Raw genomic sequence first — 114,213 nt, 5'->3', positions numbered from 1 at the left:
GCGAGCGCGGCGATCAGTGCGCCGATCTCCGGGCGCTTGAGGAGTCGCGCGACCGGTCCCGTCGCTGCGACCCGCTCGTCTGGTTGTGCGGTAGCCGTTGCCATCGTCGTTCTCCTGTCACGGTGGCTGAGAGGGGTGGTGGGGCCTCGTTTTCACGAGGCCCCACCAGGCGTTGTCAGCGCGTGCCGTTCTTCGCGAACTGGAGCACGTCGTCGGCATTCTCCTGCGTGACGAACGCAGGTCCCGAGTTGACCGGCTGGCCACCACCGAGGTCGTTGCCGTTGAGGTCCTTGAGGTACAGGGTGGTCACCCCGAGGTAGCCCTGGACGTACGGCTGCTGGTCGACGGCGAAGAGGATCTTGCCGTCCTGGATGTTGGTGATGACGTCCTCGGACAGGTCGAACGTCGCGACCTTCGCGCCACTGCCTGACTGCTCGACCGCTGCGACCGCGTCGATCGCGTACTGCCCACCGAGGGTCAGCACACCGTCGACGGCGGAGTCCGCCTGGAGCTTGGAGGTGATGCTCGCCTGGACGGCCGCGTCGTCGGTGCCGTCGACCTGGAGGTTCTCGACCTTGCCGCCGAGCGTCTCGTTGACGGCCTTGCACCGCTCCTCGAGACCGACGTTGCCGGCCTCCTGGATCACGCACACGACGTTCTTGAGGCCCTCGGACTTGAGCCGCTCCCCCACGGCCTTGCCGGCGATGGCCTCGCTCTGACCGATGTGGGTGATCGCGCCGAACTCCTGGAACCGGTCGACGCCGGAGTTGATCGTGACGACCGGGATACCGGCGCTGACGGCTCCCTTGATGGCCGTCTCCAGGCCGTCGGGGTTGGCCATCGAGACGACGATGCCGTCGACCTTGTCGGCGACCGCGCCGTCGATCTTCTGCGCCTGGCCGGCCGGGTCGGGATCGCTCTCGTAGCGGACGGTGACTCCGTAGTCGTCCGCGGCCTGCTCGCCCCCGGACTTCACCCGGTCCCAGAAAGCGTCGCCCGAGCTGGAGTGCGTGATGACGGCGTAGGTGAAGTCCTTCTTGTTGTCTGACGCGCCGTCGTCCTGGCCCGTACCGCTGCACGCGGTCAGCGTCAGCGCTGACGCCGCGACGACTCCGAGGAGCCTGAGTTTGTTCATGACTGGCGATCTCCTTGCTGTTCTGTGATGGTCCCGAGATGGTGGCGCTGGGCCGCCTTGTGCTGCTCGTACGTGGTTCGGGCGGCCCGGGTCGTGTCGAGGGTCGACACCTCCGAGACGGGGACGTCCCACCAGGCCGGACTGTCCGGCGCCGGGACGAGCGGATCGGTCTCGACGTGGATCACGGTCGTACGCTCCGACGCCTTCGCGCTGCGCAGCGCCGCCCTGAGGTCGTCGAGGCCCTTGGCCACGATCACGTCGGCCCCCAGCGACGCGGCGTTGGCGGCCAGGTCGACCGGAAGACGCTCGCCGTCGAGGCCGGTAGGCGTCCGATAGCGGTACCGCGTGCCGAAGCGCTGCGAGCCGAGCGACTCCGACAGCGCACCGATCGAGGCGAAGCCGTGGTTCTGTACGAGCACGACGATGATCTTGACATCCTCCGCGACCGCAGTGACCAGCTCGGTCCCCATCATGAGGTACGAGCCGTCCCCGACCATCACCACCACGTCGCGCGGATCACCGGTGTCGTCGGCCGCCAGCTTCACCCCGAGACCGCCGGCGATCTCGTATCCCATGCACGAGAAGCCGTACTCCACGTGGTAGCCCTTGCGGTCGCGCGTACGCCACAGCTTGTGGAGGTCACCCGGCATGGACCCCGCCGCGCACACCACCACGTCGCGCGGGTCGGTGCCGTCGTTGACAGCGCCGATCACGGCCGACTGCGCGAGCAACGGCTCGTTCTCGACCGCGTACGCCGCCTCGACGACGGCATCCCACGCGCGGGCGCGCTCCGTCGCCTCGCTGGTGTGCTCCGCCGGCGCCCGCCACCCCTCCAGCGCGACCCCGAGCGCCTCCAGACCGGCGCGGGCATCGGCGACGAGCGCGAGCCCGGACTGCTTGTGAGCGTCGACGCTCGCCACGTTGAGGTTCACGAAGCGCACCTCGGGACGCGCGAACACCGTCCGGGAGGCCGTGGTGAAGTCGCTCCACCGGGTGCCGACCCCGATGACGACGTCGGCCTCGTTGGCGAGAGCGTCGGCGGCATCGCTCCCGGTCGCACCGATCGCCCCGACGGCCTGCGGGTGGTCGTACGGCAGGGACCCCTTGCCCGCCTGGGTCTCGGCGACCGGGATGCCGGTGGCCTCCGCGAAGTGGCGGAGCGCACCGTCGGCACCGGAGTAGATGACGCCGCCGCCGGCGACGAGCAGCGGTCGCCGCGCCGACCGGACGAGGGTGGCGGCCCGCTCGACGGCCGCGGCCTCCGGCACCGGCCGGGCGACATGCCACACCCGCCGGTCGAACAGCGCCTCGGGCCAGTCGTACGCCTCGGCCTGGACGTCCTGGGGCAGGCAGAGCGTGACCGCTCCGGTGTCGGCGGGATCGGTGAGGACCCGCATCGCGGCCAGCAGCGCGGACGGGAGCTGCTCGGGGCGCTCGATGCGGTCCCAGTAGCGCGAGACCGGGCGGAGTGCGTCGTTGACCGACGCCGTCATGCTGGCCGGGTCCTCGAGCTCCTGGAGGACGGGGTTGGCGACCCGGGTCGCGAACACGTCGCCCGGGAGCAGCAGCACCGGCAGTCGGTTGATCGTGGCGAGCGCCGCACCGGTGACCATGTTCGTCGAGCCCGGCCCGACCGACGCCGTCACCGCGAACGCGGCCAGCCGGTCGCGCTGGCGGGCGTAGGCGACACTCGCGTGGACCATCGCCTGCTCGTTGCGGCCCTGGAGATAGCGCAGCCGTCCCGGGTCGTCCGACAGCTCCCGCTCGAGCAGAGCCTCCCCGATGCCGGCGACGTTGCCGTGCCCGAAGATGCCCCAGCACCCTGCGAAGAAGGCGTTCTCGGCACCGTCGCGTTCGACGTGCTGCACCTCCAGGAAACGGACGACGGCCTGGGCGACGGTCAGTCGGGTCGTGGTCATCGGGGTCCTCCCATCGGGAGCCGGGGATCGACCGGCTGCGTCGTCCACGTGTCGCGCACCCAGGCGTGCTGGGGATCATCGCTGATGAGCCACGCCCGCTCGTGACCGGGGCCCGCCATCACGTTGAGGTAGTAGAGGTCGTAGCCGGGTGCCGCCATCGACGGGCCGTGCCAGCCGTACGGGATGAGGACCGCGTCGCCCGAGCGCACCTCGGCGAGGACGTCGATGTCCGCACCGTCGTGCCCGTACACGCGCTGGTAGCCGAAACCCGCCCCGCGCGGGCCGTCGGCGACCTCGAAGTAGTAGATCTCCTCCAGCGCACTCTCACCGTCCCCGTCCTCGTCGTGCTTGTGCGGCGGGTAGGACGACCAGTTGCCTCCTGGAGTGAGCACCTCGCACACGATCAGCCTGTCGGCCTCGAAGGTGCCCGGCAGGCAGAGGTTGTGGACCTGCCGGCTGGCGTGGCCCGCGCCGCGCAGCTCGACGGGCACGTCGACCGCAGGTTGGTGCCGGAACGCGAGAGTACGGTCGCACCGCGCCGAGGCCAGCGCGAACCGGCCGCCCTCCGCGCTCACGACCTCGAAGTCCGCCCCCCGAGGCACGTACACGAAGTCGCTCGGTCCGGTGAAGACGTCGGGCCGTCCGGCGACGACGTGCACCTGGTCCCCGCAACGGACCCGGCAGGAGCCCGACAGCGACAGCACGAGGACCTCGGTGTCGTCGGTGGCGGCGCCGTACGACTCGCCTGCGGCCAGCCGCAGCACCCGCAGCCCGCTGAACTCCCACCCCGCCACCTCCGGCGTGACCTCGAGGGCGGTCGAGCCTTCGGCAGCGCTGTGCAGCACATGACGGCTCATCGGGCGACCATCTCCACCGTCGCGTCCACGGCGGCCTCCACGTCGCCGTCGGGGGGATAGAGGAGCGAGCGACCCACGACCATCCCGCGCACCTGCGGGCTGGTCAGAGCCTTGGACCAGGCTGCGAACTGAGCCCGCTGGTCGGCCGACACCTCGCCGCCGAGGAGCACCACCGGCAGCGTGGTCGCGGCGAGGACCGACTCCATGTCGTCGACGACCGGGAGCTTCAGCCACGTCCGCGCGGAGGTCCCGCCGAGACCCGCGGCGACCGAGGCCGAGCGCACCACAGCCTCGGTCGTGAGGTCGTTGCGGACCCGGCCCCGGTCGTCTCGGTGGGAGATGAACGGCTCGACCATCGCCGCGAGCCCGTGGGCGGCGAGGTCGTCGACCGCACGTGCGCAGGCTTCCATCGTCCGCACGGTAGCGGGGTCCGTCGGGTCGATGCGCAGCAGCATCTTGCCACCCTGGAGACCTGCCCGGTCGATCGCCGCAGCCTCGTACCCGGTGAAGCGGTCGTCGATCTCGAAGCTCGTGCCGGCGAGACCGCCGCGGTTCATCGACCCGAGCACCACCTTGCCCTCGAGAGCGCCCAGGAGGAGCAGGTCGTCGACGAGGTCGGCGGTGCCGAGGAATCCGTCCACACCAGGACGGTCGAGCGCCCTCACGATCCGGTCCAGCAGGCGGGCCCGGTCCCCCATGGCCAGCGGCTCGTCTCCGGCGCGCAGTGCACCGCGGGCAGGGTGGTCGGCAGCGACGAGCAGGAGCCGCCCGGTCTGGCCGGTCAAGCCCTCCGGTCGCCTCCGGCCGCGGGCGAGCTGCGCGATCCGGTCGGGGTCGCGGACCCGCGCGTCGACGAGGTCGGCGACGGCGGCGTCGGTCACGCGCGCGCTCACGCGGCTCGTCCGAGCATCGTCGTCACCTGGTCGACGTCCGGCATCGCATCGGCACACGCGAGCTGACCGGCGACGTACGCGCCGGCGGCGTTGGCGAACGCCAGCGTCCGGCGCAGGTCCCAGCCCGCCAGCAACCCGTGGCAGAGGGCGCCACCGAAGGCATCACCGGCCCCCAGTCCGTTGACGACGTCCACGGGGACCGGCGGCACCACCACGTGCTCGCGCCGGTCCGACCCGAGCACGCCGGCCGGGCCCTGCTTGACGACGGCCAGGTCCACCCCGGCGTCGCGCAGAGCCTTCGCCGCGGACTCGGGGTCGGACTCGCCGACCGCGACCTGACACTCCTCGCGGTTGCCGACGGCCACCGTGACGTACGGCAGCGCTCGCGCCACCTGCGCGGTCGCCTCCGCGGCCGACGACCAGAACATCGGCCGGTAGTCCAGGTCGAGGACGGTGACGCCGCGCCTGCCTCGTGCCTCGAGCGCGGCCAGGGTCGCTTCCCGGCTCGGCTCCTCGGCGAGACCGGTGCCGGTGACCCAGAAGACATCAGCCGCACGCACCGCGTCCAGGTCGAGCTCGTCGGCGCGGATCTGCAGGTCGGGCGCGGTGGGGAGGCGGTAGAAGTAGAGCGGGAAGTCGTCCGGCGGGAAGATCTCGCAGAACGTGACCGGGGTGGGCAGGCCCGCCACGGCCGTCACGAACCGGTCGTCGACGCCGAAGCCGTCGAGCGCGCGGTGGACGAACCGGCCGAAGGGGTCCTCGCCGGTGCGGGTGATCACCGCCGCCCGGCGCCCGAGCCGGGATGCAGCGACGGCGACGTTGGTCGGGCTTCCGCCGAGGAACTTGGCGAACGACGTCACCTCGTCGAGACCGACCCCGATCTGCTCCGGATAGACGTCGACACCGACCCGGCCCATCGTGAGCACCTCGAAGCCGGTCACGAGGCGAGCCCTTCGAGGTAGGCAAGGCTCGTGCGCACGTCCTCGAGGGGTCCGTCCCCCGTCGGGTCACCGTCGAGCATCACGTCCTGCTCGAGGACGTACCAGCCGTCGTAGCCGCGCTCCTCGAGCGTGGTGACGAGCCCGACGACGTCGACGTCGCCGCGACCGAGCGGGCGGAAGAGACCACCGCGGACGGCCTCGCTGAAGGAGACGGAGCCTTCGTGGACCTCGGTCGCGAGCCGCGCGTCGACGTCCTTGAGGTGCACGTGCCTCACCCGCTCGGCGTGCACCTTGGCCAGCGGCAGCGGGTCGACACCCGCCGCCATCAGGTGACCGGTGTCGAGGCACAGCGCCACCCGTGACCGGGCCATGACCGTCCCCACGTCCTCAGCCCTCTCGACCACCGTGCCCACGTGCGGGTGGAGCGCGAGGCTCAGACCGCGCGCCCGGACACGGTCATCGAGAACATCGAGGTTCACGCAGAGCGTGCGCCACTGCTCGTCGGTCAGCTCCGGGCGCGCGTCGTACCCGGTGACGCCCGTGGCGGCGGCAAGGACGACGACCATCGCGCCGGCAGCGACGCAGGCGTCGGCGAAGGCATCGAGCTCGGGCGCCGGGTCGTGACCGGCGTCGTGGAGCACCACCGGAAGGAATCCGCCGACCGCCGTCAGCCCGTGCTCACCCAGCGTCCGTGCCCTGGTCGCCGGCTCCCGTGGCAGCCAGCCCTCGGGGCCGAACTCGGTCGCCGTCAGGCCCAGCCGGCTCATCTCCTCGAGCACCCGCTCCACCGGCAGCTGGAACCCCCACCCGTCGACCTCGCTCACACCCCACGAGATCGGGGCACCCGCGATGCGGCCACGCTCCATCGTCACCCGCCTCCGTCGATGCTTCACCTGATCCGTCAGTGTGACGTGGGACACAATCGACTGTCAACGATTTGTCCGGACATATAGACCTAGTGGCCGCCCCCGCCCCTATAGTGCTCGCATGGGTGCGCGGCCGGAGATCTCGCTGGACCGCTCGAGCCCGGTCCCTCTTTACTTCCAGATGGCCGAGCAGCTCGAGGGTGCGATCGTCAGCGGCACGCTCGCACCCGGCGACAAGCTGGACAACGAGCTCGTCCTCGCCGACCGGCTCGGACTCTCGCGCCCCACGGTCCGCCAGGCGATCCAGGTGCTCGTCGACAAGGGCATGCTCGTCCGCAAGCGAGGCGTCGGGACGCAGGTGGTGCACGGCAGGGTCAGCCGTTCGGTCGAGCTCACGAGCCTGCACGACGACCTGACCGCGGCCGGGCAGGCCCCCCGTACGGAGGTGCTGAGCCTCGCTCGCCTCGAGGCGAGCGAGGAGAGTGCGCGCGCGCTCCAGCTGGAGCCGGGCAGCCCGGTCTGGTCGCTCGAGCGGGTCCGCTACATCGGCGACGAGCCACTCGCGCTCATGCAGAACCTGCTCCCCGCCTCGCTGCTCGACCTCGCCGCGGTCGACCTGGCCGACAACGGCCTGTACGCGGCACTGCGCCGCGCCGGGATCTGGATGCGGGTCGCCAAGCAACGGATCGGCGCCCGTCGCGCCGACGCGCGGGAGTCGCGGCTCCTCGGCGAGCGCAGGGGGGCGCCCCTCCTCACGATGCAGCGCACGGCGTACGACGACGCCGGGCGTGCGGTCGAGTACGGCGAGCACGCCTACCGCCCCGACCTCTATGCGTTCGAGCTCACCCTCGTCGACCGCTGAGCCGCACCAGCGAGCCCTCGGCGCGAGGTCGGCGACGCCGCCCCCGCCGTGCACGACGACGCACCGAGCGGGCCATGTCGGCCGCGCCGATCATGCCCGCGTCGTTGCCGAGGTGGGCGCGCACGATCAACGCCTCCGGGCGGAAGCCTCGACCGGTGAGCGTCCTCCGGAACGACTCGCGCGCAGGCTCGAGCAACAGCTCGTCGGCGTCGGAGACTCCCCCGCCGATCACGAACAACGCCGGGTCGAACGCAGCCGCCAGGTTGGCGATGCCGATCCCGAGCCACGCGCCGACGTCCTCCAAGCACCGCAGAGCGTCTTCGTCCCCGTCACGCGCCAGCTCCGACACCACCAGCCCGCTCACCTGGTCCGGGTCACCGTCGAGGCGCTCCAGCAGCCGCTTGCCGTAGTCGTCGCCGCGATCCATCGCCTCGCGTGCGTCCCGGATCAGCGCATTGCCGCTCGCGTACTGCTCGAGGCAGCCGTGGTTGCCGCACTCGCACGCCCGGCCGTCCGGCACGACGATCATGTGCCCGAACTCCCCCGCGATGCCGTACCGGCCGCGGTGCGGGCGCCCGTCGATCACCAGCGCCCCGCCGATTCCGGTGCCGAGGGTGAGACAGACCATGTACTCCTCGTTCTGGGCGGCACCGAACCGCCACTCCGCCCAGCCGGCGGCGTTGGCGTCGTTGTCCACCAGGACCGACAGCCCTGTACGCCGCTGCACCGCGTCCCGCAGCGGCTCGTGCCGCCACGCCAGGTGCGGGGAGAAGAGCACGGTGGACTGCGTCGCGTCGACGAAGCCCGCCGCGCCGATGCCGACGGAGGTGACGTAGTGGTGCCGTCGTAGCGTCGCCACGATGTCCGCGATCGCGTCGAGGACCGCCATCGGGCTGGTCGTCGGCGTGTCCCGGCTCAGACGTGCCAGGACGTGACCGTCGAGGTCCACCACACCGGCCTTGACCCGAGTGCCACCGATGTCGATCCCGATCGAGAGCCGCTCAGCCATCGTGCCTCGTCACCGCGCGCGAGCGAGGTCGGCGGCACCGATCATGCCGGCGTCGTTGCCCAGGCTCGCGGGCCGCAGCGTCGCCTGCGGACGATAGACCGGGGCCGAGAGCGTACGGAGGAACGACGCGTGCGCGGGCTCGAGCAACAACGCCCCTGCCTTGGCGACACCACCGCCGATTGCGACCACGCTCGGGTCGATGACCGCCGCCAGCGACGCGATGCCCTCTCCGAGCCACCGGCCGACGTCGGCGATGAGCTCGATGGCCAGAGGGTCGCCCTTCTGGGCCTGCTCGGTCACCATCTGCCCCGTGATCCGCGTGACGTCACCGTCGATCAGCGCGGCCAGCGGCTGCGCCTGCGCCATCCCCGCACTGATCCGGTCGCGGGTCTCGCGCACCAGCGCGCGGCCTGAGGCGTACTGCTCCCAGCACCCGTACTGGCCGCAGCCGCACCGGATCCCGGCGGGGACCATCCGCAGGTGACCGATCTCACCGGCGACGCCGAACGCGCCCCGGTCCAGGCGTCCGCCCTGGATGATCCCGCCACCGATGCCGGTGCCGACCGTGACGAGGAGCATGTCGTCGACGTCGGCCCCCGCCCCGAACCGGAACTCGCCCCACGCCGCGGCGTTGGCGTCGTTCTCGATCACCACGGGAAGGTCGATGAGGTCTTCGAGGCGGTCGGCGAGCGGTTCGTCGATCCACTTGATGTTGGGGGCGAACAGCACGGAGCGCCGCGCGGCGTCGACGAACCCGGCGGCGCCCACACCGACGGCCTCCACCTGGTGGTCTCGCTTGAGGGCGTTGACGGACCGGCCGACGGCGTCCCCGATGAGGGTGGGGTCCGTCGCCGGCGTCTCCAGCTGGTCGTGAGCGATGACGGTGCCGTCGACGTCGACGACGCCCACAGCGATCTTGGTGCCGCCGATGTCGACGCCGACCGTCAGCCCCATGGCTCGTCCTCCCCGTCCCTGTCCGCCGGCCCGTCGGCGGCCGCCCGCCCGGACGCGTGCGGCGGACGCGTCTGCGCCCACGCGTCCACCACACCACGCGCGGCGAGGGTGAGCGAGGCCAGGGCCGACGTCAGGTGGTCGGCCACCTCGGGGCGCGCGTGACGCACGACTGTCATGAGCTGGCACAGGGGGCAGGAGTCGCAGGTCTCGGGACGATGCTCGGCCGACGAGGTGTCGTCGGCTCCTCGCCGGCCCTGCGACGCCTGGTCGGCGAGCACGCGAGCGAGCTTGAGGGCCTCCTGCGCGAGGGTGCCGACATGGTCGTCGCCGGTGTGTTCGGTCATGCCTCTCCTCGTGCAGAGAACCTGGGGACGTGCGAGCGCGGTCGTCAGATCCTATCGAGACCCGCGCCTCGCCACGTCGTCCCGGTCACACCTCGGATGACTCGACGCGCTTCTTGAGGCCCTTGAGAGCTGTCTCGATGATGACCTTCTCCGCCTTGCGACGGAGCATCCCCAGCAGCGGGATGGAGACCTCGACAGCGAGACGGTAGGTGACGCGGGTCCGCCCGTCCTCGAGGGGTTCGAGGACGTAGGCCCCGTCCATGCCCGTGACCATGGACCCCGGCTCGGTGACTCGCCAGTCGACCTCACGGTCGCCGTCCCAGGTGTAGCCGAGGGTGTAGGTGTCGCGGATCGGCGTGGCGTCGAGGACGAACTGCACCTCGGTGGGGCGTGCCCGGAACTCGTCGAGCTCCACGACCCGCGCCTCTTTCACCCCCGTCGCCCACGAGGGGTACGACGCGAAGTCGGCGATGACCGCCATGATGACGCCGGGATCGGCGTCGACCACGATGTCGCTGGTCGTCTGGTCAGTCATCCAGAGCCCTCCTGGTCGTCGGTGCTGCGGCCGACCCTATCGCGCATCCCGGACGTCCTCGGTCGGGGCAGCCCCGCGCTGCGCTGTGGCGGGCGGCTCCCCGACGGGCCGTCCGACGTCGAGAGTGTCCCGGACCTGGGTCACCCATCGCTTCAAGCGCTCCCGTACGTCGCGCTCCATCCGCCGGACGCCCTGCGTCGACATCCCCGGCGCGCTCGGGTCCGCCTGTAGGAACAGGTGCACGATCGTCCCCTCGGGCGCCTGCTCCAGCCACACCTCGGCCGTCCCGTCGAGCGTGCCGCTCACGCTCCAGCGCTTGCCGCGGTCGCCCCGGTCCTCGAAGCACCGCAGCTCCAGGCCGGGCAGCACCTCGGACCAGCCGGACTCCGCGCAGAGAACCTCGCGCAACTGGCGCTGCGGCACGGGCGCGTACGTCTGGTCGATCACGTCCACCGCCGGCATCGAGGTCTCCTTCGCAGGTGCTCCGAGTGGTGAATGTAACCTGCCCCAGGGGGAGTACGTCGTGTCGGCGTACCCAGATCACTCGATCGGAGGCAGAGTGCGTACCTACGCGACCCCAGCCACGTACCAGGTCCCAGAGACGGGCAGCATCACCAACGACATCCTGGTGCGGGTTGACGAGGACCCTGACCGGGTCGCCTTCCAGCGCAGGGTCTCCGGCGCCTGGACCGACGTCACCATCGCGCAGTTCCGCGACGAGGTCGTCTCCCTCGCCAAGGGGTTCGTCGCCGCCGGAGTCGCGCCGGGAGATCGTGTCGGTCTCCTCTCCCGCACGCGCTACGAGTGGACGCAGGTCGACTACGCGCTGTGGTGGATCGGTGCCGTCTCCGTCCCCATCTACGAGTCCTCGTCGGTCGAGCAGATCTCGTGGATCCTGTCCGACTCCGCCGCGGTGGGCTGCGTCGTGGAGAACGAGGAGCACGCGGAGCGGGTCGCGGCGTCCGGCACCGATCTCACCGACCTCAAGAACGTGTGGGTCATCGACTCCGGTCTGGACACTCTCGCCGCGTCGGGTGCCGTCATCTCCGACGCCGACCTTGCCGCCCGTCGTGACGCCGTGGCTCCGTCGGACCTCGCCACGATCATCTACACCTCCGGCACGACCGGACGCCCCAAGGGCGCAGAGATCACGCACGCCAACTTCATGTTCGAGCTCGGCGACGTCATCGACGTCCTTCCTGAGCTGTTCCACGACAACTCCGTGACGCTGCTCTTCCTGCCGCTGGCGCACGTCTTCGCCCGCATCGTCGAGGTCGGCTCCATCCGGGCAGGCGCGAAGCTCTCGCACTCCCCGGACGTCAAGAACCTCCTCCCCGAGCTGGCGGAGATCAAGCCGACGTTCCTCCTGGCCGTCCCACGCGTGTTCGAGAAGATCTACAACGGCGCCAGCCAGAACGCCCACGCGTCCGGCAAGGGCAAGATCTTCGACGTCGCGACCTCGACGGCGATCGCCTACAGCCGGGCGCGCGAGAGCGGCAAGCGCATCGGCCCGGTCCTCAAGGCGAAGCACACGCTGTTCGACCGGCTGGTCTACACCAAGCTTCGTGACGCCATGGGCGGGCACGTCGAGCATGCGATCTCCGGCGGCGCTCCGCTGGGCGAGCGGCTCGCGCACTTCTTCTCGGGCATCGGCATCCCGGTGATCGAGGGGTACGGCCTCACCGAGACCACGGCCGCGCTCGCGGCGAACCTCGCCGGCGACTCCAAGATCGGCACCGTCGGGCGCCCTCTGCCGGGCACCGAGGTCCGGGTCGCCGATGACGGCGAGCTGCTGTTCCGCGGCGGACAGGTGTTCCGGGGTTACTGGAACGCGCCGGAGGCGACGGCGGCCGCGTTCGACGAGGACGGCTGGTTCCACACCGGTGACATCGGTGAGATCGACTCCGACGGCTTCATCTCCATCACGGGCCGCAAGAAGGAGATCATCGTCACCGCCGGCGGCAAGAACGTCGTGCCCGCGGTCCTCGAGGACCGCATCCGGGCGCACGTCCTGGTGAGCCAGGCGGTGGTCGTGGGCGAAGGCAAGCCCTTCGTCGGCGCACTCATCACGCTCGACCAGGAGTCGATCGGCTCGTGGCTCGAGAACCACGGCAAGCCGGCTGATACGCCGATCGAGCAGCTCGCTGACGATCCCGACGTGCTGGCGGCCGTGCAGACCGCGGTGGACGAGGCCAACTCCCACGTGTCCCGAGCGGAGGCGATCCGCAAGTTCCGGGTCCTCGCCAAGGACTGGACCGAGGAGGGCGGCCAGATCACACCGACCCTCAAGCTCAAGCGCAACGTCGTGATGCGTGAGCACCGCGACGACGTCGAGGCCCTGTACGGCTAGGCCCCCACCCTCACGCAGACAGCAGCAGCCCTCGGCGCACACGCGCTGGGGGCTGCTGTCGTCCGTGAGGGTTCGGAGCTGCTGCCCAGGGGTGGCCGCACGTCGTACGCAGAAGAGCCACGACCCGAGACGGGTCGTGGCTCTTCGTACGGAGCGGAGGCGGTCAGCCGACGCGACGCACTCCGCTGACCGGCATGACGTCCACCGAGACGATCTCGACGCTGCGCCCGGGACGCGGGGCGTGGATCAGCTTGCCGTTGCCGATGTAGATGCCGACGTGGCTGACCGGGCTGTAGTAGAAGACCAGGTCGCCCGGGCTCATCGACGACCGCGACACCGAGGAGCCCATCCCGGACTGCGCGGAGGACGAATGCGGGAGCGACACGCCGGCCGCGCCGAACGCCTTCATCGTCAGGCCCGAGCAGTCCCAGCTGCCGGGGCCCGCAGAACCGTAGGAGTAGGGCTCGCCCAGCTGCGCCATCGCGAAGTCGATCGCCTTCTTGGCCCGCCCGGACGCGTTCACCTTCGGGGCGCTGGTCGACGGACGGTCTTCGCTGCGGCTCGGACCACCGTGGTCGTTGTCGTAGACCTCTTCGCGCTCAGCAGGAGTCAGGCTCGCGACGAGAGCCTCGGCCTTGGTGACGCGATCGTCGAGCTTGGCCTTCTGCTTGGTCATCTCCTTCTGCGACTCCGAGATGATCTCGAGCTTGGAGGAGAGCTGCTCACGGCGGACCTTGAGCTCTCCGGCCTCGCGCTCGAAGGCGGCCAGCCGGTCGGCCTGGGTGCTGTTGTAGGACTGGAGCGCCGTCAGGCCCTCCAGGAACTCGTCGACATCGTCGCTCGCGAGCAGCTGGGTGGTCGGGCCCATCGGGGAGCTCGACAACCGCTCGGTGACGGTCTTGGCGAGGGCGTTGCGGACGTCCTCGACCTCAGCCTGCTGCGCCTTGACGTCGGTCCGGAGCTTCTTGATCTGCTTCTTGGCTCCGTCGACCTCGGTCCGGAGCTCGAGGAAGCGCTCGTTGGCCTGCTCGGCCTCGTGGCTGAGCTCGGCGACCTTGCGCTGGGCCTCGGACAGGCTCGGCGTCTGGGGGTCTGCTGCGCTGGGGGACGCGGTGAGCGTGGCAGCGAGGACCAACCCGGACCCGGCGGCGACTGCTGCCCTCATCGACAGCTTTCGGCCGTTCCGCACTCGGCGGCTCCTTCACGTTCTCGACGCCTACCGGGTGAGCTGACGGGTTCGGGCCAAGAACGTGCCCTACCGTCCGAGCGGACGGATTCACCCCAGGAACGTGGGTCCCCGGCTCCAGCGTCGATCGGGGGATCTCGGCCGAACTAGGCGGCGTGCCTGCGCCCTCCGGGGTAGAGAACTCCTCAGACACGCGAGCCTCACCCTATGCGCCAACGGGGTGGGGAATCAACGTGAAGCAGTGGGAAAGTCAGATCTCTCTCGCGGGCGGCGGTGGTTGGGTGAGAAGGCTCACACGTCGTCGATGGTCTCGCTGTCGGTCTGGGTCACGAGGCGGAGCGGAGACACGAGGCCGGCGGCGCTCAGCGCCTGGAGCGCGGCACCCTCGTCGGCGTCGATGCTGACGCCCTCGTCGGGGGCACCGAGCAGCGCGGTCACCACGCAGTCGCCGCATGCCTGGGGCCGGGCGAGGCAGCGACCGCAGTCGATGGTCAGAAGCTCGCCGTGACCCGTCGCCGGGCCCGGCTGCTGATGGAGCACGCGGGATTCGTCCATGCCCTGGACGCTACGCAGCCGCTCTGACACAAACCCGTCGTGCGACACGCCGTACGCCCCGACGGCCGGACATGTCAGCGGACGCACCTACCGTCGTTCCCATGACCCTCGCCCCCGAGACCGCTCCCCCGCCGACCGTCCCGGTTCCCGCGGTCGAGGGCACCGCGGTCGAGGGCACCGCGGTCCAAGGGACTCTCGACGAGCTGGGTCGAGACCTGTCGGGCATCACGTTCTGCGTCGTCGACCTCGAGACGACGGGCGGCTCGGCGGCCGCCGGCTCCATGATCACCGAGATCGGTGCGGTCAAGGTCCGCGGCGGAGAGGTCCTGGGTGAGTTCCAGACCCTCGTCGACCCCGAGGGTCCGATCCCGACGTTCATCACGGTCCTCACCGGCATCACCGACGCGATGGTCGTGGCCGCCCCGAGGATCGGCGAGGCGCTGCCGTCGTTCCTGGAGTTCGCCCGGGGCACCGTGCTCGTCGCGCACAACGCTCCCTTCGACGTCGGCTTCCTCAAGCACTTCACCCAGCACCTCGGGCTGGCCTGGCCCGGCTTCGAGTCGCTCGACACCGCCCGCATCGCCCGTCGCGTCCTGCTGCGCGACGAGGTCCCCAACTGCAAGCTGAGCACGCTCGCGCGCCACTTCCACGCCGCCACCACCCCCAACCACCGCGCCCTCGCCGACGCCCGCGCGACGGTCGACGTCCTCCACGCGCTCCTCGAGCGCCTGGGCACCATGGGGGTGTCGACGATGGAGGAGCTCGCCACCTTCAGCTCCCGCGTCAGTCCCGCCCAGCGCAAGAAGAGCCGGCTCGCCGACCACCTCCCCCACCTCCCCGGCGTCTACCTCTTCCGCGACCGTCACGAGAACGTCCTGTACGTCGGGACCTCCAAGGACCTCCGTGCGCGGGTCCGCTCCTACTTCACCTCCAGCGAGACCCGCACGCGGATGGGCGAGATGGTGGCGCTGGCGACCCGCGTCGAGGGCATCACGTGTGCGACGGCCCTGGAGGCGCAGGTGCGCGAGCTGCGGTTGATCGCACACCACAAGCCGCCCTACAACCGCAGGTCCCGACACCCCGAGCGTGCGACCTGGATCAAGCTCACCCGAGAGCCGTGGCCCCGCCTCTCGTTCGTCCGCAAGACCGACGACGACGCCGACTACCTCGGTCCCTTCACGCGCCGCTCGTCCGCCGAGCGTGTCGCGGCGACGCTCTACGAGGCGTTCCGCATCCGCCAGTGCTCCGGACGGCTCCCGCGCCGTCCGTCACGCAGCGCGTGCGCCCTCGCCGAGATGGGCAGCTGCCTCGCACCCTGCGACGGCACCGCCACCCCCGAGACGTACGCGGCCGAGGTCGACCGCGTCCGGACGGCTCTCACGCTCGACCCCACCGTGGTGGTCGATGCCTCGACCGACCGCATGCGCACGCTCTCGGGGCAGGGACGCTTCGAGGACGCCGCCCATGAGCGAGACCGGCTCGTCGCGCTCGTCCGTGCCACCCACCGCAGCCAGCGGCTCGCCGCGCTGCTCTCGTGCGCCGAGGTGGTCGCAGCACGCCCCCTCGACCCGCAGTGGCGGGAGTGGGAGGTCCACGTCGTACGCCACGGACGTCTGGTCGCCTCCGGGGTGATGCCAGCCTCGACGCCGTCCGGTCCGTGGGTGGAGGCGCTCCGATCGACCGCCGAGACGATCGTGCCCGACGAGACACCGGCTGCCACCGCGGCCGAGTCCGAGCTGGTCCTGCGCTGGCTGGAGTCCGACGGGGTCCGCCTCGTCGACCTCGACGGCGAGTGGGCCAGCCCGGTACGCGGCGCCGGTCGGCACCTGCCCATCGTCGAGGCTGCCGAGCGATCACGTGCGGCCGCTGCGCCCTTCGACGAGGCGCGAGGCGAGGGCTGGCGGACCGAGCACCGCCCACGCCGCTGACGAGTAGGCTGCAGCCCGTACGCCGACTCGTCCGCAGGAGGACCCGTGATCACCGCGATCGTGTTCATCAACGCCGAGGTCGACCGCATCCCGGAGGTCGCCGAGGAGGTCGCCGCGCTCGACGGCGTGAGCGAGGTCTACTCCGTCACCGGACACATCGACCTGATCGCGCTCGTCCGGGTGCGGCGCACCGAGGAGATCGCCGACGTGGTCGCCGACCGCGTCAACAAGGTCCCGGGAGTGCGGTCGACCGAGACGCACATCGCGTTCCGCACCTACTCCCAGCACGACCTCGAGGCAGCCTTCAGCATCGGTGGCGACTTCGAGTGATCGTGCGCCGCTGACCGCGCCCCGCGTCGGTCAGCTCTCGCGCTGCGACGCGTCGGCCCACACCGCGAGCGCCTCGCGGGCCGCCCCGGAGTCGAGCGCCTCACGGGCGCGAGCGACGTTGCGCTCCATCCGGGTCACGAGGTCGTCCTCGCCTCCCTCGTACGCCGCCAGCCCCGCGGCGGCGTTGAGCACGACCGCGTCGCGGACGGGCCCCTGCTCGCCCGCGACCACACGTCGGAAGACGTCGGCGTTGAAGGCCGGGTCGCCTCCGCGCAGCGCCTCGGGGGGAGACGGCGCGATCCCGACCTCGGTGGGGTCGAAGGTGTGCTCCGCCACGGACTTCTGACCGTCCGGACCCGACACGACCCACACCCGCGAGGTCGTCGTCGTCGTGATCTCGTCGAGGCCGTCGTCGCCACGGAAAACGAGCGCATCGAGCCCGCGCCGCGCGAAGACGCCGGCGACGACGCTCGCCATCCTCGCGTCGGCGACACCCACCGCCATCGCGGCGGGCTTCGAGGGGTTGGTGAGCGGCCCGAGGAAGTTGAAGGCGGTCGGGATGCCGAGCTCCTTCCGCGGCGCCGCGGTGAAGCGGAACGACGAGTGGAAGACGGGGGCGAAGCAGAAGGTGATCCCCACCTCACCCGCGAGCGACGCCACGCGCTGGGGTGTGAGGTCCAGCCGGACCCCGAGCTCCTCGAGGACGTCGGCCGCCCCGCTGGCGCTCGACGCAGCGCGGTTGCCGTGCTTGACCACCAACGCACCGGCACCGCGCATGGTCACCGCCGACATCGTCGAGATGTTGACGGTCTTGGCGCGGTCACCTCCGGTCCCGACGATGTCGACGGTCCGGCCCTCGACCTCGATCAGCCTCGCGTGGTCGAGCATGGTCGCCGCGAGTCCCTCGACCTCGGCGACGGTCTCACCCTTCGCCCTCAGCGCCACGGCGAAGCCGGCGATCTGCGCGGCCGTGGCGTTGCCGGAGAGGATCTCCTCCATCGCCCACGCCGTCTGCCCTGCCGTGAGGTCCTCGCCTGCCACGAGCCCGCCGAGGACCTCCGGCCAGCGGGTCGCGACCGTCATGCGGAGGCCGTGGTCGCCGCGGGGGCGATGAGGCCGAGGACGGCGTTCGCGAGCTTGAGCGGGTCGATCGGGTGGCTCGCGATGCCGTCGGCGCGCGACCAGGTCGCGAGCCAGACGTCCTGGTCCCGCGCGGTCAGCACCAGGAGCGGCGGGCACTGGAAGATCTCGTCCTTCAGCTGGCGCGCGACGCCCATGCCACCCGCCGGCGTCGCCTCGCCGTCGAGGATCGCCAGGGCGATGCCACCGGCGTCCATGTGCTGGAGCACCACCGGGAGCGTCGCGCACTCGACGTACTCGACGGGCGGCAGGTCGGGGTGGATCCGACGGCCGAGGGCGGTCGTCACCTGCGTGCGGGTGTCACCGTCGTCGGAGTAGACGAGGACGCGCAACGGGAGTTGACGTTCGGATGCGACATCAGTGCTGGGATCGGTCACAGCGCGATCGTAGCGACTCGCGAGGGCGTGAGGCAGGGGCCGGGGATGCCTCGCACAGGTCGGGGGTTAATAATGACACCCGTGGCGACGACATCTGTGATCCCAGCATCCCGCCTGCACGGGCAACCCAACCGACCCTCGCAAGTGACGGTCGGGACCGTGGTCTGGCTGTCGAGCGAGCTGATGTTCTTCGCGGCCCTCTTCGCCGCGTACTTCACCATCCGTGCGGTGAGCCCGGAGCTGTGGGCGGCGGAGACGGCCAAGCTCAACGTCCCGTTCGCCACGGTCAACACAACCATCCTCGTGCTGTCCTCGGTCACCTGCCAGTGGGGCGTCTTCGCCGCCGAGAAGGGCAAGGTCGGCCGCAGCGGACGCATCTGGCAGATCGGCCAGTGGGGTCTGCGCGAGTGGTTCGCCCTCACCTACGTGATGGGCGCCGTCTTCGTCGCCGGCCAGGCCACCGAGTACGTCGAGCTGATCCACGAGAACGTCACGCTCTCGTCGTCGGGCTACGGCTCGGTCTTCTACCTCGCCACCGGCTTCCACGGTCTGCACGTCATCGGCGGTCTCATCGCCTTCCTCCTCGTGATCGGCCGTACCTTCATGGCGCGTCGATTCACCCACGAGCAGGCGATCTCCGCAATCGTCGTGTCCTACTACTGGCACTTCGTCGACATCGTGTGGGTCGGGCTCTTCCTGACCATCTACGCCCTGCAGTAGGGCCCCCGTCCTCGACCCGTCCTCGACGGCTCCGGCGACGAATTCTCTACCAGAAGATCTGAATCAAGGTTTAATCGAAGGAGACGCCCCTGCCGGGGGCGTCCCTGGCAAGGGGAACGAGGTTCACTCCGTGCGGTTCTTGTCCACCCACCGAAGGCACCCTCTCGCGGGTTACGCGGTGCTGCTCTTCGGACTGCTCGTCGCGGGAGCGCTGTACGCCTCCCTCGCTCCGGGGAAGGCCGACGCCGACACGGCGAGTGACACCGCCAAGGTGGAGCAGGGCCGCGAGCTGTTCCTCGTCGGCTGCGCCAGCTGCCACGGCATGAACGCCGAGGGCGTCATGACCAAGAGCGGCGGCAACTTCGGCCCCTCGCTGATCGGTGTCGGCGCGGCGTCGGTCGACTTCCAGGTGTCCACCGGTCGTATGCCGCTGGCTCAGACCGCGCCCCAGGCACCCCGCAAGGATCCTGTCTACGACGAGGAGGAGACCGACGCGCTCGCCGCATACGTCGCCAGCCTCGCCCCCGGCCCTGCGGTCCCTGACGAGGAATACACCGACGTCTCCGACCTCTCTGAGGAGGAGCTGACCCGCGGCGGTGAGTTCTTCCGTACGAACTGCACCGCGTGCCACAACTCCGTCGGCGCCGGCGGCGCCCTGCCCAGCGGCCGCTACGCCCCCTCCCTGCGCGGCGTGAGCGCGAAGCACATCTACGAGGCCATGCAGACCGGCCCGCAGCAGATGCCGGTGTTCAGCGACGACGTCGTCACGCCTGAGGACAAGCGCGCCATCATCGGCTACATCAAGTCCGTCGAGTCGCAGCCCCAGGGCGGCTTCGGTGGCGGTGGCCTCGGCCCCGTCGTGGACGGCATGTTCGCCTGGATCATCGGAATCGGCGGTCTCGTCGCCGTCAGCGTCTGGCTGGCAGCGCACGGCGCCCGGGTGAAGAAGAAGAGGTCATGAGCCCCGAATCGCACGACGAGCAGCCGACTGACGACGTCGCCGTCCCGGCGCGCAACGACATCGAGCCTGCCGAGCCGATCGAGAACCCGGGGCTGCCCGAGCATCTCCCGCGTCCCACCGACGTGGATCCCAAGCTGGCCAAGCGCGCCGAGCGTCAGGTCGCCGGGATGTTCACCGCCGCCATCGTGCTCGCCCTGGCCTTCTGCGTCGCCTACTTCACGATCCCCAGGGACGCGGAGGTCTTCGGCTGGTTCTCGCTGAACCTCGCCCTCGGGCTCACCCTCGGCCTGGCGCTGTTCCTCATCGGCATCGGGGCCATCCAGTGGGCCAAGAAGCTGATGTTCGACCAGGAGATCATCGAGATGCGCCACCCGGCGCGCTCGTCGGACGAGGACCGCGAGGCGGCGCTCGTCGCCGTCGGCCAGGGCGTGTCCGAGTCGGGCTTCGGTCGCCGGCCGCTGATCCGCAACTCCCTCATCGGCGCCGTGGCCTTCCTCGGTCTGCCGGCCATCATCATGCTGCGCGACCTCGGCCCACTGCCGGGCGACAAGCTGTTCAAGACGGTCTGGCGACGCGGCATGCGGGTCGTCAACGACGTCTCGGGCATCCCGCTGCGTCCGGGTGACATCGAGGTCGGCCAGCTCGTCAACGCCCAGCCCGCGATCCTGTTCGAGACCGACAGCCACGGCCACGCGCTGTTCCACGGCACGGACCTCCTGCAGGCCAAGGCCAAGGCGTCCGTGATCGCGGTCCGGATCCGGCCCGACGACATCAAGCCGCGCAAGGGCCAGGCCAACTGGGACGTGGACGGCATCATGGTCTACTCCAAGATCTGCACGCACGTCGGCTGTCCGATCTCCCTCTGGGAGCAGCAGACCCACCACCTGCTCTGCCCGTGCCACCAGACCACCTACGACCTCGCTGACGGCGGCAAGGTCATCTTCGGCCCCGGACACCGCCCGCTCCCCCAGCTCCCGCTCGCGGTGGACCAGGACGGTTATCTGATCGCGACCAGCGACTTCCACGAGCCGGTCGGCCCGAGCTTCCCAGAGGTGGAGCAGAACCGTGACTGACACCATGAGCACTCCCACGACGCCGCTCCAGGACACCAAGTTCGGCAAGAAGTCCGCCGGACCCGTCGGGTGGCTCGACGAGCGCGTCGGCCTCGCCGGCCTCGTGCGCAAGAACATCCGCAAGGTGTTCCCGGACCACTGGTCGTTCCTGCTGGGCGAGATCGCTCTCTGGAGCTTCGTCGTCCTGCTGCTGACCGGGACGTTCCTGACCTTCTGGTTCCAGCCGAGCATGACCGAGATCGTCTACGACGGCCCGTACGAGCCGATGCGTGGCCTCGAGATGTCGCAGGCCTACGCCTCGACCCTCGACATCTCGTTCGACATCCGCGGCGGTCTGCTGGTCCGGCAGATCCACCACTGGTCTGCTGCGCTGTTCATGGCGGCGATCATCGCCCACATGCTCCGTGTGTTCTTCACCGGCGCGTACCGCAAGCCGCGTGAGCTCAACTGGATCATCGGTATCGGCCTGTTCGCGATCGGCCTGATCGAGGGCTTCGCCGGTTACTCGCTGCCGGACGACCTGCTGTCGGGCACCGGGCTGCGCTTCGTCGACGGACTGATCCGGTCGATCCCGGTCGTCGGGTCCTACCTCGAGTTCTTCGTCTTCGCCGGGGAGTTCCCGGGTGACCTGATCATCCCGCGGCTCTACATGGCGCACATCTTCTTGCTGCCGGGCCTCCTCCTCGGCCTGATCGCCGCCCACATGGTGCTTCTCGTCTACCACAAGCACACGCAGTGGCCTGGCCCCGGACGCACCGAGAAGAACGTCGTCGGGTTCCCCATGCTCCCCGTCTACGCGGCGAAGGCGGGCGGCTTCTTCTTCGTGGTCTTCGGCTTCACGACGCTGATGGCGGCGGTCATCCAGATCAACCCGATCTGGGCGTACGGCCCCTACAACCCGTCCGAGGTGACCGCGGGCTCGCAGCCCGACTGGTACATGGGCTGGGTCGAGGGCGCGGTCCGCATCATGCCCAACTGGGAGTTCACCGTCGGTCCGGAGCAGTACTCGCAGACGTTCTCGCTCAACGTCTTCATCCCGGCCGTCCTCCTGATGGGCCTGCTCTTCACGGTGCTCGCGATCTGGCCGTTCTTCGAGTCGTGGGTCACCGGCGACAAGGAGGAGCACCACCTCCTCCAGCGTCCGCGCAACGCCCCGACCCGCACCGCGTTCGGCGTCGCCGGCATGACGTTCTACGGCGTCTGCTGGATCGCCGGCGGCAATGACATCATCGCGTTGAAGTTCAACCTGGACATCTTCACGATCACGTGGATCTGTCGTATCGGGGTGTTCCTCGGGCCGGTGATCGCGTTCATCATCACGCGGCGGATCTGCATCAGCCTGCAGCGCAAGGACAACGACGCTCTGCTCCACGGCTACGAGACGGGCATCATCGTCCGCTCCGCCGAGGGGTCGTACGCCGAGGCCCACGCGCCGCTGCCGCGGGACGCCGCGTACGCGCTCACCGCGCGTCCTCGGGTTCCCGAGCTCACCGCAGCGGTCGACGAGGACGGCAACGGGGTCCGCAACCCGCAGGGTCGCAAGGCAAGGCTGCGGGCGTGGGCGAAGCGGTTCTTCTTCGCGCACGACGTGGACAAGCCGACTCAGGCCGACGTCGATGCCGCGGCACACCACTTCCACGACGAGGTGTACCCGCCGCACGACCTCCCGGACGACTTCAGCGGAGTCAGCGAGACGGGCGTGCCCAAGCAGCACTGAGGTCCAGCCTCACGAGAAGGCCCCGCTCCCCCATCCGGGGGGCGGGGCCTTCTCCTTCCCCCTACCCCGGCCGGCGGGTCACTGTCTGCCGCTCGCGGGTCACTCTCGGCCGCTGGCGGGTCACTGCCTGCCGCCCGCGGGTCATTTTCTGCCGCTCGCGGGTCACTGCCTGCCGCCGAGGGTCACTGCCTGCCGCTCGCGGGTCACTGCCTGCGCCGACGGGTCACGTACAGTGACCCGTCGGTCCACGAACACTGACCCGCGGGCCGAAGACGGTGACCCGCGAGGCGAAGACAGTGACCCGCGAGGCGGAGGGGTCAGGAGAGGGCCGAGCCCTTCGCGAACTGGGCGTACGAGACGTTCCAGTCCGTCCAGCCGTTCTGCGGCTCGAGAACCTTGCGGTCGGAGCGGATGAACTTCACCGGGTCCCCGATGTGGGAGATCCCGTAGAACCACGAGGCGTTGCTCGTGCTCAAGCCGGTGCACCCGTGGCTCACGTTCGCCGAGCCTTGTGAGCCCACCGACCACGGCGCGGCGTGGATGAACTCACCGGAGTTGGTCACTCGCATCGCATACCGGACGTTCTCGATGTTGTAGTACTCCGACGAGCCTTCGGCGATGCCCGTCGTCGCGGCGTCCATCCGCTTGACGGGATACTTCTCCATGATCACCTTGGTGCCGTTGCGGGTCTGGAAGCCGGGCTTGCCGGTGGTCGCCGGGATCACCCGCGCGACCTTGCCGTTGATCCTGACCGTCGCCTTGTGCCGCGCGACGTCCACCACCGTCGTCACCGCACGCTTGGTGACCGAGAAGCTGGTGTCGCGGTCCTCCTGGCCCCACACGCCCTTGGCCGTACGGACGCCGTTGATGCCTGCGTGGACCTTGACCGTGGTGCCTGCCGGCCAGTATCTCTTCGGACGGAAGTGGACCTCGGAGTCGCTGATCCAGCTCCAGGTGCCCTCCACCTTCGGTGTAGACGTCACTGCGAGGCGCTTCTCGACCTCGGCCCGCCGCGACACCGGGAGGTCGAATCGGACGATGATCGGCATCGCCACCCCGACGGTGGCGCCGCTCCTCGGCGAGATGGAGGCGTACGCCTGCTGGTCGAGCGTCAGAGACTGGGTCCGGAAGGTACGGGTCGTCGTGTCGACGTTGCCGTCCTCGTCACGGGTGCTGACGGCGACCGTGTAGCGCTTGCCGGGCTCGAGGAGACCCTTGGCCGTCCAGGCACTCCCGTCGGCCGTCAGATCGCCGGCAACAGAGGACTTCTTGGTCGCGCGCTTGCCGAAGTAGGCCGACACTGCCGTGATCGTGCCGTTGGTCGCTCCCACGGTGATCGCGGTATCCACCGGGACGGCGCGGGCACCCTCCTCGACGTTCATGGTCACCTCGGTCGCCGGCGTGGGCGACGGCGACGACGAGGCGTTGGAGTCGCCAGCGTTATCGGCTTCCGCGTCTTCGGCGCCTGCCCCCTCGGAGCTGCCGCCGACGGCGCTGCACCCCGCCATGAGAGCACCCGCAACGAGGACGCCGAGCCATCGGTGTCCACCGTGCAGCGCGCGCTGACCGGTTTGTCTCTTCATGATCCCCCTACGAAACAGACATACGGCCTCTCAGGGTAGCAATCGCTACCTTGAGAGGCCGTACGAAGTCTGACCGGCGCGTGGATCAGTGCGCGTAGAGCCCGCGGTAGTACTCGTAGATCCAGCCGACCAGGGCGATGACTCCGAACGGGAGCGCCATCACGACGAGCCACCAGCCGAAGATCAGGCCGAGGATGATGGCCAGCATCGCCAGGGCCGCCCACAGCGGCCACCAGCTCCACGGAGGGTAGAAGCCGTACTCGCCCGCACCCTCAGCGATCTCACCGTCGTCGCGGTCCTCGAGGCGCGCGGGGATCTGCTTGGCGACCACACCCAGGAAGAAGGTGAGCAGGAGACCCAGCAGCGCGGCCATGACCAGGGCTGTCGTCCCGGTCGGGTCGCCTGAGGCGATCCAGTAGATCGGTGACACGATCACCAGGAAGACGGAGATCGATGCGATGATCCAGGCCTCGGCCTTCACCGGCTGCCACCATCCTCACGCTTGTTGTCGGCCTGTTCGCGCATCGCCTCCTCGTGCCCCGAGAGGTTCGGGGCGTCGGCGAGCGGGCTGTCGAAGTCGTTCTCGGCATGCTCGAGCATCGACAGCTCAGGGTGATGCAGGTCGAATGCAGGGCTCTCCGACCGGATCCGCGGCAGCGACGTGAAGTTGTGCCGCGGCGGCGGGGAGGAGGTCGCCCACTCGAGCGAGCGGCCCCAGCCCCACGGGTCGTCGACGCCGACCTTGGGGTTGTGACGCGAGACCCACACGTTGTAGAAGAACGGCAGCGTCGAGATCGCGAGGACCGCCGCACCGATCGTGGACACCTGGTTGAGCATCGTGAAGCCGTCGGACGGCGAGTAGTCGGCGTATCGACGCGGCATGCCTTCGACACCGAGCCAGTGCTGCACCAGGAACGTCATGTGGAAGCCGATGAACAGCAACCAGAAGTGGATCTTGCCGAGTCGCTCGTTGAGCATGTGCCCGGTCCACTTCGGCCACCAGTAGTAGAACCCGGCGAACATCGCGAAGACGACGGTGCCGAACACGACGTAGTGGAAGTGCGCGACGACGAAGTAGGTGTCGGACAGCTGGAAGTCCAGCGCCGGCGACGCCAGGATGATGCCGGTCAGGCCACCGAAGAGGAAGGTGGCGAGGAACCCGAGCGAGAACACCAGCGGCGTGTCGAAGCTGATGGATCCGCCCCATAGCGTGCCGATCCAGTTGAAGAACTTCACGCCTGTCGGTACGGCGATCAGGAACGTCATGAACGAGAAGAACGCGAGGTCGACCGACCCGGTCACGAACATGTGGTGGGCCCACACCGCGACCGACAGTGCCGCGATCGCCAGCGTCGCCGCGACCAGACCGATGTAGCCGAAGATCGGCTTGCGGCTGAAGACGGGGAGGATCTCACTGACGATGCCGAAGAACGGCAACGCGATGATGTAGACCTCCGGATGCCCGAAGAACCAGAACAAGTGTTGCCAGAGAACCGGCCCCCCTGTCGCTGGGTCGAACACGTGGGTGCCGAGCTGCCGGTCGGCGAAGAGCGCGAGCAGCGCGGCGGCGAGGATCGGGAACGCGATCAGAACCAGGAGGCTGGTGACCAGCACGTTCCAGGTGAAGATCGGCATCCGGAACATCGTCATGCCGGGGGCGCGCATCGTGAAGATGGTGGTGACGAAGTTGACCGCGCCGAGGATGGTGCCCAGGCCGGACATGTACAGGCCAAGGGTCCACATGTCTCCGCCGATGCCCGGTGAGTTGACCGAGTCGGACAGCGGCGTGTAGGCGAACCAGCCGAAGCTGGCCGCGCCGCCAGGCACGAAGAAGCCGCCGACCGCGACCGAGCTGCCGAACAGGAACAGCCAGAAGCTGAACATGTTGAGCCGCGGGAACGCGACGTCGGGCGAACCGATCTGGAGCGGCATGATCCAGTTGGCGAAGCCGACGAACAACGGCGTCGCGAACATGAGGAGCATGATCGTGCCGTGCATCGTGAAGAGCTGGTTGTAGGTCTCTTCGTCGACGACCTGCGTGCCGGGGACAGCAAGCTCGGCACGGATGAGCAGCGCGAGGATGCCGCCGATCAGGAAGAACGCGAACGACGCGACGAGGTACATCGTGCCGATCTGCTTGTGATCGGTGGTCGTCAGCATGGCGACGACGCGCTTGCCCAACGGCTTCGGCGGGGTGACCTCTTCAGGCGTCGCCCCGGCCTGGGGTTCTGCGACTGCAGTCACTCCTACTCTCCTGTCTCTAGGTTCTGCACCTCGGCGAGCCCGGCGATCCGGCTGGCTTCGGCACCGCCCTCGGGCTGACCGATCTGCCCGGCCGCCTGAAGCTGCTGCAGGTGGGCGTCGTACTCGTCACGCGAGACCACGTGAACCTTGAAGATCATGCGGGTGTGGTAGAGCCCGCAGAACTCGGCGCACCGACCGGTGAAGACACCCTCACGCGTCGGGGTGACGTCGAAGGAGTTCTCCTTGCCGGGGATGACGTCCATCTTGAAGTAGAACTCGGGGATCCAGAACGAGTGGATGACGTCCGGCGAGACGAGGTTGAATTGGACCGACTCGTCCACGGGCAGCCACAGCTCGGTGGGGTTGGAGGTGTCGCCGTAGTCGAAGACGTCTTGACCGGCGGTCGCCTCCTCACCGAGGTAGTTGAACGTGAACTGCCACTTGCTGCCGACGACCGTGATCGTGTGGTCCGGCTCCTCGACCCGCTCCAGCATCTTGTTCTGGGCGGTGACGGTCTCGGCGAAGAAGATCGCCACGACGATCACCGGCGCCACCGTGTAGAGGACCTCCAGCGGGAGGTGGTAGCGGAGCTGCGAGGGCACCTCGTTGCCCGGCCGGCGACGGTAGCGGACCATCACCCACAGGATCAGCCCCAGGACGAGCACGAGCACGACCGCGGAGGCGATCCAGGCGCCGACCCACAGGACGAACATGGCGTCGACACGATCACTGGCTCCGATCGGGAGCGCCAAGCGGCCCCACGCACTCGGATCGTCTGGCGAACAGCCACTGAGCAGCACGATCGCAGCAGCGACGAAGCCGAGCCCGAGCGTCTTCGACCTGACCGGTCGACGACGTTCGCCTTGTGCCCGCTTGCCGCGCGCGAAGAGTTCCTGACCCACCAGGCGCCTTTCTGGCTCGATTCGAATCACACCGTGGTGCGCGTCCTCGTCGCCGCTGACGCAACGCCCGAGGTCCGTACCACGAACATCAGCACCCTACTCCAGAGCCGTCGGACTGACCTTCAGAGGTCCCCTCGGAACCGGGGCAGACGGTCGACTACGATGCTGGCCGCCGCGTCGCCGTACTGCGTCCGCAGACGGCCCATCAGGCTGTCGCGATCAAGGCGGTACTCCTGCGTGCCGGTGGTCTCCACGACGCTCGCGGCCAGGGCGCAACCCAGCTGCGCGCACTGCTCGTGCGGGAGGTCGACGCCGAGCCCGGCGAGGAAGCCGGCCCGGAAGGCGTCACCGACTCCGGTGGGGTCGACGGGCGTGACCCCCGCGATGGCGGGGACGTCGATGACCGAGCCGTCGGCCTCGTAGACGCTGACCCCGTCTGCGCCGCGGGTCACCACGCGGGTCCCGACCCGCTGCTGGATCTCGCCGGCGCTCCACCCGGTCTTCTTCTCCGTGAGCGCGGCCTCGTACTCGTTGCTGAAGAGGTAGGCGGCACCGTCGATCAGCGACCGGATCAGGGCGCCGTCGGCGAAGGCGAGCTGCTGCGACGGGTCGGCGGCGAAGCGGTAGCCACGGGCACGGCTCTCCTCGGTGTGGCGGACCATGCCCTCGGGGTCGTCGGGACCGATGAGGACGATGTCCCAGCCGCCCACGCGGTCATGGATCGGCTTGAGCTCGATCTCTCTGGCCTCGCCCATCGCCCCGGCGTAGAACGTGGCGATCTGGGCCTGCGCGGCGTCGGTGGTGCAGACGAACCGTGCCGTGTGCTTGGTCTCGGACACGTGGACACCGGAGCAGTCCACACCGTGACGCTCCAGCCACGAGCGGTAGTCGTCGAAGTCCTCTCCCACGGCCCCGATCAGGACCGGCTCCTCGCCGAGCGCCGCGAGACCGAAGGCGATGTTGGCCCCGCACCCTCCCCGGCGTACGTCGAGGTCCTCGACGAGGAAGGACAGCGAGATCTTGTCGAGCTGGTCGACGACGAGCGAGTCGGAGAAGCGCCCCCTGAAGGTCATCAGGTGGTCGTTCGCGATGGAACCGGATACGGCGATCTTCAACGGAGCTCCTCGAATCGGGACGCGTGCGCGCCCACGATAGTCGCGAAGCCTCGCCCAGGGCGAGGCATGGTCACCGTGGGCGCGTGGTCCGGAGCGTCCGGACCGGCCCAGTGAGGTAGCCGTTGCGGGCGGTGATCCGGACCTGCGCCCTGATCGCACGGCGCGGGACGCCCAGCTTCGCGCGGTGGCCGGCGCGAGACGCCTTGCGCCACGTCGACCACGAGCCGGCAGCCGTGCGGCTGCGGTATGCCAGCGAGTAGGTGTCCGACACAACGGCCTCACGCCAGCGCACCCGCAGCGAGGCGCGTCGCCAGGAGGCCGACGCTCCGCGGACCCTGTGCGGGACCCTCCCGGTGGCGCGCACCCGGATAGGCACCGACCACGCGCCGATCATCGCGCCGCGCCGCGGTTGCACCTGGACCTCGTAGGTCCCCCCGGCGCTCAGTGCTGTCACCGATCGAGTCTGGCCGGACGCCCACGAGGTCGTCACCCAGGCGCCGAGCCGCGGCGCGACCAGGCGGTGCCGCAGTCGGTTCGACCAACCGTCGATCGTGGTGCTGTCCCACGAGAGGTCGATCCGCCGGTCAGTCCCTCGCCCGCTCACGACGAACCTCGCCGGCCACGAGACCGCCGCATCGATCGCTGGACGCCGAGAGAGGGCGCCGATCTCGACAAGCCCGTCGGCCACGCGCTGGGCGAGCCGCGTCTGCCCCGTCGGCGTCGGGTGGATGCCGTCCCAGGTGTGCACCCGAGGGTCCCAGCCCTGCGCTGTCTGGGCGACCGTCACGCGGGAGTCCGGGGTGTTCAGCCCGGCCACCAGACCGGCGACGAGCGCGTTGAACGTCTCGGTCTCACGTACGCGGTCTCGGGCGCCGGTCGAGAGGTTCATGCCGGTCATGACTTGGCCGATCACCAGGTCCACCGCAGGGTCGACGGCACGCACCCGCTCGACGTAGGCCCGGATGTTCGCCGCGGCGGTCGCTGGCGTACGGATCCGCAGGTCGTTGAAGCCGATGAGCAGGACGACGACATCAGGTCGGTGTGTCGCAACCTCCTCGGTGACCCCACCGAGGAGGGAAGCCGTCGTCGCGCCCGCCATCGCGGCGTGGTCCTGGTCGAAGCCGGACACGAGGTAGCTCGTCTTGTCGTACGCCAGGGTCCGGCGTGGGCCGACGAGGTCGATCGTGGATCCGACCGACCGAAGACCGCGCCAGAGCCAGTATCGGTAGGTGTAGTCACCTGCGCGGCCCTGTGTGATGGAGTCACCGGCAACCATGACGCGCGTCGGCCCAGGAGGGCGTTCGGAGGAATCCGTCGGTGCGTCGACGGCGTGTGCGGGCATGGCCGCCCCGAGCAACACACCCAGAAGAGCGACGACCGCTGACCGATTTATGAGAGATGTCCCATTTCGCACCAACTGACCGTACACCTGCGCACGACGACGGCCGCCCGAATAATTCGGACGGCCGTCGTGACGTCAGTGCCCCGGAGGGCCGGCTCAGAGACTCAGTGGAACGAGTCTCCGCACGCGCAGGAGCCCGTCGCGTTGGGGTTGTCGATGGTGAAGCCCTGCTTCTCGATGGTGTCGACGAAGTCGATCGTCGCGCCGTGGAGGTAGGGGACGCTCATCCGGTCGACGACCAACGAGACACCGTCGAACTCACGGGTCTCGTCGCCGTCGAGCGTGCGCTCGTCGAAGAAGAGCTGGTAGCGCAGACCCGAGCACCCGCCCGGCTGCACCGCGATCCGGAGTGCGAGATCGTTGCGCCCCTCCTGCTCGAGGAGGCTCTTCACCTTGGCGGCGGCGCCGTCGGAAAGATTGACACCGGTCAGGGTCTCGCTGGTGTCGGTGCTCTGCACGGTCATGTGTTCTCCCGAAGTCTCTGGTGCGGGTCCGCCCGGATGGAGCGCGCTGTCCACGTCGAACGCAGGGTCCCGCCGTCTCATTCCACCGTACGTCACCTCGACACTCGGATCACGCCGCAGTGCCGCAAGGCTCGTCCTACCCTACGTCGCGGGTCCGACAAGGCCACCTGACCGTTCAGCGGTCGGACCAGGTCCGCGCCACCCGCTCGGCAAGCCGACGCAGCGACTCCGCCGGCAGGCCGAGGGAGTCGGCCTCCCCCACGACGTCGACCATCGCGTACGCCGCCTCGATCCCCATCGCGCGGCGTTCGCGCGCTCCCACCTCGACCCGGCCGGCGAGGACGACGCACGGCCGCAGCGCGCCGCCGGTGATCTCCGCGACCCCGTAGACGACCTTGCCCTCGCGCGACGTGACGTCGAAGGCGCCCTCTCCCGTCAGCACCAGGTCGCTCTCGCGCGCGCGGTCGGCGAGGCCCACCGCCTGCGCGACCATGCCGATGCCGGGCTCGACGGTGGCGCCGAGCAGCTGCAGGGCGAACCCGAGTCCGCCCGCCGCACCGGCGCCCGGCCGATCGGCCACGCGACGCTGCGCCGGGCCTGGACCGCACACCGCGACCACGAAAGCGTCGAGGATCCCGTCGACCCTGATGACGGCGGCGTCGTCGAGCCCTTTCTGCGGCCCGAACGTCCGCGCCGCGCCCAGGAGGCCCAGCAGCGGGTTGCGTACGTCGGTGGCGGCGACGAGCTCCACGTCTCCGAGCCGCTCGCTCGCCGCGGTGACGTCCACCTGGCCGACCCCGGTCAGACCACGGGGACCGGCGTCCAGCGGGACGTCGGCCCGTGCGCCGAGGGCCGCGAGCATCCCCGCGCCGCCGTCGGTGGTCGCGCTCCCACCGAGTCCGACCACGACGCGGGCGGCACCGGCGTCGACGGCCGCGGCGACCAGCTGGCCCACGCCGTACGTCGACGCGTCCTCGGGGCTGCGCCGGGGGTCGGCCTCGAGACCGCACGCGGTCGCCGACTCCACGTAGGCGGTCGACCGGCCGTCGAGGCCGTCCGCGAGGAGCAGCGGCGCCTCCACGAGCGCCCCGAGCGGCCCGCGTACTCCGGAGACGAGGAGGCGCTCACCGCCGAGGGAGGCGTGGAGGACGTCGACGAACCCGGGGCCTCCGTCCGACATCGGCACGAGCGTCATCACGTCGTCGGGCGCGGTACGGAGCCAGCCCTCGGCGATGGCCTCCGCGGCTTCCGGTGCACGCAGCGTGCCCGCGAACGCATCGGGGGCGACCAGCACACGCACCGGTCAGGCCAGCGCCTTCTCGGCCGCCGCGAGCAGCACGCACGTCGCGAGGCCCTCCATGGCCAGGCGCAGGTCGTCGAGCGACGGGTACGTCGGCGCGATCCGGATGTTGCGGTCGCGCGGGTCGCGCCCGTACGGGAACGAGGCACCGGCCGGCGTCAGGGCGATCCCGGCGCCCTTGGCGAGCTCGACCACCCGGGCGGCGGTGCCGTCGACGACGTCGAGACTCACGAAGTAGCCGCCGCGCGGATGCGTCCAGGTGGCGACGTCGTACGGAGCGAGCCGAGACGAGAGCACCTCCTCGACGACCGCGAACTTGGGCGAGATGAGGTCGCGGTGCCGGCGCATCAGGGAGCGGACCCCGTCGGCGTCGCGGAGGAACCGCACGTGGCGCAGCTGGTTGACCTTGTCGGGCCCGATCGACGCGAACTTGAGGTGGCTCTTGAACCAGGCGACGTTCCTCGGCGAGCTGCCGAAGAACGAGACTCCCGACCCGGCGAAGGTGATCTTGGAGGTGGAGGCGAAGACGAGGACCCGCTCGGGGTGTCCACCGGCAGCCGCCAGCGCGAGCGCATCGGCCGACTTCAGCTCGTCGTCGCTCAGGTGGTGCACGGCGTAGGCGTTGTCCCAGAAGATCCGGAAGTCGGGGGCCGCGGCCGGCATCGCCGTGAGGCGCGCGGCGACCTCCGGCGAGGTCACCCCACCGGTCGGGTTGGCGTAGGTCGGGACGAGCCACATGCCCTTGATGGTCGGGTCGTCGGCCACCAGCGACGCGATCGCGTCCGCATCAGGGCCGTCGTCGGTCATGTCGACCGGCACCATCTCGATCCCGAGGGACTCCAGCAGTGCGTAGTGGCGGTCGTACCCGGGCACCGGGCACAGGAAGCGGACGGTCTCCTCGGCCCCCCACGGCCGTGGAGAGTCGGTAAATCCGTGCAGCATGGCCCAGGCGACGGTCTGGTACATCAGGGTCAGGCTCGAGCTGCCCTGCGCGAGCAGCTGCGGGACGGGGATCCCGAGGAGCTCGGCGAAGATCTCGCGAAGCTCCGGGAGGCCCTCCAGACCACCGTAGTTGCGGGTGTCGGTGCCGTCGGCGGCCCGGAAGTCGTCCTTGCCGGGCAGGTCGAGGAGCCCGTTGGAGAGGTCGAGCTGCTCGCTGGACGGTTTGCCCCGTGTCAGGTCGAGCGTGAGCCCGCGCGCACGCAGGTCCTCGTAGGCGGCGCGCTGCTCGGACAGCAGCGAGCCGAGCGCGTCACGATCCAGGGTGTCGATGCTCATGGGGATCCTCGCGAGACGGGGTTCGACGGTGCGTCGTGGCAGGCGGACGCTCCGGGGTGGAATCTATCGAGTGCCGCCGCCGAGCCCGGGAGCGCCCCAGATCGCGAGCCAGCGGCCCAGGTCCTTCTCGATCGGGAGGTCGTCGGTGACGATGCCCCGCACCTGGAGCTCGAGGGTGTTGTCACGGCGCGGCTCGGCGGCCGGGGCGAACGGGTAGAAGGTCCCGCGCTTGTAGAGGTAGACGAGCCCGAGCGCCCTGTCGTCGGCAGTGACGAAGTCGACCACCGAGCAGAGCAGCTGCGGTCCGAACCCGTTGTCGACGAGGGTGCTGTTGACGGCGTGGAGGTCGGTCACCAGCCCGCCGACGTCCTCGGGGTCGTGCTGGACGACGAGCCACGTGAAGCCGTACTGGTCCATCGTGCGCTCGACCTTCGGCCCTCCGTCGGCGTCGAGGAGCTCCTGCACGTCGGCCTGCATCGTGGTGAACGCGGCACCCTCGGTCTGCCGGTAGCACACCGACCCGATGCCGGTCGGCTTGATCGACGCGGCGGCGTCGAGCGTGATCGCTGCCGAGGGCAGCGCGAACAGAGCATCGAGGTCGGCCTGCGCCGGCTTCGATCGGCCCATCAGGGCATCCCAGAGTCCCATCGCCGGCTCAGAGGGGTCGGCCGAGATCGGCGGAGATGTGGGCGAGCTGCTCGAGGCGCTTCTCCACCGGCGGGTGGGAGCTCATCAGGCCGGCGAGCGAGTCGCGAGAGAACGCCGGGGTGGCGAAGAAGAACGCGCTCATGTTCTCGACCTGGCGAAGGTCCTTGCTGGGGATACGTCCCATGTCTCCGGTGATCTTGGTGAGTGCGGAGGCCAGGGCCGAGGGCTTGCCGGTGAGGTACGCACCCGACCGGTCGGCACTCAGCTCGCGGTAGCGCGACAGCGCCCGGGTCAGCAGGAAGCTGATGAAGTAGGCGATCAGGCTCGCGAGCCACACGACCAGGAACATCAGGGCCGCGTTGTTGTTGCGGTCGCGACCGCCACCCATGAACGGGAACCACCGGATGAGGAAGCCGGCGAGCAGGCCGAGCGACGAGGCCACCGTCATGACCGACACGTCACGGTTCGCGACGTGGGCGAGCTCGTGGCTGAGCACACCCTCCAGCTCCTCGCCATCGAGCCGACGCAGGATGCCGGTCGTGACGCAGACCGCGGAGTGGCTCGGCGAACGCCCGGTGGCGAAGGCGTTGGGGAGGTCGGTGTCGGCGACGGCGACGGCCGGCTTGGGCATGTCCGCCAGTGCGCAGAGGCGATCGATCATGCCGTGCAGCTCGGGCGCCTGCTCCGGCGTGACCACTCGGGCGCCCATCGACGCCAGCGCGAGTTTGTCGGAGAAGTACCACTGAGCCCAGGCCAGCGCGACGACCACGACCGCGGCCAGTGCCGCGTTGGGCATGACCGTGATCAGGACGGCGCCGAACGCCAGGTAGAGCACCACCAGCCCCAGGCTGACCGCGCCCATCCGGCGGGTCAGACCCGCGTCGCTGCGAAATCGGGTCTTCGACATGTTTCCTCTCTCGGCATGACTCATGCCCCCTGTCGATCTCAACGCCGACAGGGGCTCGGTCGTTCCCGCCTCGATCGGCGGGAACGACCGTCGTACGCGTGGGGGTCAGCCGGGGATGAAGCCGTCGGTGCCGAGCAGCTCCTCGACCTCGCCGAGCGAGGCGTCGGAGGGGGGCAGCACGAGGTCGGACTGGACGAGCTCCTCGGCCGGCACCTCCTTGCCGATCTCGCGGACCAGGTCGAGCAGACGGTTGAGGGCGTCGCCGAACGCTTCCTCGTCGTGGGCCGCCACCGCGCTCTCCACGACGTCGTCGAGGGAGTTGAGCTGATCGAGGGCGTCGTCGGCGACGTCGAACTGGCCCTCGGACATGATCCGGACGATCACGCCTGCCCCTCCTGCTTCTTCTCCTCGGCCCCTGCCTGCGGGGCGTCGCCGCTGCCGAGGGCCGGCTTGTCCGCCCCGGTCCCCAGCTGCCGCTTCATCGCCTCGAGCTCGGAGTCGACGCTGGAGGTCGACGCCAACGCGTCGAGCTCGCGGGTGATGTCGTCGTTGGGCCCCGCGGTGACGTCCTCGAGCGCACCCGACGCGAGGAGCTCGTCCACCGCTCCCGCACGGGCCTGCATCTGCGCGGTCTTGTCCTCGGCGCGCTGGACGGCCATGCCCACGTCGCCCATCTCCTCGGAGATGCCGGAGAAGGCCTCGTTGATCCGTGTCTGCGCCTCGGCGGCGGTGTAGGTCGCCTTGATCGTCTCCTTGCGGGTCCGGAAGGACTCGACCTTGGCCTGGAGGCGCTTCGACGCGAGCGTGAGCTTCTCCTCCTCCGCCTGGAGCGAGGCGTGCTGCGTGCCGAGGTCGGCGATCTGCTGGTCCAGGCCGGACCGGCGGGTCAGCGCCTCGCGCGCCAAGTCCTCACGGTTGGCGGCGAGCGCCTTCTTGGCCTGGTCCTGGAGCTTGGTCGACTGCTGCTGGAGCTGGTTCATCTGCAGCTCGACCCGCTTGCGGCTGGTCGCGACGTCGGCCACTCCACGACGGACCTTCTGAAGCAGCTCGAGCTGCTTCTGGTAGCTGTAGTCCAGCGTCTCGCGCGGGTCTTCTGCCCGGTCGAGCGCTGAGTTGGCCTTGCTGCGGAAGATCGTGCTCATCCGCTTCATGATGCCCATCGTGGAGTCTGTCCCCTTCACAAGTCCGCTGTTCCCCCCAACCTTACGGGCAGCGACGGCTTCGCGGGAGCGGCTCCGCGCCAGGTAGGCTCGTATCATCGCCGACGCCGCACCGGCCCCGCCGTCCAGCAGGCCCGCGGCACCGACCCCGAAGACCGAGGCACCCGTGTTCCGACGCAGCAACCAGACCGACGCTCCCGCCGAGCCGACCACCGTCGAGCCCAAGCCGTACGGCAAGGGCCGACCGACCCCGACACGCAAGGAGGCGGAGGCGGCACGCAAGGCGGCTCTCAAGTCCCCGAGCTCGCGGCGTGACCTGGCCCGGGCCGACAAGACCCGCCGCGCGGCCGAGCGGATCAAGGTGCGCGAGGCGATGAGCAGCGGGGACGACCGCTACCTGCCCCGACGCGACAAGGGTCCGGTCCGCCGACTGGTCCGCAACGTCGTCGACTCGCGCCGCAACGTCGGCGAGTACCTGATGCCGGTGCTGGTGGTCATCCTGCTGGTGAGCCTCATCCGCGCCCCGTGGGCCGTCACGGCGATCTACGCCTTGTGGCTGGTCACGATCTTCGGCACGATCATCGACTCCTTCGTGCTGGTCCGCCGGGTCAAGCGCGAGGTGCGCGCGGCGTTCCCGGAGGCGAGCACCCGCGGTCTCACGGGCTACGCGATCCTGCGGAGCACCCAGATCCGCCGGCTGCGGCTGCCGAAGCCGCAGGTCGGGCACGGCGAGTCCTACTGAGGGGCGCGCGCCTCAGGCGTGCAGGGACATCGGGCCGAACACCGCTCGACCGTCTTCCAGCAGCGTGACCTGGTCGACCCCCTGGTCGGCCAGGTCGCCGTAGAACTCCCCCACCCACGACTCCGCGTCTCCGCGGCTCGCGAACGTGCCGCCGTCGTCCTCGGGCGACACCGGAGTCCCGTCCTTCGTCTCGAACTGCCACGTCCACGCCATGGGCGGAAGCCTAGAGTGCCGCGGCTCAGCGCGTCGACGACGGCACGAACGGCGGCGCCGTCACGACGAACGCCTCCGTACGACCGCGGACGTCGACGGTGACCTCGTCGCCGAGTCCCACCGCGCGGTCGAGCAGCGCGAGCGCGACGCCCTTGCGCAGCGTGGGTGAGAACGTGCCGGAGGTGACCCTGCCGACCTCCGACCCGTCGGCGGCGACGGCCATGCCCGGTCGCGGGATCCCGCGACCGGAGGCGACCAGTCCTCGGAGCAGGGGGGAGTCCTTGGCGGCCTTCTGCGCCAGCAGCGCATCGCGGCCCCAGAACTCCGGCTTGTCCCACCCGACGGCCCACCCGAGGCGGGCCATGACCGGGGTGATCTCACGCGAGAGGTCCTGACCGTGGAGCGGGTAGCCCATCTCCGTCCGAAGCGTGTCGCGGGCGCCGAGACCGCAGGCCCGGATCGCGTACGGCTCGCCGGCCGCCATGATCGCGTCCCACGCGGCGACCGCGGCGGTGGCAGGGAGGACGATCTCGTACCCGCGCTCGCCGGTGTAGCCGGTCCGGCACACGGTGATCGCCTCGCCGCCGAGCTCGGCCTGCGCGTACGACATGTAGTCGTGCGCGACCGGCAGGCCCATCGCCTGGAGGGTCTCGTCGCTGCGCGGACCCTGGACCGCGAGCACGACCAGGTCGTGGTGGCGGTCGGTGATCGTCACGCCGTCGGGAGCGCGTTCGACGAGCCGGCGGACCACCTCGGCGGTGTTGGCCGCGTTGGGGACGAGAAGGACGTCGTCGTCGGCGCGGAGATAGGCGATGAGGTCATCGATGACGCCTCCGTCGTCGTCGCAGCACAGCGTGTACTGCGCCTGACCGGGACCGATCCGGTCGAACGCGTTGGTGAGGCAGCGGTCCAGGTACGCCGCCGCCCCCGGGCCCTCGACCGTCGCCTTGCCGAGGTGGCTGACGTCGAAGACCCCCACCGCCTCGCGGACCGCCTTGTGCTCGGCGAGCACGCCGCCCCCGGCGTACTCCAACGGCATCTCCCATCCTCCGAACTCGGCCATCTTGGCGCCGAGCTGCAGGTGGCGGTCGTGCAACGGGGAGTGCGCAAGCGTCATGCATCAGAACCTATCCCCACCCGTCGGTAGGCTGGCCGCCATGGCCCCGAAGAACCCAGAGCCCACCCTGTCCCTCAGCTCCGCCGCCCCGACGACCACGCGAGCAGACGTCGTCGTCGTCGGTGTCGGGCCTGATCTCAAGCCGGCGGCTCCCGCCGACGAGATCGGCAAAGCCTTCGGCAGGTCGTTCGGACCGACCCTGACTGCGCTCGGATTCAAGGGCAAGAAGGGCGACGTCGCCCTTGTCCCGACCTCCGGCGCGATCAAGGCCGGCATCGTCATCGCCGTCGGTCTCGGCGAGGAGCCGACCAGCTCCGACCTGCGCAAGGCTGCCGCCCGCGCGATCAAGGCCGTCCACAACGCCTCCACCGTCGCCGTGGCGCTCCCGACGGCCGACCCGGACGCGGTTCGCGCGGTCGCCGAGGGCGTCCTGCTGGGCGGCTACCGCTTCGACCGCTACCGCACCGGGAGCGACGCGAAGGATGCCGCCGCCGACCGGCCCAGCGCTGTCCTGGTCCTGACGCGACTGTCCCGCGACGCTGAGGCGCTCGCGTCCCTCGAGGCGGCGAAGGCGGTCGCCACCGCCGTCAACCGGACGCGCGACTGGGTCAACACGGGCCCGGGCGACCTGACCCCGGCGGCGTTCGCCGACGCGGTCACCGAAGCTGCCAAGGCCGACGGCACGGCTGGAGTGAAGGTCGCCGTGTGGGACGAGGTCCGCCTCGCCAAGGAGAGCTGCGGCGGCATCCTCGGCGTCGGCCAGGGCTCGAGCAACCCCCCGCGGCTGGTGCAGGTCACCTACAGGCCCAAGAAGCCGGTCGCGCACCTGGCGCTGGTCGGCAAGGGGATCACGTTCGACTCCGGAGGCCTCAGCCTCAAGCCGGGCGCCAGCATGATGACGATGAAGTGCGACATGGCCGGCGCCGCGTCGGTGCTGGCGGCGACGTTCGCGATCGCCTCCCTGGGTCTGCCGGTCCAGGTCACCTGCATCGCCTCCATGGCCGAGAACATGCCGAGCGGTACGGCGATGCGTCCCGGAGACGTGATCGCGATCCGTGGCGGCACCACCGTCGAGGTGCTCAACACCGACGCCGAAGGCAGGCTCGTGCTCGCCGACGGACTGGTCGTTGCGACGGAGGCCAAGCCGGACGTGCTCGTCGACGTGGCGACTCTCACCGGTGCCGCCATGGTCGCGCTCGGGCAGCAGACCGCCGCGGTGATGAGCAACGACGACGCGTTGCGCGACCAGGTCCTCGACGTCGCCGACTCCGTGGGCGAGGCCTTCTGGGCGCTGCCGATCACCGATGAGGTCACCACGCGGGTCACGAGCTCCGACGTGGCAGACCTGCGCCAGCACAACCCGAAGCCAGCGGGCGGCGCCCTCTTCGCCGCGGCGTTCCTCCAGGAGTTCGTCGGCGAGACGAGGTGGGCGCACCTGGACATCGCCGGCCCGGCCTACAACGACGGCGGCGCGTACGACGAGGTGCCCAAGGGCGGCACCGGGATGAGCGTGCGGACGCTCGTCGGGCTCGCGGAGCGCCTGGCCCGCAGCGTCGACTGACGGCGGGCGACCGGGAGGTCAGTCCCCCGCCGACTCCTCCCGGTCGCGGCGCTTGCGCTCGGCCGCGACGCGCCGGTTGTATTCACGCATGCGCTGCGGGTAGCCGACCACCGCGGCGTCGTACGTCGGCACGCGATGCTTGTTGCCGAAGTCGTGGGCCCACGACGCCGAGGGAACCCGCCGACGCGTCCACTCGCCGTCCTTGGCGACCAGCAGCAGGGTGACCTGCGAGACCGCGGTCGGTGGCTCGACGAAACCCTCGACACCCGCCCGTGACTCGATGAACTTCTCCAGGTGGGCCCGGTCGGCGGTGTCCGAGGCGCGGTCGGAGACCACGGCGCCACCGCCGGTGCGGTTGCGCTTCTTGCGTCGGAAGAGCCCCATCGGGTGTGCTCCTGAGGGTCGTGAGCGGGGCGGTCCCTGCTGCTGTCTGGGTCCAGTCTGCCGTACTCACGGGTAGCGCCCCCACGTGTGCACCGTGGTGCCCGCAGTGACAGGATGAGGGGCGGCAGCAGGCGGCGAAGATCTCGTCGCCCACACCGTCTGGAGGCAATTCGTGACCCGTTCCGCCCCCCCTGACCACGATGTCGTGGTGCTCGGCGGCGGAAGCGGCGGGTACGCCACCGCACTCCGGGCCCGGCAGCTCGGCCTGAGCGTCGCCCTCGTGGAGGAGGCCAAGCTCGGCGGTACCTGCCTCCACCTGGGGTGCATCCCGACCAAGGCCATGCTGCATGCGGCCGAGGTCGCCGACGCCGCCAGGGACGCCTCCGCGTTCGGCGTCCGCGCGACTTACGACGGGGTGGACCTCGCCGCGGTCGGCGCCTACCGGGCCGGTGTCGTCGAGCGCCTCTACCGAGGTCTCCAAGGGCTCGTCCGCGGCGCCGGCATCGACGTCGTCGAAGGCACGGGACGCCTGGTCGGACCGCGGTCGGTCGCCGTCGGCGACACCGTGGTCACCGGACGGACCCTGGTCCTCGCCACCGGGTCGTACGCTCGGACGCTGCCGGGGGTCGAGATCACCGGCCGCGTCGTGACCTCCGACGGCGCGCTCGCCCTCGAGGAGCTCCCGCGTCGCGTCGTCGTCGTGGGAGGGAGCGTGATCGGCGTCGAGCTGGCATCGGTCTGGCGCTCGTTCGGTTCCGAGGTCACCGTCGTCGAGGCGCTGCCCCACCTCGTGCCGCTGGAGGACGAGACCCTCTCGGTCCACCTCGAGCGCGCGTTCCGCAAGCGAGGGATCGCGTTCCGGACCGGGACGCCGATCACCGGCGTCAAGCAGGACGACACCACCGCGTACGTGACGCTCGACGGCGGGGAGACCCTCGAGGCCGACCTCGTCCTCGTGGCCGTCGGGCGCGGCCCTCGTACGGACGGGCTCGGCCTCGCCGAGCACGGGATCACCGTCGACCGCGGCTTCGTGGTCACCGACGAGCGGCTCCGGACGTCGGTCGACGGGGTCTATGCCGTCGGTGACGTCGTCCGAGGGCTGCAGCTCGCCCACCGCGGTTTCGCCCACGGGATCTTCGTCGCCGAAGACGTCGCGGGTCGCGGACCCCGGCCGGTCGTCGACAGCGGGATCCCCCGAGTGACCTACTGCGACCCCGAGATCGCCTCGGTCGGTCTGACCGAGGCACAGGCCCGTGCCGCCCACGGAGACGACCGGGTCACGACGTACGAGTACAACCTCGCCGGCAACGGCAAGACCCAGATCCTCCGCTCGTCCGGCCTCGTCAAGGTCGTCCGCGAGGTGGACGGCCCGGTCCTCGGCGTCCACATGATCGGCGCTCGGATGGGCGAGCAGGTCGGCGAGGCATCCTTGTGGGTGAACTGGGACGCATTTCCCGAGGACGTCGCCGCTTTCGTCCACGCCCACCCCACCCAGAACGAAGCTCTCGGCGAGGCCGCGCTGGCTCTCGCCGGATCACCACTCCACGCACACGCCTGAGATCAGACAGGGGTTCTACCCATGGCAACGCCCGTCACGCTTCCAGAGCTCGGAGAGAGCGTCACCGAAGGCACCGTCACCCGGTGGCTGAAGCAGGTCGGCGACGAGGTCGCCGTCGACGAGCCGCTCCTCGAGGTCTCCACCGACAAGGTCGACACCGAGATCCCCTCCCCCGTCGCCGGGACGCTCCTGGAGATCTCCGCCGGCGAGGACGAGACCGTCGAGGTCGGCGCCGTCCTCGCGACCATCGGTGAGAACGGCGAGTCCACCGGCGACGCCGCTCCGGCCGCCGAGGAGTCGCCGGCAGACGAGCAGCAGCCTGCCCAGACCCAGTCCGCCGAGGACGAGGCTCCCGAGGAGGATCCGGGCGAGGCGAGTGCCCCACCGGCCGACGACACCACACCCGCCGCGGCCGCCGAGGAGGGTGACGACTCGGCTCCGGCGCAGGCCGAGCCCGCTGCCTCGTCCGGTGACTCCGGCGGCTCGGGTGACTCGGGCGGCTCGGGCGACGCGACGCCGGTGACCCTGCCGGAGCTCGGAGAGAGCGTCACCGAAGGCACCGTCACCCGGTGGCTCAAGCAGGTCGGCGACGAGGTCGCCGTCGACGAGCCGCTCCTCGAGGTCTCCACCGACAAGGTCGACACCGAGATCCCCTCCCCCGTCGCCGGGACACTCCTGGAGATCTCCGCCGGCGAGGACGAGACCGTCGAGGTCGGCGGTCAGCTCGCCCTCATCGGGTCCGGTGACGCCGGTGGATCGTCGGCGCCCGCCGAGGCGCCGGCCGCACCCGCGGAGCCGCAGCAGGAGGAGCCTGCGCAGCAGGAGCAGCCTGCCGAGGAGCCGCAGCAGAAGACCGAGCAGCCGGCGACGGAGCAGACGCCTCAGGAGGAGCCGACCGAGGCTCCGAAGGCGCAGACCGAGTCGGACCAGCCCTCCGAGCCGTCCTCGGCACGGAGCCAGGAGCCCTCTGCCGACACGCAGACGCCCGAGACGCAGACGGCCGGGACGGCACCGAGCGCGGTCAAGCCGGACGGGCGCCAGTACGTGACGCCGATCGTCCGCAAGCTGGCCGAGCGCGAGGGCGTCTCTCTCGACGACGTGTCCGGCACCGGCGTCGGCGGCCGTATCCGCAAGCAGGACGTCCTCGACGCCGCCGAGAAGGCACGTCAGGCCGCGGCTGCCGCCGCGACGCCTGCCGCTCCCGCCGCGGGCTCGACCGGACCCGACACGTCGGGCCTGGCCGGCACGGTCAAGAAGGCCAACCGGATCCGTCAGCTGACCGCCATCAAGACCAAGGAGTCGCTCCAGGTCGCGGCCCAGCTGACCCAGGTCCACGAGGTCGACCTCACTCGCATCGCCGCCCTGCGCGCGAAGCACAAGGCGGCCTTCCTCGACCGCGAGGGCGTCAAGCTGACCTACCTGCCGTTCATCGCCAAGGCGACGGTCGAGGCCTTGAAGGCCCACCCGAACGTCAACGCGTCGTACGACGAGGAGTCGAAGGAGATCACCTACCACGCGTCGATCAACCTCGGCATCGCCGTCGACACCGAGCGTGGCCTGCTCTCGATCGTCGTCCACGACGCCGGCGACCTGAGCCTCGCCGGCCTCGCCCAGCGGATCAACGACCTCGCCACCCGCGCTCGCAGCGGTGACATCAAGCCGAACGAGCTCTCCGGCGGGACGTTCACGATCACCAACATCGGCAGCTTCGGCGGACTGTTCGACACGCCGATCCTGGTTCAGCCTCAGGCGGCGATGCTGGCGACCGGCGCCGTGGTCAAGCGCCCCGTCGTGGTCGCCGACGCCGACGGCAACGACACGATCGCGATCCGGTCGATGGCCTACCTGCCGATGACGTACGACCACCGTCTCGTCGACGGTGCCGACGCCGGACGCTTCCTGACCACGGTCAAGAAGCGCCTGGAGGAGGGCGCCTTCGAGGCCGAGCTCGGCTGACCCTCGGCGCGACGACACAGCAGGACAGAAGCGCGTGCCCCGGACAGGATGGGGGCATGCGCTTCTGTCTTGCCGGCGCGTCCGGCTTCCTCGGTACGGCGCTCGGCGCGCACCTGCGCGAAGAGGGGCACGAGGTGGTACGGCTGGTGCGGAGACCGGCACGCGGTCCGTTCGAGGCGAGCTGGGACCCCGACTCCGGTGATCTCGACCAGTCTGTGATCGATGGCGCCGACGTGGTCGTCAGCCTCTCCGGCGCTCCCATCGCGCACTGGCCGTGGACCTCCTCGTACCGGCGTGAGCTGGTCGACTCGCGAGTGAGCACGACGACCACGATCGCCACGGCGGTCGCTCGAGCGCCTCGCCCTCCCGTCCTGCTCTCCGGCAGCGGCATCAACGCGTACGGGGAGGACCGTGCTGACACGCTCCTCGTCGAGGGCACGCCGCGAGGACCGGGCTTCCTCGCCGACGTGGTCGAGGCGTGGGAGGCCGCAGCGGCTCCGGCGGTCGACGCCGGCGCACGGGTGTGCTTCCTTCGTACGGCGCCCGTCCTCGACGGGTCCGGCGGGTTGCTCAAGGTCATCTCGCTGCCGTTCCGCCTCGGCGTGGGCGGCCGACTGGGGTCGGGCGAGCAGTACTTTCCGGTGATCAGCCTGCGCGACTGGGTGGGCGCGGTGTCATTCCTCGCCGAGGACGAGGACGCCTCCGGGCCCTACAACCTCGTCGCCCCCGAGCCGTCGACCAACGCGGAGTTCACGAAGGCACTCGCCGGTGCGCTCCACCGGCCGTCGTTGCTGCCCGTGCCGTCACCGGCGATGCGTATCGCGCTCGGCGGACTGTCGGCGCTCGCTCTCGGCTCGCTGCGCGCGGCCCCGCGCCGACTCGAGGAGGACGGCTACGCCTTCGCCGACCACGACATCGGTGAGGTCGTCGCGACGGCGCTCGGCTCGACGTAGGGCTAGCGCCGGGCTCCGCGACACGGACGACACCGACGTCAGCCGGCCAGCCGGTGGACCGTCGCGATGCGCCAGCCCACCGACGTCCGTACGAGCACGATGCGGCGGTCGGTCGCGCCGTCCCTCGGCAAGAGACGCCAGGAGCCGCCCGGGCGACGCACTCGGACCGGCTCGAGCCGGTCCACCACCCGGAGCACGGCTCGCGTCCCGGTCGCGCTCTCCACCTCGAAGCCCAGCAGCTCGAACCGGACGTCGTCGATCTCGAGCCCTCGCGCAGCGTAGTCCCGTACGAGACGCTCGTCGTCGGCCCGCTGCGCGCTGCCGGGCGCGTACACGTCGTCGAGCAGGCTCGGGTCAGCGCGGACGAACGCGGCCGACCGGCCGTCGTCGAGCACCGCCAGGCGATCCATCCACGTGGCACTCTGCGCGACGGGCCCCGCGATCGCCATCGCCGCGCACATCATGCTGACCGGATCCATCGCACCAGCATTCCGCACTCGGCCCTGTCCCCGCGGCGGTCGTCCACAGGGCGTGCGGTGACCGCTCGAGGCAGTGCACGACCCGCGTTAGGGTGAGGTCGTGAGCGCGCTGGAGGTCCGCAGGATCGGGCTCGGGTCCGACGAGACCGACTACGAGGAGATGTGGGCGCTGCAGCGTGAGCTGCACGCAGCGCGCGTCGCCGACCGGCGCAGTGACGTCGTCCTGTTCCTTGAGCACTCCCCCGTCTTCACCGCCGGCAAGCGCACCGAGGGCTGGGAGCGGCCTCGCGACGGCAGCAAGGTCGTCGACATCGACCGTGGCGGCAACATCACCTTCCACGGCCCCGGGCAGCTGGTCGGATACCCGATCGTCAAGCTCCCCCCGCACGTCCTCGTCGTCGACTACGTCCGGCGGGTCGAAGAGGCGATGATCCGGACCGTCGCCGATCTGGGTGTGACCTGCGGACGGGTCGAGGGGCGCTCCGGCGTCTGGGTCGCGGCCGACGACCGCGGCCCCGAGCGCAAGCTCGGCCAGATCGGCATCCGCGTCGCGGGTGGCGTCACGATGCACGGTCTGGCTCTCAACGCGTGCGTCGACATGGACTGGTTCGCCAAGATCGTCCCGTGCGGCATCGCCGACGCGGGCGTCACCTCGCTCAGCCTCGAGCTCGACCGTACGGTCAGCACCACCGAGGTCGCGGACGCCCTCGAGCCCCACCTGCGTGATCTGCTCGCCTGGGAGCCGTACACGGCCAGCCCTGATCTCGCGCACGCGGCTCCGGCTGCCACCGTCTCGTACGGCCTCTCTCCGCACCTCTGACGGCCCTCCCCGTGTGATCACCCGCAGGCACGTAGGGTGAAGGACGTGACGATCGCACCCGAAGGACGCAAGCTGCTCCGTCTCGAGGCCCGCAACGCCGAGACACCGATCGAGAAGAAGCCCGAGTGGATCAAGACCCGGGCCAAGACGGGTCCGGAATACACCGAGCTCAAAAAGCTCGTGAAGTCCGAAGGCCTTCACACCGTCTGCCAGGAGGCGGGCTGCCCCAACATCTACGAGTGCTGGGAAGACCGCGAGGCCACCTTCCTCATCGGGGGTGAGCAGTGCACCCGGCGCTGCGACTTCTGCCAGATCGACACCGGCAAGCCCGAGGCTCTCGACCGTGACGAGCCCCGCCGGGTCGCCGAGAGCGTCCGGACGATGGGCCTCCGTTACGCCACGATCACAGGGGTCGCCCGCGACGACCTGCCCGACGGCGGCGCCTGGCTGTACGCCGAGACCGTCCGCAAGATCCACGAGCTCAACCCGGACACCGGCGTCGAGAACCTGATCCCGGACTTCAACGGCAAGCCGGAGCTGCTCGAGGAGGTCTTCTCCTCGCGTCCGGAGGTGCTCGCCCACAACGTGGAGACGGTGCCGCGGATCTTCAAGCGCATCCGGCCGGCGTTCCGCTACGAGCGGTCGCTGGACGTGATCACGCAGGCCCGCGCGTACGGGCTGGTCACGAAGTCCAACCTGATCCTCGGGATGGGCGAGACCCGCGACGAGATCTCGCAGGCGATGCGCGACCTGCACGACGCAGGCTGCGAGCTGCTCACCATCACGCAGTACCTCCGTCCTTCGGTCCGCCACCACCCGGTGGAGCGGTGGGTCAAGCCGGAGGAGTTCGTGGAGCTCGGCTCCGAGGCCGAGGAGATCGGTTTCGCGGGCGTCCTGTCCGGCCCCCTGGTCCGGTCGTCCTACCGCGCCGGACGGCTCTACAAGCAGGCGATCGAGGCGCGCACGACCGCGACGGCCTGAGGCCCCAGGGCGGTCGGCGACCGCGTACCCTGGGAGGCATGTCCACACCTGACTCGCCGCCGCAGGGTCGCCTCGCGCAGATCCGGTCCGCCTACACGATCACCAAGCGCTCCGACAAGACGATCGGTCTCAGGCTCCTCGCCTGGTTCCTGGTCGTCGGTGGCGCAGTGTTCGCGCTCGGCTGGTTCCTCGGTGGCAAGGGCAGCCTCCTCGGCATCATCCTGGTCTCGCTGCTCTCGGTGCTGACCGGTGTGCTCGCCGCGCTCATCGTCTTCGGGCGTCGCGCTGAGAAGGCGGCCTACGCGCAGGTGGAGGGCCAGGTCGGCGCCGCCGCCGGTGCGCTCGGGATGCTCAAGCGCGGCTGGAAGGTCGACCAGGCCGTGGCCTTCACCAAGAGCCAGGACGTCGTCCACCGCGTCGTCGGTCCGCCGGGGATCGTGCTCGTCGGCGAGGGCAATCCCAACCGCGTCCGCAACCTGCTTGCCGTCGAGCGCAAGAAGACGGTCCGCATCGTCGGTGAGGAGGTCCCGGTGACGACCGTCGTCGTCGGCCGCGACACCGACAAGGGCGAGGTTCCGCTCCCCAAGCTGGTCACCTCGATCCGCAAGTCCAAGCGCGCCCTGAAGCCGGCCCAGATCACCCCGGTGCTCAACAAGCTCAAGGCGCTCGACGCGATGCGGCCGCAGGCGCCCCTTCCCCGCGGCCCGATCCCGACCAGCGGCAAGGGCGCCCGTCGGATGATGCAGGGCCGCTGACCTAGCCGGCAGGCGGCGTGCTCCGCGGCCGGATGTAGGTGATCACGGAGCGGGCGACCACGTCGTGGAGGCCACGGCCCTCCTTGTTCTGGAGCAGCGGCGGCACCAGCAGGCAGATCATGCCGGTACGGACGAATGCCCGCAGACCGATCGGACGTCCGTCCGGCCCGACGACGCAGATGCCGACGATCCGCTTGCCGATCGAGAAGCCGAGCGTCGCATCGAGCAGCGAGACCTGCAGCCAGAACGCCAGCAGCGTCCACCAGCCGCTCAGGGAGCCGGCGCCGAACGCGGGTGAGTTGGTCACCAGCGCCGCCGTGAACAGCGCGACGAACCAGTCGATCAGCAGGGCGACGACGCGGCGGCCGAACCCGGCGACCTCCGGCATCGACATGGTGGGGATGCTCGTGGACACGTCGACAACCCTACGTGGGGGTCCCGAGCGACCTGGTCGTCGCGTCGTACGTCTGGGGGCGCGTTCGCGGCCGTGATCCGCACTTCGTAACATGGCGGAAACATTCGGGTCATGGATGGGTAACTGGCTCTGCTTACGTTCGTGGAACACAGCGACGTGCCCCAGTTCGCCCCCCGCACACGACGGCCGGCCTGATCGTGCCCCGGCCGAGGAGGCTTCATGTTCTCAAACCGCGACGAGCTCTTGGCCTACATCAGGGACGAGGGCGTCAAGTTCGTCGATGTCCGTTTCACCGACCTTCCCGGCATCCAGCAGCACTTCACGGTGCCCGTGTCGTCGTTCGACGAGTCGGTGTTCGAGGACGGGCTGATGTTCGACGGCTCCTCGGTGCGCGGCTTCCAGGCGATCCACGAGTCCGACATGGCGCTCTTCCCGGACCCGGCGACCGCCTACATCGACCCGTTCCGCCCCGAGAAGACCCTCGCGCTCGAGTTCTTCGTCCACGACCCGCTGACCGGCGAGGCGTACTCGCGCGACCCGCGCAACATCGCCCGCAAGGCTGAGGCCTACCTCGCGAGCACCGGCATCGGCGACACGGCGTTCTTCGCCCCCGAGGCCGAGTTCTACGTCTTCGACAAGGCGCGCTTCGAGACGTCGGCCAACCGCGGCTTCTACGAGATCGACTCCATCGCCGGCGCCTGGAACACCGGCGCCGAGGAGGAGGCTCGCGGCTACAAGGTGCGCTACAAGGGCGGCTACTTCCCCGTCTCCCCCACCGACCACTTCGCAGACCTGCGCAACGACATGGTCCTCCACCTCGAGGACGCCGGCCTGCAGGTCGAGCGCGCGCACCACGAGGTCGGCACGGCCGGTCAGGCGGAGATCAACTACCGCTTCGACACGCTGCTCAAGGCGGCCGACGATGTGATGAAGTTCAAGTACATCATCCGCAACACCGCCTGGGCCGCCGGCAAGACGGCGACCTTCATGCCGAAGCCCATCTTCGGCGACAACGGCTCGGGCATGCACTGCCACCAGTCGATCTGGAAGGACGGCGAGCCGCTCTTCTACGACGAGGCGGGCTACGGCGGCCTCTCGGAGATGGCGCGCTACTACATCGGCGGCATCCTGAAGCACGCGCCGTCGCTGCTCGCGTTCACCAACCCGACGGTGAACTCGTACCACCGTCTGGTGCCGGGCTTCGAGGCGCCGATCGCCCTCGTCTACAGCTCGCGCAACCGCTCGGCGTGCGTGCGCATCCCGATCACGGGCTCGAACCCGAAGGCCAAGCGCATCGAGTTCCGCTGCCCCGACCCGTCGGCGAACCCGTACCTCGCGTTCTCCGCCCTGCTGCTCGCCGGCATCGACGGCATCAAGAACAAGATCGAGCCGCCGGAGCCGATCGACAAGAACATCTACGAGCTGCCGCCGGACGAGTACAACCAGATCGAGTCGGTGCCGACCTCGCTCGACGCCGTGCTCGACTCGCTCGAGGCCGACCACGAGTTCCTCACCCAGGGCGACGTCTTCACGCCGGACCTGATCGAGACGTGGATCGAGTACAAGCGCGAGAACGAGATCCTGCCGATCCAGCAGCGTCCGCACCCGCACGAGTTCGAGCTCTACTACGACATCTGATCCGCGTGGCCTGACGGCCGCCTGACAGGTGCCTGAAACGGCCCCTGACCTGTGAAGACGCCCTCCCACGTCTTCCAGCGTCAGGGGCCGTTCTTCGTGGATCTGCTGCCCTGCCGTGAGCCCCGGACGCCGGGGCCTGCAGCTCCCGCGTGACTCAGCGGGAGATCACGACCTTCAGCGCCTTGGTCTCCGCGGCGCGGCCGAAGGTGTCGTAGGCGTCCATCATCTCGTCGAGCTTGAAGTGATGGGTCGCGAACTTCTCGGCCGCCAGCTTGTGCTGGGCGACCAGCTTCAGCAGCATCGGCGTGGTCGAGGTGCTGACCAGGCCCATCGTGATCGCGATGTCCATGATCCACAGGTCCTGCAGCTGCAGCTCCACCGGCGCTCCGTGCACGCCCACGTTGGCGATGGTTCCACCGGGCCGGATGATCGTGGTGCAGGCGTCGAACGTCGCCGGGATGCCCACGGCCTCGATCGCCACGTCCACGCCAAGCCCGTCCGTCATCGCGAGCACCTGCTCTCGCCAGTCGGGGTCGCCGCTGTTGACGACGTCGGTCGCCCCGAAGCTCAGCGCCTGCTGCAGCCGGTTGGCGTCGAGATCCAGCGCGATGATCCGGGCCGCGCCGTACAGGGTGGCGGTCATCATCGCGGCCAGGCCGATCGGCCCGGAGCCGACCACGGCGACCACGTCGCCAGGCTTCACCTTGCCGTACCTGACGCCGATCTCGAACGAGGTCGGGAGGATGTCGGACAACATGACTGCGGCCTCGTCCCTGACGCCCTCGGGCAGCTTGTAGACGGAGTTGTCCGCGAACGGCACACGGACCAGCTCCGCCTGGGTGCCGTCGATGAGGTGACCGAAGATCCAGCCGATGCCGCTGGCGCCCTCGTCGGCCAGACAGTGCGCGTAGAGGCCCTGGTGACAGTACGAGCAGGCGCCGCAGGCGCTGATGCACGAGAGCAGCACCCGGTCGCCGACGGCCACCGTGGAGACCGCGGAGCCCACCTCGGTGACGGTGCCGATCCCCTCGTGACCGAGGATCCGGCCCTCCGTGACCGCCGGCACGTCGCCCTTGAGGATGTGCAGGTCCGTGCCGCAGATCGTGGTCGTATCGATCCGCACGATGACGTCGGTCGGTTGCTGGATCCGCGGATCGGGAACGTCCTCCCAAGCCTTGCTGCCGGGGCCGTGGTAGACCAGTGCCTTCATTTCTCCCCCTGAGATGTGTCGGTCGCCTGATGCGGCCGCGAGTTCCGGGTCCACTGGTGCCGTCACCAGCGTCACAACAAACCTCGGTCTCTAGCCCACTATCTCCCCGGAAGCGGATACCTGCCCTGTCACACGCGTCGAGGCCTTCGCGGCGATGCCTGTCTAGGTGGACGCGCTCGGTGACCCGGGGGAACCGTCGAGGTAGCGCAGGACGGCCGCCACCCGCCGGTCGGTGTGGTCGTCCGGAGCCAGGTCCAGCTTCATGAAGATGTTGCGGATGTGCTTGTGCACCGCGTTGTCGGTGATGTGCAGGCGCTCGCTGATGGCCGCGTTGCCCAGTCCCTCGGCCATCACCGAGAGCACCTCACGCTCACGCGCTGTCAGCCGCTCGAGCGGGTCGCCGGAACGCTTCTGGGCGAACAGCTGGGCGACCACCTCAGGGTCGATCGCCGTACCGCCGTCGGCCACCCGCTGCAGGGCCTCGACGAACGCCTCCACCCGACCCACCCGCTCCTTGAGCAGGTAGCCCACCCGCTCCGTGCCGTCGGCCAGGAGGTCGGTGGCAAAGCTCTGCTCGACGTACGCCGAGAGGACCAGGACCGCCAGCTCGGGATGGGCACGCCGTGCTGCGACGGCGGCCTTGATCCCTTCGTCGGTGTGGGTCGGCGGCATCCGTACGTCGACGACCGCGAGGTCGGGCCGATGGTCGGCGACCGCTGCCAGGAAGGAGTCCGGGTCACCGGTGGCGGCGACGACGTCGAAACCCTCCCCGCGCAGCACCAGACTCAGCCCTTCCCGCAGCAGGGTGTCGTCCTCGGCGATCACGATCCGCACGGCAGCTCCACCCCTACCTCCGTCGGTCCCCCAGGTGGACTGGTCACCCAGGCTCGGCCGTCGAGCGCCTCGACCCGGCGGATGATGCCGGCCAGACCCGTACCGTCGGCCGGGTCCGCGCTCCCGCGCCCGTCATCGCTGACCCGCACGTGCAGCCGGCCGGCGTCGAGGCGCACCTCGACCTCGGCCCGATCTGCCCGGCTGTGCTTGGACACGTTGGTCAACGCCTCGGCGACCACGAAGTAGGCGGTCGCCTCGACGCTGGCCGGGCAGCGCACCGGGACGTCGATGGTCACCGTGCAGGGCACCGCACAGTCGGCGGCAAGCGCGTTGACGGCTCCCGCGAGGCCGCGGTTCTCCAGCACCGGCGGCAGGATCGAGCGGACGACGGCTCGCAGCTCGGCGAGTGCGTCCTCCGTGGTGTCCTGAGCACGCGCGAGGATCTCCTCGGCCCGGACGGGATCGCGCGGCACCTCGCGGCGCGCGGCGCCGATCAGCACGGCCACTCCGACCACCCGGTTCTGCGCCCCGTCGTGCAGAGCGCGCTCGATGCGGCGCAGCTCAACCGTGTGGGCGTCGAGGGCCGCGGCCCGCGTCGCGGTCAGCTGGGCCACCCGCGCCGAGAGATCGATGCCCGGCGGCGGACCGAGCAGGCGCAGGCCGGGCTCCGCCTGCCACCGGAGCAGACGAGGCGCCCCGACGAACCAGAGCGCGAAGGCGATCACCGCGATCAGGGGCCCGAGGAGCGCACGGCTGTCGCTGCTCGCCGGCAGCAACCCGTTCAGCAGCTCCTGCTCCCCCACGCCCACGTACTGCCACCACAGCGGGTACGCGAGGTCGTGCACGGTGATCAGCAAGAGCTGCACGACCACCGCGCCAAGGAAGACCCCGAACGTCCCGTGGATCACCAGCCAGCCGAGCTCCCGTCTCGTGGCCGGGTCAGCGGCCTGCTCCTCGGGGGACCCGCTCCGGCTGAGCGGCTCGTCGACGACGTAGCCCAGCCGTCGCAGACGCTCACGTTCGAGATCGCTCAACCAGCGCAGCCACGCGAGGGAGGGCAGGACCAGGCGCCGACCCACGCGCAGGAACCACAGGACGGCGACCACGATCCCGAACGGCAGGCTGGCCGCAGCGAGGAGCCCGATGCCCGCGCCGTAGGCGGTATAGCCGGTGCTGTGCACCGCATCGCGCAGTCGGCCGCGGAGGCTCCGCCCGGGGCCCGTCGCCTGTTCGCTGTCCATCGGCCGTCACGCTACCCTCCGGCGCACCAGAGGTCGGTACAGCGGGCTGTACCGTCGGTTGACCAGGTGGCTGGATGGGCCTGGCGGCCCGCCGTTCCTACCGTCGAGACATGAGCTTTCACACTCCCTCGATCCACGCGCTGGAGCTGCGCGACGTCACCAAGACGTACGGCCCCGTGCACGCCCTCGACCGGGTCAGCCTGCAGGTCCCGCGAGGCAGCTTCCTCGCCGTGATGGGCCCGTCCGGCTCCGGCAAGTCGACGTTGCTGCAGTGCGCAGCCGGTCTGGACACGCCGACCTCGGGCCAGGTCGTCATCGGCGGTCGCGAGATCTCCGGGCTGAACGAGACCGAGCGCACGCTCCTCCGCCGCGGGGCGGTCGGGTTCGTCTTCCAGTCGTACAACCTGCTGCCCTCCTTGAGCGTGGAGGAGAACATCCGCCTCCCGCTGCGAGTCGCCGGAACCGACGGCGACGACGCATGGCTGGCCGAGGTGATCGATCGCATCGGCCTGCGACCGTTCCTGCGACGCCGTCCCGCCGAGCTGTCGGGTGGGCAGCAGCAGCGCGTCGCGATCGCGCGCTCCTTGGCGGCTCGCCCCGAGGTGGTCTTCGCCGACGAGCCGACCGGCGCCCTGGACGCTCGTACGGCGAGCGAGGTGCTCGGCCTGCTGCGTGACCTCGTCGACGACGTCGGTCAGACGGTGGTGATGGTGACCCACGATCCCCTTGCCGCGCACCGCGCCCACGCCACGGTGGTGATGGACGAGGGTCGCATCCAGGACTACCTGGTGGACCCCACGCCGGAGATGCTCGCCGGAACCCTGGTCGGAGCCCGATGATGCCCGCCTCCACCCGACTCCCGGCCCGCGCGCTCGCACGGGGGCACCTCGGCGCCCTGCTCGCCGTCGCGTTCGCCATCTTCGGCGGAACCGCGCTCATCTCGGCCGGCGCCGTGCTCACCGAGACGAGCCTCAGTGCGCAGGCACCGCCTGAGCGCCTCGCCGGCGCCGCGGTGCTGGTCTCGGCCCCCCAGCAGGTCGAGGTCGTCGAGGACTTCGACGTACGGCTGACCGAACGCGCCCCCGTTCCCACCGCCCTCGCCGGCCGGATCGCCGACGTCCCGGAGGTAGCAGCCGCGGCCGCCGACGTGACGTTCCCGGTCTCGCTCACCGCTCCCGGCAGCGACCGCACCGTGACCGACGACGCCCACAGCTGGGCGGTTGCCGCCCTGGGCGATCCGGCACTCCGTGGGACCGCTCCGCGCACGACCGGCGACGTCGTGGTCAACGAAGAGGCCGCCGAGTCGGCCGGGCTCGCCGTCGGTGACCGTCTCGACCTGACCGTCGGCGACGCGCACCGGAGCGTACGAATCACCGGCATCGTCGACTCCCCCGGAGCCGTCCACCTGGCGCCGGTGGAGGCGGCGGCGTTGGCTCCTCTGCCCGACGGTGTCAGCGACCTCATCGCGGTCGGGTTGAGCGAGGACGCGGACACCGCCGAGGTCGCCGCCGACATCGAGGACGCCGTCGGCGGTGACTACACCGTGACGACAGGCGACGCCCGAGGCGCGGTGGAGTCGCTCGCGATCGGCAACGCCCGGGGCGAGCTGCTGGAGCTGGCCGCCTCGCTGGCCGGGATCCTTCTGCTGCTGGTCGGCTTCATCACCGCGGGCGCCCTGGCGATCTCGGTGGCCAACCAACGCCGCGAGCTCGCGTTGCTGCGTGCGGTGGGAGCGACCCCGCGCCAGATCAGGAGTCTGGTCGCCAGGCAGGCGAGCCTGGCAGCGCTGGTCGGGCTGGCGCCCGGTGTGGCACTCGGCTACGTCCTCGCCGGGTGGTTCTGCGACGAGCTGGCCCGGGCCGGCGTCGTCTCCACGGCGCTGCCGGTCGCGTACACGCCGATCGCCGGCCTCACCGTGGCCGCGCTGACCCTGCTGGTCGTCCAGTGCGCCGCCCGCCTCGCTGTCTGGCGGGCGTCGCGACGCCCGGCCACGGAGGCGATGGGAGACGCCCAGGTCGAGCCTCGCCGCCCGTCGCGGATCCGGACCGCGACCGGACTGACGCTCATCGCCGCGTCCCTTGCCCCGGCGTTCCTCGCCCTGGTGATACCCGGGGAGGAGGCCTTCTTGTCCGCGGTCAGCGGGACCCTGCTCGGCATCGTGGGGCTCGCCGTCGCCGGGCCGGCACTCGCGCGCACGATCACCGGCCGGCTGGCGCGGCGCAGCGACGGCCGAACCAGCGCAACCGGCTGGCTGGCGCTCAACAACACCCACGCCTACGCACTGCGGACCGCCGGGTCGGTGAGCGTGCTGGCCCTCGCGATCGGCCTCACGCTCACGCAGGTGTACGCCCAGTCGACCCTGGAGGACGTGACCCGCGCCGAGCAGTCGGCGGGCATGATCGCCGATATGCGGATCAGCGGTCCGCTCACGGCGGGCGACGTCACCACTCTCGCCGCGACCCCCGGGGTCGACGCCGCGGTGCCTCTCGTCCCGACCACCGTGCTGCGTACGAGCAGGACGCTCGGTGATGCGACGGCAGAGCGATACCCCGCGCTGGGCGTCGGACCCGAGGCACCACACGTGCTGGACCTCGACGTCGCTGCCGGTGACCTGGCTGATCTGCGCGGCGACAGCATCGCCCTGGACGTCAACGCCGCACGACGATGGGGCGTCGCTGTGGGCGACCGGACAGAGCTGCGCCTCGGCAACGGCGTGGCCGTGAATCCCCTCGTCGTGGCCACGTATCGCCGAGGCTTCGGGTTCGGCGGCGTGATCGCCTCGACCGACCTGCTGACGTCCCACGGCCTGGCACGGTCGCTCGACACCGTGCTCGTCGACGGCGACAGCGCTGCCGTCACCGCGTGGGCCGAGGACCACCCCGCCCACGCGGTGGCCTCCGGGTCGTCCCTGAACGGGGCGTCGGACGTGGACCGCTGGATCAGCCTGATCGTCCTGGTGCCGATGCTCGGCTACGTGCTGGTCGCGGTCGGCAACAGCCTGCGCACCGCCACGGGACGACGACGTGAGGAGCTCGCCCTGCTCCGGATGGTCGGCGCCACACCACGGCAGATCAGGGCGATGGTGACCCGCGAGGCAGCGCTGATCTCGGCGTTGGCGATCACCGCGGGCCTGATCTTGTCGGTGCTCCCGATGTCCGTGCTCGCCCTGGGAGTGGTGGGCCGACCCTGGCCGCAGGGCCCACTGTGGCTGATCCCGGCGGCCAGCATCGTCGTGGCGCTCATCGCGACGGGCTCGATGCGTGCCGCCACGCGACGCATCCTGCAGCGACCGGTCATGGGGTGACGATGTCGCGAGACTCCGACCAGGCCTCGAAGCCACCGACGAGGTCGGCGACGTCGCGGAGCCCGAGCCGGGTGAGCGTGTACGCCGCCAGGCTCGACCCATACCCCTCGTTGCACACCAGCACGATGCGACGACCCGGATCGTCGTGGCCGACCAGCCGGTGCGGACTGGTCGGGTCGAGCCGCCACTCGAGGACGTTGCGGTCGATCACCACAGCGCCCGGCAGCGGGCCGTCGGTGCTTCGCTGCTCGCTCGGCCGGATGTCGACGACGAGTGCGCCAGCGGCCGCCTCTCGCTCGAGATCCGCGGGCTGCACCCGGTCGATGTGTCGGCGGCAGTCTGTCAGCAGCCGATCGACGGCAGAAACCTGAAGGTCGCTCACCAGACCATTCTCACCGCGGTGTCCATGGCGGCACCTCCTGTTCGTCAAGAGGCAAAGACGAGCAAGGAGACCACCATGTACATCTACATCCCGACGACGCCGGAGACCTACCCGGAGATGGTTCTCGACGAGGCACACCGCCGTGTCGCCCGCCTCGAGCGTGAGCGGGCGCGGCGTGCCGAGCGGCGCGCCCGCCGCCGGCGCCGACTCAAGTCGTTGCGGAGCTGGCGGCGCGCGGACTACGCTCCGCCGCAGGAGGACCGATGAAGTACCTCATGTTCATCTGTGGTGACGAGAACCTCGACCTCTCGCCGGAGGAGACCGCAGCGATCAACACCGCGACCGAAGCCTGGGTCCGAGAAGCGACCGAGCGCGGCGTACGCCTCGAGGGCAACCGTCTGGCCCGTACGGAGACGGCCACCAGCGTCCGTTCCCGTGACGGTGAGCTGCTCGTGACGGACGGACCCTTCGCCGAGACGAGGGAGCAGGTCGGCGGGTACGACGTGCTGGAGTGCGCCGATCTCGACGAGGCGCTCGAGGTCGCCGCCTCGCACCCGGTCGCGACGATCGGCACGATCGAGCTTCGGCCGTTCTGGGGCCCGTGACCGTCGACGCAGCCCTCACGCAGGCGTTCCGCTCGGGGTGGGCGCGGATCGTCGCGACGCTCATCCGGACCACCGGCGACTGGGACCTGGCCGAGGAGTGCACGCAGGACGCGTTCGCGCGGGCGACGGAGGTGTGGCCACGCGACGGGGTCCCCGACGCGCCCGTCGCCTGGCTCACCACGGTCGCCCGGAACCGCGCGTTCGACCGCCTGCGCCGGGCGACGACCGAGGCGTCGAAGCTGAAGGAGGTCGCGGCCGCGCCGGCAGTGGAGGAGGTCGCCGTCGACGACGACCTGCCGGACGACCGGTTGCGGCTGATGTTCACCTGCTGCCATCCGGCGCTGCCGCTGGAGGGCCGCGTCGCACTCACCCTGCGCACCGTCGCCGGCCTCACCACGGCCGAGATCGCGCGGATGTTCCTCGTCCCGGAGCCGACGATGGCCAAGCGGCTCGTCCGCGCCAAGCACAAGATCCGCGCGACCGGCATCCCCTTCCGGGTCCCACCCCCTCACCTCCGGGCCGAACGACTCAGCGGCGTTCTCGCCGTGGTCTACCTCCTCTTCACCGAGGGCTACGCCGCGACTCGGGGTGACGACCTCCTACGGCGAGGTCTGTGCGAGGAGGCGATCCGGCTCAGCCGAGTGCTCGCCACCCTCATGCCGGACGAGTCGGAGGTGCTCGGACTGGCGGCGCTCCTCCTGCTCCAGGACTCCCGTCGCGACGCGCGGGTCGACGCCGACGGGCGGATCGTCACCCTCGAGGAGCAGGACCGGTCCCGGTGGGACGCCCGAGCGATCGGGGAAGGCCGTGCTCTCCTGGCGCGCACGCGCGCCGCCGGCCCGTACGTCCTCCAGGCCCGCATCGCGACGTGCCACGCTGCCGCGCCGACAGCCGCGAGCACCGACTGGAGACGGATCGCCGGCCTCTACGGGCAGCTTGCCGAGCTCGCGCGGTCGCCCGTCGTCGCGCTCAACCGCGCCGTCGCGGTCGGCATGGCCGAGGGGCCGGAGGCCGGACTGACGCTGGTCGCTGAGCTGGAGGGGAGCGGCGCGCTGCAGGGCAACCACCTCCTGCCGGCCGTCAAGGCCGACCTGCTGCGCCGGCTCGGACACGCCGACGAGGCTCGCACGTCGTACGAGGAGGCACACGCGCTCGCCCGCAACCAGCCCGAACGCGACCACCTCGCCCGAAGGACCGCGGAGCTCGGCACACCGACGTGAGAGCGACCGGCCGAGGCACGACGCGCGCGATGGGGCAGGCTGTGCCTCATGTACTTCGTCGGAGTCGACCTCGCGTGGGGTGAGCGCAAGCCGACGGGCCTCGCGGTCATCGACGCGACGGGGCACCTGGTGCACGTGTCCGCGGCACGGACGGACGACGAGATCACCGAGGCGTTGGAGCCGTACACCGCGGGTGACTGCCTCGTGGCGATCGACGCACCTCTCATCGTCACCAACGCCTCCGGCAACCGGCCCGCCGAGGCCGCGCTCAACCGGGACTTCGCGCGCTTCGACGCCGGCGCTCACCCGTCCAACACCGCCAAGCCCGAGTTCTCCGAGAAGCCCCGCGGTGCACGACTCGCGGCGCGACTCGGGGTGGACATGAACCCGCGCTCGGGGCGTGCTCGCCGGGCCATCGAGGTCTATCCGCACCCGGCGACGGTCGCCCTCTTCCGACTGGGTCGGACGCTGAAGTACAAGAACAAGCCCGGGCGCGACCTCGAGCAGCTCCGTACCGAGCTGATCGTGCTGCTCGGCCTCATCGAAGGGCTCAGCGCCGCCGACCCGCGTCTGGTCGTGGACACGGCCGAGGCCGGGGACACGTGGCGCGCCCTGCGCGAGGCCGCCGAGGCGGCCGAGCGCAAGAGCACGCTCCGCGTGGTGGAGGACCAGGTCGACGCGGTGCTGTGCGCGTACGTCGGTCTCTTCGCGACCCGGCGCCCGGACGAGACCACCACGTACGGGGACTTCGAGACGGGCTACATCGTCACGCCGAGCCTCCCCGAGGGGTTGAGCCCCGCGCCACGGGCGAAGCGGATCGTCGCGCCCACCACCCGCGATCCCCGGTCAGCCGTGCGCGAGTACGCCGAGCGGCAACCGCGGCTGCGGGCATCCGCTGCCGAGTTCGTGCGGCTGGTGACCTCGATCCTCGACGACGCCGGCATCAACTACCTGACGGTGACCGGGCGTGCGAAGTCAGTCGCGTCCTTCGCCGACAAGGCGACGCGTACGGCCGACGGGGAGCCCGTCTTCACCGACCCGCTCCGCGAGATCACCGACCAGATCGGGATCCGGGTCATCACCTACGTGCAGAGCGACGTCCAGGCCGTCGTCGACCTGTTGGACGACCAGGTCGTCGTCCACGACGACCGCGACATGGGGCGGGAGACGGCGAGCGAGGGCCGGTTCGGGTACGCGAGCCGACACCTGCTGATCAGCCTCGGGGCGGACGGTGACGCCCAGCACCCGGACCTCGCCGGGCTCCGTGCCCAGGTGCAGGTCAGGACGGTGCTGCAGCACGCGTGGGCGGAGTTCGAGCACGACATCCGCTACAAGGGCACCGTCCCCGACGAGCACGTCCCCGACCTCGACCGCCGATTCACCCTGGCGGCCGGGCTGCTGGAGCTGGCCGACCGCGAGTTCTCCACGATCCGGGAGCGCCTCCGCGGCTCGCTGACCGATCCCGGGCTCGACGAGGGCGGGGAGGACCCCCGCATCACGCCTCGCGACCTCGCCGCGTTCCTGGCCGACCGCTATCCCGACGCGGGCTGGTCACGGCCCGACCACTACGACTGGATCGCCGGGCTGGTGCTGGAGCTGGGGATCACCTCGCTCACCGAGCTGGGCGAGATCCTGCGCTCGGTCGACGTCGCCGCCGTCACCGAGCGGATGGCCTACCGCTACCCACCGGGCGCCGTGCGCAGGCTCGACGACGCCCTCCTGCGGGAATACGGCGAGCAGTACATCGCGCTGCACGGGAACGCGCACCGCGTGCCGCTCCTGCGCGCGCGGCTCGCCAAGATGTCCGACGGCCCGTCCTCGGCGGGTGACCCCGACGGGTGACTCCGACGGTCACTCGGTGCCGACGAGCCCTGTCTGGTAGGCGACGACGACCAGCTGCGCGCGGTCCCGCGCTCCGAGCTTGGTCATCGCACGGCTGACGTGGGTGCGAGCGGTGGCAGGGCTGAGGAAGAGCTCGCCACCGATCTCGCCGTTGCTCATCCCCTTGCCGACCAGCGCGAGGACCTCGCGCTCACGGTCGGTGAGGACGGCGAGCCGCTCGTCGGAGGCCTGGGCGGCCTGGCGGCGTACGGCGAGCTCGGCGATGAGCCGTCGCGTGATCCGCGGGGCGAGCAGCGCCTCACCGGCGGCGACGACGCGGATGCCGTGCAGCAGCTCGGCCGGACCGGCGTCCTTGAGAAGGAACCCGCTGGCACCGGCCTGCAGGCCCTCGAAGACGTATGTGTCGGTGTCGTAGGTGGTGAGGATGAGCACGCGGACGTCGCGGAGACCCTCGATCGCGGCGATCCCCCGCGTGGCCTCGATCCCGTCGACCCGGGGCATCCGGATGTCCATGAGGACGACGTCCGGGCGGTGGGCGAGCGCGAGGCGTACGGCCTCGGCTCCGTCGCTCGCCTCACCGACCACCGCGATATCGTCCTCGACCTCCAAAAGCAGCCGAAGCCCAGAGCGGACGAGGCCCTCGTCGTCGACCAGGAGCACACGGATCGGTCGACCGTCGGTCGCGCCGTCACCGCCGCTCACGGGACGACCGTCCCGGGCGTCAGCGGCAGCCTCGCGACCACCTGGAAGCCGCCGGCGGGCGTCGGGCGAGCGTCGAGGTCACCGCCGAGGAGCTGACACCTCTCGCGCATCCCGCGGAGGCCCCTCCCCGGCTCTCCCGGCGACGCCCCGGGCCTGATGCCGCCATTCCGGCCGTCGTCGGCGACCCGGAGCTCGACCGTGCGGTGGTCGCAGCTCAGCGCGACGGTGACCTTCGTGGGCCCCGCGTGCCGGATCACGTTCGTGACCGACTCCTGCAAGATCCGGTAGACCGCCCCTCCGACCGCGCTCGACACGGGTACGTCGGCGCCGGTGCGCTCGAACGTCAGGTCGAGGCCGGCTTCGCGCGCGGTGTGAGTGAGCTCGTCGAGATCGGCCATGCCCGGCTGTGGCGCGCGGTCGTCCCGGTCGTCGCGCAGGACCCCGAGGATCGCGCGCATCTCGTCGAGAGCCCGCGAGCTGGTGCGCTCGATGGCCTCGAGGGTCGCCCGCGCCTCATCGGGTCGCCGATCGAGCACGTGCGCGGTGACGCCCGCCTGGACGTTGATCACGGCGATGGCATGGGCCACGGTGTCGTGGACCTCCCGGGCGATCCGCAGCCGCTCCTCGTCGACCCTCCTGCGTGCCTCCTCCTCACGCGTCCGCTCGGCCAGCTCGGCCCGCTCGAGGGCCTCGGCCGCGATCACCCGCCGCGACCGGACGCTCTCGCCGAGCGCCGCGCTCATCACCGTCGCGCCGATCCGGAAGAAGATCCAGCCGACCGCGGCCCTCGGCTCGACGTCGGCACCCGCCACCAGCCACACGACGCTCATCACGATGATCACGGACGCCGCCAGAGCGAGGGACCGGTGGCCGTCCCCGAGCGCGGTGAGCGTGTAGGTCGCCACGAAGAGCGCGATCCACCCCGGACCGTCGGGGTAGTCGAGGGAGTAGTACGTGACGCTGGCGAGCGCGGTCGCGAGGAACACCGCCACCGGCCACCGGCGGCGTACGACCAGGGCGGCCGCGCTCGCCGCGAGCAGCACGAGGCCGAGCCCTCCGAAGTCCGCGAGCGGGCGGATGACCGTCGCCGGCTCGGCCTCGACCTTGCTCACCGTGCCCTGGACCTGGAGGACCACCACCACGAGCGCGAGCACCGCGTCCTGCGCCCGTGCGGGCAGGCGGTAGCGGTCGAGACGCTCGATCGTGAGCATGAACCGATCCTACGGTCCGGCGACCGGGTCGCGGCTCCGTCGAGAAGCGCGACCACGTACGTCGACGGGCGTACGTGCGAGCCCGGAGCGCACGTCCCACGCACGAGGAAGAGACGTCCGACGGAGGACGCGGGACCGCGTGGATGCTCGCGACCATCGGTGTCATGACGCCACCTCCGACTCACACCGAGCCCATGACCGAGGCTGTGCCAGACCGCCGTACCCGCATGGAACGGTTGGCCGGCTTCGCCGGCCGCCACCGCTGGACCGCTCTCGCCTGCTGGCTGGTCCTGCTCGTCGCAGCGACGTTCGCCGGCCAGGCGGTCGGCGATGCGTACGACGACGACTTCTCCCTCCCCGACACGCAGTCGCAAGAGGTCGCCGACCTGCTCGAGACGCATGCCCCGACCCGCTCGGGCGACACCGTCGTCGTCGTGCTGCACGACGACGGCGGCTGGGCCAGCGACGTCGACCTCGATGCCCTGACCCGTGACCTCGCCGCCGTGGACCAGGTCGAGTCCGTCACGCCGCCGGACGCGCAGCGAGGCACCGTCTCGAGCGACGGGACGGTGGGTCTCGTCGAGGTCACGCTCGAGGGCAGGACGGGCGACGCGCCGCCCGCGACCTACGAGGAGCTCATCGAGGTCGCCGGGTCGTACGACTCGGGCCCGCTGCAGGTCGAGCTCTCCGGTGCCGGCGTACGGCAGGTCGAGGGCGGTGGGGGGTCGACCGCCGAGGCGGTCGGGCTGCTCGCGGCGGTGGTGATCCTGGTGCTGATGTTCGGGTCGTTCCTGGCGGCGAGTCTGCCGCTCATCACCGCCGTGCTCGCGGTGGGGTCCACCCTCGGGTTGACGGTCCTGCTGTCGCACGTGCTCACCATCCCCAGCTACACCCCCGCCATGCTGGCGCTGGTCGGTCTGGGCGTGGGCATCGACTACTCCCTGCTGATCTTCAGCCGGTACCGCAGCGAGCTGCTCGCCGGGGCCGGCAGGGACCGGGCAAGCCGCGTCGCGCTCGACACGGCCGGACGATCGGTGCTGTTCGCCGGCGCCAGCGTGATCCTCGCCCTTGGGGGCCTGTTCACCCTCGGCGTCGACGCGTACGAAGGTGCCGTCACGGCGGTCGCCCTCACCGTCCTCGTGACGATGCTCGCCTCCGTCACCCTCCTCCCCGCGCTGCTGAGCCTCTTCGGCAGACGGATCGAGAAGCGGGTCCACCGGCATGCCGCGAAGCGGGGCCGCGGCACCGGTCAGGTCTGGCGCCGCTGGGCATGGTGGGTGCAACGCGCGCCCTGGCCGGCCCTGGTCGTCTCCGTCGTCGCACTCGGAGCGCTCGCGATCCCGGCGGGGAGCATGAACCTCGGCTTCAGCGACGCCGGCACCGACGACGAGAGCACGACCGCGCGGGCGGCGTACGACCTGGTCAGCGAGAAGTTCGGGCCTGGCGCCAACGGTCCGCTGGTCGTCGTCACCGAGGGCACGGAGGACCAGGCGCGGTCGGCGTACGCCGAGCTGGCTTCGCACCCCGGCATCATCGGAGACCGGGTGTCACCGCCGGTCGCCGTCGCCGACGGTCTGTTCCTCATCCGGGCCGAGCCGACGACCGGCCCTCAGGACGAGGCGACCGCAGACCTGGTGACCGCCCTCCGAGACGATCTCGGCGAACCGCATCTCGTGGGTGGCGCCACCGCGGCGTACGTCGACTTCTCCGACACGATGGCCGACCGGTTCCCTGTGTTCGTCCTCTGCGTCGTGGGGCTGTCCAGCCTCCTCCTGATGTGGGTCTTCCGATCGGTCGCCGTCGCCGTCAAGGCGGCGCTGCTCAACGTCCTCTCCATCGGCGCGGCGCTCGGCGCGATGACGCTCGTCTTCCAGGAGGGATACCTCGGAGCGCAGGCCGGTCCGATCGAGGCGTTCCTGCCCGTCTTCGTCTTCGCGATCGTGTTCGGGCTCTCCATGGACTACGAGGTCTTCCTGCTCTCCCGGATGCGGGAGGAATGGCTGCGGACCGGGGACGCGAGCCTGGCGGTTCGCGAAGGGCTGGCCCACACCGGCGGCGTCATCACGGCGGCGGCCGCGATCATGGTCGTCGTGTTCGGGTCGTTCGTCCTGTCACCCGACCGGATGCTGCAGCAGATGGGCTTCGCCATGGCGGTCGCCGTGCTCTTGGACGCCCTGGTGATCAGGTGCCTCGCCGTCCCTGCGGTGATGGGTCTCCTGGGTGCCCGTGCGTGGTGGATGCCGAGGAGAAGCTCTCCTTCCCGAAACCGCGGGCAGGAGGCACCGGCGTGACCTAGGGTTGCTGCAAGTCATTCGCAACAACGTCGGCCTCGCAACTGTGCGATCCGTGGCGGCCTGAAAGGGCGGTGGCAACGCGATGCGCGGAGCGCTCCAGAGCGACCGACGACTCCGTCGGGGAGGGGTCCGCGGCCTCGTCGCGATCGTGGCCGCGGCCCTCGCGCTGGCCGGGTGCGGAGCCGGAGGTGGATCCTCCGAGCCGGGCGCGAGGACGACGATCCGGGTGGCGACCATGGAGCCGGTGGGGATCCTGGACCCGTGGGACTTCGTGGGCCAGTTCCATGCGCTGGACCTGGTGTACGAGCCGCTGATCGCCTACGGCGAGGGTGGTGCGCTGGAGCCGGCGCTGGCGGAGTCCTGGGACGTGTCCGGCGACGGGTTGACGGTCACCTTCGCGCTCCGTGAGGGCGTGCGGTTCCACGACGGCACCGACTTCGACGCCGCGGCGGCGAAGTTCAACCTCGAGCAGTGGGTCGGCAAGGAGAAGTTCGCCTTCCTCGGCGGCTCCCGGGCGATCTCTTCGATCGAGACACCGGCCTCCCACACGCTGGTCCTTCGGCTGTCGGCGCCGTACCCCCCGTTGCTCCAGGAGCTGACGATCGTCCGCCCGGTGCGGTTCCTGAGTCCGGCCGCGGCTCCCGGCGGCTCGTACCGCGAGCCGGTCGGGACAGGTCCGTGGAAGGTCGTCTCCTCGACCGACACCTCGGGCTCGTTCGTGCGCAACGACGACTACTGGGGACCCGAGCCGGAGATCGAGCGGGTCGAGATGAGGGTCATCCCGGACTCGCAGACCCGACTCTCGGCGCTGCGTGCGGGCGAGGTCGACCTCATCGGCGGCGGGTACCTGTCCCCGATCAACGCCGTGGAGGCCGCCAGCATCGCCGACGACCCGTCGCTCGATCTGGTGACCGGCGACCCGGACACGACGATGTCGCTCACCTTCAACCGTCGCGGCCCGCTCGCCGAGCGAGCGGTCCGTGAGGCGGTGTCCCTCGCCACCGACGTGGAGGCGATCAACGACGTGCTCTACGGAGGGAAGGAGTACGTCGCTCGCAGCTACTTCCCGCCCTCCGTGCCCCACAGTGGCACCCCGACGACGCGACGGTACGACCCCCACGAGGCGGAGCGGGTGCTCGACAGGGCGGGATGGACGATGAAGGGCTCGACCCGGGCCAAGGACGGTCGCCCGCTCCGGCTCGAGCTGCTGCTGGTGTCCGACCCCGTCCACGGGATGACCGACTCGCGGACGACCGGGCAGGCCCTTCAGGACGCGCTGGCCACGATCGGCATCGAGGTCGAGCTGACCGTGGTCGACGGCGCCACGTACTTCGACCAGCAGGCTGCGGGTCGGTTCGACCTGGCCTTCTCCACCACCTACGGAGCGCCGTACGACCCGGCGAACAGCGCGCTGTCGTTCCTGTCCAGCACGGCCGACACCCCTACCTGGAGCTCCCCCGCGCTCGACACCCTGGTCGACCGGTCGGTCTCGGCGGGTGACCCGGCCACGCGCGACTCCTCCTACCAGGCCGTCTACGACCTCCTGGAGCGGGACGTGGCGTTCGTCCCGATCACCCATCCCCCTCGCTACTACGCCGTGCGTTCGAAGGTCGACGGGTTCCGCGTCCCGCCGCACGAGTACCGCCTCGACCTCACCCACGTGACCCTCGGCTGACCGGCAGCCGACGGACGGGTTGGGAGGGGCCGAGGTGATGGACGGACGACGACGGCAGGCACTGACGGGTCACGTGCTCTCGGCTGTCGTCGTACTGCTGGTGCTCACGTTCGGGACGTTCTCGCTGATCCGGGTGACGCCGGGCAGCACGGCCACGTCGATCGCCGTCCGGCAGGCGGGGCCCGGAGCGAGCCAGGAGCAGATCGAGCGGATCCGTCGCGAGCTCAAGCTGGACGAGTCGGTGGTCGCCCAGTACGGCGTCTGGCTCACCCGTGCCCTGCGCGGCGACCTCGGCCGCTCCGAGCGGTCGGGGCGTCCGATCGCTGCCGAGACCGGCGAGAAGCTGCCCCGTACGGTGTTCCTCGGCCTTGGCAGTGCCCTCCTCGCCCTGGTCATGGGCTTCGGCGCCGGCATCGTCGCTGCGGTCGTCCGACGCGGGCCGCTGCCGGGTGTCCTGCGCGCGGTGGCACTCGTGGGGGTGTCGGTGCCGACGTTCTGGATGAGCTTCGTGCTCATCGCGGTCTTCTCCGAGCGCCTCAGCCTGCTGCCCACCTCGGGCCAGTCTGGTCCGGTGTCCTGGATCATGCCGTGGCTGGTGCTCGCGATCCCCGCTGCCGGGACGATCAGCCGGGTGGTCGCGGTCTCGCTGAGCGAGGCGCTCCGACAGCAGTACGTCACAGCCGCCCGCGCCCGCGGCGTCGCCGCCTGGTCGCCCACCGTGCGGGACGCCCTGCCGAACGCGGTGGGCGCGACGCTCAACGTCACCGCCCTCCAGCTGGGGACGCTGCTCACCGGGAGCGTGGTCGTCGAGACGGTGTTCGGGTGGCCCGGGGTCGGCGCCTGGTTCGTGGACTCCGTGACGTTCCGCGACAGCGGCGCCATCCTCGCCGGGGTCCTGGTGTTCGCGGTCGCCTTCATCCTCCTCACCCGCACCATCGACGTGGTCCAGACCGCCGCCGATCCGCGGCTGCGCCGCACGGAAGTCCGGTGACCCGGAGATGAGAGGCAACGTACGGCTCGTGGTCCTGGCCCTCCCCCTGGTCACCATCTCGCTGGCGGGGCTGCTCGCTCCCTGGGTCGCCCCGCAGTCACCGACCAGCACCGACCTCTCGGCGAGCCTGCTGCCACCGAGCGGCGGCCACTGGCTGGGCACCGACCAGCTGGGCCGCGACCAGCTCAGCCGCATCATCTGGGCAGCGCGCACCTCCATGACCGTGACCGCTGCGGTGATGGTCGTCTCGTTCGTCGTGGGGGTGACCGTCGGCGCTCTCGGCGCCTACCTGGGTGGCGTCGTGGACCGCGTCGTGACGTGGGTGGTCGAGCTGGCCCTGAGCGTTCCCTCGATGCTGCTCGCCCTGGCAGTCCTGGGGATCCGTGGCAACAGCGCCCCGAACCTGATCCTGGCGCTCTCGGTGGTCGGGTGGGCCGCCTACGCCCGCATCGCCCGCGGAGCCGTGCTCGGCTACCGCGGCTCCCCGGCCGCCGACGCCCTCGTCGGTCTGGGCACCCACCCGATCCGCATCGTCGCCGTCCACGTCGTGCCGACCGCAGCCCGCCCCGCGGCCGTGTTCGCCAGCACCGACGTCGGCGTCGTCGTGCTGACCGTCGCGGGACTGAGCTTCCTCGGACTCGGCATCTCTCCGCCCACACCCGAGTGGGGGCAGATGCTGGTCGAGTCACGGCCGTACCTCGGCTCCGCCTGGTGGCTCTGGCTCCCGCCCGGACTCGCCGTCACCGCCGTCGCCCTGTCCAGCAACCTGATCGGCGAGCACCTCGGTGTCGCCCCGGAGCTTCGCCGCTGGCGGCTTCGCCGGACGCCGGACGCGTCCCGCCGTACCGTCGCCCGCGACGTGGGTCGGGACGCGGAGCAGCCGGTGCCCTCCGCCGGCCCTGAGCCGCTGCTGCGGGTGAGCGGGTTGCGAGTCGATCTCGACACCCCTGCCGGTCCGGTCACCGCGCTGCACGGGGTGGACTACGCAGTACGGCCCGGTGAGGTGCTCGCCCTGGTCGGAGAGAGCGGCTCAGGCAAGACCGTCTCGGTCATGGGTCCGCTCGGACTGCTGGACGCGCGCGCCCGCGTCACCGGTCGCGCGAGCTACCAGGGCACCGAGCTGATCGGCGCCCCCGAGGAGACCTTGCGCCGGGTACGGGGAGCGGGCGTGGCCGTCGTCTTCCAGGATCCGTACGCCGCCCTCAACCCGCTCCGTAGGGTCGGCTCGGTCGTCGCCGAGGCGCTCCGACCGCCCGCTCGGGGTGACGCGGCGCGCGAACGCGTGAAGGAGCTCCTCGAGGCAGTGGGCCTGCCGCGCCCGGACGTGACGATCGACCAGTACCCGCACGAGCTCTCAGGGGGGATGCGGCAGCGGGTTCTGATCGCTGCGGCGCTGGCCGGTGAGCCGACGGTGCTGATCGCCGACGAACCCACGTCCTCCCTCGACGTCACCGTGCAGTCCGAGATCCTCGACCTCCTGCGCGACCTCGGCCGACGGCGGGACATGGCCGTGGTCCTCATCAGCCACGACCTCGCGGTCGTCGCCGACGTCGCCGACCGCGTCCTCGTGATGTACGCCGGCCGGGCGGTGGAGGAGGCGCCGACCGGCGCGCTGATCTCCTCCCCGCTGCACCCCTACACCCGCGGCCTGATCGATGCCGTCCCCGTCGTCGGCCGTCCCACCGGGACGCGCTTCGCCACGCTGCCCGAGTCCGACCATGTCTCCGCCGGTCGAGAGCCGGTCGACGGGGGGTGTTCGTTCGCAGGGCGCTGCGTCCTCCGCGAGGAGGCCTGCCTCACCGGGGCGATCCCGCTGTCCCCTGCCGCCGCCGCACACCCGGACGGGGTCGGGGGCCTCACTGGCGCGCACCAGGTGGCCTGCCCGCCCGCGCTCGTCCGTGCGCACCATCGGCAGCACGAGCCCGAGGCAGCGCGGTGAGCACGCCGATGCTGGAGGTCACGGGCCTCACCGTCAGCCATGCCGACCGCGACCGCCCCGGTGGCCGGCTCGTCGCGGTCGACGACGTGAGCCTGAGCGTGGGGGCCGGGGAGATCCTCGGACTGGTCGGTGAGTCGGGGTGCGGCAAGTCGACGCTCGCCCGCGCGGTCGTCGGTCTCCAGCCGGTCGACCGCGGATCGGTCCTGCTCGACGGCGTCGACGCGCGCGCGCTGAGCCGGTGTCGTCGGCGCTCGCACCGTCGTCGGGCGCAGATGGTGTTCCAGAACCCGTTCACCTCGCTCGACCCCCATCGGACGATCGGGGCAGCGATCACCGAGGCCCTCGCCGTCGGCGGCACCGTTCCGAGAGCGGCCCGTCGAGCGCGCGTCGCCGACCTGCTCGACCTGGTCGGCCTCGACCCCGCTCTCACGACCCGTCGGCCGCGGGAGCTCAGCGGCGGCCAGTGCCAGCGCGTCGCCATCGCCCGCGCGCTGGCGGTCGAGCCCCGGCTCCTGGTCTGCGACGAGCCGGTCACCGCCCTCGACGTGTCGGTCCAGGCCCGCATCCTCAACCTGTTCATGCACCTTCGCGACACGCTCGGCACGGCATGCCTGTTCATCACCCACGACCTGTCGGTGCTGGCACAGCTCGCCGACCGCATCGCCGTCATGCACGAGGGACGGATCGTCGAGGACGGACCGACGCACGAGGTGCTCACCCGTCCCCGTGACCCGCAGACCCGGCGCCTCCTGGACGCCGTACCGACATTCGCCCGAGAAAGCGCCATGAGAGGACAGCGATGAGGACACAGACGAGTGCCGAGACCGCAGCGGACCAGGGTCGGCGAGCGGTGGCCCGGAGCCTGGTGGCGTCGTGGGAACGCCAGCAGGAGGCCTACATCGCCCATCGGGAGACCCGCTTCGACCTGATGCTGGACCTCGTCGAGCGGCTGTCGCCGTCCGGTCCGGACCGACCCCGGATCCTCGACCTCGCCTGTGGGCCGGGGTCCCTGTCGGCGCGCGTCCTCGACCGGTTTCCTCACGCCGACGTGGTGGCTGTCGACCTCGACCCCCTCCTGCTGACCCTGGGACGGTTGGACCACGCCGACCGCGAGCGGCAGCCGACGTGGGTCCGCGCCGACCTGCGCGACCCCGGGTGGACCGGTCTGCTGCCCGTCGCGCCGTACGACGCGATCGTCTCCACCACCGCACTGCACTGGCTCACCGACGAGCAGCTGGCCACCCTCTACCGGCAGCTGTACGCGCTGCTCGTCCCTGACGGCCTGTTCCTCAACGGCGACTACCTGCCCGCCAGTCGACCGTGGGGCGCCATCGCGACCGTCGTGCGGGAGATCGGCGAGTCGCGCAAGGACGCGGCGATCAGCGCCGGCGCCGACGACTGGGAGACCTGGTGGTCGGCCGTGCGCGCCACGCCTGAGCTCGCCGAGGAGGTGGCCGACCACGACGCGACGTTCGAGGGCACGACGCGCGGGGACGCGCCCAGCCTCGAGCTCCACGTCCGAGCGCTGCGCGACGGCGGCTTCGCCGAGGTCGAGCTGGTCTGGCACGACCTGACCGAAGGCCTGCTCTGTGCGCTGAAGACCGGCTCGTCGAGTCCGGAGCGATGAGTCCTGCTCAAGGCAGTCTGGGCGGACTACTGGCTAGGGAATACTGACCCGCGGGAGGTGGGCTCATGGCGGACACGTCGGGACCGGGCACCGGATGGCAGGCCGTGCTGCGGGCAGAGGGCTACCGGCTGACCCCTCAGCGCGAGCTCGTCCTCCGCGCCGTCGAGCGCCTGGGGCACGCGACCGTGGAGGAGGTCCATCAGGACGTCGTGCGCCAGCACGCGTCGGTGAACATCTCGACGGTCTACCGGACGCTCGCCCTGCTGGACGAGTTCGGTCTGATCCGCCAGGTCTACCTGACCGACCGCACACCGGTGTACCACTCCACATCGGTCCCGTCGCACGTGCACCTGTCCTGCACCGGTTGCGGTCAGGTCATCGACGCAGACCCCGACGACTTCACGCCGCTGGCCGCCACCCTCGTCCGCAAGCACGGGTTCGCCCCGCACGTGGACCGGCTGGTGCTCTCCGGGCTCTGCGCCGACTGCCGCCGCCGTGAGTCCGACGCCGACCCCGGACCTACAGGTGGTCAGGAACGGTCAGCGCGTCCGGGTCCGACCGTGGAGGGATGAAGGAGAGCGCCGTCTGGACGAGTGCGGTACGGGCCTTCAGGAGGGCCTTCCGACGGATGCCGCGCACGTCACCGAGTCTCTCCTCGACCGCAGCCGCGATCTGCTCCTCGGTGAACGAGGGCCGTGTGCCGACCTCGACCTCGACGTCGGGCAGGCTCACGAGGACCGGCAGGAGCTGGTCACCGATCCCGCTCATCAGCTGATAGCGCTCGTAGCGAGAAAGACCCTCCCACGCCTCGTCGACGTCGCGCCGGCCCTTGCGCACGTCCTTGTCCTGCGACGCCATCACGGCCTTCGCGACGCCGGTGACCGCTGCCGACAGCTCGTGCTCGGTGAACCTCATGCTCCGATCATGCCGGGCGTCGACCGACGCCCGGCGACCGCTCCCCTCAGCGACGACGGAGACGGCTGAGCCAGCCGCCTGAGCGGTCCTCGGCGGGATGACCCGAGCACCACTGGGCTGCATCGACGCCTGCCTTCACCTGGGCGACGTGCTGACCACAGCCCGCCCACGTCGTCTTTCCGCAGGTACGGCAGGTGGTGCTTTGACACATGATGGTTCTCCTTTGTTCGGTTCAACGTCGGGGCACGGAGGCGTGGAACGGGATGAGGGTTGGCGTGCCGGCTCACACCAGCGCGGGGAGTGCTCGAGCGGCGGTGTAGGCCGCAACGGCGAGCACAAGCACGGTGAAGGCTCCTTGCAACCGCGCGGTGCCGGCCACCGCGGCCAGTCGGACGCCGAGCACGGCGGCGATCACGGAGACCGCGGTCAGCAGGAGCACCGGCACCCCGTCGGGCGCGCTGCCGCTGCCGGTGCGGACCATCAGGGCCGCGACGCTGGTGACGGTGATCGCGACCAGCGAGGTGCCGGCAGCGAGGTCGATGGGCAGGCCCAGGGCCAGCACCAGGGCGGGCACGACGAGGAACCCGCCGCCGACGCCCAGGAGCCCGGTCACGAACCCGACGAGCGTGGCGGTGGTCAGCACCATGAGCGCCTGCGGACACCGGCAGACGAACGTGGGACTGGTGCTGATGATCGGGTCGTCGATACCCAGGCCGGAACGATGCCGGGGTGAGGTCGTACGGCCGCGCCACGAACGCACCAGCCGCCACGCCATGAGGCCGCCGACCAGGAGCAGAAGCGCCGCGAACGCGGCCAGCAGCACGTCCTGCGACACGGACGACGACAGCGTCGCCCCGGCCGCGGCCCCGCCCGTGCCGACCGCTCCGAAGACGATGCCGCGGCCGAGGAGCACGTTGCCTGCTCGGTGAGCGGCGACCGCCGCGATCAGCGACGTGACGGTCACGACGACGAGCGATCCGGTCATGGCCTGCGTCGTGGACTGGTCGAGCAGGTAGACGAGGACCGGGACGGCGAGGATCGACCCACCGCCACCGAGCGCTCCGAGCGACAGGCCGATCACCGTGCCGGCGCAGACCGCGACGGCGACGAGGGCGAGCGACATCTCAGGCCGGGGTGCTGACGGTCTCGTCCGCCGTGCGGACCAGCGGCAGACCTGCCTGCTCGGCGTGGTCGAACGCGTCGTCGATCGCGACCAGGTCTCTCCCGGCCGCGGCGAGGAACGAGGCGGCGACGGACGCCCGGTAGCCGCCGGCGCAGTGCACCCACACCTCGCCCGCCGGGACCTCCTGGACTCGGCGTGGCAGCTCGTGGATCGCGATGTTCACGGAGCCCTGGATCGCGGACTCGGCATGCTCCTCGGCGCGACGGACGTCAAGGACGACGACCTCGCGGTGGTGGCGCACCTGTGCCAGGTCGGCGAACGTCGCGACGGGGAAGCGGCCCAGCTCGCCGGTCGTCCAGTCCCGAGGTCCGCCGGTCGCCTGCGCGGCAGGGCGGTCGATGCCGATGCGGACGAGGTCGCGTTGCGCCTCCGCGACGTCGTCGGCGGTCTCCCCGAGCAAGGTCACCGGTGTCCCCCACTCGATCAGCCAGCCGACGTAGGTGGCGATGGCGCCGTCCAGGCCGATGTTGAGGGTGCCGGGGGCGTGCCCCGCCGCAAAGGCCTTGCGGTTGCGCAGGTCGATCACCCACTCGCCGGCCTCGATGCGTCGCCGCAGCTCGGTGGCATCGGCCTCCTGCACCGGAGAGAGGTCGGGCGCGGAAGGCCCCGCGGCGTTGGCCGGGCCCATGTGGACGTAGTACGCGGGCCAGTCCCCGAGACCGTCCAGGAGCTCGCGGACGTACGTCTCCTCGTCCTGGCTGAGCACCGGGTTGGACCGGCGCTCCTGCCCGATCGTCGAGGTGGTCGCGTCGGACTGGGTCGCCGCGCAGAACGACCCGAACCCGTGGGTGGGAAAGACCTCGGCGTCGTCGGGGAGCTCGGTGGCCAGCTTGCGGGCCGACGCGTGCTGGTGGCGCACCAGGGTGTCGGTGTGCGCCTCACCCAGCAGGTCGGGGCGGCCGGTGGCGCCGTACAGCAGGGAGCCTCCGGTGAACACGCCGTAGGGCTGCTCACCGTGGTCGCCGACGGACGAGAGGGCGTACGAGAGGTGCGTGAAGGTGTGGCCGGGGGTAGCGATGGCGCGCACCGTCATCCGAGAGCCGATGGACACCGTCTCCCCCGCCGCGACCGGGGTGCGCTCGAAGGAGACGTCGTCCTCGCGGTTGACGAGGTACGCCGCGCCGGTCGCCTGGGCCAAGGCCAGTCCACCGGTGACGTAGTCGTTGTGGAGGTGCGTCTCGAAGACGTGGGTGAGCCGGACTCCGTCGGCCTCGAGCACGTCGAGCACCCGGTCGATGTCTCGCTGGGGGTCGACCACGAAGGCGACCTCGCCGTCGTGCACGACATAGGTGCGGTCACCCAGCGACGGCGTCTCCAGGGTGCGAACCGTCAGATCGGTCATCGGCGGCGTTCTCCTCTCGCGGACCGGCGCCCGCTCATCATCCCCCCGGGGGGTTATGATGAGGACGGTAACACATCCCCCCAGGGGGTTGTAGGATTGAGGAGACCGCGCCCCCGAGCCACGGGAGAACCACCATGGATCTCGACCCCACCGACATCAAGGCGGTCATCACGCGCATGAAGCGCGCCAACGGTCACCTGGCAAGCGTCATCCGGATGATGGAGGAGGGCTCGGACTGCGAGTCGGTCCTCACCCAGCTCGCGGCTGTCAACAAGGCGCTCTCGCGTGCCGGCTACGCCATCGTCGCGACCGGACTCCAGCAGTGCCTCACCGAAGGCGGTGACGGCCTCGCCGACGACGAGGTCAAGAAGATGGAGAAGCTCTTCCTCGCCCTGGCGTGAGCGCCGACGGCCTCGGCGTCGGTCCGGGTCATCGCTCCGACGCGACGGCCGTCTTCCGGTCACCCGGCACGCGGGTGATGAGAGTGAGCGCCACGGCGACCAGCGCGATGATGCCGATCGTCGTGTAGCCGAGCGTGTAGTCGGGCTCGCCGGTGTCACCGAGCAGGGCGGAGATGACGATCGGACCGATCACGCCGCCCAGGCTCCAGCCGATGAGCATGAGGCCGTAGATCGCCCCCGCGTACCTCACCCCGAAGTAGTCACCGGCCGTGGCCGGCATGGTGCCGAACCCGCCGCCGTAGCAGAGGTAGACGACCGCGGCGAGGGCGAACCACAGGGCTGCGTTGCTCGCGTGCGGCAGGACGATGAGGCACACGCCCTGGAGCGCGAGCATGGCGGCGAACGCCGGCATCCGTCCGACGTAGTCCGACGCGGCTGCCCAGACGATGCGACCACCTCCGTTGAAGATCGCCAGCACACCGACGACTGTCGCCGCACCCGCCGAGCTGTAACCGGCGATCCCCTCGGCGCTGCCCGCGGCCTGCGAGATCAGTGCGATGCCCGCCGTGACGTTGAGGGTCAGGATGGCGGTGAGCAGATACCACTGCGGCGTCCGCAGCGCCTCCTTCTCGGTGTACTCCTTGGCCGTCGGACCGGCCGCACCTGCGGTCGCCGTCTCGTACCCGGGGACCGAGTAGCCCTGCGGCGGGTTGCGGAACAACGACGCGCCCGCGAGCGACATCACCAGGTAGGCCAGACCGAGCCAGAGGAACGCCTTGGACGGCTGGCTCTCGTCCTGGCCGATGAGCCACCGGGCGACGGGGGACGTCAGGACGGCCCCGAAGCCGAAGCCCCCGACCGCCAGACCGGTGATGAGGCCCTTCTTGTCGGGGAACCACTTCTGAAGCATCGCGATCGGGACGATGTAGGCGACGCCGAGCCCGAAACCGCTGATGACGCCGTAACCGAGAATCAGCAGCCACAGGTCCTCGGACCCCCGGGTGAACGACGCGATCACGATGCCGAGCGCGTAGATGACGCCGCCCGCCAGGGCGACGACGCGCGGGCCGCGCTTGTCCTGCACCCGACCACCCGTGTAGCTGCCGATGAAGATCATCGCGATCGTCACCGTGAACGGCAGCGATGCCTCGACCTTCGTCAGCTGCCACGGCTCGGCGTCCTGGTAGGCCTTCGCGAACACCGACCAGGCATAGACGGCGCCGATGGAGAACTGGAGCAGAAGGCCACCGCCGACCAGCACCCACCGGTTCACCGAGCCACTGTCACGACGTCCCGGCGAAGCGGTGTCGTGGCGGCCGGTCGAGTCGCTCACGGAGTCGGTCATCTGGGCCTCCTGGCTCGTTTACTGGTGGTAGCGCACGGGGCCCTGTCGCTCGAGGCGCTCGCGCTGGGGGACGACGGTGTACTTCGGGTCTCTCGCGGACTGCTGCCCTGCCTCGAACACCCCGAACCGGGTGCAGGCCGACCCCAGCATCAGCGCCGCTCCCGATGCTGCCGCGACGGCACGGCTGCGACCGGCCAGCAGCGTCCCGGCGGCACCAACCGCCGTCAGCGCCTTCGCCATCCGCATCAGGCGTCCTGCCTTGCCGTGGTGCAGGGGCTCCGCGGTCACACCCATCGACTTCTCCATCCGCTGCTCCATCCCCAGCTCGAGCAGCGCGCCGGCAGCGGCCATCCGCCGGACCGGACCGGTCTCGTGGGTCGGAGCGGCGATCATCCCCAGCCCGGCCGCCGCAGCGCTGGCGGAACCGACGAAGACGAACGGGAGCTCCTTGTAGGCGCCGTGCCAGGACGGTGTCGCCGTGTCGGAGAGCAGGACCGCGGTGTACGCGGCGACCGGCGGCGCAAAGAGTGCCGCCATGAGTCCCGCGGGCCGTCCGAGCGCGGACGCCAGCGGGAGCGGCCCCGCGCTGCGGTAGCGGCCCGGCAGCAGACTGACGACCTCCGCGCCCGCGGCAGCGCCGGCGAAGGGCCCGTACATCGACAGGATCCAGGTCCCGACCGACATCGGCGAGGTCAGCTTGGCGGTCCGGAGCATGTTCGCGAACCGTGAGGGCGTGCCGAGGTCGTGCACGAGCGCGGCCATCGAGAAGCCGAGCGCCCCGACCGCGGCCAGCCGGCCCGTACGCCGCAGCGCCGGCCTGCCGGTCAGGTCGGCGCCCGCGGCGATCAAGGAGGAGCCGGCGGCGAGGCCGCCGGCGAAGAGGTACGCCGGGATGTCGGCCTCCCACGGCGACGGCTTGACGATCGGCCGACCGTAGTAGGAGGTGAAGTCGGCCTCGGGCACCATGCTCTGCTCAGCACCCTTGCGGCGACGGCCCTTCTTGCGGCGTCCGCCCGCCGATCCGACGACCGCGTCCGTCTCGGCGGCGACGCCCACCATGCCGTCGCGCGTGACCGCGTACTCCGGGGTGTCGCCTGTCCTCGTCTGCTCCTGGCTCATCGCCGCCTCCCCAGGAACGACACCGCGGCGCCCGCGAGCATCACGGCTGCCGCCGCCGAGGCCCGCCGGAACATGTGCGGCAGGTCGCGGGTCGTCACCACCGGGTCCGGCGGGAAGCCGTAGACCTCGGGCTCGTCGAGCAGGAGGAAGAAGGCACCCGCGCCACCGACTCCGTCGTCGGGGTCGTTGCCGTACAGACGCGCGTCCATGACGCCCGCGTCGTTCAGCTGGGCGACCCGGGTGTTCGCGCGCTCGCGCAGCTCCTCCACGTCGCCGAACTGGATGGACTGCGTCGGACACGCCTGGGCGCACGCCGGTGTCTGGCCGGCCTCGAGCCGGTCGTAGCAGAGCGTGCACTTCTGCGCGATGCCCACGTTCTTGGCCCCGTCGGGGCCCTTCCGGCGCTCGATGACGCCGTACGGGCAGGCGGGGACGCAGTAGCCGCACCCGTTGCAGATGTCGTCCTGCACCACCACCGTGCCGAACTCGGAGCGGAAGAGCGACCCCGTCGGACACACGTCCAGGCAGGCCGCGTGCGTGCAGTGCTTGCACACGTCCGACGACATCAGCCAGCGGAAGTCGGGCTTCTCGGCGCCGTCCGGCGGCTGTTCCTCGGGCGGGCTCGACGGCGCCATCACCGGCATGCCGAGGTCGACCGACTGGCGGAGCCCGCTCTCCTGGTCACCGAGCCGTTTGGGCTGCTCGATGAACGCGACGTGCCGCCACTGGTTCGCGTTCAGCGAGTGGCTGTTGTCGTAGGACGAGCCGAGCATGTCGAAGTGGTCGGCGGGGACGTCGTTCCACTCCTTGCAGGCCACCTCGCAGGCCTTGCAGCCGATGCAGATGCTGGTGTCGGTGAAGAACCCCTTGCGCTTCGGGCGGTCCTCGCCGTACCCCGCCTCCTCCGAGGGATCGAGCGGCCCCCACAGGTCGTTCTCCCGGAACAGGCTCGTCATGACTGACTCTCCTTCGTGTCCTCGACCGCGTGGGCGGTGGTGAGACCTGCATCGTCCTGGTAGTCCATGACCAGCCGTCGCAACGCCGGTCCCGTCGGCCGCCGACCCGGGCGTACGTCGCAGGTACCCACCTTCGACTCCTGGATGAGGACGTTGGGGTCGAGCGAGATCCCGATCAGGTCGTTGGCCGAGTCGCCCGTCACCAGACCGCCCTCGCCCCAGTGGTACGGGAGCCACACCTGGTGCACCGTCCTGCCCTCGACCTTGAGGGGCGTGAGCCGATCGGTGACCAGCACGCGCGCCTCGATCGCCGAGCGGGAGGTGATGATCGTCGCCCAGCCACCGGGCTCGAGGCCGCGCTCGTCGGCGAGCTCCGGCGAGACCTCGATGAACATCTCCGGCTGCAGCTCGGCCAACCGTGCGACGAAGCGGCTCATCCCGCCGGCGGTGTGGTGCTCGGTGAGGCGGCTGGTCGTGAACACGTACGGGTAGACCTCGCTGTGACCCTGCGACGGCGACGGGTTCGAGGGGTTGTCGGGCCGGACGTACTCCTTGCTCGTCGGGTTGGCCTGCTGGGCGTAGAACGGGTTGCGGAACGGGGACTCGACCGGCTCGTAGTGGGTCGGCATCGGACCGTCGATGAGACCCTGCGGCACGTAGAGTGCGCCCTTCCCGTCGCCCTGCATGATGAACGGATCGTTGCCCGCGAGTCCCTCGACACCGGCAGCGCCGTCCGGCGGCCGGTACGACGGCGGCTTGGTCTTCTCGAAGTCCGGCACGTCGTGCCCGGTCCACTCCCCGGCATCCTCGTCCCACCAGACGTAGGCCTTGCGCTCGCTCCACGGCTTGCCGCTCGGGTCGGCCGAGGCCCGGTTGTAGAGCATCCGCCGGTTCGCGGGCCAGGCCCAGCCCCACTCGGGTGCCACGAAGCTCTGGTCGCTCCCCGGCTTGCGGCGGGCGGCCTGGTTGACGCCGTCCTTGTAGACGCCGGTGTAGATCCAGCAGCCGCCGAGCGTCGAGCCGTCGGCCTTCATCTCGATGAAGCTGGACAGCGGTCGACCGGACTCCACCTCGAAGCCGTTGATCTCCATGAGCACCGCCTCGGCGCTCGGCTCCACCAGCGGACCGTGGGTCGGGTAGTCCCACGCGAGCTGCTGGATCGGCAGGTCGCGCTCCTCGGTCGAGTCCGCGTAGCGCTCCCGGACCATCCGGCCGAGGTGGTAGAAGAACCACAGCTCCGAGCGGCAGTCGTCGGGCGGCTCGACCGCCTTCTCACGCCACTGCAGCATCCTCTGGGTCTGGGTGAAGGTGCCCTCCTTCTCGACGTGGGACGCAGCCGGCATGAGGAACACCTCCGTCCGGCACTCCTCGGGCACGATCTCGCCGGTGGCGACCTCCGGAGACGTCTTCCAGAACGTGGCGCTCTCGATCTCGAAGAGGTCGCGGACCACCACCCAGTCCAGGTTGGCCATGCCCAGGCGCTGGGCGCGCCCGTGCGCCGACCCCACGGCCGGGTTCTGGCCGAGCAGGAAGTAGCCCTTCACCTTGCCGTCGATCATGTCCATGACGGTGCTGTAGGTGCCGTGGTCGCCGGTGATCTTCGGGAGGTAGTCGAAGCAGAAGTCGTTCTCCGGCGTCGCCGCGTCTCCGAAGTAGGCCTTCAGGAGGTTGACCCCGTACGCCGACGCGTTGGCCCAGAAGCCCTTGGCGTCCGGCTGGCTGACGGCCTCGATCCACTGCTCCAGGCTCTGGTGTTCCACGGCGTTGGGCATCGGCAGATAGCCGGGGAGGAGGTTGAACAGGGTCGGGATGTCGGTCGAGCCCTGGATGCTCGCATGCCCGCGCAACGCCATGACACCGCCGCCGGGCCGGCCCATGTTGCCCAGCAGCAGCTGGAGGATGGCCCCGGTCCGGATGTACTGCACGCCCACGCTGTGCTGGGTCCACCCGACGCTGTAGACCAGCGCCGTGGTGCGGTCCGGGTTCGAGTTCGCGGTCCACGCCTCGCACACCTCGCGGAACTGCTCCTCGCTCACCCCGCACGTCCGCGCCACCATCTCCGGCGTGTAGCGGGCATAGTGCCGCTTGAGGACCTGGTAGACGCACCTCGGGTCCTGAAGCGTCTCGTCGCGCGGCGGATTGGCCTTCACGCCGCTGCCGTGGGACTCGTGCTGCAACGCGCTGGCGGTCTCTCGCTGCATCTCGGGGTTCTGCTCGTCGTCGGCCGCGGGCTCGTCGCCGGCGTACTGCCAGGACGTCGGGTCGTACGTCCGCGTCTCGGGGTCGTACCCGGAGAACAGCCCGTCGAGGTCGTCGGTGTCCTGGAAGTCGTCGCTGACGATCGCCGCGGCGTTGGTGTAGTTCACGACGTACTCACGGAAGTCCAGCTCGTTGGAGAGCACGTAGTTGACGATGCCGCCGAGGAAGGCGATGTCGGAGCCCGCTCGGATCGGCACGAAGGTGTCGGCCAGCGCGCTGGTCCGCGTGAACCGCGGATCGACGTGGATGATCTTCGCACCCCTCGCCTTCGCCTCCATCACCCACTGGAAGCCCACCGGGTGGGCTTCGGCCATGTTGGAGCCCTGGATGATGATGCAGTCAGCGTTGGCGAGGTCCTGGAGGAAGGTGGTGGCGCCTCCACGCCCGAACGACGTCCCCAGACCGGGAACGGTGGCGGAGTGTCAAATGCGCGCCTGGTTCTCGATCTGGATCGCGCCCATCGCGGTGAACAGCTTCTTGATGAGGTAGTTCTCCTCGTTGTCGAGGGTCGCCCCTCCGAGGCTCGCGATGCCGAGCGTGCGGCGGACCCGCTGTCCGCGCTCGTCGACGTCCTGCCACGTGTCGTTGCGGGCCTTGACGACCCGGTCGGCGATCATCTCCATCGCCGTGTCGAGCGCGAGGTCGGTCCACTCGGTCGCGTACGGCGCGCGGTACTTGATCGTGGTCTGCCGCAGCGGGCTGGTGACGAGGTTCTTGCTCGCCGCGCCCTTCGGGCACAGCCGACCGCGGTTCACCGGGCTGTCCGGGTCACCCTCGATCTGGATGACCTTCTCGTCCTTGACGAAGACCTTCTGGGCGCACCCGACCGCGCAGTACGGGCAGACGCTCTTGGCGACCCGGTCGGCGGTCTCGGTGCGGGCGGTGATCTCGTCGGTGTTGCGGGAGCGTACGGCCGCGCCGCGTCCCAGCCGGTCCGCACCGGTCAGCTGTCGCAGCACAGGCCACGAAAGGAACGTCCTCGCCACCCGCCTCACCTCCGTTGAGGGCACGTTACCCCCGACGCCCCTCGTTCACACGTGGGTGAGGCGACCGCGTGCCGCTGTCAATCAACCGGTTTCAGCGCACCGCGACGACGAAGTCGGTGCGGGGCACGACCTCGCCCACCACCGGATGGCCCGGGATCTCACCGGCGACGAGGAGACCGCCCGACGTCTGCGCGTCCGCGAGCAGCAGGAGCTCGTCCTCCTCGACGCTCGCCTGCAGGTGCGGGCGGACCCAGTCGAGGTTGCGACGGCTCCCGCCGGGCACGAACCCGTCACGGAGCGCGTCACGAGCGCCACCAACGTACGGGACGGCCGCCGCGTCGACCACGGCGCTCACCCCGCTGGCCCGGGCCATCTTGAAGAGGTGACCGAGGAGGCCGAAGCCGGTCACGTCGGTGGCTGCCGTGCACCCGCCGGCCACGGCCGCACGCGAGGCGTCACGGTTGAGGCCCGTCATCGTGGCGACGGCCTCCTCGAACCGCTCGCCCGTCGCCTTGTGCCGGTTGTTGAGCACCCCGAGCCCCAGCGGCTTGGTGAGCGTCAAAGGCGTCCCCGGCATGGCGGCGTCGTTGCGCAGCAGGCGGTCGGGGTGAGCCAGACCGGTGACCGCGAGGCCGTACTTCGGCTCCTGGTCGTCGATGCTGTGGCCCCCGGCCAGGTGGGTGTCCGCCTCGCGGCAGACGTCGCGGCCCCCACGGAGCACCTCGCGGGCCAGGTCGAACGGGATCCGGTCGCGCGGCCACGCCAGCAGGTTGAGCGCAACCACTGGCTCGCCGCCCATCGCGTAGACGTCCGAGAGGGCGTTCGCCGCGGCGATCCTCCCCCAGTCGTAGGGATCGTCGACGACCGGGGTGAAGAAGTCGGTCGTCGCGATGATGGCGCGTTCGCCGTCGATCCGTACGGCGGCGGCGTCGTCGCCGTGGTCGAGGCCCACGAGCAGGTCGCCCGACTCCTCACCGAGCCGCAGGTCACCGAGCACGCGTTCGAGCTCGCCGGGCGGAACCTTGCACGCGCAGCCGCCGCCGGCGGCGTACTGGGTGAGCCGGAGATCTGCAGCTGCGGTCGTCATGGTCCCAACCTAGGCGCTCGAGCGGGCGAGCGGGCGGTGGCGGAGGCGGACGGGAATCGAACCCGCCGGACCCAGCGACTGGGTCCCTACGGTTTTGAGGACCGCGCCCGTCACCAGACGAGGAACGCCTCCCCACGCACCGCGACCACTGTATCGACCACCGCTGTGTCGACCACCGCCCTCTCGTTGGGACACAATGCCGATCAGTGGACCGCACGAGCGTCGAGGAGGACAACGTGGAGACAGACCCGCGGCGACGTACCCCGCGCACAGACGCCGTGCTGTCCGACGAGCGGCTCCGCAAGGCCGCGGACCGGCTCGGTGAGCACGTGGTGAAGCAGACGGTCAGGGCGACGCTCGAACGCTGCCGCGCGGGTGAGCTGGCACCGGAGGACGTCGTGGGGGCCGCGTTCGACGCCCTGCCGCCCGCGGCCACCAGCCTGCGTCGGGTCGTCAACGCCACGGGGATCGTCGTGCACACGAACCTCGGCCGTGCGCCGCTCTCCGATGCAGCGGTCGAGGCCCTCGGTGTCGCTGCCGGCGCCACCGATGTCGAGCTCGACCTGGCGACGGGTCGCCGCGGACGGCGGGGCCGCTCCGCGCTCGGCGCGCTTGCCGCGGCGGTGCCCGAGGCGGGCGGCGTGCACGTCGTCAACAACGGTGCCGCAGCGCTGGCCCTCGTCACCTGCGCCCTCGCCGGACGCGGAGGCACGGTCGTGGTCGCGCGCGGGGAGCTGGTCGAGATCGGGGACGGGTTCCGCATCCCCGAGCTGCTCGAGTCGGTCGGCGCGGTGCTGCGCGAGGTCGGGACCACGAACAGGGTCCGGCTGGCCGACTACGAGGCGGCCGTGGCTGAGGACCCCGACGGCACGGCCTTCGTCCTCAAGGTCCACCCGTCCAACTTCGTCGTCTCCGGGTTCACCTCCTCCGTGCCCGTCGAGGAGCTCGCGACGCTCGGGCCTCCGGTGGTCGTCGACACGGGCTCCGGTCTGCTGCGCCCGCACCCGCGGCTGCCCGACGAGCCGAGCGCGGCGGCGGCGCTGCGCTCGGGAGCCGACCTCGTCACCGCCTCGGGCGACAAGCTCCTGGGCGGACCTCAGTGCGGCCTGATGCTCGGGCGTACCGACCTCGTCGAGAGCCTGCGCCGGCATCCGTTCGCCCGTGCCGTGCGTGTCGACAAGCTCACGCTCGCGGCGCTCGAGGCCACGCTCGTCGGGCCCCTCCCACCGGTCGTCGCCGCCCTCGAGGCGACTCCCGCACAACTGGCCCTGCGGGCCCAGCAGCTGGCCGATCAGCTCGGTGACCTCGGCCTGGACCCGCCGCCCGAGGCTGTCCCCTCCGTCGCCGCCGTCGGTGGCGGTGGTGCGCCGGGTGTCGAGCTGCCGAGTGCCGCGCTCGTGCTGCCCGCGCGGCTTGCTGGTCCGCTGCGTGACGACCCGTGCGTCCCGGTGGTCGGGCGGGTCGAGCGCGGCCGCCTCCTCCTCGACCTGATCGCGGTCCAGGAGAGTGACGAGGCCGACGTGCTCGCCGCGGTGCGACGCGCCGCTCGCTGAGCGGTCGCTCGCAGAGCGGTCGTGAGCGGTGCGGTCGTGAGCGGTGCGGTCGTGAGCGGTGGGTTGCGTTGGCGGGTCGCCCGTCGGCTGCCAGAGTGGTCGCGTGCACGTCGTCGCCACAGCCGGCCATGTCGACCACGGGAAGTCCACGTTGGTCGACGCCCTCACCGGCATGCAGTCCGACCGCCTGCGCGAAGAGCGGGAGCGCGGGCTGTCGATCAAGCTGGGCTACGTGTGGACGTCCCTGCCGGACATCGGCGACGTGGCTTTCGTTGATGTCCCGGGCCACGAACGCTTCGTCACCACGATGCTCGCGGGCGTCGGACCGGTCCCCGCGGTCCTGCTCGTCGTGGCCGCCGATGATCCCTGGATGCCCCAGGCGGCCGAGCACCTTGCCGCGCTCGACGCGCTCCACGTCCAGCACGGGGTCGTGGCGGTAACACGCGCCGATCTCACCGACCCCGGCCCGATGATGGAACGCGCCGCCGTCGAGGTGGCCAGGACGACGCTGCGGGGGGCACCCGTCGTGGCCGTCAGCGCGCCAACCGGAGCCGGTCTGCCGGAGCTGCGGACCGCACTGACCGAGATGCTGGCCGGCGTGGTCGAATCCGACCCGGGCGAGGACGTCCGGTTGTGGGTCGACCGGCGGTTCACGATCCGCGGAGCCGGGACGGTCGTCACGGCGACCCTGCCCGCCGGCACGCTCGCGCGCGGAGACGCGCTCGAGGTGCATGAGGGCGACCGGACCGGGACGGTCCGCGTCAGAGGCCTGCAGGCACTCGGCAACCCGGTCGACCAGGTGACGGGCACGGCCAGGGTCGCTCTTAACCTCACCGGCGACGACGTGGCGCTGGCCGAGCGAGGAGCGGCCCTGGTCACGCCGCGGGCCTGGCGCCCGACCGACGTCGTCGACTGCCGCGTCCGCGGTGAGCGTGGACGGCTGCCGAGCCTTCCGCTTCTCCACGTCGGCGCCACCGCGGTGACGGTCCGCACCCGCCTCCTCGCCGGCGAGGGCGGTGACCTGGTCCGCCTGACCCTCGACGCACCCCTCCCCCTGAGGGTCGGAGACCGTGCACTGCTCCGCGACCCGGGGAGCCGGCAGGTCTGGGGCCTCGAGGTCCTGGACCCGGCCCCTCCAGCACTACGCCGCCGCGGCGCCGCGGCCGCACGAGCCAAGATCCTCACTCCACTCGCGGGCACCCCCGATCTCCCCTCGGAGCTCGACCGGCGTGGTGTCGTGCACCGGAGCTTCCTGCGCCGGATCGGTGTCCCCACCGAGGTGCTTCCTCCCGGGACGGTGGAGGCTGCCGGATGGTTGATGTCGGAGCAGCGGGCTGACGACGTCGCCACCCGCGTCGCGGAGGACGTCGCGACCCAGGCGGCCTCCCGCCCGCTCGACCCCGGCCCGACCCCGCAGGCGGTCGCGGACCGGCTCGGGCTCCCTGCTCCCGAGCTGCTGCTCGCATGCCTGCGGCCACCGCTCCGGGTGGACAACGGCCGAGTGGTGTCCGGTACGGCTCCTGGGACGCTCCCTCCGGAGGTCGAGACGGCCGTCGGCGCGATCGAGCGCGACCTCGCCGAGGCGCCGTTCGCGGCGCCGACCGCTGACCGCCTGATGGAGCTCGGGCTCGACGACCGACGTGCCGCAGCGGCAGCCAAGGCCGGGCGGCTGCTGCGGCTGGCGCCGGGTGTCGTCCTGCTCCCCGGGGCGGTCGAGCTGGCGGTACGGCGGCTGGCCGACCTCCGTCAGCCCTTCACCACGAGCGAGGCACGGCAGCGCCTCGCGACGAGCCGGCGCGTGGCGCTGCCCCTCCTCGACCACCTCGACCGGGCACGCCTCACCCGGCGCCTCGCCGACGACCGTCGCGAGCTGCTCTCCCGCGACTGAGGCGCCATCCCCTCGGCTGGGCCGGGCTGGCCGGGTCGGCCTGCGACGACGGGTTCGGCGCCCACGGTCTCGGGACGATCAGGCCGATGCGCCCTGGGGCTGCACGGCGCCCGGGCCGTCACGCGCGGATCCTTCCGGGTCGTCCTGTGACGCCGGTCGGGCGCGCGCAGCAGCCTCGGCCGCTGCGGCCATCGCGGCACGGTCCGGCGGCAGGACGCCGCGGACAGTCGTCAGGCTCTCCTCCCAGTCGGGGTTGCGCGCGTACCAGGAGTGTCCGTAGATCTCGGCCACCGGCCCGTCCTGGAGGCGCTGGTCGTACGCGATCGGGTCGGCGAGCCGCCAGTCCGCGCCGCACCGACGGGTGCGGTACGGGCTGGTGTACTCGTCGTCCTGCTCGCCGCCGAACGCGTCCGGGAAGTGGTGGGACCGTGCCCGTGAGTCGGCGGTGTCGACCTGGTGCCCCCACGAGAGCACCGGTCCCGCCAGCTCGTCGGTGGTCCGGTAGAGGTTGACCCACGCGCCGTTGAGCTCGCGGTAGAGCTGGTTGATCGCGGCGAAGTTGACGTAGGCAGGGAACGCCTTCGGGAAGATCACCCGGAGCTGCGAGCCGAAGGTGACCAGGCCGACGCGGTCGCGTTCGTGCTCGTCGAGCAGCATCATCGTGGCGAAGCTGATAAGGCTGCCCTGGCTGTGCCCGCAGACCACGATGCGTCGGGTGCCGTCGTCAGGGAGCCGCGCGAGGTGCCACCGGATCCGCTCGCGCAGGTCCTCGACGCACCGCTTGGAGTAGGCACGCGGAGAGAAGGGGTGCACAGCGTGGGGCCAGAAGGCCAGCACGTCCCAGACGACGTTGAGGCCGCGCCGCTTGCCTTCCTGAGCGACGGCCTTGCGGCTCTGGAGCAGCAGCCACCCGGCGGCTGTGATGAGCAGCCACGCCCCGAACAGCGCGACGACGTTCGACTTGGCGACCCCGTCCGCGCCGACGACGTACTTGGGCTGGCTGAGGACGTCGAGCCACCCCGGAGCGTTGCCGCACGTGCTGGGGTCACGTGAGTTGATGCAAGGGACGAGCTCGACGGCGAGCACCACGGCGAGGACCATGCCGGCGCCGGCGAACGCGAGGCAGATCGCGCCGATCGCGTTCTTGACGCGCGCCTTCTGCACCGCGAAGCGCACGCGGCTGACCCAGCGAGCAGGGACCAGGAGCGACCCGCCGTCGGTGTACATGGCCGTGACCCGTTCTCCGGTGCGCCGGCGTCGACGCATGCGCCACACCACGACGGCGACCGCGATCATCACGAGGATGACCACGTTGAGCCCCCACGCGTACGCGACGCGGTCGAGCATCGGCGTCGTGCCGACCGTCACCGAGGCGGCGTCGGACGACCCCTCGACCGGGGTCGAGAGATTGAGCACGGACGAGATCCCAGTGGCGACGGCAGCGGAGAAGCCGACGCCGATGAAGGTCCCGACGGCGGTGAACAACGCGGCGCCCATCCCCCACGCGTACGGGGTGAAGTAGCGGGCCGGGCTGCCGTCGTCCGCCCGCTGCGAACGCTGGGCGAGGACGAGCGCGAGGTTGACGACGAAGAGCGCGAGCAGCGCTGCGACACCGATCACGAGCAGCCAGTTGGCGATGATGTCGAAGGACTCGGGACGGTCCCGGACCATCGTCCACTCGGTCCGGCTGACACCGCGCAGGCCGACGAGGGCGGAGACCAGCAGGGCGACGCTGCCGGCGAGCGCGAGCAGGCCGAGCACGGCGGTCGTCTGCTTCCACACCTGCCGCCAGGTCGTGTGTCCGGACGGCAGGTGGTCACGGGTGCCCTTCTCCGGGTCGCCCAGCAGTGTGACCACGGCGACCACGGCGATCCAGCCGCACAGTGCGAGCTGGATCGAGACCATGTCGTGCTCCCACGCGAACGGGTGCCCCGCCCACACCCCCATCGCCGCCACGACGAGCAGGGCGGCGGCGAGGTGGAGGTCTCGCAGCGTGGGGGTGCGGGTGTCGCCGGAGTAGAACGACTCCTGGGCCAACGGCGTGACCGAGCGCTCCTTCGGCGGCTCGAACGTCTCGATCTCCGGCGGCGCGGCGCCGGTCTGCCGAGCCGCCAGGCGGTCCCAGAGCCTGCGGGGACGGCCCGTGCGGTAGCCCTTGCCGAGGTAGGCGATCACGAAGACCACGAGTGCGGTGAGGATGACCGCGGTCCCGAGGACGACGCTCGGGTCGAGCGACCGGAGGAAGCGCACGTTCGGGGCCCAGCGCCAGGCGATGAGGTCGATGATCACCAGACCGGCGGCGAAGGCGAACATCGACGTGAGGAGCACGGCGACCAGCCGGAGCAGGGCGTCGCACACCGCATGGAGCGCTCGCGGGAGGCGACCGCCGGTGATCGGCGGAAGCATGTAGTGGGCCGCGTTGACCATGCCGAACGGCAGCAGGACGAGCCACAGCGCCTTGACCCTGCTCCCGGAGGTGAGTCGCCCCCAGTGATACGCCTCCAGCGTCTGCCCGGCGGTGCCCGGCAGCTCGCCGCCCGCGGCGTCGACCGAACGGAAGTAGCGGGACTCGTCGTCGCCGCCGACCTGACGGACGTACGGCCGGTCCAGCATCGAACCGGCGGGCGTCCCGCTGACCCCGTGCACGCGGAGCTCGACCCACTCGTCGGACATGGCAACCACCTCTTTCTCGGCTCGACAGTAGACCTCGCGAGGTCCTCTGGTGCCGTGCTTGCCGCACCCCGGCGTGCCAGAGTGGGGCATGGCGTCGAGCACTCTGGACGTAGACGGTCGGACCCTCAAGGTCAGCAACCTCGACAAGGTGCTCTATCCCGAGGAGGGGACGACGAAGTTCGACGTGATCCAGTACGTGCTGTCGGTCGCCGACCCGCTCCTCGGCCAGCTCGCCGATCGCCCCTGTACGCGCAAACGGTGGCCCGACGGCGTGGCGAAGGAGCCGTTTTTCGAGAAGAACGTCCCGCGTGGCACCCCGGACTGGGTGCGCACCGTCGAGGTCGCGACACCCGGGAGCTCGAGGGGTCGCGACTCGCTGATCTTCCCCGTGGTCGAGCATCCCTCCGACCTCGTGTGGCTGGCGAACCTCGCCGCGCTCGAGCTGCACACCCCGCAGTGGACGGTCGGTCCACGGGGCGGGGTCCGTGACGCCGACAGGCTCGTGATCGACCTCGATCCCGGCGAGCCCGCCGGGCTGGCGGAGGCGGTGGAGGTCGGCCACCTGGTTCGTGAGCGGCTCGAGGCCGACGGCTGGCGCACCGTCCCCGTCACGAGCGGCAGCAAGGGCGTTCACCTGTACGCGTCCCACGGACGCGACTCCTCACCCGACGCCCTGCGCGAGTACGCCCGCGGCATCGCCGACGAGCTGTCGGGCGAGCACCCGGATCGCGTCCTCTCGGTGATGAGGCGCGCGGACCGCCACGGCAAGGTCTTCCTCGACTGGAGCCAGAACGTCCGCGCGAAGACCACCATCACGCCGTACTCGCTCCGCGGCAGGTCGCGGCCCTGGGTGGCAGCGCCACGGACCTGGGACGAGCTCGACGACCCGTCGGCGGTGCGGCAGGTGCTCTTCACCGAGATGGCCGAGCGCCTCGAGCGCTTCGGCGACCCGATGACGGACCTGACCGACGTCTGATCGTGTCGTCTCAGCGCGTGGTGGGCGCGGCCTGCACCCGTCCGACGAGCAGATCGGCCGCGGCCGGAAGGTCGGACGCCACCTCCACCTCCACACCGTCGCGCGCGATCTCGGCGACGTCGGCGGCGATGGTGCTCCAACCCCCGCCGCCGAGCAGGATCGTCGTGGGCGTCCCCGCCTTCATGGCGGCGAGGACGGTGTCACGCGCCCCGTCCTCCGAGGTAGACCACAGATAGACCGCGGTGGGCGTGATCTGGCGCAGCAGGCCGACGAGGGCCTCGCACGGCACCCTGAATCCCAGCGAGACGGCGGCGATCCCCTTGCCCGCCAGCGCCGCCTCGAGCGCGAGCACGGCCAGCGATTCCACTCGGCCGTCGAGTGCGGCGAGGACCACCGGGTGGGTTCCGACGAACCTCGGCGCGAACGCACGCGCGGCCGATCTGAGCTCCGCCTCGACCCGCTCACGGAGGACGGAGGCGACCTCGATACCGAGCTCACCCTTCTCGACCCGCTCGGTGACGTGGTCGAGTGCTGGAGAGAGCACGTTCGTCCACGCTCCGAGGGCGCCCCACTCGTGCAACGTGGTGGCGAGCACCGAGGTGACGCCGACGACGTCCATCGCGGCAGCGGCGACGACGATCCGCTCGACCGACTCGACGGGGGTGGCGATCATGTCGTCGGGTGACGTCGAGAGGACGTCGTCCGAGGCGAGGGCGGCGGCCAGCCCGCCGGCGTCGAGCGACAGGGCAACCTTGGCCGCCGACTCCGCGGAGACGCCGCTGCTGACCATGCGGTTCATCAGCTGGACCCGGCGGATGTCGATCTCGCTGTATCGCCGGTGCCCGCCCTCGGTGCGGCGGCTGGGCCCGATCCCGTAGCGGCGCTCCCACGTGCGCAGCGTCGGGGTCGCGATCCCGATGTGCTCCGCGACCGCTCCCACGCCCCACAGGAACTCTGAACCATCACTCATGCGCGTCTCCACCCCCGGTCGAACCGGGTGTCGTGCTTCGAGGACCCTCTCCGTAACCGGTCGGCGCCCCCTGCACTCATACCGATCCCAGAGTATCCCGCGTGAGGGAGTCACCCGCAGAAAACCGCGGCCGGCAGGACCTTGTGCGATGAATCAGATTTGGATAAGTTCTGAATCGGTTGCATGCCGCGTTGATTCATAGGGGGTACCAACATGGCAAGCATTGCCCGCCTACCCATGCCTCTGATGGAGGCTTACGAGTGGCAGTACGAAGGGGCATGCCGAGAGGCTGACCCTGAGACGTTCTTCTCTCCCGAGTCCGAGCGCGGCCCACGTCGGCACGCTCGTGAGCACCTCGCCAAGACCTACTGTGCACGTTGCCCAGTACGCGGTGAGTGTTTGCAGCACGCGTTGAAGGTGAAGGAGCCGTACGGCGTCTGGGGTGGCCTGACGACTGGTGAGCGAGCAGCGCTGCTCACCGGAGAGAGGACCGCTGGATAGGAAGCAGCACCGATGGGTTGGCCGGACCCCCGCTCCGGTTGCCCACGACGAGTACTGAGACGTTACGCATCGACATCACCGCTGCGAGACGGGCCGGATGTCGATACGCAAAGTCTCAGCCGAGGTCGTTCCTCAGCCCCAGAACACGTGCTCCACGACGTGACGTGCCCGTCGCGTCGCGCGCAGGTAGTCGTCGACCATGTGCTCGCCGCCGTCGATGCCGTAGCCGAGCAGCCAGGCCACGCCGGCGCGGTCGTTGGCGTTCTCGGGCAGCGATGCGACGGGCCGGTTGCGCAGCAGCACGTAGGCGTTGCGGATGCGGCTCACCAACCGCCACGCCTCCTCCAGCACCGCTGCCTCCTCCGACGCGAGCAGGCCGGCCTCGGCGGCCGCGTGCAGCGCCGGCAGCGTCTCGGTCGTCCGCAGGCCCTCGACCGTGGAGGCGTGCTGCATCTGCAGGAGCTGGACCGTCCACTCGACGTCGGCGATGCCTCCGCGGCCGAGCTTGAGGTGCGTGGCGGGGTCGGCGCCGCGCGGCAGCCGCTCGGAGTCGACACGCGCCTTGATCCGACGAATCTCGCGGACGTCGTCATCCGAGACCCCTGCCTCCGGCCAGCGCAGCGGGTCGACCATCTCGCGGAAGGCCGCGCAGAGGTCCGGATCGCCCACGACCGGCGCAGCGCGGAGCAGCGCCTGCGCCTCCCAGACCATGGACCAGCGAGCGTAGTAGGCGCGGTACGACGCGAGCGTGCGCACCAGCGGACCGGACCGACCCTCGGGACGGAGGTCGGCATCGACCTCGAGCGCCGGATCGGGGCCTGCCGTGCCGACCATGCGGCGCAGCTCGGTGGCGACGGCGCTCGCCGCCTGCGTGGCGGCCGACTCGTCCGTGTCCGGCAACGGGTCGTGGACGAACATCACGTCGGCGTCGGAGCCGTACGCCGACTCGCGACCGCCGAGGCGCCCCATGAGGACGACGGCGATGCGGGTGCCCACCGGTGCTCCACGCTGGCCCTCGACCGTGCGGGTCGCGATCTGCAGGGCGGCGTCGAGCGTGGCTGCGGTCAGATCGCTCAGCGCGTGCCCGACCTCGACGATGTCGAGCCGACCGAGCACGTCCGACATGGCGATGCGCGACAGCTCACGACGGCGTACGCGGCGGACGGTGCGCAGCGCCTCGTCCGCACTCGCGTGACGCCGGACCGCCGAGCGGGTCTCGGTCGCTATCCGGTCGTACGTGCGCGGCTCGAGCTGGCTGTCGTCGCCGAGCATCGCGACGGCCTCCGGCGCGCGCTGGATGAGGTCCGTGACGTAGGCGCTGCCGGCGAGCATCTTGGCGAGCTGCTCCGCACCGGCGCCCTCGTCCCGCAGCTTGCGGAGATACCAGTGGGTGGCGCCGAGGCTCTCCGAGACCTTCCGGAACGCGAGCAGGCCACCGTCGGGGTTGGGTGAGTCGGCGAACCACGCGAGCATCGCCGGCATCAGGTGCCGCTGGATGGCGGCCGAACGGCGCACACCCGCCGTGAGTGCCTTGATGTGGATGAGGGCCGCGCGCGGGTCGGCGTATCCCAGCGCCTCGAGCCGTGCCTGCGCCGCCTCCGGCGTGAGCCGCAGCGCATCGGAGGGCATGGAGGCGACGGCGTCGAGGAGCGGGCGGTAGAACAGCTTGTGGTGCAGCCGCAGGACCTCGCGACGCTGCGCCTGCCACTCCTTCACCAGGTTCTTGGCGGGGTCGCTGCGGAACGCGAGCGTGCGCCCGATCATCCGCAGCGTGTCGTCCTCGGTCGGGACCAGGTGCGTACGGCGCAGCCCGTCGAGCTGGATGCGGTGCTCGAACATCCGCAGGAACGTGTAGGCCTCCGTCATCGCCGCGCCGTCGGTACGGCCGACGTACCCGCCGTCGACGAGCGCTCGCAGCGCGTCGGTCGTGGAGCGGACGCGCAGCCGCTCGTCGGTACGACCGTGGACGAGCTGGAGCAGCTGCACCGCGAACTCGACGTCGCGGAGGCCGCCCGGCCCGAGCTTGAGCTCGCGGTCGAGCTGCGGCGCCGGGATGTTGTCGATCACGCGGCGCCGCATGCTGCGGGTGTCGGCCATGAAGTTGGGCCGGGTCGCCGCCTGCCACACCATCGGGGCGAGCGCGTCGACGTAGTCCTGGCCCAGCTCGGCGTCGCCCGCGACCGGCCGCGCCTTGAGCAGCGCCTGGAACTCCCAGGTGCTCGCCCAGCGCTCGTAGTAGGCCACGTGGCTGGACAGCGTGCGGACGAGCGGCCCGTCCTTGCCCTCGGGACGGAGGTTGGCGTCGACCTCCCAGATCGTCCCCTCGCGGGTGTGCTCGCCGCAGATCCGGATCAGTGCCGCCGCGAGCCGCGTCGCGACCTTCGTCGCCTTCTGCTCGTCGGCGCCGTCGGCCGGCGCGTGGACGAAGATGACGTCGACGTCGCTGACGTAGTTGAGCTCCCGGCCACCGCACTTGCCCATCGCGACGACGGACAGGCGCGCCGCGTCGGAGTCGTCGACCTCGTGCCGGGCGAGGCGGAGCGCCGTCGAGAGCGTCGCACCGGCGAGATCGGCGAGCTCGGCCGACGTCGTCTCGTACGGGCTGCGTCGGGTGAGGTCACGGGCGGCGATCTGGAGGAGCTGGCGCTTGTACGCCACCCGCAGCGCGTCCGGGTCGTCGACGTCGGCGAGGACCTGCTCGAAGGCGTGCTGGTCCCGGGGCGCGAGCGGCATCGTGGTCGCCCGCAGGTCGAGGACCGCCTCCGGATGGATGACGAGGAACTCCCCCAGTGCGCGACTCGCGCCGAGCACGGCGACCAGACGGGTCAGGAGCTCGGGGTCGGCCTCGAGGTGCGACACGAGGTCGGGGTCGTCGATCCCCGGCAGCTCGCGGTACGCCGCCGCGACCTCGCAGAGGTGGCGCAGCGCCAGATCGGGGTCCGCCCCGTGGGCGACCCGCTCGACGACGGCTTCGGAGCCCACCCCGCACTGGTGGAGCAGCCGGGAGGCGCCGTCGGCGTCAGCGAATCCGAGCCGAGCCAACCACCCCGACGTCGTCCGCAGCCGCTGCGGCCTCTGGTCGTCGGCCACCTCAGACCCGGGTGATCAGCCGGTCGAGCTCGAACTGCGTGACCTGCGTGCGGTAGTCGTGCCACTCCGCACGCTTGTTGCGCAGGAAGAAGTCGTAGACGTGCTCGCCCAACGTCTCCGCGACCAGCTCGCTGCTCTCGGCCTCGCGGATCGCCTCGTCGAGGTTGCGGGGCAGCGGCGCGATGCCGAGCGCACGTCGCTCGGTCTCGGTCAACGCCCAGACGTCGTCCTCGGCCTCCGGCGGCAGCTCGTAGTCCTCCTCGATGCCCTTGAGGCCAGCGGCGAGCACCATCGCGAACGCGAGGTAGGGGTTGCAGCCGGAGTCGATCGCGCGGTGCTCGATGCGTGCCGACTGCCCCTTCTGCGGCTTGTACATCGGCACGCGGATGAGGGCCGAGCGGTTGTTGTGACCCCAGCACACGTACGACGGCGCCTCGCCGCCGAAGATGAGCCGCTTGTAGGAGTTGACCCACTGGTTGGTCACCGCGGTGATCTCGGAGGTGTGCCGGAGGATGCCGGCGATGAACGACCGCCCGGTGCGCGACAGCTGGTATTCGGCTCCGGCCTCGTAGAAGGCGTTCTCGTCACCCTCGAACAGGCTCATGTGGGTGTGCATGCCCGACCCGGGGTGCTCGGTGAACGGCTTGGGCATGAAGCTCGCCCACAGGCCCTGCGAGAGCGCGACCTCACGGACCACCGTGCGGAAGGTCATGATGTTGTCGGCCGTGGTGAGCGCGTCGGCGTAGCGCAGGTCGATCTCCTGCTGACCCGGCCCACCCTCGTGGTGGCTGTACTCGACGGAGATGCCCATCGCCTCGAGCATCGTGATGACCTCGCGGCGGAAGTCCTGTCCGCCACCCTGAGCGGTGTGGTCGAAGTAGCCGGAGTCGTCCACGGGCGTCGGGATGCCGCCGGGCTCGGGCTTGCCCTTGAACAGGAAGAACTCGACCTCGGGGTGGGTGTAGAAGGTGAACCCCATCTCGGCGGCCTTCGCGAGCGTCCGCTTGAGGACGAACCGCGGGTCGGCGTACGAAGGGCTCCCGTCGGGCAGCTGGATGTCGCAGAACATGCGCGCGGTGGCGGGGGTCTCGCCTCGCCACGGGAGGATCTGGAAGGTCGACGGGTCGGGCTTGGCGAGCATGTCGGCCTCGTGGACACGCGCGAAGCCCTCGATGGCCGATCCGTCGAAACCGATGCCTTCGTCGAAGGCGCCCTCGAGCTCCGCGGGCGCGACCGCGACCGACTTGAGATGTCCGAGGACGTCGGTGAACCACAGCCGTACGAAGCGGACGTCGCGCTCCTCGAGCGCGCGCAGCACGAAGTCTTCCTGCTTACCCATGGGGTAAGCATGCCTGGGATTCATGACGAACGGGTGAACCGGGGTGGGAGGCCGCCACCGCTAGGCTCGACCCGTGCCTCAGCTCCGCGTCGCTCTCGCCCAGGTCAACGCTCGGGTGGGAGACCTCGACTTCAACGCCGCCCTCGTCCTCGAGCAGTGTCGTGCCGCCCACGAGGCCGGCGCGCACGTGGTCGTGCTCCCCGAGATGGTGCTCACCGGCTACCCGCTCGAGGACCTCGCGTTGAGGGCTTCGGTGGTCGCGGCGTCCCGTGCGGCGGCCGAGGACCTCGCCGCCCGTCTGGCCGACGAGGGTCTCGGCGACCTCGTCGCGTTCGTGGGCTTCCTCGATCAGGCCGACGGCGCCCCCGAGGGCCTCGGCATCCCCAAGAACGCGCCGCAGAACACCGTCGCGGTCATGCACGGCGGCCGGATCGTCGCCCGCCAGGCCAAGATCCACCTCTGGAACTACGGCGTCGGCGACGAGCTCCGCACCTTCGTCCCCGGCGACAGGCTGCAGGTCGTCGAGGTGCGCGGGGTCGACGTGGCCACCCTGATCTGCGAGGACCTCTGGCGCGACGGCATCGCTTCGGCGGTGCGCGCCGCGGGCGCCGGGCTGCTGGTCGTCCCGAACGGCTCGCCGTACGAGGCCGACAAGGACGACGTCCGGCTCGAGCTCTGCCGCCGTCGTGCGGTCGAGGGGGACGTGGCGCTGGCGTACGTGAACCTCGTCGGCGGGCAGGACGAGCTCGTCTTCGACGGCGACTCGCTGGTCGTCGACGCGGCCGGCGCGCTGCTCGGAAGGACCGCGCAGTTCGTCGAGGAGCTTCTGGTCGTCGACCTCGACCTCCCGGCGGCACGGCGCCTGATGCCGCCGGCGGACACCCGCTTCGCCGGCCTGCGCATCGAGCGCACGGTGATCTCCACCGACCCTGTCGAGCCGTACGAGCCGGTGACCTCCCCGATCCTCCCCCGCCTGGGCAACCTCGAGGAGATCTACCGCGCGCTCGTCACGGGCCTGCGCGACTACGTCGACAAGAACGGCTTCCGCTCGGTGCTGCTCGGGCTGTCGGGCGGGATCGACTCGACCCTGTGCGGGGCCATCGCGGTCGATGCGCTCGGTCCCGAGCGGGTGTTCGGCGTGTCGAACCCCAGCGAGTACTCGACCGAGCACTCGCGCTCCGACGCCGCGGAGCTGGCACGCAGGACGGGCCTGAACCTCCGCACCGTCCCCATCGCGCCGATGGTGACGTCGTTCCAGGACGCCCTCGGACTCACCGGCCTCGCCGAGGAGAACCTTCAGGCGCGGGTGCGGGCGGTGGTGTGGATGGGTCTTTCCAACCAGGAAGGCCACCTCGTGCTGGCCTGCGGCAACAAGTCAGAGGTCGCCACGGGCTACTCGACGATCTACGGGGACGCGGTCGGCGGCTACGCGCCGATCAAGGACGTGCGCAAGACGCTCGTGTGGGAGCTCGCGCGGTGGCGCAACGCGCACGCCGAGGCTCGCGGCGAGGAGCCGCCGATCCCCGAGAGCACGATCAGCAAGCCGCCCTCGGCCGAGCTCCGTCCCGGGCAGCTCGACACCGACTCGCTGCCGCCGTACGAGGTCCTCGACGGGATCCTCGACGCCTACGTCGAGCGCGACCTGCCGGCGGCTGCCGTCGTCGCGGAGGGCTACGACCCGGAGCTGGTCGAGCGGGTCGTCACGCTGGTCGACCGCGCGGAGTACAAGCGCCGCCAGTACCCGCCGGGCCCGAAGGTCACCCGTCGCAACTTCGGCCGCGACCGTCGGGTCCCGATCACGCACCGCTGGCGCGAGCACCTCGCCGACGGCTGACGGCGGTGCGCCGGTGCCCGGGCTCTCCACCCCGGGCACCGACGCACTCCGCGCTCAGCAGCTCGGTGGCAGCGCCGTACGGTCGAGCGTCACCTCCTGGCCACGCGTCACCCGTACCGTCCCGGCGTCCTTCCAGGCACCGTTGCCTCGGCGACAGCTCAGGCTCCACGACTCCCTCACGTTGGCCGTGAACGCCTGGCTCGGGCGGTCCGAGGGATTGACGTGCCACGTGAAGCGGCCGCCCTTCGGCACGGTCATGGTCGTCTCGACGCGGTCGTCGACCGGGAGAACCAGCGGAACCGTCTCACCGGGCAGCGTCACGGGCGACGTCGTCAGGGACACGTCCTTCCGCAGCGCCAGCTCGGTGCCCGGCTTGGCCGCCCCCGAGACCACCGCGTGATAAGCAGGGTCGCTCGCCTGCCCGAACGCCGTGAGGAACGCCTCGCGTGCGGTCGACCCCTCGTACTCCCCCGTCCCCAGGTACTGGTCGATGACCGACGGGTACGGCGGGTGGAAGCGGTCGTTGTCGCGGTGACCCGGTGTGTTCTCGAACGTGAACGCGAACGTGCCGCTGGTGTAGAAGGACGTCTGCTCGGCCGTGCCGCTGGCGTCGTAGTAGATCTCAGGCCACGGGCCGGCGGGCCACCCCATGATCTGACCGAGGATCTCCGCGATCTTCTGGTAGACCGCCTCCTCGGCGGGAGTCGGCTCGTTCGGTGCACTCGGTACCCGCAGCACCCGCTCGTCGGGAGTGTGGTTGCTGATCGCCAGCGTGACGTGGTGGGAGTTCACCAGGTCGATCATGTTGGCGATCTCCGGCTCCGAGGCCGGTGCGGCACCGCGGTAGTTGCTGTCGGTCGCGCGTGCCCCGGACCCCGGACCGCCCCAGAACGCCGTGTAGTTGCGGTTCAGGTCGACGCCCAGGTTGGCCGCCCCGGCTGCTGCGCACTCGGCCCGTGTCGGGACGGCACCGTCGCGTACGCGACAGTTCTTTCGCTTCTGCTCGTGGACCAGCCCGCGTGACATCTCGTACCCGTCGGGGTTGACCACGGGCACGGCGACGAGACGTCCTCGCTCGAGCAAGGACGTGATGCGTGCGTCGTCGCCGTCGTTCTGGACGAGGTCCCAGAGGAACTCCATCGTCAGCTCGGTCGTGGGCCACTCCCGCGAGTGCGTCAGACCCGTGAGGAGGAACACGGGCTTGCCGCTGTCAGCCGTCACGTCGTGCGTGACCTCCACGCCGTACACGGGCGTGCCGAGCAGCGAGGGGCGTGGCAGCCGGAACAGCGAGACCGTCCGGGGGTAGCGCCTCGCCAGCTCCTTCAGCTCGGCGTTGACGTCCTTCAAGGTCCGGTAGGACACCCGCCCGGTCGGGAGGTCCGAGCGCTCGGCCGGGTCGGCGGCAGCTGCCGCCGCCGCCTGTGCTTCGGCGGCACGCGCCTTGCGGTTGACGGCGTCGACGTCCTCGACCACCACGTCCCAGCCGAAGCCGGCCTTGCGCAACGCGCGTGCGTCGGACTCGCCGTGCAGCATCACCTCCACGTCACCACCGCGGTGTCCGGCGCCTCCGTGGTGTCCGACCTCGTCCAGTCCGAGCGCCGTGAGCCGCTCGTGGTCGGCCCGCCCGTCGAGCGCGACCTCGACGATCGTCGTTCTCCCGGGCTCGTACTCGCTCGGCTCGTCGGCCACCGCGGACCCTTGCCCGAGCGCTCCCATGGTCAGGGCGAGCGCTGCGAGCGACGCCACCATCCCTCCCCGGCGACTGCCGGGCCTCTGACGTTCCCTCATCGCTCCACCTCTTCGCTCGATGAAATCGTGTGGGCCCAATCTGGCGGAATTCCATTTCTCGCGCACGGCAAACGGTTAATTGCGTGTTACGCAAAACACATCAGGGTCGTCGTCCGGGGGTGCAACGAGCCGCTGACCCCGTGGCAGGCTGAAGGCGTCCGCGGACTCCGTCCGGGAGCTGCGAGAACGAAGGAACGACGATGACCGAACCCACAGGAACGCCACCCTCCGCTGAAGAACCCGCGCCGTACGGCACCGCGTCCACGCCGCCGCCGGCAGCACGCAAACGCGTCCGCACCCACACGCTCCAGCAGATGAAGGAGCGCGGTGAGAAGTGGGCGATGCTCACCGCCTACGACCAGTACGCCGCGGAGATCTTCGACGAGGCCGGCGTGCTCGTCCTGCTCGTCGGCGACTCGGCCGCCAACAACGTCTACGGGTACGAGTCCTCGCTGCCCGTCTCCGTCGACGAGCTGGTCCCGCTCGTGCGGGGTGTCACGCGTTCGGTGACGTACGCACACGTCGTCGCCGACCTGCCCTTCGGCAGTTATCAAGGGTCGCCGGAGCAGGCGTACGACACCGCCGTCCGCTTCATGAAGGAGGGCCGTGCCCACAGCGTCAAGCTCGAGGGCGGGGCAGAGATGGCGCCGCAGATCCGGCGACTCACCCAAGGTGGCATCCCCGTGATGGCTCACATCGGCTTCACCCCGCAGTCGGAGCACTCGCTCGGCGGCTACCGCGTGCAAGGACGCGGTGACGCGGCCAAGAAGACGATCGACGACGCGCTCGCGGTCCAGGAGGCAGGCGCGTTCGCGGTGGTCATGGAGATGGTGCCGGGTGACGTCGCGACCGAGATCACTCAGCGTCTGACCATCCCGACGATCGGGATCGGAGCCGGCGTCGGCACCGACGCCCAGGTCCTGGTCTGGCAGGACATGATGGGGCTGCGCACTGGCAGGCTGCCACGGTTCGTGAAGACCTACGCCGACCTGCGGGCGACGATGCTCGACGCCGCGCGCGCGTACGTCTCCGACGTGGAGGGCGCGGCGTTCCCCACCGACGAGCACACCTTCTGAGGCCGTCGCCCCGCGCGCCGGGCGCGCCCGGCGCGCGGGGGGCCGTCAGCCCAGTCGGATCCCCGCGAGCTGGGTCGCCTGCGCGACGAGCCGTCCGGTGCTGTCCCAGACGAACGTGGCCTCGTCGACCCGCTGGGCCGCGACGGTCTGGGCACGGTGCAGGATCGTGAGCGGACCCGGCGCGGGCAGCGCCCGCACGTAGACGGTCATCTCGAGCGTGGGCACCCAGCCCGTCGGCTCGATCTCGAACGTCGCGGGAGGGAATGCGTCGACGGCGTAGAGCAGCGAGACCGGGTCGAACGGCGCGTCGTCGAGGAACGACAGCCAGCCGCGCAGCTCCCCCGACCCGCTCGGACGACCGGCGGCGAAGCCCAGGGTCACGGGGTCGAGGCGCAGGTCGACCTGCTCCATCACCGGCACCGGTACGCCGGTCGGGCTGGTGCCGGGCACCCGCACTCCCTCGTCGCGGTCGCCGGCCGGCCGGGGTGGCGCACCACGGTCCCAGTGGGCAGGGGCGCCGTCGGCGAGTCGCCCCACCATGAGCACCGCCTCGACGCAGGCCTGGCCGTCCTGCCGCATCGTCGCTCGTACGTGGTCGGCGCTGCGACCCTTGCGCAGCACCACGGTCTCGATCTCGACCGGCCCGGAATCGGGCGAGTGGAGGAAGTGTGCCGACGACGTGATCACGTGCTCGTGCCCGACGCTCGCGACCGCTGCTCGCCCGAGCAGCGCGAGCAGGTAGCCGCCGTTGGGCTTGTCCGCGACCGCCCACTCGGGGTCGACCTCAGCCGCGAAGCCGTCGTCGGTCGGACGGACGGCGCTGACGTCGGTGAAGGGCCGGAGCGCAGGCATGGGACTCCTCGGGTCGGCAGGATCCCATGATGACCCCGTCGACCGGCAGCCCGGTCACGGGGTCAGGTGGTGGACCGCCCGGGACCAGGAGCATCGTCGTTCCACTCGGGATCGTTGTCCCACCGCTCGTTGCGCTCCTGCGCCAGCTCGAGCGCGTGCTCGGCCTCCTCGCGGGTGGAGTACGGGCCCAGGCGATCGATCGCCTTGCAGCCCTCCTCGCCCTCGACCGTGTGGTGCTTGATGCAGTAGTAGAACTTCGCGTCCGCCATCATTGACCTCCTGCCCCCATCCTGCCCGAGCAGGACGAGGCTCGCCGAACGCCCCGGCGGTCCCGCCTACACTCGACGCGTGACCGTGCTGAGCCCCCACACCCTCTCCCCCCGTCGCAGCGTCCCCGCCTCGATCGAGGTGCCCGAGTACGTCGGCCGCAAGGCGCCCGCGCCGTACGAGGGCCCCGAGATCCGCAGCGCCGAGACGATCCGGGCGATGCGCTACGCGGGCCGGCTCGCCGCCCAGGCCCTGGACGCGGTCGAGGCAGCGATCGCGCCAGGTGTCACGACCGACGAGCTGGACGCCGTCGGCCACGCCTTCCTCGTCGAGCACGGCGCGTACCCCTCGACGCTCGGCTACCGCGGCTACCCCAAGTCGCTGTGCACCAGCGTCAACGAGGTGATCTGCCACGGCATCCCCGACGCCCGCCCGCTCGAGGACGGCGACATCGTCAACATCGACATCACCGCCTACGTCGGCGGGGTGCACGGCGACACCAACAAGACCTACCTCGTCGGCGACGTCGACGAGGAGTCGCGGCTCCTCGTCGAACGCACGGAAGAGGCGCTCATGCGCGCCATCCGGGCGGTGAAGCCCGGACGTCGCATCAACGTTGTCGGCCGTGTCATCGAGTCCTACGCCAAGCGCTTCGGCTACGGAGTCGTCCGCGACTTCACCGGGCACGGCGTCGGTCCGGCCTTCCACGACGGACTGATCGTGCCGCACTACGACGACCCGGGACACGACACCGTGATCAAGACCGGGATGACCTTCACGATCGAGCCGATGCTCACCCTCGGCACCATCGACTGGGACCTGTGGGACGACGGCTGGACGGCGACGACCAAGGACCGCTCGCGCACGGCGCAGTTCGAGCACACGCTCCTGGTGACCGACTCGGGCGCGGAGATCCTGACGCTGCCGTGACCGGGGTCAGAGTGATCTACGACGCACTGTCGTAGGGACCGTGGGATGCTGCCGCACCACCAGGTACGGTCGGTGCCGTGACCGCACTCGCCACACCCCCGCAGACCCACGCCCGCACCCGGACCGCCTTCCGCGTGGTCGCCTTCGCCGAGGCGGTGTCCTGGGCCGGCCTGCTGATCGGGATGTTCTTCAAGTGGGTCCTCGAGACCACCGAGCTGGGCGTCAAGATCTTCGGTCCCATCCACGGCGGCATCTTCGTGGCGTACGTCCTCATGTGCCTCGTCGCGTGGCGCGCGTTCGGCTGGTCGTTCAAGGTGACGATCGCCGCGCTGGCGTCCGCCGTACCGCCGTTCTTCACCGTGGTCTTCGAGAGGTGGGCGGATCGCCGCGGCCTCCTCGGCCGCGCCGTCGGTCGCTAAGGGCGGATGAGCCGGCCTGTAGGCCGGATTCTGTCAGGGCGTCTCCGCCCCGGCGACCATCTCTCTCGGCGTCGCGTCACCACGACGCTCCAGCGACCTACCCGCAGGCTCGGCGAGCAGCGTCAGCGCCTGCGCGGACCCGAAGGTCCTTCTTGGTCTTGCTCCCGATGGGGTTTACCTAGCCGCCCCGGTCACCCGAGGCGCTGGTGGGCTCTTACCCCACCCTTTCACCCTTACCCGCACCTCACGCGTCGCGTGAGGCCGCTGGCGGTCTGCTCTCTGTGGCACTGTCCCGCACGTCGCCGTGGGTGGGCGTTACCCACCATCGTGCTCTGTGGAGTCCGGACCTTCCTCGGCGCCCTCGGTGCGAGACCGACGACGACGCGGCCGCCCGGCCGACTCATCCGCAGCAGCCACAGTAGCCGACATCACCCTCCCCGGTCTGGCCGCATCCCCCCGCCCGCCGTACGCTGGGTGGAGCGAAAGGGAGTAGTCCCCAACATCCGTGTCGACACACTGACCTCCGGGTCCGGTACGGACGGCGTCGCCTCGCGCGGCGCGGACGAGACTTTCGGCCAGCGACACGACCCTATGGACGTGCCTGGTCGAAGGGACTCCCTCGAGGCTCCTCGACCAGGTGCCGAGGAGCCCTTCTCATGCTGTACGCGTTCTTGCTGAGCACCGCGGTCATCTTCGTGGCCGAGCTCGGCGACAAGAGCCAGCTGATGGCGATGACGTTCGCCACCCGCTACCGACCCCGCGACGTGCTGATCGGCATCACGGTCGCCACCGCGGTCGTCCACCTCCTCTCGGTGGGCATCGGGTTCTGGGTCGGTGAGGCGTTCGCGGATGCGCAGCAGTGGATCACCCTCGCCGCCGGTCTGGCGTTCCTCTTCTTCGCCGCCTGGACCCTGCGCGGCGACGAGCTCAGCGCCGACGAGCGGGAGAAGGCCACCCGCAGCAGCGGGTCCGCGGTGTGGGCCGTCGGCGGGGCGTTCTTCCTCGCCGAGCTCGGTGACAAGACGATGCTCGCGACCATCACGCTCGCCACGCAGGAGGACTGGTTCGGCACGTGGGTCGGCAGCACGGTGGGCATGGTCGCCGCCGACGCGCTCGCGATCCTGCTCGGCGCCTGGATCGGCAAGCAGCTGCCGGAGAAGGCCATCCGCTACGGCGCGTCGGCGTTGTTCGCGGTCTTCGGGCTGTGGCTCGTCGCGGAAGGCGCCGGCCGGCTCTGAGGCAGCCCACGGGTTCCTGTCACGGCCCGTCCCACCGGAAGCGTACGGAGCGCGCATCGACGTCGGCCCGCTCCAAGGTCAGCCGTACGGGCTCACCCAGGGGCAGCGGCACGTCCGCCGCGACCGGAGCCTCGACCGCAGGGTCGTCGAGGAGGGCCGTCCCGCGAGTCGGATCCTTGTCGTCGGCGTCGATCACCGTGCCGGTGAACGTGCGTCCGACGGCGTCGGCCAGCACGACGGCCTCCACCAGGTCGAGCACCGCTCGGTCGAACGACGAGGCGACGCGGCCGGTCCCCGCCATCACCGCGGGCAGCCTCGGAAGCCCGGCCCGTACCCACTCGGGCACGTCCACGCCCGCACTGACCGCGAGGCACACCTCGCTCACGTAGCGGTCCGCGAGCCGCCGCAGCGGCGCCGTCGCGTGGGCGTACGGCGCCGCGATCGCGCTGTGCTCGGCGTAGTCCGGCGGCGCCCCGTCGAACGCGGCGTAGTCCGCCCCGCGCAGCAGGCCCGTGCACGCCTCGAGCATCGCGACGTGCCGGGGGTTCGCCGGATCGAGGGTCCGGACGAAGTCGGGGTACGACATCGCCTCGGGCCACGGGACCTCGAGCCCACGCGCCGCCCTCTTCAACCGCCCGACCGCTCGCTCGTCCGCGGGCGGCAGCGTGCGCACCAGCCCGACTCCCGCCTCCAGCATGAGACCGGCCGCCGCCATCCCGGTGAGAAGCGAGATCTGCTCGTTCCACCCCTCCGCCGGCACCGGCTCGCGGAACGTCAAGGACCACGAGCCGTCCTCCGCGCGGTCGATCTCCTGCGAGGGCAACGGGAGGCTCACACCGCCCCGTTCGGCCTCCAGCGCCTGTCGCCGCTCCCCCACCTCACGCAGCAGCGTCAGCGTCTCCGGGCCTGAACCGGCCACCACCTGGGCCTGCACGCCGTCGTAGTCGAGCTGGGCCGTGCTGCGGACCCGTGCGCGCGTCACCGCGACGCCGACCTGACGGCCCGCGGCGTCGAGGTCGATCGACCAGAGCACGGCGGGACGCACGACGTCGGGAAGCAGGCTCGCAGCATCCTCGGACAGCACCGCAGGGTGGAGCGGGATCCGTCGCGTCGGGGCGTACAACGTCTGGCCGCGCCGGTGCGCCTCCTCGTCGACCGCACCGCCGGGGACGACGTACGAGGCGACGTCGGCGATCGCGTAGTGCACGGTCCACCCCTCCCCGCGACGCTCGATGAACATCGCCTGGTCGAGGTCGCGGGCCCCGGGTGGGTCGATGGTGAGGAGCGGCAGGTCGGTCCGGTCGAGGTCGGGGAGCTGGACCCTGGCCGCCGAGGTCGCTGCCTCCTCCAGGACCGCGGGCGGGAACGCCGCATCGATCCCCAGCTCCTGCGCGACCGCGTCGATGCGGCTCTCGAGGGCGGGCACGGCGGACGGGTCGACCGAGTAGTACGCACGGGTCATGCCGCCACCCTAGAGAGCGGTCGATCCCCGCGCGGGCCGACACGATCGGTCCGATGCCCGCTCCGTAGGATCAGTGGGTGCTGGTCCTCCTCCCGCCGTCCGAAGGCAAGTCCGTCCCCCGGCGGGGTCGCCCGCTCGATCTCTCCACGTTGTCCTTCCCGACGCTGACGCCGACCCGTCGCCGGATCGCGGACACGCTCGTGGACCTGTGCACCCGGGACCCTGCCCGCGCGGCTGCGGTCCTCGGGCTCGGCCCGACGCAGGCCGACGCGCTCGCCCGCGACGCGAGCCTCTGGACCGAGCCGACCGCGCGGGCCGACGCCGTCTACGACGGCGTGCTGTACTCCGCGCTCGACCTCGGCACGCTGGACCCGGCCGCACGGCGGCGGGCCAGCCGCAGCCTGGCCTTCGCCAGCGGCCTCTTCGGGCTCCTCCGTCCGACGGACCGCATCCCGGCCTATCGGTTGTCGGGCAACGTGACGCTGCCCGGGCTGGGCACCATCGCGAGCCAGTGGCGCGACGAGCTCGGGCCGGTCGTCGCCGACGCGGTCGGCGACGGTCTGCTGATCGACCTCCGGTCCTCGACGTACGCCGCGCTCTGGCGACCCCACGGACCGAAGGACCGGGTCGCGACCGTCCGTGTCCTGCACGAGTCGAACGGTCGTCGGAGCGTCGTCAGCCACTTCAACAAGGCCACCAAGGGCAGGATCGTCCGGGCGCTCCTGCGCGAGGGCGCGTCACCGGCGACGGTGTCCGCGCTCGCCGCCGACCTGCGCGACCTCGGCTGGACCGTCGAGCAGCACGCGGGCCGCCTGGACGTCGTCGTGACCGAGGTCTGACCCCCCGCTCCGTCCGCGCTGTGTGCAGTTGGTCAAGGAATCCGGTACGCAATTCCTTGACGTACTGCACACAGCGGGGAGGGGACGGCCTAGCGGGGAGGGGACGGCCTGTCGGGGAGGGGAGGGACGGCCAGCCGGGGGCGGGACGGTCAGACGGGGACGACGTCGTACGCGCGCAGGGTCGAGATGCCGTCCGGCCAGACCCGCACCGTGCTCACCGACGCGGGCTGCAGCTCGAGCCGGTGGATGACCGGCATCGGTGCGTCGAGCGCCAGCCTGACGAACATCTTGATCGGCGTCACGTGGCTCACGAGCACGACGTGCTTGCCGCCGTACGACGCCACGAGCCGACGCTGCAAGCGCTGGACGCGCGCAAACACGTCGTCGTACGACTCACCGCCCGGCGGCGCCACGGACGTCGAGGCGAGCCACGCGTCGAGGGCCTCCGGGTCGCGCTCCTGGACCTGCGCGAACGTCAGGCCGTCCCACGCGCCGAACGACGCCTCGACCAGTCCGGGCTCCACGACGACCTCGACGCCGAGGTCGTTCGCCAGCACCTCGGCGGTCTCGCGGCAGCGACGCAGCGGCGAGCTCACGACGACGTCGACGGCCTCGGCGTCGGCACGGGAGACGTACGCCGCCGCACGGTGGACCTGGGCGCGGCCGACGTCGTTCAGGCCGGGGTCAGCGCCGTCGGACCCGGAGAAGACCTTCGCGAGCGTGCTGTCGGTGGCGCCGTGGCGGACCAGCGTCAACGTGGTCGGCGGGTCGGCCAGCGGATCGCGCCACCCGACCATCGGGTTGCGGGACCCGGCCGGGGCAGCGGTCGCCGTCGTCCCGGGGGCCTGGGGGGCCGGGTCTGCCGCTCGGCGCCGTTTGGGCTTGCCGGCCGCCTCGTCGAGCGCGTCGTTGAGGATCGCGTCCGCAGCCTTGTTGCGCTCGCGCGGCACCCACGTCCACTCGACGCCGAACGGGGCGAGCTGCTGGGCCCGCAGGGCGAGCGGCTTCATGTCGGGATGCTTGACCCGCCACCGGCCCGCCATCTGCTCGATCACGAGCTTGGAGTCCATCCGGACCTCGACCTCGGCCTCCGGGGCGTGCTCGGCGAGGAGCTCGAGGCCGGCGATGAGCCCGCTGTACTCGGCGACGTTGTTGGTCGCGATCCCGATCGTCTCCGCCCGCTGGGCGATGACCGCCCCGGTGTCGGCATCACGGAGGACCGCACCGTACGCCGCGGGGCCAGGGTTGCCGCGCGAGCCTCCGTCGGCCTCGATGACGACGCGACGCGGCGCCGTCACAGCCCGGACTCGCCGGTCCGGACGAGGATCCGGTTGCACTCCGGGCAGCGCAGCACGACGTCGCTCGGCGTGGCGGCGATCTCGCGAAGGTCGGCACCGTTGATCTCGAGCCGGCAGCCCTCGCACCGCTTGTGGCGCAGGGCCGCGGCTCCGACGCCGCCGTGGGTGTCGCGGATCTTGTCGTAGAGCGCGAGCAACGGGTCGGAGACACGTCCGACCGTCTGGCCGCGCTCGGCACGCAGCGCCTCCGCCGCCGCGTCGAGGTCGGCTGTCGACTCCTGGAGAGCACCGAGCTCGTCGGCGATCCGTGCCTCGATCGAGGCCAGCTCTCCGGTTGCCGCGGCCAGCTCGTTCTGGGCCGCCTCGAGCTCCTCCATCACCTCGAGCTCGTCGTCCTCGAGCGAGCCGATGCGCCGGTCGAGCGCGACGATCTCGTCCTGGAGCCGCTGCAGGTCCTTGGGGCTGCCGACCTGACCCGAGTCGAGCCGGGTCTGGTCGCGGTCGCGCCGTGCCCGGACGTTGGCGACCTCGCGGTCGGCCTTGGCCTGGTCGGCCGTGAGGTCCGACACCCTGGTCTGCGCCTGGACGCTGCGCGCGTGGACCGTCTCGCGCTCCCGGCGCAGCTGCTCGAGCGTCGCGACCTGGGGCAGGGTCTTGCGGCGGTGGGCGAGCCGTGCGAGCTGCGAGTCCAGACTCTGGACGTCGAGCAGGGCAAGCTGGTCGAACGGGTCAGCCTTCAGCGTGGGCTCCTCTGACGGGTACGGACCGGTGAGTGCGTACCGCTGGACATGGCAGGTGCTCCACCGTATTACTCCGACCACCCGAGGTGCGACGTCCACGGGTCGGTCACGGCGGTTGAGACCTGGACCTGAACCGTACTCCCTCGCTCGTCGAGCCAGCCTCGCAGCCGCTCGGCCAGCACGGGCAGCCAGGTCCACTCGGCCGCCCAGTGCGGCACGTCGAGGACCGCGGGGGCGTCGGCGTGCTCGCGCAGCTCCGAGACGGGATGGTGCCTGAGGTCGGACGTGACGTACGCGTCCACGCCGAGCGAGCGCGCGCGGTCCAGGAGGAAGTCACCGGACCCGCCGCAGACGGCGACCGTGCGCACCGGCGCGTCGGGATCGCCCGCGACCCTCACGGCGCTGTGGTGGGCAGGCAGCGCTTCGAGGACCTGCGTCGCGAACCTGCCCAACGGCACCGGGTCCGCGAGGATTCCCACGCGTCCGCTGCCCCGGTCGGGATCGGGGACCTCGGCGATCTCGGTGACGGTGTAGGCGACCTCCTCGTACGGGTGGGCCGCGAGCGCAGCGGCCAGCACGGCTTCGCGCAGCCGTCGGGCAGCGACCATCTCGACGCGGGTCTCCGCGACGTGCTCGACCGCACCGACCTCCCCGATCGCCGGTGCCGCCCCCTCCCCAGGCCGGAACGACCCCGTCCCGTCGCTGACGAACTGGCACCGGTCGTAGTCGCCGACCGACCCCGCGCCCGCGTCGTGCATCGCGGAGGCGACCGCAGCGGCGGCGTCGCGGGGAACGTAGACCACCCACGCGTCGAGCGGTTCGACCGGATCGGCGTCCAGCGGCCTGAGGTCGGTGAGCCCGAGTGCACGGGCGAGCGAGTCGGAGACCCCGAGCGCCGGCGAGTCGGCGTTGGTGTGGCAGGTGTGCAGCGTGATGCCGTGGCGTACGAGGTCCGTGACGACCCGGCCCTTCGGGGTCGTGGCCGCGACCGAGTGCACGCCCTTGAGCAGGAGCGGGTGGTGCGTGACGACGAGGTCGGCCTCGAAGGCGATCGCCTCGTCGACCACCGCGCGTACGGGATCGACCGCGAGCAGGATCCGACGCAGCGGGGCGTCGGGATCACCGACCGACGTCCCGACCGCGTCCCAGGAGTCGGCGTGACCCGGTGGGTACCACCTGTCGAGGAGGGCGATGACGTCGTGGACTCGCAGGTCGCTCACGCCCGTCAGCCTACGGCCACGGCGTGGTCCGTCCGTACAGCGCAGGACACCACGACGTCGCCGACCCGACGTCGCGCTCGACGTCGGAACGCAGGTAGACGCGGTGCCCGCAGACGTCGGCGACCTCGCGGTATCGCGTCGAGACGACCCGGTTGAACGCGTCGGTGTCGATCCCCCACCAGGTGAAAGACCCCATCTCCACCAGCCACTCCGGCGCCTCGGGGCCGGCCAGCAGCGCCGTCATCTCGTCGAGATCGGGGTCGAGGACGCGGACGGGCAGGCTCCACGAGTAGGGGTACGGCGCGAACAGCCCTGCGACCCGCAGGACCTGCGGCGAGCCGTAGGCGACCAGGCCCGCGTCGCCGGGCTCGGTCCGCTCGCCGATCCACTCCCCCACGGCCGTGCCGCTCGTCGGCCGGCCCTCGAGCGCTGCGGGAGTTCGCCACGCCACGGCCACGAACGTGGCCACGAGGGCCAGGGCGACGGCCACACGCGTGGTGCGCAGGAGCCCGCTGCGCACGGCGAGCGCCGCACCGAGGGCCAGCGGGAGCGCGAGCTGGAGCGCGTAGTGGCGCCACCAGGACCCACCGCCGACGATCCCGACAACGGCGCAGGCCAGGACCGCGAGGGTGGCGACCGCGACCGGCCGGCGGCGTTCGCGGACCGCCCCCCACACGGTCAGGACACCGAGGAGGAACGCACCCGTTCCCACGAGGGCGAGCACGAAGAGGCGCATCCGCAGCTCGGGCGCGACGGAGCTCGAGCTGATGATGACCTCCGCCGCCTGCTCGCGGAAGCCGTACATCGCCTCCCAGAACCCCCCGAGGCCGGGTCCGGTCACCGCCCAGACGAGCGTGGCGAGGAGCGGCAGCGAGGCACCGGCCGCGCCCGCCGCCGCCAGCTTCCAGCCACGGCGACCGCTCAACGCCCAGAGCACCGCGGCGAAGACCAGTCCGTCGACGACGTTCTGCTTCATCAGCACGGCCACCACGCCGGTGACACCCGCCCCGGCCGCGAGCGCCGCGCGCACCCGTGGAGACGTCACCTCGTACGCCGCGGCGAGCGCGAGCGCGACGGTGACCGCGGCGAAGACGACCGCCGGGAACACCGTGGCCATGCGCGGCCCGCTGAACGCCGGGGTGGAGGTCACCGCGCACATCACCAGCGCGGCGGCCAGCGCGCCGCGCGTGCCGCCGACAGCTCGTCCCGCGTACCAGGCGGCGGCGACCGCGACGAGGGCGAGCACCAGCGCCACCAGGCGGAGTGCGACCCGGTCTCCGAGGGAGCCGGAGAGCAGATCGGCGAAGCCGAAGAGGAGGATCAGGCCGGGAGGACGGTCGACCCACTGGTTGCCGTACAGCGAACCGTCCGTCGTCCCCCACTGGTGGGCGACGAGAAGGAACCCGCCCTCGTCCGAGGACAGCGGCGCCCACAGGTACGGCAGGCGGAACGCGGTCGTGAGCGCCAGCACCGCGACGAGGACCGCGCCACGTCGCCTCTCGATCCGGTGGACAGCACGACGCACCGTCGACCACATCGCCGGTGCGTCCGCCCCACGAGCCTGCGCGCTCAGTACTCGATCACCACCCCGATGTCCCACCCCGTGATCGCGAGCGGCGCCGTGACGTCAGTGACGGTCGCGGCAGGCATAAAGTCGGGCACGTCTCCCCCTGGTGACAGTGTGCGGCGTCTCCGACCATAACCGCCGCGACCCCGCGACACGACCGCTAATACGTGGCATCAGGCTGCGCGCACGACGAGAGCCCTGCGCACACAGGCAACGCGACTCTCGTGGGATTCGTGGTGGGCGCAGAGGGGATCGAACCCCCGACCGCCTCGTTGTAAGCGAGGTGCTCTACCGCTGAGCTATGCGCCCGACGCCGCGCGGCGCTCCAGAGTATCGGATGGCGCCCTGGATGAAGACAGAGGCGTGGCCGCTGGCGTCTCGGGTCACCAGCGGCCACGCGCTCATCAGTCTTGCACAGATCCGGGTCTGCGCGGCAGGATCATGCAGAGATTTCCTGCAGTGCGCCGAGGTAGCCGGCAAGGTCGCGCGCGTCGGGAAGTCCGTTCTCGATCTTCCACCGCACGACACCCTCCTCGTCGACCAGGAAGCTGCCTCGCAGCGCACACCCACGGTCGGCGTCGAAGACCCCGTACGAGGTCGCGACCGCACCGTGCGGCCAGAAGTCGCTCAGCAGCGAGAACGTGAGCCCGTCCTTCTCGGAGAAGGCCCGCAGAGCGAACATCGGGTCGCACGAGATCGCCAGCACGTCGGCATCGAGCTCGTTGAACGCAGCGAGGTTGTCGCGCAGCTCGCACAGCTCGCCGGAGCAGATCCCGCTGAACGCGAACGGATAGAAGACGAGCAGCGTCTTCTTGCCGCGGAGCGCCGAGAGGGAGACCTCCTCGCCGTGCTGGTTCTTGAGGGTGAAGTCAGGGGCCGTGGTCCCGATCTCGATCGTCATGGAGGGAAGTCACTCGCTCTCGTCGGTGTGGGTCAGCCGGCGCTTCAGGATCTTGCCCGTCGCGTTGCGCGGCAGCTCGTGCAGGAAGCGTACTTCGCGCGGGACCTTGTACCGAGCGAGACGCTCGCGCACGTGGAGCTTGAGGTCGTCCTCGGTCACGTCGTGCCCCGGCCGCAGGGCGACCCAGGCCAGCAGGCGGTGCCCGAAGTCGACGTCCTCCACGCCGACGACGGCGACCTCCAGGACGGCCGGGTGCCTCGCGAGACAGTTCTCGACCTCTTGCGGATAGACGTTCTCCCCGCCGGAGACGATCATCTCGTCGTCACGGCCCTCGACGAAGAGCAGACCGTCGCGGATGGTGCCGACGTCGCCGGTCGACATCAGACCGTCGACGACCTCCTTGCCGCCGCCGTGCGTGTACCCCTCGAACGGCAGGCCGTTGCGGACGAAGATGCGTCCGCTCGAGCCGGTCGCCGGACGCCCCTCGGTGTCGTAGAGGGCGATCACCGTCGCGATCGGTGGTGCACCCGCCGTGCCGGGGTGCGCGCGCATCTCGGCGGGTTGCGCGATCGTCACCCACGCGCACTCGGTCGAGCCGTAGGTGTTGTAGAGGTTGTCGCCGTACTGGTCCATCCACGCGGTCGCGAGGTCGCCGGGAAGCGACGAGCCGCTGGCCGCGACGATCGTGAGTGCGCTCAGGTCGTAGGAGTCGAGCTCTTCCTTCGGCAGCTGGAGCGCGCGCTGCAGCATCACCGGGATGACCACCGCCGCGTCGGACCGGGTCCGGGCCAGGGTGTCGAGGAAGTCACGCGGTGTGAAGCGGCGTCGTAGGACGAGCGTGGACCCGAGGAGCATCGCGAGGTTGAGGTGGCCCCATCCCCAGGTGTGGAACAGCGGGGCCGCCACGTGGACGGTCATCCGCGCGCGGAGCGGGATGCGGGACAGCAGCGCGGCTCCGGCGCTGAGCGAGCCGGACCCCCTGGCCGCGCCCTTCGGCGCTCCGGTCGTGCCCGAGGTGAGGATCACGGAGCGGCCCTCGCGCCGCGGGGCCGGCAGGTCGGTGCCGGGACGGGTGCTGACAAGCGATCCGACGGTGCCCGGACCAGGAACGTCGGCCCAGGCGACGACGCGGGCTGCGTCCGAGGGTGCCGACGCCACGACGTCGGAGAACTCGTCGTCGTGGACGATCGCCGCCGGCTTCTCGCGCTCGAGCAGCTCGCGCACCTGAGGGCCGGAGAACGCGGTGTTGAGATAGAGGACGTCGGCGCCGAGCCGCGCGACGGCGATGGCGGTGATCACGAACCAGCGGTGGTTGCGAGCCATCAGCGCGACGCCGTCGCCCTCGCCGACGCCCAGGTCGGACAGCGCACGGGCGAACGCGTTGGCCTGGGCACCGAGATCGGCGAAGGTGATGGACCCGAGATCGTCGTGGATGGCGACGGCGTTGGGGGTCCGCGCGGCGAGCGAGGCGTAGCCGCCGGCCAGACCGGTGCCCCAGCGGGCCAGGGCCCGCCCGACGCCGACGAGGGCACGGGGACCGTACGGTCGGACGACGCCGCACGTGGCGAGGGAGGCGAGAGTCAGCGCGGATGCAGCGGCGGGGTGCTGGCCCGGTCCGCGGAGCTGGTTCGTCATGGTGGTACCTCGGAAGTCGGGGGCACGTGGCCCTTAGTGTAACCATGAGTTACACCAAGGAGAACCCGCGCTCCTCCGGCGTCGGCCACCCGGCTTCGCGCCACCCGGCGCGACGAGTCAGCGCTTGTGGGTGGACAGCTTCGTCGCGGCCCAGTCAGGGCCTGCCGACGCGGTCGTCGTGGTCGACAGCCCTGCGATCGGAGCTGCCTCGGCGATGTCCCCGTTGTCGACGTACCCGGGTCGGCCGACCTTGGGCGTCAGGAGCCATACGGTCCCGCCCTCGGCAAGGTCTTGGAGCGAGTCCATCAACGCGTCGGCCAGGTCGCCGTCGTCGTCCCTCCACCAGAGCACGACACCGTCCACGACCTCGCCGTAGTCGCCGTCCACCATCTCGCTGCCGATGCGACTCTCGATCGCTTCACGAAGCGCGTCGTCGACGTCCTCGTCCCAACCGAGCTCCTGGACCACCATGTCGGGCTTGAAGCCCAGACGGTCCCCATGCCCCGGACGGTCCGCGTCCTGCGCGGTGGCGCTCACCGATGCCTCCCCAAGTGATGTGTTCCCAGGCTTCTTCCTGCCTAGGCGCCACACACTAGCGGCTCTCGGCGAAGGTGGGGCAGGGAGCGCTCCGCAGAGCCCTTAGGTCCGCCCGGAGGGGCGGCTACTCGCGGGTACTGGAACGCAGTGGAAAGATGGACGGCGGACGGCAGGCGACCCACCTGGAGCCGTCGACAGCGTTGCTGCCCACATCCGGCGCAGTCGCGATCTCGCGAGAAAAGGATTCGAAGTGGCCCAGTCATCCGACCGGCCCCCCGTCATCCACGAGGGCCTCCCGTCCCAGCTTCCCGACATCGACCCGGACGAGACCACAGAGTGGCTCGAGTCCTTCGACGAGATGGTCGAGGGACGGGGCCGCGGACGCGCGCGCTACATGATGCTGCGCCTGCTCGAGCGGGCCCGGGAGAAGCAGGTCGGGGTCCCCGCTCTCACCAGCACCGACTACATCAACTCGATCCCGCCCGAGCGCGAGCCCTGGTTCCCCGGAGACGAGGACGTCGAGCGACGCATCCGCGCCTACATCCGGTGGAATGCCGCCGTGATGGTCTCGCGGGCCAATCGAGAGGGCCTGGGCGTCGGCGGGCACATCGCGACGTACCAGTCCGCAGCCAGCCTGTACGAGGTCGGCTTCAACCACTTCTTCCGCGGCAAGGACCACCCGGGCGGCGGCGACCAGGTCTTCATCCAGGGCCACGCCTCCCC

The 114,213-nt window shown here is 70.9% G+C and carries 105 protein-coding genes, 2 tRNA genes, 1 other RNA gene and 1 riboswitch (2 of these 109 only partly in view); of the genes, 42 read left to right on the top strand and 66 right to left on the bottom strand.

From position 1 onward, the window contains the following. The 7 genes from KV100_RS17440 to KV100_RS17410 all read right to left on the bottom strand — a co-directional run. Positions 1 to 104: the start of an ABC transporter permease gene (locus KV100_RS17440; RefSeq protein WP_220344358.1), read on the bottom strand. It extends 934 nt beyond the left edge of the window; only the first 104 of its 1,038 coding nucleotides appear in the window; it begins with the start codon at positions 102 to 104; its stop codon lies beyond the left edge, outside the window. A 71-nt stretch (positions 105 to 175) separates the two neighbouring features. After that, positions 176 to 1,135, bottom strand: a complete 960-nt coding sequence (locus KV100_RS17435) for a sugar ABC transporter substrate-binding protein (protein ID WP_220344357.1) — start codon at positions 1,133 to 1,135, stop codon at positions 176 to 178. Beyond that, entirely contained in the window at positions 1,132 to 3,054 is a 1,923-nt protein-coding gene (gene iolD / locus KV100_RS17430; RefSeq protein ID WP_220344356.1) for a 3D-(3,5/4)-trihydroxycyclohexane-1,2-dione acylhydrolase (decyclizing), read from the bottom strand. Before iolD ends, KV100_RS17435 begins: the two co-directional genes overlap by 4 nt. After that, a complete protein-coding gene (gene iolB, locus KV100_RS17425) occupies positions 3,051 to 3,911 on the bottom strand; it encodes a 5-deoxy-glucuronate isomerase (RefSeq protein ID WP_220344355.1) in 861 nt (286 codons plus the stop codon). The genes iolD and iolB overlap by 4 nt, the downstream gene beginning before the upstream one ends. After that, on the bottom strand, positions 3,908 to 4,792 hold the full coding sequence (locus tag KV100_RS17420) for an aldolase (protein ID WP_220344735.1): 885 nt from the start codon (positions 4,790 to 4,792) through the stop codon (positions 3,908 to 3,910). Before KV100_RS17420 ends, iolB begins: the two co-directional genes overlap by 4 nt. Before the next feature lie 8 nt (positions 4,793 to 4,800). Beyond that, entirely contained in the window at positions 4,801 to 5,721 is a 921-nt protein-coding gene (iolC, locus tag KV100_RS17415) for a 5-dehydro-2-deoxygluconokinase (protein WP_220344734.1), read from the bottom strand. A gap of 20 nt (positions 5,722 to 5,741) precedes the next feature. After that, positions 5,742 to 6,611, bottom strand: coding sequence for a TIM barrel protein (locus tag KV100_RS17410; protein WP_220344354.1), 870 nt, complete (start codon positions 6,609 to 6,611; stop codon positions 5,742 to 5,744). A gap of 121 nt (positions 6,612 to 6,732) precedes the next feature. On the opposite strand from KV100_RS17410, the gene KV100_RS17405 reads away from it, so the two are divergent. Further along, a complete protein-coding gene (locus tag KV100_RS17405) occupies positions 6,733 to 7,473 on the top strand; it encodes a GntR family transcriptional regulator (protein WP_220344353.1) in 741 nt (246 codons plus the stop codon). Here KV100_RS17405 and KV100_RS17400 read toward each other — a convergent pair. The 5 genes from KV100_RS17400 to KV100_RS17380 all read right to left on the bottom strand — a co-directional run bounded on the left by KV100_RS17400 (position 7,454) and on the right by KV100_RS17380 (position 10,777). After that, entirely contained in the window at positions 7,454 to 8,482 is a 1,029-nt protein-coding gene (locus KV100_RS17400; protein WP_220344352.1) for an ROK family glucokinase, read from the bottom strand. The two genes, KV100_RS17405 and KV100_RS17400, sit on opposite strands and share 20 nt — an antisense overlap. A 9-nt stretch (positions 8,483 to 8,491) precedes the next feature. Further along, positions 8,492 to 9,436, bottom strand: coding sequence for an ROK family glucokinase (locus KV100_RS17395; RefSeq protein ID WP_220344351.1), 945 nt, complete (start codon positions 9,434 to 9,436; stop codon positions 8,492 to 8,494). Then, entirely contained in the window at positions 9,427 to 9,780 is a 354-nt protein-coding gene (locus KV100_RS17390; protein WP_220344350.1) for a hypothetical protein, read from the bottom strand. Before KV100_RS17390 ends, KV100_RS17395 begins: the two co-directional genes overlap by 10 nt. An 85-nt stretch (positions 9,781 to 9,865) precedes the next feature. Then, entirely contained in the window at positions 9,866 to 10,315 is a 450-nt protein-coding gene (locus tag KV100_RS17385) for an SRPBCC family protein (RefSeq protein WP_220344349.1), read from the bottom strand. Between the two features lie 36 nt (positions 10,316 to 10,351). Next, complete coding sequence (locus tag KV100_RS17380; protein WP_220344348.1) at positions 10,352 to 10,777, bottom strand: hypothetical protein; 426 nt, start codon at positions 10,775 to 10,777, stop codon at positions 10,352 to 10,354. A 97-nt stretch (positions 10,778 to 10,874) separates the two neighbouring features. On the opposite strand from KV100_RS17380, the gene KV100_RS17375 reads away from it, so the two are divergent. Next, positions 10,875 to 12,665 carry a long-chain fatty acid--CoA ligase gene (locus tag KV100_RS17375; RefSeq protein ID WP_220344347.1) on the top strand — a complete coding sequence of 597 codons (1,791 nt, stop codon included), beginning with the start codon at positions 10,875 to 10,877 and terminating at the stop codon, positions 12,663 to 12,665. Between the two features lie 163 nt (positions 12,666 to 12,828). Here KV100_RS17375 and KV100_RS20260 read toward each other — a convergent pair whose 3' ends face one another. After that, positions 12,829 to 13,854, bottom strand: a complete 1,026-nt coding sequence (locus tag KV100_RS20260) for an NlpC/P60 family protein (RefSeq protein ID WP_220344346.1) — start codon at positions 13,852 to 13,854, stop codon at positions 12,829 to 12,831. A gap of 8 nt (positions 13,855 to 13,862) precedes the next feature. Then, a riboswitch (cyclic di-AMP (ydaO/yuaA leader) is annotated at positions 13,863 to 14,004 on the bottom strand. A 138-nt stretch (positions 14,005 to 14,142) separates the two neighbouring features. Beyond that, positions 14,143 to 14,406, bottom strand: coding sequence for a hypothetical protein (locus tag KV100_RS17365; protein ID WP_255559404.1), 264 nt, complete (start codon positions 14,404 to 14,406; stop codon positions 14,143 to 14,145). A gap of 101 nt (positions 14,407 to 14,507) precedes the next feature. On the opposite strand from KV100_RS17365, the gene KV100_RS17360 reads away from it, so the two are divergent. Next, positions 14,508 to 16,334 (top strand): DEDD exonuclease domain-containing protein, encoded by a 1,827-nt coding sequence (locus KV100_RS17360; RefSeq protein ID WP_220344345.1) that lies wholly within the window; start codon positions 14,508 to 14,510, stop codon positions 16,332 to 16,334. A 45-nt stretch (positions 16,335 to 16,379) separates the two neighbouring features. Beyond that, on the top strand, positions 16,380 to 16,664 hold the full coding sequence (locus KV100_RS17355; RefSeq protein WP_220344344.1) for an Lrp/AsnC family transcriptional regulator: 285 nt from the start codon (positions 16,380 to 16,382) through the stop codon (positions 16,662 to 16,664). A 30-nt stretch (positions 16,665 to 16,694) separates the two neighbouring features. Here the strand turns inward: KV100_RS17355 and trpD are convergent, their stop codons facing one another. Together trpD and KV100_RS17345 are read right to left on the bottom strand one after the other, a co-directional pair. Further along, on the bottom strand, positions 16,695 to 17,747 hold the full coding sequence (gene trpD, locus KV100_RS17350) for an anthranilate phosphoribosyltransferase (RefSeq protein WP_220344343.1): 1,053 nt from the start codon (positions 17,745 to 17,747) through the stop codon (positions 16,695 to 16,697). Further along, positions 17,744 to 18,181, bottom strand: a complete 438-nt coding sequence (locus KV100_RS17345; RefSeq protein ID WP_220344342.1) for a hypothetical protein — start codon at positions 18,179 to 18,181, stop codon at positions 17,744 to 17,746. The genes trpD and KV100_RS17345 overlap by 4 nt, the downstream gene beginning before the upstream one ends. A 72-nt stretch (positions 18,182 to 18,253) precedes the next feature. Here KV100_RS17345 and KV100_RS17340 point away from each other — a divergent pair, with 72 nt between their 5' ends. The 4 genes from KV100_RS17340 to KV100_RS17325 all read left to right on the top strand — a co-directional run bounded on the left by KV100_RS17340 (position 18,254) and on the right by KV100_RS17325 (position 22,652). Beyond that, positions 18,254 to 18,901, top strand: coding sequence for a heme-copper oxidase subunit III (locus KV100_RS17340; protein ID WP_220344732.1), 648 nt, complete (start codon positions 18,254 to 18,256; stop codon positions 18,899 to 18,901). 130 nt (positions 18,902 to 19,031) lie between these two features. Next, positions 19,032 to 19,862, top strand: a complete 831-nt coding sequence (locus tag KV100_RS17335; RefSeq protein ID WP_220344341.1) for a c-type cytochrome — start codon at positions 19,032 to 19,034, stop codon at positions 19,860 to 19,862. Beyond that, entirely contained in the window at positions 19,859 to 20,935 is a 1,077-nt protein-coding gene (locus tag KV100_RS17330; protein WP_220344340.1) for a ubiquinol-cytochrome c reductase iron-sulfur subunit, read from the top strand. Before KV100_RS17335 ends, KV100_RS17330 begins: the two co-directional genes overlap by 4 nt. 4 nt (positions 20,936 to 20,939) lie before the next feature. Continuing rightward, positions 20,940 to 22,652 carry a cytochrome bc complex cytochrome b subunit gene (locus KV100_RS17325; RefSeq protein ID WP_220344339.1) on the top strand — a complete coding sequence of 571 codons (1,713 nt, stop codon included), beginning with the start codon at positions 20,940 to 20,942 and terminating at the stop codon, positions 22,650 to 22,652. Positions 22,653 to 22,969: 317 nt separating this feature from the next. Here the strand turns inward: KV100_RS17325 and KV100_RS17320 are convergent, their stop codons facing one another. The 13 genes from KV100_RS17320 to KV100_RS17260 all read right to left on the bottom strand — a co-directional run bounded on the left by KV100_RS17320 (position 22,970) and on the right by KV100_RS17260 (position 35,655). Then, complete coding sequence (locus KV100_RS17320) at positions 22,970 to 24,235, bottom strand: Ig-like domain-containing protein (protein ID WP_220344338.1); 1,266 nt, start codon at positions 24,233 to 24,235, stop codon at positions 22,970 to 22,972. 85 nt (positions 24,236 to 24,320) lie between these two features. After that, complete coding sequence (locus tag KV100_RS17315) at positions 24,321 to 24,716, bottom strand: cytochrome c oxidase subunit 4 (protein WP_220344337.1); 396 nt, start codon at positions 24,714 to 24,716, stop codon at positions 24,321 to 24,323. Further along, positions 24,713 to 26,395 (bottom strand): cytochrome c oxidase subunit I, encoded by a 1,683-nt coding sequence (gene ctaD, locus KV100_RS17310; RefSeq protein WP_220344731.1) that lies wholly within the window; start codon positions 26,393 to 26,395, stop codon positions 24,713 to 24,715. The genes KV100_RS17315 and ctaD overlap by 4 nt, the downstream gene beginning before the upstream one ends. Before the next feature lie 86 nt (positions 26,396 to 26,481). Next, entirely contained in the window at positions 26,482 to 27,381 is a 900-nt protein-coding gene (gene coxB / locus KV100_RS17305; protein WP_301022359.1) for a cytochrome c oxidase subunit II, read from the bottom strand. 122 nt (positions 27,382 to 27,503) lie between these two features. Beyond that, positions 27,504 to 28,496 (bottom strand): carbohydrate kinase family protein, encoded by a 993-nt coding sequence (locus KV100_RS17300; RefSeq protein WP_220344336.1) that lies wholly within the window; start codon positions 28,494 to 28,496, stop codon positions 27,504 to 27,506. Between the two features lie 70 nt (positions 28,497 to 28,566). Next, a complete protein-coding gene (locus KV100_RS17295) occupies positions 28,567 to 29,772 on the bottom strand; it encodes a GDSL-type esterase/lipase family protein (RefSeq protein ID WP_220344335.1) in 1,206 nt (401 codons plus the stop codon). Between the two features lie 230 nt (positions 29,773 to 30,002). Then, positions 30,003 to 30,362 carry an iron-sulfur cluster insertion protein ErpA gene (erpA, locus tag KV100_RS17290; protein ID WP_220344334.1) on the bottom strand — a complete coding sequence of 120 codons (360 nt, stop codon included), beginning with the start codon at positions 30,360 to 30,362 and terminating at the stop codon, positions 30,003 to 30,005. 175 nt (positions 30,363 to 30,537) lie between these two features. Then, on the bottom strand, positions 30,538 to 31,662 hold the full coding sequence (locus KV100_RS17285) for a glycerate kinase (protein ID WP_220344333.1): 1,125 nt from the start codon (positions 31,660 to 31,662) through the stop codon (positions 30,538 to 30,540). A gap of 3 nt (positions 31,663 to 31,665) precedes the next feature. Beyond that, positions 31,666 to 32,940, bottom strand: coding sequence for an aminotransferase class I/II-fold pyridoxal phosphate-dependent enzyme (locus KV100_RS17280; RefSeq protein ID WP_220344332.1), 1,275 nt, complete (start codon positions 32,938 to 32,940; stop codon positions 31,666 to 31,668). Positions 32,941 to 33,003: 63 nt separating this feature from the next. Continuing rightward, positions 33,004 to 33,588: a hypothetical protein gene (locus KV100_RS17275; RefSeq protein WP_220344331.1), complete on the bottom strand. Its 585-nt coding sequence runs from the start codon at positions 33,586 to 33,588 to the stop codon at positions 33,004 to 33,006. A gap of 7 nt (positions 33,589 to 33,595) precedes the next feature. Then, complete coding sequence (htpX, locus tag KV100_RS17270) at positions 33,596 to 34,495, bottom strand: zinc metalloprotease HtpX (protein WP_220344330.1); 900 nt, start codon at positions 34,493 to 34,495, stop codon at positions 33,596 to 33,598. Between the two features lie 105 nt (positions 34,496 to 34,600). Then, the gene (locus KV100_RS17265) at positions 34,601 to 34,879 is read right to left on the bottom strand and encodes a hypothetical protein (RefSeq protein WP_220344329.1); all 279 of its coding nucleotides are present in this window, start codon (positions 34,877 to 34,879) and stop codon (positions 34,601 to 34,603) included. Continuing rightward, complete coding sequence (locus KV100_RS17260; RefSeq protein WP_220344328.1) at positions 34,876 to 35,655, bottom strand: PspA/IM30 family protein; 780 nt, start codon at positions 35,653 to 35,655, stop codon at positions 34,876 to 34,878. The genes KV100_RS17265 and KV100_RS17260 overlap by 4 nt, the downstream gene beginning before the upstream one ends. A 166-nt stretch (positions 35,656 to 35,821) precedes the next feature. Here KV100_RS17260 and KV100_RS17255 point away from each other — a divergent pair, with 166 nt between their 5' ends. Next, positions 35,822 to 36,397, top strand: a complete 576-nt coding sequence (locus tag KV100_RS17255) for a DUF3043 domain-containing protein (RefSeq protein ID WP_220344327.1) — start codon at positions 35,822 to 35,824, stop codon at positions 36,395 to 36,397. Positions 36,398 to 36,409: 12 nt separating this feature from the next. Here KV100_RS17255 and KV100_RS17250 read toward each other — a convergent pair whose 3' ends face one another. Together KV100_RS17250 and gcvT are read right to left on the bottom strand one after the other, a co-directional pair. Further along, positions 36,410 to 36,610 carry a hypothetical protein gene (locus tag KV100_RS17250; protein WP_220344326.1) on the bottom strand — a complete coding sequence of 67 codons (201 nt, stop codon included), beginning with the start codon at positions 36,608 to 36,610 and terminating at the stop codon, positions 36,410 to 36,412. Between the two features lie 25 nt (positions 36,611 to 36,635). Continuing rightward, complete coding sequence (gene gcvT / locus KV100_RS17245) at positions 36,636 to 37,727, bottom strand: glycine cleavage system aminomethyltransferase GcvT (protein ID WP_220344325.1); 1,092 nt, start codon at positions 37,725 to 37,727, stop codon at positions 36,636 to 36,638. Between the two features lie 40 nt (positions 37,728 to 37,767). Here gcvT and KV100_RS17240 point away from each other — a divergent pair, with 40 nt between their 5' ends. Beyond that, positions 37,768 to 39,288 (top strand): leucyl aminopeptidase, encoded by a 1,521-nt coding sequence (locus KV100_RS17240; protein WP_220344324.1) that lies wholly within the window; start codon positions 37,768 to 37,770, stop codon positions 39,286 to 39,288. Between the two features lie 18 nt (positions 39,289 to 39,306). On the opposite strand, the gene KV100_RS17235 is transcribed toward KV100_RS17240, so the two are convergent. Continuing rightward, positions 39,307 to 39,672 carry a hypothetical protein gene (locus KV100_RS17235; protein WP_220344323.1) on the bottom strand — a complete coding sequence of 122 codons (366 nt, stop codon included), beginning with the start codon at positions 39,670 to 39,672 and terminating at the stop codon, positions 39,307 to 39,309. 172 nt (positions 39,673 to 39,844) lie between these two features. Between KV100_RS17235 and lpdA the strand changes: the two genes are divergently transcribed. Genes lpdA through KV100_RS17220 form a run of 3 tightly spaced genes read left to right on the top strand, consistent with a single transcriptional unit; the run spans position 39,845 to position 44,139 of the window. Continuing rightward, complete coding sequence (lpdA, locus tag KV100_RS17230) at positions 39,845 to 41,230, top strand: dihydrolipoyl dehydrogenase (protein WP_220344322.1); 1,386 nt, start codon at positions 39,845 to 39,847, stop codon at positions 41,228 to 41,230. Positions 41,231 to 41,251: 21 nt separating this feature from the next. Beyond that, positions 41,252 to 43,186 (top strand): 2-oxoglutarate dehydrogenase, E2 component, dihydrolipoamide succinyltransferase, encoded by a 1,935-nt coding sequence (gene sucB, locus KV100_RS17225; RefSeq protein WP_220344321.1) that lies wholly within the window; start codon positions 41,252 to 41,254, stop codon positions 43,184 to 43,186. 56 nt (positions 43,187 to 43,242) lie between these two features. Next, entirely contained in the window at positions 43,243 to 44,139 is an 897-nt protein-coding gene (locus tag KV100_RS17220; protein WP_220344320.1) for a TIGR01777 family oxidoreductase, read from the top strand. Between the two features lie 38 nt (positions 44,140 to 44,177). Here KV100_RS17220 and KV100_RS17215 read toward each other — a convergent pair whose 3' ends face one another. Further along, a complete protein-coding gene (locus KV100_RS17215) occupies positions 44,178 to 44,618 on the bottom strand; it encodes a hypothetical protein (RefSeq protein ID WP_220344319.1) in 441 nt (146 codons plus the stop codon). 100 nt (positions 44,619 to 44,718) lie between these two features. Here KV100_RS17215 and lipB point away from each other — a divergent pair, with 100 nt between their 5' ends. The 3 genes from lipB to KV100_RS17200 are packed head-to-tail and all read left to right on the top strand — an operon-like array spanning position 44,719 to position 47,174. After that, positions 44,719 to 45,438, top strand: coding sequence for a lipoyl(octanoyl) transferase LipB (gene lipB, locus KV100_RS17210; protein ID WP_220344318.1), 720 nt, complete (start codon positions 44,719 to 44,721; stop codon positions 45,436 to 45,438). 45 nt (positions 45,439 to 45,483) lie between these two features. After that, positions 45,484 to 46,419, top strand: coding sequence for a lipoyl synthase (lipA, locus tag KV100_RS17205; protein ID WP_220344317.1), 936 nt, complete (start codon positions 45,484 to 45,486; stop codon positions 46,417 to 46,419). Between the two features lie 38 nt (positions 46,420 to 46,457). After that, entirely contained in the window at positions 46,458 to 47,174 is a 717-nt protein-coding gene (locus KV100_RS17200) for a DUF4191 domain-containing protein (RefSeq protein ID WP_220344316.1), read from the top strand. A gap of 1 nt (position 47,175) precedes the next feature. On the opposite strand, the gene KV100_RS17195 is transcribed toward KV100_RS17200, so the two are convergent. Beyond that, positions 47,176 to 47,589: an RDD family protein gene (locus KV100_RS17195; RefSeq protein ID WP_220344315.1), complete on the bottom strand. Its 414-nt coding sequence runs from the start codon at positions 47,587 to 47,589 to the stop codon at positions 47,176 to 47,178. Between the two features lie 219 nt (positions 47,590 to 47,808). Between KV100_RS17195 and glnA the strand changes: the two genes are divergently transcribed. Beyond that, positions 47,809 to 49,227 (top strand): type I glutamate--ammonia ligase, encoded by a 1,419-nt coding sequence (glnA, locus tag KV100_RS17190; RefSeq protein WP_220344314.1) that lies wholly within the window; start codon positions 47,809 to 47,811, stop codon positions 49,225 to 49,227. Between the two features lie 154 nt (positions 49,228 to 49,381). On the opposite strand, the gene KV100_RS17185 is transcribed toward glnA, so the two are convergent. The 3 genes from KV100_RS17185 to KV100_RS17175 all read right to left on the bottom strand — a co-directional run bounded on the left by KV100_RS17185 (position 49,382) and on the right by KV100_RS17175 (position 52,512). Beyond that, on the bottom strand, positions 49,382 to 50,437 hold the full coding sequence (locus KV100_RS17185; protein ID WP_220344313.1) for a zinc-dependent alcohol dehydrogenase family protein: 1,056 nt from the start codon (positions 50,435 to 50,437) through the stop codon (positions 49,382 to 49,384). Between the two features lie 162 nt (positions 50,438 to 50,599). After that, complete coding sequence (locus KV100_RS17180; protein WP_220344312.1) at positions 50,600 to 51,271, bottom strand: response regulator transcription factor; 672 nt, start codon at positions 51,269 to 51,271, stop codon at positions 50,600 to 50,602. Then, on the bottom strand, positions 51,259 to 52,512 hold the full coding sequence (locus KV100_RS17175) for a sensor histidine kinase (protein WP_220344311.1): 1,254 nt from the start codon (positions 52,510 to 52,512) through the stop codon (positions 51,259 to 51,261). Before KV100_RS17175 ends, KV100_RS17180 begins: the two co-directional genes overlap by 13 nt. 110 nt (positions 52,513 to 52,622) lie before the next feature. Between KV100_RS17175 and KV100_RS17170 the strand changes: the two genes are divergently transcribed. Beyond that, positions 52,623 to 53,351: an ABC transporter ATP-binding protein gene (locus KV100_RS17170; RefSeq protein WP_220344310.1), complete on the top strand. Its 729-nt coding sequence runs from the start codon at positions 52,623 to 52,625 to the stop codon at positions 53,349 to 53,351. Further along, entirely contained in the window at positions 53,351 to 55,816 is a 2,466-nt protein-coding gene (locus KV100_RS17165; protein WP_220344309.1) for an ABC transporter permease, read from the top strand. The genes KV100_RS17170 and KV100_RS17165 overlap by 1 nt, the downstream gene beginning before the upstream one ends. Here KV100_RS17165 and KV100_RS17160 read toward each other — a convergent pair. Continuing rightward, positions 55,806 to 56,198 carry a rhodanese-like domain-containing protein gene (locus KV100_RS17160; RefSeq protein ID WP_301022931.1) on the bottom strand — a complete coding sequence of 131 codons (393 nt, stop codon included), beginning with the start codon at positions 56,196 to 56,198 and terminating at the stop codon, positions 55,806 to 55,808. The two genes, KV100_RS17165 and KV100_RS17160, sit on opposite strands and share 11 nt — an antisense overlap. 75 nt (positions 56,199 to 56,273) lie before the next feature. Between KV100_RS17160 and KV100_RS17155 the strand changes: the two genes are divergently transcribed. Genes KV100_RS17155 through KV100_RS17140 form a run of 4 tightly spaced genes read left to right on the top strand, consistent with a single transcriptional unit; the run spans position 56,274 to position 59,865 of the window. Next, a complete protein-coding gene (locus tag KV100_RS17155) occupies positions 56,274 to 56,465 on the top strand; it encodes a hypothetical protein (protein ID WP_220344308.1) in 192 nt (63 codons plus the stop codon). Beyond that, the gene (locus KV100_RS17150) at positions 56,462 to 56,803 is read left to right on the top strand and encodes a YciI family protein (protein WP_220344307.1); all 342 of its coding nucleotides are present in this window, start codon (positions 56,462 to 56,464) and stop codon (positions 56,801 to 56,803) included. The genes KV100_RS17155 and KV100_RS17150 overlap by 4 nt, the downstream gene beginning before the upstream one ends. Further along, positions 56,800 to 58,023 carry a sigma-70 family RNA polymerase sigma factor gene (locus tag KV100_RS17145; protein WP_308291469.1) on the top strand — a complete coding sequence of 408 codons (1,224 nt, stop codon included), beginning with the start codon at positions 56,800 to 56,802 and terminating at the stop codon, positions 58,021 to 58,023. The genes KV100_RS17150 and KV100_RS17145 overlap by 4 nt, the downstream gene beginning before the upstream one ends. Positions 58,024 to 58,071: 48 nt before the next feature. After that, entirely contained in the window at positions 58,072 to 59,865 is a 1,794-nt protein-coding gene (locus tag KV100_RS17140; RefSeq protein WP_220344306.1) for a DUF429 domain-containing protein, read from the top strand. A gap of 9 nt (positions 59,866 to 59,874) precedes the next feature. On the opposite strand, the gene KV100_RS17135 is transcribed toward KV100_RS17140, so the two are convergent. Together KV100_RS17135 and KV100_RS17130 are read right to left on the bottom strand one after the other, a co-directional pair. Further along, the gene (locus KV100_RS17135) at positions 59,875 to 60,567 is read right to left on the bottom strand and encodes a response regulator transcription factor (protein WP_308291468.1); all 693 of its coding nucleotides are present in this window, start codon (positions 60,565 to 60,567) and stop codon (positions 59,875 to 59,877) included. Beyond that, complete coding sequence (locus tag KV100_RS17130; protein WP_220344305.1) at positions 60,564 to 61,778, bottom strand: sensor histidine kinase; 1,215 nt, start codon at positions 61,776 to 61,778, stop codon at positions 60,564 to 60,566. Before KV100_RS17130 ends, KV100_RS17135 begins: the two co-directional genes overlap by 4 nt. 194 nt (positions 61,779 to 61,972) lie before the next feature. Here KV100_RS17130 and KV100_RS17125 point away from each other — a divergent pair, with 194 nt between their 5' ends. From KV100_RS17125 to KV100_RS17095, 7 genes are all read left to right on the top strand, one after another. Next, a complete protein-coding gene (locus KV100_RS17125; protein ID WP_220344304.1) occupies positions 61,973 to 64,069 on the top strand; it encodes an MMPL family transporter in 2,097 nt (698 codons plus the stop codon). A gap of 85 nt (positions 64,070 to 64,154) precedes the next feature. After that, entirely contained in the window at positions 64,155 to 65,747 is a 1,593-nt protein-coding gene (locus KV100_RS17120; RefSeq protein WP_220344303.1) for an ABC transporter substrate-binding protein, read from the top strand. Positions 65,748 to 65,784: 37 nt separating this feature from the next. Beyond that, positions 65,785 to 66,738: an ABC transporter permease gene (locus tag KV100_RS17115; RefSeq protein ID WP_220344302.1), complete on the top strand. Its 954-nt coding sequence runs from the start codon at positions 65,785 to 65,787 to the stop codon at positions 66,736 to 66,738. Positions 66,739 to 66,745: 7 nt separating this feature from the next. Then, on the top strand, positions 66,746 to 68,677 hold the full coding sequence (locus tag KV100_RS17110) for a dipeptide/oligopeptide/nickel ABC transporter permease/ATP-binding protein (protein ID WP_220344301.1): 1,932 nt from the start codon (positions 66,746 to 66,748) through the stop codon (positions 68,675 to 68,677). Then, the gene (locus KV100_RS17105; RefSeq protein WP_220344300.1) at positions 68,674 to 69,480 is read left to right on the top strand and encodes an ABC transporter ATP-binding protein; all 807 of its coding nucleotides are present in this window, start codon (positions 68,674 to 68,676) and stop codon (positions 69,478 to 69,480) included. The genes KV100_RS17110 and KV100_RS17105 overlap by 4 nt, the downstream gene beginning before the upstream one ends. Beyond that, positions 69,477 to 70,304: a trans-aconitate 2-methyltransferase gene (locus KV100_RS17100; protein WP_220344299.1), complete on the top strand. Its 828-nt coding sequence runs from the start codon at positions 69,477 to 69,479 to the stop codon at positions 70,302 to 70,304. The genes KV100_RS17105 and KV100_RS17100 overlap by 4 nt, the downstream gene beginning before the upstream one ends. A gap of 65 nt (positions 70,305 to 70,369) precedes the next feature. Next, on the top strand, positions 70,370 to 70,876 hold the full coding sequence (locus KV100_RS17095) for a Fur family transcriptional regulator (RefSeq protein ID WP_220344298.1): 507 nt from the start codon (positions 70,370 to 70,372) through the stop codon (positions 70,874 to 70,876). Here the strand turns inward: KV100_RS17095 and KV100_RS17090 are convergent. From KV100_RS17090 to KV100_RS17080, 3 genes are all read right to left on the bottom strand, one after another. Continuing rightward, the gene (locus KV100_RS17090; RefSeq protein WP_220344297.1) at positions 70,824 to 71,219 is read right to left on the bottom strand and encodes a hypothetical protein; all 396 of its coding nucleotides are present in this window, start codon (positions 71,217 to 71,219) and stop codon (positions 70,824 to 70,826) included. The two genes, KV100_RS17095 and KV100_RS17090, sit on opposite strands and share 53 nt — an antisense overlap. A 283-nt stretch (positions 71,220 to 71,502) precedes the next feature. Continuing rightward, complete coding sequence (locus tag KV100_RS17085; RefSeq protein WP_220344296.1) at positions 71,503 to 72,342, bottom strand: sulfite exporter TauE/SafE family protein; 840 nt, start codon at positions 72,340 to 72,342, stop codon at positions 71,503 to 71,505. A 1-nt stretch (position 72,343) separates the two neighbouring features. Continuing rightward, on the bottom strand, positions 72,344 to 73,744 hold the full coding sequence (locus tag KV100_RS17080; RefSeq protein ID WP_220344295.1) for a rhodanese-like domain-containing protein: 1,401 nt from the start codon (positions 73,742 to 73,744) through the stop codon (positions 72,344 to 72,346). A gap of 134 nt (positions 73,745 to 73,878) precedes the next feature. Here KV100_RS17080 and KV100_RS17075 point away from each other — a divergent pair, with 134 nt between their 5' ends. After that, the gene (locus tag KV100_RS17075) at positions 73,879 to 74,145 is read left to right on the top strand and encodes a metal-sensitive transcriptional regulator (protein ID WP_220344294.1); all 267 of its coding nucleotides are present in this window, start codon (positions 73,879 to 73,881) and stop codon (positions 74,143 to 74,145) included. Between the two features lie 28 nt (positions 74,146 to 74,173). Here KV100_RS17075 and KV100_RS17070 read toward each other — a convergent pair whose 3' ends face one another. From KV100_RS17070 to KV100_RS17040, 6 genes are all read right to left on the bottom strand, one after another. Continuing rightward, the gene (locus tag KV100_RS17070) at positions 74,174 to 75,490 is read right to left on the bottom strand and encodes an OFA family MFS transporter (protein ID WP_220344293.1); all 1,317 of its coding nucleotides are present in this window, start codon (positions 75,488 to 75,490) and stop codon (positions 74,174 to 74,176) included. A gap of 18 nt (positions 75,491 to 75,508) precedes the next feature. Beyond that, the gene (nrfD, locus tag KV100_RS17065; protein ID WP_220344292.1) at positions 75,509 to 76,609 is read right to left on the bottom strand and encodes an NrfD/PsrC family molybdoenzyme membrane anchor subunit; all 1,101 of its coding nucleotides are present in this window, start codon (positions 76,607 to 76,609) and stop codon (positions 75,509 to 75,511) included. After that, positions 76,606 to 77,565, bottom strand: a complete 960-nt coding sequence (locus KV100_RS17060) for a 4Fe-4S dicluster domain-containing protein (protein ID WP_220344291.1) — start codon at positions 77,563 to 77,565, stop codon at positions 76,606 to 76,608. The genes nrfD and KV100_RS17060 overlap by 4 nt, the downstream gene beginning before the upstream one ends. Further along, the gene (fdh, locus tag KV100_RS17055) at positions 77,562 to 80,810 is read right to left on the bottom strand and encodes a formate dehydrogenase (RefSeq protein WP_308291467.1); all 3,249 of its coding nucleotides are present in this window, start codon (positions 80,808 to 80,810) and stop codon (positions 77,562 to 77,564) included. The genes KV100_RS17060 and fdh overlap by 4 nt, the downstream gene beginning before the upstream one ends. Before the next feature lie 91 nt (positions 80,811 to 80,901). Then, positions 80,902 to 81,897, bottom strand: coding sequence for a selenide, water dikinase SelD (gene selD, locus KV100_RS17045; protein WP_220344289.1), 996 nt, complete (start codon positions 81,895 to 81,897; stop codon positions 80,902 to 80,904). 37 nt (positions 81,898 to 81,934) lie between these two features. Further along, positions 81,935 to 82,029, bottom strand: a tRNA-Sec gene (locus tag KV100_RS17040). A 74-nt stretch (positions 82,030 to 82,103) separates the two neighbouring features. On the opposite strand from KV100_RS17040, the gene selA reads away from it, so the two are divergent. Both selA and KV100_RS20255 read left to right on the top strand, forming a co-directional pair. Continuing rightward, on the top strand, positions 82,104 to 83,450 hold the full coding sequence (gene selA, locus KV100_RS17035; protein WP_308290337.1) for an L-seryl-tRNA(Sec) selenium transferase: 1,347 nt from the start codon (positions 82,104 to 82,106) through the stop codon (positions 83,448 to 83,450). A 103-nt stretch (positions 83,451 to 83,553) separates the two neighbouring features. Then, complete coding sequence (locus KV100_RS20255; protein WP_220344288.1) at positions 83,554 to 85,338, top strand: SelB C-terminal domain-containing protein; 1,785 nt, start codon at positions 83,554 to 83,556, stop codon at positions 85,336 to 85,338. Positions 85,339 to 85,416: 78 nt separating this feature from the next. On the opposite strand, the gene KV100_RS17025 is transcribed toward KV100_RS20255, so the two are convergent. Beyond that, on the bottom strand, positions 85,417 to 88,011 hold the full coding sequence (locus tag KV100_RS17025; RefSeq protein WP_220344287.1) for a hypothetical protein: 2,595 nt from the start codon (positions 88,009 to 88,011) through the stop codon (positions 85,417 to 85,419). Between the two features lie 88 nt (positions 88,012 to 88,099). Here KV100_RS17025 and ligD point away from each other — a divergent pair, with 88 nt between their 5' ends. Beyond that, entirely contained in the window at positions 88,100 to 88,987 is an 888-nt protein-coding gene (gene ligD / locus KV100_RS17020) for a non-homologous end-joining DNA ligase (protein WP_220344286.1), read from the top strand. Positions 88,988 to 88,997: 10 nt separating this feature from the next. Here the strand turns inward: ligD and KV100_RS17015 are convergent, their stop codons facing one another. After that, positions 88,998 to 89,957, bottom strand: coding sequence for a MerR family transcriptional regulator (locus KV100_RS17015; RefSeq protein WP_220344285.1), 960 nt, complete (start codon positions 89,955 to 89,957; stop codon positions 88,998 to 89,000). A gap of 213 nt (positions 89,958 to 90,170) precedes the next feature. On the opposite strand from KV100_RS17015, the gene KV100_RS17010 reads away from it, so the two are divergent. Further along, positions 90,171 to 90,458 carry a WhiB family transcriptional regulator gene (locus KV100_RS17010; protein WP_220344284.1) on the top strand — a complete coding sequence of 96 codons (288 nt, stop codon included), beginning with the start codon at positions 90,171 to 90,173 and terminating at the stop codon, positions 90,456 to 90,458. Positions 90,459 to 90,590: 132 nt separating this feature from the next. Here the strand turns inward: KV100_RS17010 and KV100_RS17005 are convergent, their stop codons facing one another. After that, on the bottom strand, positions 90,591 to 93,548 hold the full coding sequence (locus KV100_RS17005; protein WP_308291466.1) for a bifunctional [glutamine synthetase] adenylyltransferase/[glutamine synthetase]-adenylyl-L-tyrosine phosphorylase: 2,958 nt from the start codon (positions 93,546 to 93,548) through the stop codon (positions 90,591 to 90,593). 1 nt (position 93,549) lies between these two features. Then, positions 93,550 to 94,887: a glutamine synthetase family protein gene (locus tag KV100_RS17000; protein ID WP_220344283.1), complete on the bottom strand. Its 1,338-nt coding sequence runs from the start codon at positions 94,885 to 94,887 to the stop codon at positions 93,550 to 93,552. Positions 94,888 to 94,960: 73 nt separating this feature from the next. Here KV100_RS17000 and KV100_RS16995 point away from each other — a divergent pair, with 73 nt between their 5' ends. Then, complete coding sequence (locus KV100_RS16995) at positions 94,961 to 96,721, top strand: NAD+ synthase (protein WP_220344282.1); 1,761 nt, start codon at positions 94,961 to 94,963, stop codon at positions 96,719 to 96,721. Positions 96,722 to 96,775: 54 nt separating this feature from the next. Here the strand turns inward: KV100_RS16995 and KV100_RS16990 are convergent, their stop codons facing one another. Continuing rightward, a complete protein-coding gene (locus KV100_RS16990) occupies positions 96,776 to 98,509 on the bottom strand; it encodes a M14 family zinc carboxypeptidase (protein WP_220344281.1) in 1,734 nt (577 codons plus the stop codon). Positions 98,510 to 98,709: 200 nt separating this feature from the next. Here KV100_RS16990 and panB point away from each other — a divergent pair, with 200 nt between their 5' ends. After that, a complete protein-coding gene (gene panB, locus KV100_RS16985) occupies positions 98,710 to 99,585 on the top strand; it encodes a 3-methyl-2-oxobutanoate hydroxymethyltransferase (RefSeq protein WP_220344280.1) in 876 nt (291 codons plus the stop codon). Between the two features lie 45 nt (positions 99,586 to 99,630). Here panB and KV100_RS16980 read toward each other — a convergent pair whose 3' ends face one another. Further along, positions 99,631 to 100,437, bottom strand: coding sequence for a thioesterase family protein (locus KV100_RS16980; RefSeq protein WP_220344279.1), 807 nt, complete (start codon positions 100,435 to 100,437; stop codon positions 99,631 to 99,633). A 62-nt stretch (positions 100,438 to 100,499) separates the two neighbouring features. After that, the gene (locus KV100_RS16975; protein WP_220344278.1) at positions 100,500 to 100,706 is read right to left on the bottom strand and encodes a hypothetical protein; all 207 of its coding nucleotides are present in this window, start codon (positions 100,704 to 100,706) and stop codon (positions 100,500 to 100,502) included. Between the two features lie 79 nt (positions 100,707 to 100,785). On the opposite strand from KV100_RS16975, the gene map reads away from it, so the two are divergent. Both map and KV100_RS16965 read left to right on the top strand, forming a co-directional pair. Beyond that, positions 100,786 to 101,634 (top strand): type I methionyl aminopeptidase, encoded by an 849-nt coding sequence (gene map / locus KV100_RS16970; protein ID WP_220344277.1) that lies wholly within the window; start codon positions 100,786 to 100,788, stop codon positions 101,632 to 101,634. 77 nt (positions 101,635 to 101,711) lie between these two features. Continuing rightward, positions 101,712 to 102,053, top strand: coding sequence for a DUF3817 domain-containing protein (locus tag KV100_RS16965; protein ID WP_220344276.1), 342 nt, complete (start codon positions 101,712 to 101,714; stop codon positions 102,051 to 102,053). A gap of 3 nt (positions 102,054 to 102,056) precedes the next feature. Here the strand turns inward: KV100_RS16965 and rnpB are convergent. Then, an RNA gene (gene rnpB, locus KV100_RS16960) (RNase P RNA component class A) lies at positions 102,057 to 102,456 on the bottom strand. 253 nt (positions 102,457 to 102,709) lie between these two features. Here rnpB and KV100_RS16955 point away from each other — a divergent pair. Continuing rightward, on the top strand, positions 102,710 to 103,291 hold the full coding sequence (locus tag KV100_RS16955; protein ID WP_220344275.1) for a TMEM165/GDT1 family protein: 582 nt from the start codon (positions 102,710 to 102,712) through the stop codon (positions 103,289 to 103,291). Between the two features lie 19 nt (positions 103,292 to 103,310). On the opposite strand, the gene KV100_RS16950 is transcribed toward KV100_RS16955, so the two are convergent. Continuing rightward, positions 103,311 to 104,753, bottom strand: coding sequence for an RNB domain-containing ribonuclease (locus tag KV100_RS16950; protein ID WP_220344274.1), 1,443 nt, complete (start codon positions 104,751 to 104,753; stop codon positions 103,311 to 103,313). Positions 104,754 to 104,830: 77 nt separating this feature from the next. Here KV100_RS16950 and yaaA point away from each other — a divergent pair, with 77 nt between their 5' ends. Continuing rightward, positions 104,831 to 105,592 carry a peroxide stress protein YaaA gene (gene yaaA, locus KV100_RS16945; RefSeq protein ID WP_220344273.1) on the top strand — a complete coding sequence of 254 codons (762 nt, stop codon included), beginning with the start codon at positions 104,831 to 104,833 and terminating at the stop codon, positions 105,590 to 105,592. Positions 105,593 to 105,741: 149 nt separating this feature from the next. On the opposite strand, the gene KV100_RS16940 is transcribed toward yaaA, so the two are convergent. The 8 genes from KV100_RS16940 to KV100_RS16905 all read right to left on the bottom strand — a co-directional run bounded on the left by KV100_RS16940 (position 105,742) and on the right by KV100_RS16905 (position 113,490). Then, the gene (locus KV100_RS16940; RefSeq protein ID WP_220344272.1) at positions 105,742 to 106,890 is read right to left on the bottom strand and encodes a bifunctional RNase H/acid phosphatase; all 1,149 of its coding nucleotides are present in this window, start codon (positions 106,888 to 106,890) and stop codon (positions 105,742 to 105,744) included. Continuing rightward, positions 106,887 to 107,729, bottom strand: a complete 843-nt coding sequence (locus KV100_RS20250) for a zinc ribbon domain-containing protein (protein ID WP_220344271.1) — start codon at positions 107,727 to 107,729, stop codon at positions 106,887 to 106,889. Before KV100_RS20250 ends, KV100_RS16940 begins: the two co-directional genes overlap by 4 nt. Further along, on the bottom strand, positions 107,699 to 108,850 hold the full coding sequence (locus KV100_RS16930) for a Nif3-like dinuclear metal center hexameric protein (RefSeq protein ID WP_220344270.1): 1,152 nt from the start codon (positions 108,848 to 108,850) through the stop codon (positions 107,699 to 107,701). The genes KV100_RS20250 and KV100_RS16930 overlap by 31 nt, the downstream gene beginning before the upstream one ends. A gap of 10 nt (positions 108,851 to 108,860) precedes the next feature. Continuing rightward, complete coding sequence (locus KV100_RS16925; RefSeq protein ID WP_220344269.1) at positions 108,861 to 110,375, bottom strand: hypothetical protein; 1,515 nt, start codon at positions 110,373 to 110,375, stop codon at positions 108,861 to 108,863. A gap of 276 nt (positions 110,376 to 110,651) precedes the next feature. Continuing rightward, a tRNA-Val gene (locus KV100_RS16920) sits at positions 110,652 to 110,726 on the bottom strand. Positions 110,727 to 110,856: 130 nt separating this feature from the next. Further along, a complete protein-coding gene (locus KV100_RS16915) occupies positions 110,857 to 111,318 on the bottom strand; it encodes a peroxiredoxin (protein WP_220344268.1) in 462 nt (153 codons plus the stop codon). Between the two features lie 9 nt (positions 111,319 to 111,327). Next, positions 111,328 to 112,953, bottom strand: coding sequence for an AMP-binding protein (locus KV100_RS16910; RefSeq protein WP_220344267.1), 1,626 nt, complete (start codon positions 112,951 to 112,953; stop codon positions 111,328 to 111,330). A gap of 117 nt (positions 112,954 to 113,070) precedes the next feature. Beyond that, positions 113,071 to 113,490 carry a DUF3052 domain-containing protein gene (locus KV100_RS16905; RefSeq protein ID WP_220344266.1) on the bottom strand — a complete coding sequence of 140 codons (420 nt, stop codon included), beginning with the start codon at positions 113,488 to 113,490 and terminating at the stop codon, positions 113,071 to 113,073. Between the two features lie 250 nt (positions 113,491 to 113,740). On the opposite strand from KV100_RS16905, the gene aceE reads away from it, so the two are divergent. Then, positions 113,741 to 114,213: the 5' end (the start) of a pyruvate dehydrogenase (acetyl-transferring), homodimeric type gene (gene aceE / locus KV100_RS16900; protein WP_220344265.1), read on the top strand. It continues 2,290 nt past the right edge of the window; only the first 473 of its 2,763 coding nucleotides appear in the window; it begins with the start codon at positions 113,741 to 113,743; its stop codon lies off the right edge, out of view.

It is taken from the genome of Mumia sp. zg.B21, from assembly GCF_019550855.1.
Classification (GTDB): domain Bacteria; phylum Actinomycetota; class Actinomycetes; order Propionibacteriales; family Nocardioidaceae; genus Mumia.
The sequence above is the reverse complement of the archived record's forward strand: the minus strand, read 5'-3'. Positions and strand labels throughout refer to the sequence as shown.

Coding starts and splice junctions, on each gene's coding strand:
- KV100_RS17320 (WP_220344338.1), bottom strand. CDS start 24,235: ATGAAGAGACAAACCGGTCAGCGCGCGCTGCACGGTGGACACCGATGG.
- KV100_RS17235 (WP_220344323.1), bottom strand. CDS start 39,672: ATGGGGCTCTTCCGACGCAAGAAGCGCAACCGCACCGGCGGTGGCGCC.
- trpD (WP_220344343.1), bottom strand. CDS start 17,747: ATGACGGTCGCGACCCGCTGGCCGGAGGTCCTCGGCGGGCTCGTGGCA.
- KV100_RS17150 (WP_220344307.1), top strand. CDS start 56,462: ATGAAGTACCTCATGTTCATCTGTGGTGACGAGAACCTCGACCTCTCG.
- KV100_RS17380 (WP_220344348.1), bottom strand. CDS start 10,777: ATGCCGGCGGTGGACGTGATCGACCAGACGTACGCGCCCGTGCCGCAG.
- selD (WP_220344289.1), bottom strand. CDS start 81,897: ATGACGACCGCAGCTGCAGATCTCCGGCTCACCCAGTACGCCGCCGGC.
- KV100_RS17260 (WP_220344328.1), bottom strand. CDS start 35,655: ATGGGCATCATGAAGCGGATGAGCACGATCTTCCGCAGCAAGGCCAAC.
- KV100_RS17325 (WP_220344339.1), top strand. CDS start 20,940: ATGAGCACTCCCACGACGCCGCTCCAGGACACCAAGTTCGGCAAGAAG.
- KV100_RS17385 (WP_220344349.1), bottom strand. CDS start 10,315: ATGACTGACCAGACGACCAGCGACATCGTGGTCGACGCCGATCCCGGC.
- iolB (WP_220344355.1), bottom strand. CDS start 3,911: ATGAGCCGTCATGTGCTGCACAGCGCTGCCGAAGGCTCGACCGCCCTC.
- KV100_RS17015 (WP_220344285.1), bottom strand. CDS start 89,957: ATGAGTGATGGTTCAGAGTTCCTGTGGGGCGTGGGAGCGGTCGCGGAG.
- KV100_RS17090 (WP_220344297.1), bottom strand. CDS start 71,219: ATGAGGTTCACCGAGCACGAGCTGTCGGCAGCGGTCACCGGCGTCGCG.
- glnA (WP_220344314.1), top strand. CDS start 47,809: ATGTTCTCAAACCGCGACGAGCTCTTGGCCTACATCAGGGACGAGGGC.
- KV100_RS17185 (WP_220344313.1), bottom strand. CDS start 50,437: ATGAAGGCACTGGTCTACCACGGCCCCGGCAGCAAGGCTTGGGAGGAC.
- KV100_RS17295 (WP_220344335.1), bottom strand. CDS start 29,772: ATGGTTGCCGGTGACTCCATCACACAGGGCCGCGCAGGTGACTACACC.
- KV100_RS17340 (WP_220344732.1), top strand. CDS start 18,254: ATGACACCCGTGGCGACGACATCTGTGATCCCAGCATCCCGCCTGCAC.
- KV100_RS17095 (WP_220344298.1), top strand. CDS start 70,370: ATGGCGGACACGTCGGGACCGGGCACCGGATGGCAGGCCGTGCTGCGG.
- KV100_RS17025 (WP_220344287.1), bottom strand. CDS start 88,011: ATGTCCGACGAGTGGGTCGAGCTCCGCGTGCACGGGGTCAGCGGGACG.
- KV100_RS17400 (WP_220344352.1), bottom strand. CDS start 8,482: ATGGCTGAGCGGCTCTCGATCGGGATCGACATCGGTGGCACTCGGGTC.
- KV100_RS17120 (WP_220344303.1), top strand. CDS start 64,155: ATGCGCGGAGCGCTCCAGAGCGACCGACGACTCCGTCGGGGAGGGGTC.
- KV100_RS17130 (WP_220344305.1), bottom strand. CDS start 61,778: ATGCTCACGATCGAGCGTCTCGACCGCTACCGCCTGCCCGCACGGGCG.
- KV100_RS17200 (WP_220344316.1), top strand. CDS start 46,458: ATGTCCACACCTGACTCGCCGCCGCAGGGTCGCCTCGCGCAGATCCGG.
- KV100_RS17410 (WP_220344354.1), bottom strand. CDS start 6,611: ATGGAGCGTGGCCGCATCGCGGGTGCCCCGATCTCGTGGGGTGTGAGC.
- KV100_RS16980 (WP_220344279.1), bottom strand. CDS start 100,437: ATGCCTGCGCTCCGGCCCTTCACCGACGTCAGCGCCGTCCGTCCGACC.
- KV100_RS16955 (WP_220344275.1), top strand. CDS start 102,710: ATGCTGTACGCGTTCTTGCTGAGCACCGCGGTCATCTTCGTGGCCGAG.
- KV100_RS17060 (WP_220344291.1), bottom strand. CDS start 77,565: ATGACGAGCCTGTTCCGGGAGAACGACCTGTGGGGGCCGCTCGATCCC.
- KV100_RS17170 (WP_220344310.1), top strand. CDS start 52,623: ATGAGCTTTCACACTCCCTCGATCCACGCGCTGGAGCTGCGCGACGTC.
- KV100_RS17000 (WP_220344283.1), bottom strand. CDS start 94,887: ATGGGTAAGCAGGAAGACTTCGTGCTGCGCGCGCTCGAGGAGCGCGAC.
- KV100_RS17175 (WP_220344311.1), bottom strand. CDS start 52,512: ATGGACAGCGAACAGGCGACGGGCCCCGGGCGGAGCCTCCGCGGCCGA.
- iolD (WP_220344356.1), bottom strand. CDS start 3,054: ATGACCACGACCCGACTGACCGTCGCCCAGGCCGTCGTCCGTTTCCTG.
- KV100_RS17010 (WP_220344284.1), top strand. CDS start 90,171: ATGGCAAGCATTGCCCGCCTACCCATGCCTCTGATGGAGGCTTACGAG.
- KV100_RS17250 (WP_220344326.1), bottom strand. CDS start 36,610: ATGGCGTGGACGTGGCAGTTCGAGACGAAGGACGGGACTCCGGTGTCG.
- KV100_RS16910 (WP_220344267.1), bottom strand. CDS start 112,953: ATGACGAACCAGCTCCGCGGACCGGGCCAGCACCCCGCCGCTGCATCC.
- gcvT (WP_220344325.1), bottom strand. CDS start 37,727: ATGACGCTTGCGCACTCCCCGTTGCACGACCGCCACCTGCAGCTCGGC.
- KV100_RS17215 (WP_220344319.1), bottom strand. CDS start 44,618: ATGGATCCGGTCAGCATGATGTGCGCGGCGATGGCGATCGCGGGGCCC.
- KV100_RS17140 (WP_220344306.1), top strand. CDS start 58,072: ATGTACTTCGTCGGAGTCGACCTCGCGTGGGGTGAGCGCAAGCCGACG.
- KV100_RS17070 (WP_220344293.1), bottom strand. CDS start 75,490: ATGACCGACTCCGTGAGCGACTCGACCGGCCGCCACGACACCGCTTCG.
- KV100_RS16975 (WP_220344278.1), bottom strand. CDS start 100,706: ATGGCGGACGCGAAGTTCTACTACTGCATCAAGCACCACACGGTCGAG.
- KV100_RS17115 (WP_220344302.1), top strand. CDS start 65,785: ATGGACGGACGACGACGGCAGGCACTGACGGGTCACGTGCTCTCGGCT.
- KV100_RS16915 (WP_220344268.1), bottom strand. CDS start 111,318: ATGACGATCGAGATCGGGACCACGGCCCCTGACTTCACCCTCAAGAAC.
- KV100_RS17100 (WP_220344299.1), top strand. CDS start 69,477: ATGAGGACACAGACGAGTGCCGAGACCGCAGCGGACCAGGGTCGGCGA.
- KV100_RS17435 (WP_220344357.1), bottom strand. CDS start 1,135: ATGAACAAACTCAGGCTCCTCGGAGTCGTCGCGGCGTCAGCGCTGACG.
- KV100_RS17240 (WP_220344324.1), top strand. CDS start 37,768: ATGGCCCCGAAGAACCCAGAGCCCACCCTGTCCCTCAGCTCCGCCGCC.
- KV100_RS17390 (WP_220344350.1), bottom strand. CDS start 9,780: ATGACCGAACACACCGGCGACGACCATGTCGGCACCCTCGCGCAGGAG.
- KV100_RS17275 (WP_220344331.1), bottom strand. CDS start 33,588: ATGGGACTCTGGGATGCCCTGATGGGCCGATCGAAGCCGGCGCAGGCC.
- KV100_RS17085 (WP_220344296.1), bottom strand. CDS start 72,342: ATGTCGCTCGCCCTCGTCGCCGTCGCGGTCTGCGCCGGCACGGTGATC.
- KV100_RS17280 (WP_220344332.1), bottom strand. CDS start 32,940: ATGAGCATCGACACCCTGGATCGTGACGCGCTCGGCTCGCTGCTGTCC.
- KV100_RS17125 (WP_220344304.1), top strand. CDS start 61,973: ATGACCGAGGCTGTGCCAGACCGCCGTACCCGCATGGAACGGTTGGCC.
- KV100_RS17395 (WP_220344351.1), bottom strand. CDS start 9,436: ATGGGGCTGACGGTCGGCGTCGACATCGGCGGCACCAAGATCGCTGTG.
- KV100_RS16990 (WP_220344281.1), bottom strand. CDS start 98,509: ATGAGGGAACGTCAGAGGCCCGGCAGTCGCCGGGGAGGGATGGTGGCG.
- KV100_RS17330 (WP_220344340.1), top strand. CDS start 19,859: ATGAGCCCCGAATCGCACGACGAGCAGCCGACTGACGACGTCGCCGTC.
- KV100_RS17405 (WP_220344353.1), top strand. CDS start 6,733: ATGGGTGCGCGGCCGGAGATCTCGCTGGACCGCTCGAGCCCGGTCCCT.
- sucB (WP_220344321.1), top strand. CDS start 41,252: ATGGCAACGCCCGTCACGCTTCCAGAGCTCGGAGAGAGCGTCACCGAA.
- iolC (WP_220344734.1), bottom strand. CDS start 5,721: ATGGGCCGGGTCGGTGTCGACGTCTATCCGGAGCAGATCGGGGTCGGT.
- KV100_RS17080 (WP_220344295.1), bottom strand. CDS start 73,744: ATGACCGATCTGACGGTTCGCACCCTGGAGACGCCGTCGCTGGGTGAC.
- erpA (WP_220344334.1), bottom strand. CDS start 30,362: ATGACCGTGCAGAGCACCGACACCAGCGAGACCCTGACCGGTGTCAAT.
- ctaD (WP_220344731.1), bottom strand. CDS start 26,395: ATGCTGACGACCACCGATCACAAGCAGATCGGCACGATGTACCTCGTC.
- ligD (WP_220344286.1), top strand. CDS start 88,100: ATGGCGTCGAGCACTCTGGACGTAGACGGTCGGACCCTCAAGGTCAGC.
- KV100_RS17075 (WP_220344294.1), top strand. CDS start 73,879: ATGGATCTCGACCCCACCGACATCAAGGCGGTCATCACGCGCATGAAG.
- panB (WP_220344280.1), top strand. CDS start 98,710: ATGACCGAACCCACAGGAACGCCACCCTCCGCTGAAGAACCCGCGCCG.
- KV100_RS17110 (WP_220344301.1), top strand. CDS start 66,746: ATGAGAGGCAACGTACGGCTCGTGGTCCTGGCCCTCCCCCTGGTCACC.
- KV100_RS17220 (WP_220344320.1), top strand. CDS start 43,243: ATGCGCTTCTGTCTTGCCGGCGCGTCCGGCTTCCTCGGTACGGCGCTC.
- KV100_RS16950 (WP_220344274.1), bottom strand. CDS start 104,753: ATGACCCGTGCGTACTACTCGGTCGACCCGTCCGCCGTGCCCGCCCTC.
- KV100_RS17155 (WP_220344308.1), top strand. CDS start 56,274: ATGTACATCTACATCCCGACGACGCCGGAGACCTACCCGGAGATGGTT.
- nrfD (WP_220344292.1), bottom strand. CDS start 76,609: ATGAGCCAGGAGCAGACGAGGACAGGCGACACCCCGGAGTACGCGGTC.
- KV100_RS17165 (WP_220344309.1), top strand. CDS start 53,351: ATGCCCGCCTCCACCCGACTCCCGGCCCGCGCGCTCGCACGGGGGCAC.
- KV100_RS17365 (WP_255559404.1), bottom strand. CDS start 14,406: ATGGACGAATCCCGCGTGCTCCATCAGCAGCCGGGCCCGGCGACGGGT.
- htpX (WP_220344330.1), bottom strand. CDS start 34,495: ATGTCGAAGACCCGATTTCGCAGCGACGCGGGTCTGACCCGCCGGATG.
- KV100_RS17360 (WP_220344345.1), top strand. CDS start 14,508: ATGACCCTCGCCCCCGAGACCGCTCCCCCGCCGACCGTCCCGGTTCCC.